The sequence below is a fragment of the Arthrobacter sp. zg-Y1171 genome (genome assembly GCF_025244845.1).
Taxonomy (GTDB): domain Bacteria; phylum Actinomycetota; class Actinomycetes; order Actinomycetales; family Micrococcaceae; genus Arthrobacter_B.
Genome location: NZ_CP104264.1, coordinates 2218153 through 2332563, shown reverse-complemented (window position 1 = coordinate 2332563; position 114411 = coordinate 2218153). Strand labels below are relative to the sequence as shown.

Annotated in this window: 103 protein-coding genes and 4 tRNA genes (2 of these 107 cut by a window edge); 65 read left to right on the top strand and 42 right to left on the bottom strand. The window is 66.5% G+C overall.

Going from position 1 to position 114411, the window contains the following annotated elements:
* Positions 1-777 carry the 5' portion of a YafY family protein gene (locus tag N2L00_RS10985; RefSeq protein WP_255862728.1) on the bottom strand. 222 nt of this gene lie to the left of the window's left edge, so only the first 777 of its 999 coding nucleotides appear in the window; the start codon lies at positions 775-777; its stop codon lies beyond the left edge, outside the window.
* Positions 778-1067: 290 nt separating this feature from the next.
* Here N2L00_RS10985 and fabG point away from each other — a divergent pair, with 290 nt between their 5' ends.
* Together fabG and N2L00_RS10970 are read left to right on the top strand one after the other, a co-directional pair.
* Entirely contained in the window at positions 1068-1841 is a 774-nt protein-coding gene (fabG, locus tag N2L00_RS10975) for a 3-oxoacyl-ACP reductase FabG (protein WP_227918296.1), read from the top strand.
* A gap of 2 nt (positions 1842-1843) precedes the next feature.
* On the top strand, positions 1844-2296 hold the full coding sequence (locus tag N2L00_RS10970; RefSeq protein ID WP_255862729.1) for a MaoC family dehydratase: 453 nt from the start codon (positions 1844-1846) through the stop codon (positions 2294-2296).
* A gap of 117 nt (positions 2297-2413) precedes the next feature.
* Here the strand turns inward: N2L00_RS10970 and N2L00_RS10965 are convergent, their stop codons facing one another.
* From N2L00_RS10965 to N2L00_RS10940, 6 genes are all read right to left on the bottom strand, one after another.
* Positions 2414-3691 (bottom strand): ABC transporter substrate-binding protein, encoded by a 1278-nt coding sequence (locus tag N2L00_RS10965; protein ID WP_255764657.1) that lies wholly within the window; start codon positions 3689-3691, stop codon positions 2414-2416.
* Complete coding sequence (locus N2L00_RS10960; RefSeq protein WP_255862730.1) at positions 3691-4824, bottom strand: branched-chain amino acid ABC transporter permease; 1134 nt, start codon at positions 4822-4824, stop codon at positions 3691-3693. Before N2L00_RS10960 ends, N2L00_RS10965 begins: the two co-directional genes overlap by 1 nt.
* A complete protein-coding gene (locus N2L00_RS10955) occupies positions 4821-5699 on the bottom strand; it encodes a branched-chain amino acid ABC transporter permease (protein WP_227918292.1) in 879 nt (292 codons plus the stop codon). The genes N2L00_RS10960 and N2L00_RS10955 overlap by 4 nt, the downstream gene beginning before the upstream one ends.
* Positions 5699-6418, bottom strand: a complete 720-nt coding sequence (locus N2L00_RS10950; RefSeq protein ID WP_255764655.1) for an ABC transporter ATP-binding protein — start codon at positions 6416-6418, stop codon at positions 5699-5701. The genes N2L00_RS10955 and N2L00_RS10950 overlap by 1 nt, the downstream gene beginning before the upstream one ends.
* On the bottom strand, positions 6415-7200 hold the full coding sequence (locus N2L00_RS10945; RefSeq protein WP_255862731.1) for an ABC transporter ATP-binding protein: 786 nt from the start codon (positions 7198-7200) through the stop codon (positions 6415-6417). The genes N2L00_RS10950 and N2L00_RS10945 overlap by 4 nt, the downstream gene beginning before the upstream one ends.
* Before the next feature lie 106 nt (positions 7201-7306).
* Positions 7307-7885 carry a TetR/AcrR family transcriptional regulator gene (locus N2L00_RS10940; RefSeq protein WP_255764653.1) on the bottom strand — a complete coding sequence of 193 codons (579 nt, stop codon included), beginning with the start codon at positions 7883-7885 and terminating at the stop codon, positions 7307-7309.
* A 167-nt stretch (positions 7886-8052) separates the two neighbouring features.
* On the opposite strand from N2L00_RS10940, the gene N2L00_RS10935 reads away from it, so the two are divergent.
* Positions 8053-8502, top strand: a complete 450-nt coding sequence (locus N2L00_RS10935) for a DUF6176 family protein (RefSeq protein ID WP_255764652.1) — start codon at positions 8053-8055, stop codon at positions 8500-8502.
* Positions 8503-8567: 65 nt separating this feature from the next.
* Here the strand turns inward: N2L00_RS10935 and N2L00_RS10930 are convergent.
* A tRNA-Arg gene (locus N2L00_RS10930) sits at positions 8568-8640 on the bottom strand.
* A 282-nt stretch (positions 8641-8922) separates the two neighbouring features.
* Between N2L00_RS10930 and N2L00_RS10925 the strand changes: the two genes are divergently transcribed.
* Positions 8923-10845, top strand: a complete 1923-nt coding sequence (locus tag N2L00_RS10925) for an HNH endonuclease signature motif containing protein (RefSeq protein WP_255862732.1) — start codon at positions 8923-8925, stop codon at positions 10843-10845.
* A gap of 341 nt (positions 10846-11186) precedes the next feature.
* Here N2L00_RS10925 and N2L00_RS10920 read toward each other — a convergent pair whose 3' ends face one another.
* From N2L00_RS10920 to N2L00_RS10910, 3 genes are read right to left on the bottom strand one after another with little or no spacing between them, the layout of a single operon-like run.
* Positions 11187-12704, bottom strand: coding sequence for an FAD-dependent oxidoreductase (locus N2L00_RS10920; RefSeq protein ID WP_255764650.1), 1518 nt, complete (start codon positions 12702-12704; stop codon positions 11187-11189).
* Complete coding sequence (locus N2L00_RS10915; RefSeq protein ID WP_255862733.1) at positions 12701-13570, bottom strand: FAD:protein FMN transferase; 870 nt, start codon at positions 13568-13570, stop codon at positions 12701-12703. Before N2L00_RS10915 ends, N2L00_RS10920 begins: the two co-directional genes overlap by 4 nt.
* 10 nt (positions 13571-13580) lie before the next feature.
* A complete protein-coding gene (locus N2L00_RS10910) occupies positions 13581-14069 on the bottom strand; it encodes a hypothetical protein (RefSeq protein WP_255862734.1) in 489 nt (162 codons plus the stop codon).
* 185 nt (positions 14070-14254) lie between these two features.
* Here N2L00_RS10910 and argS point away from each other — a divergent pair, with 185 nt between their 5' ends.
* The 9 genes from argS to N2L00_RS10865 all read left to right on the top strand — a co-directional run bounded on the left by argS (position 14255) and on the right by N2L00_RS10865 (position 26276).
* Complete coding sequence (argS, locus tag N2L00_RS10905) at positions 14255-15904, top strand: arginine--tRNA ligase (RefSeq protein ID WP_255764647.1); 1650 nt, start codon at positions 14255-14257, stop codon at positions 15902-15904.
* A gap of 3 nt (positions 15905-15907) precedes the next feature.
* A complete protein-coding gene (gene lysA, locus N2L00_RS10900; RefSeq protein ID WP_255862735.1) occupies positions 15908-17332 on the top strand; it encodes a diaminopimelate decarboxylase in 1425 nt (474 codons plus the stop codon).
* Between the two features lie 24 nt (positions 17333-17356).
* Complete coding sequence (locus N2L00_RS10895; protein WP_255862736.1) at positions 17357-18652, top strand: homoserine dehydrogenase; 1296 nt, start codon at positions 17357-17359, stop codon at positions 18650-18652.
* Between the two features lie 3 nt (positions 18653-18655).
* Entirely contained in the window at positions 18656-19783 is a 1128-nt protein-coding gene (thrC, locus tag N2L00_RS10890) for a threonine synthase (protein ID WP_255862737.1), read from the top strand.
* 9 nt (positions 19784-19792) lie between these two features.
* Positions 19793-20797, top strand: a complete 1005-nt coding sequence (gene thrB, locus N2L00_RS10885) for a homoserine kinase (RefSeq protein WP_255862738.1) — start codon at positions 19793-19795, stop codon at positions 20795-20797.
* 394 nt (positions 20798-21191) lie between these two features.
* On the top strand, positions 21192-23432 hold the full coding sequence (rho, locus tag N2L00_RS10880; protein ID WP_255862739.1) for a transcription termination factor Rho: 2241 nt from the start codon (positions 21192-21194) through the stop codon (positions 23430-23432).
* Between the two features lie 144 nt (positions 23433-23576).
* Positions 23577-24656: a peptide chain release factor 1 gene (prfA, locus tag N2L00_RS10875; RefSeq protein WP_229949524.1), complete on the top strand. Its 1080-nt coding sequence runs from the start codon at positions 23577-23579 to the stop codon at positions 24654-24656.
* Complete coding sequence (prmC, locus tag N2L00_RS10870) at positions 24643-25563, top strand: peptide chain release factor N(5)-glutamine methyltransferase (RefSeq protein WP_255862740.1); 921 nt, start codon at positions 24643-24645, stop codon at positions 25561-25563. Before prfA ends, prmC begins: the two co-directional genes overlap by 14 nt.
* Positions 25560-26276 (top strand): L-threonylcarbamoyladenylate synthase, encoded by a 717-nt coding sequence (locus N2L00_RS10865; RefSeq protein ID WP_255862741.1) that lies wholly within the window; start codon positions 25560-25562, stop codon positions 26274-26276. Before prmC ends, N2L00_RS10865 begins: the two co-directional genes overlap by 4 nt.
* On the opposite strand, the gene N2L00_RS10860 is transcribed toward N2L00_RS10865, so the two are convergent.
* From N2L00_RS10860 to N2L00_RS10850, 3 genes are read right to left on the bottom strand one after another with little or no spacing between them, the layout of a single operon-like run.
* Complete coding sequence (locus tag N2L00_RS10860; protein WP_255862742.1) at positions 26273-27247, bottom strand: NAD(P)-dependent oxidoreductase; 975 nt, start codon at positions 27245-27247, stop codon at positions 26273-26275. The genes N2L00_RS10865 and N2L00_RS10860 overlap by 4 nt on opposite strands.
* Positions 27244-28236, bottom strand: coding sequence for a glycosyltransferase (locus N2L00_RS10855; protein ID WP_255862743.1), 993 nt, complete (start codon positions 28234-28236; stop codon positions 27244-27246). Before N2L00_RS10855 ends, N2L00_RS10860 begins: the two co-directional genes overlap by 4 nt.
* 1 nt (position 28237) lies before the next feature.
* On the bottom strand, positions 28238-29137 hold the full coding sequence (locus tag N2L00_RS10850; RefSeq protein ID WP_255862744.1) for a glycosyltransferase: 900 nt from the start codon (positions 29135-29137) through the stop codon (positions 28238-28240).
* Between the two features lie 157 nt (positions 29138-29294).
* Between N2L00_RS10850 and N2L00_RS10845 the strand changes: the two genes are divergently transcribed.
* The 14 genes from N2L00_RS10845 (at position 29295) to murA (ending at position 42066) form a co-directional block, all read left to right on the top strand.
* Positions 29295-31226: a nucleoside-diphosphate sugar epimerase/dehydratase gene (locus tag N2L00_RS10845; protein WP_255764636.1), complete on the top strand. Its 1932-nt coding sequence runs from the start codon at positions 29295-29297 to the stop codon at positions 31224-31226.
* The gene (locus tag N2L00_RS10840; RefSeq protein WP_255862745.1) at positions 31226-32221 is read left to right on the top strand and encodes a glycosyltransferase family 4 protein; all 996 of its coding nucleotides are present in this window, start codon (positions 31226-31228) and stop codon (positions 32219-32221) included. Before N2L00_RS10845 ends, N2L00_RS10840 begins: the two co-directional genes overlap by 1 nt.
* Positions 32222-32344: 123 nt before the next feature.
* Positions 32345-32827, top strand: a complete 483-nt coding sequence (locus tag N2L00_RS10835) for a hypothetical protein (RefSeq protein WP_255862747.1) — start codon at positions 32345-32347, stop codon at positions 32825-32827.
* A complete protein-coding gene (locus N2L00_RS10830; RefSeq protein ID WP_255764633.1) occupies positions 32820-33095 on the top strand; it encodes an AtpZ/AtpI family protein in 276 nt (91 codons plus the stop codon). Before N2L00_RS10835 ends, N2L00_RS10830 begins: the two co-directional genes overlap by 8 nt.
* Before the next feature lie 85 nt (positions 33096-33180).
* The gene (gene atpB / locus N2L00_RS10825) at positions 33181-33984 is read left to right on the top strand and encodes a F0F1 ATP synthase subunit A (RefSeq protein ID WP_229949509.1); all 804 of its coding nucleotides are present in this window, start codon (positions 33181-33183) and stop codon (positions 33982-33984) included.
* Positions 33985-34057: 73 nt separating this feature from the next.
* Positions 34058-34279, top strand: a complete 222-nt coding sequence (atpE, locus tag N2L00_RS10820; protein ID WP_227918267.1) for an ATP synthase F0 subunit C — start codon at positions 34058-34060, stop codon at positions 34277-34279.
* A gap of 42 nt (positions 34280-34321) precedes the next feature.
* On the top strand, positions 34322-34870 hold the full coding sequence (locus tag N2L00_RS10815) for a F0F1 ATP synthase subunit B (protein ID WP_229949507.1): 549 nt from the start codon (positions 34322-34324) through the stop codon (positions 34868-34870).
* Complete coding sequence (locus N2L00_RS10810; RefSeq protein WP_255764631.1) at positions 34870-35685, top strand: F0F1 ATP synthase subunit delta; 816 nt, start codon at positions 34870-34872, stop codon at positions 35683-35685. Before N2L00_RS10815 ends, N2L00_RS10810 begins: the two co-directional genes overlap by 1 nt.
* A 100-nt stretch (positions 35686-35785) precedes the next feature.
* Positions 35786-37423 carry a F0F1 ATP synthase subunit alpha gene (gene atpA, locus N2L00_RS10805; protein WP_255764630.1) on the top strand — a complete coding sequence of 546 codons (1638 nt, stop codon included), beginning with the start codon at positions 35786-35788 and terminating at the stop codon, positions 37421-37423.
* A gap of 99 nt (positions 37424-37522) precedes the next feature.
* Positions 37523-38416: a F0F1 ATP synthase subunit gamma gene (locus N2L00_RS10800; RefSeq protein ID WP_255764629.1), complete on the top strand. Its 894-nt coding sequence runs from the start codon at positions 37523-37525 to the stop codon at positions 38414-38416.
* A gap of 77 nt (positions 38417-38493) precedes the next feature.
* Positions 38494-39957, top strand: coding sequence for a F0F1 ATP synthase subunit beta (gene atpD, locus N2L00_RS10795; protein ID WP_255764627.1), 1464 nt, complete (start codon positions 38494-38496; stop codon positions 39955-39957).
* A 5-nt stretch (positions 39958-39962) separates the two neighbouring features.
* Complete coding sequence (locus N2L00_RS10790) at positions 39963-40256, top strand: F0F1 ATP synthase subunit epsilon (protein ID WP_227918261.1); 294 nt, start codon at positions 39963-39965, stop codon at positions 40254-40256.
* A gap of 9 nt (positions 40257-40265) precedes the next feature.
* Positions 40266-40694, top strand: coding sequence for a DUF2550 domain-containing protein (locus N2L00_RS10785; protein ID WP_255764626.1), 429 nt, complete (start codon positions 40266-40268; stop codon positions 40692-40694).
* A 106-nt stretch (positions 40695-40800) separates the two neighbouring features.
* Positions 40801-42066 carry a UDP-N-acetylglucosamine 1-carboxyvinyltransferase gene (gene murA / locus N2L00_RS10780; protein WP_255862748.1) on the top strand — a complete coding sequence of 422 codons (1266 nt, stop codon included), beginning with the start codon at positions 40801-40803 and terminating at the stop codon, positions 42064-42066.
* A 94-nt stretch (positions 42067-42160) separates the two neighbouring features.
* Here the strand turns inward: murA and N2L00_RS10775 are convergent, their stop codons facing one another.
* From N2L00_RS10775 to nucS, 3 genes are all read right to left on the bottom strand, one after another.
* Complete coding sequence (locus N2L00_RS10775; protein ID WP_146361532.1) at positions 42161-42364, bottom strand: cold-shock protein; 204 nt, start codon at positions 42362-42364, stop codon at positions 42161-42163.
* 232 nt (positions 42365-42596) lie between these two features.
* Entirely contained in the window at positions 42597-43814 is a 1218-nt protein-coding gene (locus N2L00_RS10770; protein ID WP_255862749.1) for an N-acetylglucosamine-6-phosphate deacetylase, read from the bottom strand.
* A gap of 49 nt (positions 43815-43863) precedes the next feature.
* A complete protein-coding gene (gene nucS / locus N2L00_RS10765) occupies positions 43864-44559 on the bottom strand; it encodes an endonuclease NucS (RefSeq protein ID WP_227918257.1) in 696 nt (231 codons plus the stop codon).
* A 40-nt stretch (positions 44560-44599) separates the two neighbouring features.
* On the opposite strand from nucS, the gene N2L00_RS10760 reads away from it, so the two are divergent.
* Positions 44600-44944: a hypothetical protein gene (locus N2L00_RS10760; protein WP_255764623.1), complete on the top strand. Its 345-nt coding sequence runs from the start codon at positions 44600-44602 to the stop codon at positions 44942-44944.
* A gap of 4 nt (positions 44945-44948) precedes the next feature.
* Here the strand turns inward: N2L00_RS10760 and N2L00_RS10755 are convergent, their stop codons facing one another.
* Positions 44949-46295, bottom strand: coding sequence for an AI-2E family transporter (locus N2L00_RS10755; protein ID WP_255764622.1), 1347 nt, complete (start codon positions 46293-46295; stop codon positions 44949-44951).
* Positions 46296-46588: 293 nt separating this feature from the next.
* Here N2L00_RS10755 and N2L00_RS10750 point away from each other — a divergent pair, with 293 nt between their 5' ends.
* The 7 genes from N2L00_RS10750 (at position 46589) to N2L00_RS10720 (ending at position 55226) form a co-directional block, all read left to right on the top strand.
* Positions 46589-48301: a hypothetical protein gene (locus N2L00_RS10750; RefSeq protein ID WP_255862750.1), complete on the top strand. Its 1713-nt coding sequence runs from the start codon at positions 46589-46591 to the stop codon at positions 48299-48301.
* A gap of 52 nt (positions 48302-48353) precedes the next feature.
* Positions 48354-49340, top strand: a complete 987-nt coding sequence (locus tag N2L00_RS10745) for a co-chaperone YbbN (RefSeq protein ID WP_255862751.1) — start codon at positions 48354-48356, stop codon at positions 49338-49340.
* A 16-nt stretch (positions 49341-49356) separates the two neighbouring features.
* On the top strand, positions 49357-50478 hold the full coding sequence (locus N2L00_RS10740) for an NADH:flavin oxidoreductase/NADH oxidase (RefSeq protein WP_255764619.1): 1122 nt from the start codon (positions 49357-49359) through the stop codon (positions 50476-50478).
* Positions 50479-50578: 100 nt separating this feature from the next.
* On the top strand, positions 50579-51352 hold the full coding sequence (locus N2L00_RS10735; protein WP_255764618.1) for an ABC transporter ATP-binding protein: 774 nt from the start codon (positions 50579-50581) through the stop codon (positions 51350-51352).
* Positions 51334-52908, top strand: coding sequence for a transporter (locus N2L00_RS10730; protein ID WP_255862752.1), 1575 nt, complete (start codon positions 51334-51336; stop codon positions 52906-52908). The genes N2L00_RS10735 and N2L00_RS10730 overlap by 19 nt, the downstream gene beginning before the upstream one ends.
* Before the next feature lie 24 nt (positions 52909-52932).
* Positions 52933-53241, top strand: coding sequence for a DUF3039 domain-containing protein (locus N2L00_RS10725; RefSeq protein WP_227918249.1), 309 nt, complete (start codon positions 52933-52935; stop codon positions 53239-53241).
* 188 nt (positions 53242-53429) lie between these two features.
* On the top strand, positions 53430-55226 hold the full coding sequence (locus tag N2L00_RS10720) for a DEAD/DEAH box helicase (protein ID WP_255764616.1): 1797 nt from the start codon (positions 53430-53432) through the stop codon (positions 55224-55226).
* A gap of 77 nt (positions 55227-55303) precedes the next feature.
* Here the strand turns inward: N2L00_RS10720 and N2L00_RS10715 are convergent, their stop codons facing one another.
* Together N2L00_RS10715 and N2L00_RS10710 are read right to left on the bottom strand one after the other, a co-directional pair.
* Positions 55304-55921 (bottom strand): isochorismatase family protein, encoded by a 618-nt coding sequence (locus tag N2L00_RS10715; RefSeq protein WP_255862754.1) that lies wholly within the window; start codon positions 55919-55921, stop codon positions 55304-55306.
* A 4-nt stretch (positions 55922-55925) separates the two neighbouring features.
* Positions 55926-57251 carry a nicotinate phosphoribosyltransferase gene (locus N2L00_RS10710; protein WP_255862755.1) on the bottom strand — a complete coding sequence of 442 codons (1326 nt, stop codon included), beginning with the start codon at positions 57249-57251 and terminating at the stop codon, positions 55926-55928.
* Between the two features lie 86 nt (positions 57252-57337).
* Between N2L00_RS10710 and clpS the strand changes: the two genes are divergently transcribed.
* The 4 genes from clpS to N2L00_RS10690 all read left to right on the top strand — a co-directional run bounded on the left by clpS (position 57338) and on the right by N2L00_RS10690 (position 60206).
* A complete protein-coding gene (gene clpS, locus N2L00_RS10705) occupies positions 57338-57646 on the top strand; it encodes an ATP-dependent Clp protease adapter ClpS (RefSeq protein WP_227918245.1) in 309 nt (102 codons plus the stop codon).
* Between the two features lie 58 nt (positions 57647-57704).
* The gene (locus N2L00_RS10700; protein ID WP_255862756.1) at positions 57705-58262 is read left to right on the top strand and encodes a DUF2017 domain-containing protein; all 558 of its coding nucleotides are present in this window, start codon (positions 57705-57707) and stop codon (positions 58260-58262) included.
* Positions 58263-58356: 94 nt separating this feature from the next.
* Positions 58357-59358 (top strand): glutamate racemase, encoded by a 1002-nt coding sequence (murI, locus tag N2L00_RS10695; protein WP_255764612.1) that lies wholly within the window; start codon positions 58357-58359, stop codon positions 59356-59358.
* On the top strand, positions 59355-60206 hold the full coding sequence (locus N2L00_RS10690; RefSeq protein WP_255862757.1) for an MBL fold metallo-hydrolase: 852 nt from the start codon (positions 59355-59357) through the stop codon (positions 60204-60206). Before murI ends, N2L00_RS10690 begins: the two co-directional genes overlap by 4 nt.
* An 8-nt stretch (positions 60207-60214) precedes the next feature.
* Here N2L00_RS10690 and N2L00_RS10685 read toward each other — a convergent pair whose 3' ends face one another.
* Entirely contained in the window at positions 60215-61633 is a 1419-nt protein-coding gene (locus N2L00_RS10685) for a S9 family peptidase (RefSeq protein ID WP_255862758.1), read from the bottom strand.
* Between the two features lie 206 nt (positions 61634-61839).
* Here N2L00_RS10685 and rph point away from each other — a divergent pair, with 206 nt between their 5' ends.
* The 4 genes from rph (at position 61840) to N2L00_RS10665 (ending at position 65061) form a co-directional block, all read left to right on the top strand.
* Positions 61840-62613, top strand: coding sequence for a ribonuclease PH (rph, locus tag N2L00_RS10680; protein ID WP_227933194.1), 774 nt, complete (start codon positions 61840-61842; stop codon positions 62611-62613).
* The gene (gene rdgB, locus N2L00_RS10675; RefSeq protein ID WP_255862759.1) at positions 62614-63258 is read left to right on the top strand and encodes an RdgB/HAM1 family non-canonical purine NTP pyrophosphatase; all 645 of its coding nucleotides are present in this window, start codon (positions 62614-62616) and stop codon (positions 63256-63258) included.
* A 95-nt stretch (positions 63259-63353) separates the two neighbouring features.
* Positions 63354-64052: a DedA family protein gene (locus tag N2L00_RS10670; protein WP_255764608.1), complete on the top strand. Its 699-nt coding sequence runs from the start codon at positions 63354-63356 to the stop codon at positions 64050-64052.
* Positions 64045-65061 (top strand): exonuclease domain-containing protein, encoded by a 1017-nt coding sequence (locus N2L00_RS10665; protein ID WP_255862760.1) that lies wholly within the window; start codon positions 64045-64047, stop codon positions 65059-65061. The genes N2L00_RS10670 and N2L00_RS10665 overlap by 8 nt, the downstream gene beginning before the upstream one ends.
* 25 nt (positions 65062-65086) lie before the next feature.
* Here the strand turns inward: N2L00_RS10665 and N2L00_RS10660 are convergent, their stop codons facing one another.
* The gene (locus N2L00_RS10660; protein ID WP_255862761.1) at positions 65087-66121 is read right to left on the bottom strand and encodes an ADP-ribosylglycohydrolase family protein; all 1035 of its coding nucleotides are present in this window, start codon (positions 66119-66121) and stop codon (positions 65087-65089) included.
* Between the two features lie 365 nt (positions 66122-66486).
* On the opposite strand from N2L00_RS10660, the gene N2L00_RS10655 reads away from it, so the two are divergent.
* From N2L00_RS10655 to N2L00_RS10635, 5 genes are all read left to right on the top strand, one after another.
* Positions 66487-67506, top strand: coding sequence for an MIP/aquaporin family protein (locus N2L00_RS10655; RefSeq protein WP_255862762.1), 1020 nt, complete (start codon positions 66487-66489; stop codon positions 67504-67506).
* Positions 67507-67604: 98 nt separating this feature from the next.
* Positions 67605-68768, top strand: a complete 1164-nt coding sequence (locus N2L00_RS10650) for an exonuclease SbcCD subunit D (protein ID WP_255862763.1) — start codon at positions 67605-67607, stop codon at positions 68766-68768.
* A 17-nt stretch (positions 68769-68785) separates the two neighbouring features.
* Positions 68786-71824, top strand: coding sequence for an AAA family ATPase (locus tag N2L00_RS10645; protein ID WP_374676606.1), 3039 nt, complete (start codon positions 68786-68788; stop codon positions 71822-71824).
* Positions 71825-71954: 130 nt separating this feature from the next.
* A complete protein-coding gene (locus N2L00_RS10640; protein ID WP_255862765.1) occupies positions 71955-73295 on the top strand; it encodes an MFS transporter in 1341 nt (446 codons plus the stop codon).
* A 98-nt stretch (positions 73296-73393) separates the two neighbouring features.
* A complete protein-coding gene (locus tag N2L00_RS10635; protein WP_227918232.1) occupies positions 73394-73564 on the top strand; it encodes a hypothetical protein in 171 nt (56 codons plus the stop codon).
* 79 nt (positions 73565-73643) lie between these two features.
* Here the strand turns inward: N2L00_RS10635 and N2L00_RS10630 are convergent, their stop codons facing one another.
* From N2L00_RS10630 to N2L00_RS10605, 6 genes are all read right to left on the bottom strand, one after another.
* On the bottom strand, positions 73644-74612 hold the full coding sequence (locus tag N2L00_RS10630; protein WP_255764601.1) for a serine/threonine-protein kinase: 969 nt from the start codon (positions 74610-74612) through the stop codon (positions 73644-73646).
* Between the two features lie 155 nt (positions 74613-74767).
* Positions 74768-75577 carry an alpha/beta fold hydrolase gene (locus N2L00_RS10625; protein WP_255764600.1) on the bottom strand — a complete coding sequence of 270 codons (810 nt, stop codon included), beginning with the start codon at positions 75575-75577 and terminating at the stop codon, positions 74768-74770.
* Positions 75578-75580: 3 nt separating this feature from the next.
* Positions 75581-75910, bottom strand: a complete 330-nt coding sequence (locus N2L00_RS10620) for a biotin/lipoyl-containing protein (protein ID WP_255862766.1) — start codon at positions 75908-75910, stop codon at positions 75581-75583.
* Complete coding sequence (locus tag N2L00_RS10615; protein WP_255765686.1) at positions 75903-76868, bottom strand: alpha-ketoacid dehydrogenase subunit beta; 966 nt, start codon at positions 76866-76868, stop codon at positions 75903-75905. Before N2L00_RS10615 ends, N2L00_RS10620 begins: the two co-directional genes overlap by 8 nt.
* A gap of 133 nt (positions 76869-77001) precedes the next feature.
* Positions 77002-78021, bottom strand: a complete 1020-nt coding sequence (locus N2L00_RS10610; protein WP_255862767.1) for a thiamine pyrophosphate-dependent enzyme — start codon at positions 78019-78021, stop codon at positions 77002-77004.
* 109 nt (positions 78022-78130) lie between these two features.
* Entirely contained in the window at positions 78131-79468 is a 1338-nt protein-coding gene (locus N2L00_RS10605; RefSeq protein ID WP_308219723.1) for an amino acid permease, read from the bottom strand.
* A 282-nt stretch (positions 79469-79750) separates the two neighbouring features.
* On the opposite strand from N2L00_RS10605, the gene N2L00_RS10600 reads away from it, so the two are divergent.
* The 3 genes from N2L00_RS10600 (at position 79751) to N2L00_RS10590 (ending at position 83178) form a co-directional block, all read left to right on the top strand.
* Positions 79751-80227, top strand: a complete 477-nt coding sequence (locus tag N2L00_RS10600) for an Lrp/AsnC family transcriptional regulator (RefSeq protein ID WP_255764598.1) — start codon at positions 79751-79753, stop codon at positions 80225-80227.
* Between the two features lie 84 nt (positions 80228-80311).
* Positions 80312-81715 (top strand): M20/M25/M40 family metallo-hydrolase, encoded by a 1404-nt coding sequence (locus N2L00_RS10595; RefSeq protein WP_255862768.1) that lies wholly within the window; start codon positions 80312-80314, stop codon positions 81713-81715.
* Entirely contained in the window at positions 81715-83178 is a 1464-nt protein-coding gene (locus N2L00_RS10590) for an MFS transporter (protein ID WP_255862769.1), read from the top strand. Before N2L00_RS10595 ends, N2L00_RS10590 begins: the two co-directional genes overlap by 1 nt.
* On the opposite strand, the gene N2L00_RS10585 is transcribed toward N2L00_RS10590, so the two are convergent.
* Together N2L00_RS10585 and N2L00_RS10580 are read right to left on the bottom strand one after the other, a co-directional pair.
* Complete coding sequence (locus tag N2L00_RS10585) at positions 83175-83630, bottom strand: MarR family winged helix-turn-helix transcriptional regulator (RefSeq protein WP_227918224.1); 456 nt, start codon at positions 83628-83630, stop codon at positions 83175-83177. The genes N2L00_RS10590 and N2L00_RS10585 overlap by 4 nt on opposite strands.
* 9 nt (positions 83631-83639) lie before the next feature.
* Complete coding sequence (locus tag N2L00_RS10580) at positions 83640-84764, bottom strand: LLM class flavin-dependent oxidoreductase (protein WP_255862824.1); 1125 nt, start codon at positions 84762-84764, stop codon at positions 83640-83642.
* A gap of 337 nt (positions 84765-85101) precedes the next feature.
* Here N2L00_RS10580 and N2L00_RS10575 point away from each other — a divergent pair, with 337 nt between their 5' ends.
* Entirely contained in the window at positions 85102-86751 is a 1650-nt protein-coding gene (locus N2L00_RS10575; protein WP_255862770.1) for an HNH endonuclease signature motif containing protein, read from the top strand.
* Between the two features lie 194 nt (positions 86752-86945).
* On the opposite strand, the gene N2L00_RS10570 is transcribed toward N2L00_RS10575, so the two are convergent.
* From N2L00_RS10570 to N2L00_RS10560, 3 genes are all read right to left on the bottom strand, one after another.
* A complete protein-coding gene (locus N2L00_RS10570) occupies positions 86946-90074 on the bottom strand; it encodes an efflux RND transporter permease subunit (protein WP_255862771.1) in 3129 nt (1042 codons plus the stop codon).
* Positions 90075-90192: 118 nt separating this feature from the next.
* Positions 90193-91683: a malate:quinone oxidoreductase gene (locus tag N2L00_RS10565; protein WP_227918220.1), complete on the bottom strand. Its 1491-nt coding sequence runs from the start codon at positions 91681-91683 to the stop codon at positions 90193-90195.
* Between the two features lie 104 nt (positions 91684-91787).
* Positions 91788-93512: an ABC transporter substrate-binding protein gene (locus N2L00_RS10560; RefSeq protein WP_255862772.1), complete on the bottom strand. Its 1725-nt coding sequence runs from the start codon at positions 93510-93512 to the stop codon at positions 91788-91790.
* A 125-nt stretch (positions 93513-93637) separates the two neighbouring features.
* Between N2L00_RS10560 and N2L00_RS10555 the strand changes: the two genes are divergently transcribed.
* Together N2L00_RS10555 and N2L00_RS10550 are read left to right on the top strand one after the other, a co-directional pair.
* Entirely contained in the window at positions 93638-95359 is a 1722-nt protein-coding gene (locus tag N2L00_RS10555) for an ABC transporter ATP-binding protein (protein WP_255764591.1), read from the top strand.
* A 2-nt stretch (positions 95360-95361) separates the two neighbouring features.
* On the top strand, positions 95362-95898 hold the full coding sequence (locus tag N2L00_RS10550) for a tetratricopeptide repeat protein (protein WP_255862773.1): 537 nt from the start codon (positions 95362-95364) through the stop codon (positions 95896-95898).
* 120 nt (positions 95899-96018) lie between these two features.
* Here N2L00_RS10550 and N2L00_RS10545 read toward each other — a convergent pair whose 3' ends face one another.
* The 5 genes from N2L00_RS10545 to bcp form a co-directional block, all read right to left on the bottom strand.
* Positions 96019-96963, bottom strand: a complete 945-nt coding sequence (locus N2L00_RS10545; protein WP_370646904.1) for an ABC transporter permease — start codon at positions 96961-96963, stop codon at positions 96019-96021.
* Positions 96960-97964: an ABC transporter permease gene (locus N2L00_RS10540; RefSeq protein WP_227918216.1), complete on the bottom strand. Its 1005-nt coding sequence runs from the start codon at positions 97962-97964 to the stop codon at positions 96960-96962. Before N2L00_RS10540 ends, N2L00_RS10545 begins: the two co-directional genes overlap by 4 nt.
* A 102-nt stretch (positions 97965-98066) precedes the next feature.
* Positions 98067-99761 carry an ABC transporter substrate-binding protein gene (locus N2L00_RS10535; RefSeq protein WP_255764588.1) on the bottom strand — a complete coding sequence of 565 codons (1695 nt, stop codon included), beginning with the start codon at positions 99759-99761 and terminating at the stop codon, positions 98067-98069.
* Between the two features lie 238 nt (positions 99762-99999).
* Positions 100000-100081: transfer RNA gene (locus N2L00_RS10530), tRNA-Leu, on the bottom strand.
* Positions 100082-100139: 58 nt separating this feature from the next.
* Complete coding sequence (bcp, locus tag N2L00_RS10525; protein WP_227918214.1) at positions 100140-100607, bottom strand: thioredoxin-dependent thiol peroxidase; 468 nt, start codon at positions 100605-100607, stop codon at positions 100140-100142.
* 151 nt (positions 100608-100758) lie between these two features.
* Here bcp and N2L00_RS10520 point away from each other — a divergent pair, with 151 nt between their 5' ends.
* From N2L00_RS10520 to N2L00_RS10510, 3 genes are all read left to right on the top strand, one after another.
* Positions 100759-101292 (top strand): MarR family winged helix-turn-helix transcriptional regulator, encoded by a 534-nt coding sequence (locus N2L00_RS10520; protein ID WP_255764587.1) that lies wholly within the window; start codon positions 100759-100761, stop codon positions 101290-101292.
* Between the two features lie 109 nt (positions 101293-101401).
* On the top strand, positions 101402-102574 hold the full coding sequence (locus N2L00_RS10515) for an RtcB family protein (RefSeq protein WP_255862774.1): 1173 nt from the start codon (positions 101402-101404) through the stop codon (positions 102572-102574).
* 46 nt (positions 102575-102620) lie between these two features.
* Positions 102621-103415 (top strand): GNAT family N-acetyltransferase, encoded by a 795-nt coding sequence (locus tag N2L00_RS10510; RefSeq protein ID WP_255862775.1) that lies wholly within the window; start codon positions 102621-102623, stop codon positions 103413-103415.
* 127 nt (positions 103416-103542) lie between these two features.
* Here the strand turns inward: N2L00_RS10510 and N2L00_RS10505 are convergent.
* The 3 genes from N2L00_RS10505 to N2L00_RS10495 form a co-directional block, all read right to left on the bottom strand.
* Positions 103543-103618 (bottom strand) — tRNA-Lys (locus tag N2L00_RS10505).
* Between the two features lie 180 nt (positions 103619-103798).
* A tRNA-Lys gene (locus N2L00_RS10500) sits at positions 103799-103874 on the bottom strand.
* 116 nt (positions 103875-103990) lie between these two features.
* Positions 103991-104314 carry a hypothetical protein gene (locus N2L00_RS10495; RefSeq protein ID WP_255862776.1) on the bottom strand — a complete coding sequence of 108 codons (324 nt, stop codon included), beginning with the start codon at positions 104312-104314 and terminating at the stop codon, positions 103991-103993.
* A gap of 94 nt (positions 104315-104408) precedes the next feature.
* On the opposite strand from N2L00_RS10495, the gene N2L00_RS10490 reads away from it, so the two are divergent.
* Positions 104409-105374: a 2-hydroxyacid dehydrogenase gene (locus N2L00_RS10490; RefSeq protein WP_255862777.1), complete on the top strand. Its 966-nt coding sequence runs from the start codon at positions 104409-104411 to the stop codon at positions 105372-105374.
* 16 nt (positions 105375-105390) lie between these two features.
* Here the strand turns inward: N2L00_RS10490 and N2L00_RS10485 are convergent, their stop codons facing one another.
* Positions 105391-105876 (bottom strand): hypothetical protein, encoded by a 486-nt coding sequence (locus N2L00_RS10485; protein WP_255764582.1) that lies wholly within the window; start codon positions 105874-105876, stop codon positions 105391-105393.
* Positions 105877-106025: 149 nt separating this feature from the next.
* Here N2L00_RS10485 and ilvD point away from each other — a divergent pair, with 149 nt between their 5' ends.
* The 7 genes from ilvD to metG form a co-directional block, all read left to right on the top strand.
* Positions 106026-107729, top strand: coding sequence for a dihydroxy-acid dehydratase (gene ilvD / locus N2L00_RS10480; protein ID WP_255764581.1), 1704 nt, complete (start codon positions 106026-106028; stop codon positions 107727-107729).
* A gap of 404 nt (positions 107730-108133) precedes the next feature.
* On the top strand, positions 108134-110041 hold the full coding sequence (locus tag N2L00_RS10475; RefSeq protein ID WP_255764580.1) for an acetolactate synthase large subunit: 1908 nt from the start codon (positions 108134-108136) through the stop codon (positions 110039-110041).
* A gap of 3 nt (positions 110042-110044) precedes the next feature.
* Complete coding sequence (ilvN, locus tag N2L00_RS10470; RefSeq protein ID WP_227918205.1) at positions 110045-110557, top strand: acetolactate synthase small subunit; 513 nt, start codon at positions 110045-110047, stop codon at positions 110555-110557.
* 48 nt (positions 110558-110605) lie between these two features.
* Positions 110606-111631, top strand: coding sequence for a ketol-acid reductoisomerase (ilvC, locus tag N2L00_RS10465; RefSeq protein WP_255764579.1), 1026 nt, complete (start codon positions 110606-110608; stop codon positions 111629-111631).
* Between the two features lie 173 nt (positions 111632-111804).
* Positions 111805-113400, top strand: a complete 1596-nt coding sequence (gene serA, locus N2L00_RS10460; protein WP_255862778.1) for a phosphoglycerate dehydrogenase — start codon at positions 111805-111807, stop codon at positions 113398-113400.
* Between the two features lie 86 nt (positions 113401-113486).
* Positions 113487-114221 (top strand): hypothetical protein, encoded by a 735-nt coding sequence (locus N2L00_RS10455; RefSeq protein WP_255862779.1) that lies wholly within the window; start codon positions 113487-113489, stop codon positions 114219-114221.
* A gap of 9 nt (positions 114222-114230) precedes the next feature.
* A protein-coding gene (metG, locus tag N2L00_RS10450; protein ID WP_255862780.1) for a methionine--tRNA ligase crosses the window boundary here: on the top strand, positions 114231-114411 show its 5' end (the start). The gene runs 1385 nt beyond the window's last position; only the first 181 of its 1566 coding nucleotides appear in the window; it begins with the start codon at positions 114231-114233; the stop codon falls past the right edge of the window.

Below are 114411 nucleotides of genomic sequence, written 5' to 3'. Positions count from 1 at the left end.
CACGTCCGGGGGCACCCGCTCGGCAACCGCCGCCAGCGGTGCAGCCAACCGCACCACCACGGAATAGCGGTAGGGGTTGCGGGTAATCGATTCCTGGACATAGGCGGCGAGGTCCCGGGCCGGCAGGGGCCGGGGCGTGAACCGCCCGCGCGGGGCGGGGGTGCTGGTGCAGCGGTCAACCCGGAAGGTCCGCCAGTCGGAGCGGTCCAGGTCCCAGGCGACGGCGTACCAGCGCCTGCCCGTGCCGACCAGCCGATAGGGTTCCACGACCCGGCGTCCGGAGCCGCCGTCGGCCGCGGTGTAACGGAAGCTCAGGACCCGGTGCTCGGTGATGCCGGCGGAAAAGGCGGTGAGGATTCCCGGGTCGACGCCGCCCGGCGGCCCGGCGAGTGTGGAGACGGATTGGCGCAGGGCGGAGAACTTGGGGCGGAGCCGCCCGGGCAGGACTTGTTCGAGCTTCGCCAGTGCCCGGACAGAGGCTTCACCGATTCCGGTCACCGGTCCCGTGGCCACCGCGGCAAGGCCGAGTGCGACGGCGAGGGCTTCGTCGTCGTCGAGCAGCAGCGGCGGCAGCTGCGCGCCGGCGCCTAGCTGGTAACCGCCGGCAATGCCCGGGGACGCTGAGATGGGATACCCGAGGGTGCGCAGCTTGCCGATGTCGCGGCGTACCGTGCGTTCGGTGATGGACAACCGTTCCGCGAGCGCTGCCCCGGTCCACTCGCGCCGCAGCTGCAGCAGCGAAAGCAGCTGCAGGAGCCGGGCGGATGTCTCCAACATGGAATCAAAACTACGCGTCAATGCGGTCGAAAGCTGACCTGTTCCGGAACTAATTCCGGCCGTGACCGTCGCTGGACAACGCAGGAACTGCTGGAAGACACGGACCTCAGCATCGAGGAGGTGGCGCGGGCTGCTGGATTCGGCCAGCCCGAACTGCTGCGCCACCACTTCCACCGGGACGTCGGGGCCGGGCCCGGCGGCCTCCCGTTGCGCCCGTACCGTCCGGTCGGTACCCTCGCAAAAGAGACGCAGCACACACCCGGTGGGCTGCCGCCACCGGCAGGAGAGACATGACTGAGGCACCAGCACAATTGGACCAGCGCACCGCCGTCGTCACCGGAGCAGGACGCGGGATCGGCGCAGCGGTTGCGATGCGGCTCGCAGCGGACGGACACCGCGTCGCCGTCCTTGACCTGCGGGAGGAGGACACGGCCGCCACGGTGGAGGCCATCAACAACTCCGGTGGCAAGGCCGTGGGCGTAGGCGCCGACGTCGCCGATGCCGCCGCCGTCGAGCAGGCAGTGGGCCGCATCGCCGAGGAGCTGGGGGCGCCCACCATCCTGGTCAATAACGCGGGCATCCTGCGGGACAACCTGCTGTTCAAGATGACGGACACGGACTGGGATGCCGTCATGGGCGTTCACCTGCGCGGAGCGTTCCTCATGAGCCGGGCGGTGCAGGCGCACCAGGTGCAGCAGAAATGGGGGCGCATCATCAACCTCTCCAGCACCTCCGCCCTCGGCAACCGCGGCCAGGCGAACTACGCCGCCGCCAAGGCCGGCATCCAGGGCTTCACCAAGACACTGGCCATCGAACTGGGCCGCTACAACGTCACGGTCAACGCGATTGCCCCCGGCTTCATCCAGACGGACATGACACGGGCGACGGCGGAACGCGTGGGAGTGCCGTTCGAAGACTTCGTGGCGCATGCGGCGAAGGAGATTCCCGTGGGACGGGCCGGGAACCCGGCGGACATCGCTGCGGCGGCGTCCTTCTTTGCCCGCGAGGAGGCCTCGTTCGTTTCCGGACAGGTGCTCTACGTCGCCGGCGGACCGAAGGCCTAGCGGTGGCGCATTTCGGTTCCGTGCAGGAACTCCAGGAAGCAGTGGGGAGCCAGGAAACCAGCGAGTGGGTCCTCATTGACCAGGAACGCGTGAACCTGTTCGCCGAGGCCACTGATGACCACCAGTGGATCCATGTGGATCCCGAACGGGCCGCCAAGGGCCCCTTCGGCGGCACCATTGCGCACGGCTATCTGAGCCTGGCCCTGCTGCCGGCGCTCGCCTCCGGCCGGTTCCGGGTGGACGGCATGGTGATGGGGGTGAACTACGGCCTGGACCGGGTGCGTTTCCCGCACCCGGTGCCGGTGGGCAGCCGGGTGCGTGCCCGGTCGGAGATCGCCTCGGTGGAGACCGTGGCGCAGGGGGTGCGGGTCAAACTCCTGGTCACCATCGAGATCGAGGGTGTGGACAAGCCGGCCTGCGTCGCGGAGTCGATTTCGCTGTACGTGCTGGGGTAGCTGGCCCTGCACCGCTGCAACAAACACTGAGGGCCCGTCCAATCGGACGGGCCCTCAGTGTTTGTTGGGCTGCTGGTTTGATGGGCTGCCTTGCGTGCCGGTTGGCCGGCGCTGCCCCTACTCGGGCAGGCCGTCTGCCGGCATGGCAGGCCGTTCTTCGGTGTACTCCTCCACCTCGTCACCTGTTACCACGAACGGGGTGCCGAAGTAGGACTGCACGCCGTTGTCCACCCGGGTCAGCATTGCTCCGGTGTATCCCTGGTGGCTGTCTTCGCCGAAGCCCAGCGGCGCGTGGCCGTTGCCGGTGACGTTGCCGGATTCGAGTGCTTCGAGCAGGGATTCCCGGGTCGGGTTCTCCCCGGCTTCCTTGAGCGCCTCAACGAAGAGGTAGCCGATGGACATTCCGAAAATGGTGTTGCCGTCAAACGGAGCCCCGGCGTTGTATTCCTCGTTGATCTCGGAGAACTTTGCCGTCCATTCGTCCTCGGTGTCCGAGTAGGAAGGAAGGTAGTTGGCACTGACGAAGCCCTGCAGCAGCTTGTTCGTGTTCTCGCCGAGGTATCCGGACAGGGTGTTCAAATCGCCGCCCGCCGAGGACGCCATCCATTGCGGGAAGTAGCCGAGTTTCGCGGCCGTCCCCACGGCCTGGGCGCTGAAGCCGTTGATGGTGGCCAGGAAGTTCACCTCGCAGCCGGCTTCCTTCATCGCACTGATCTGCGCCGCGATATCGGTATTGGCCGTGGAATAGACCTGGGTGTCGGCCAGTCCGTCCTCTCCGAGCACCGCTTCAAGCCCCGCCTGGAATTCCTCGCCGAAGTCATCATCCTGGCCGAAGAAGCAGTAGGTCTTGTCCGGGAACTCCTCCTGCGCGTAAGTGGCCAGGATCCGTGATTCGGTGGGGTAGTCCACCATGAAGCCGTAGGTGTACGGGTAGTCGTCGGGCTGGTTCCAGGTGGGGCTGCCGGAAGCCACGAAGAGATCCGGCACTTCGTTATCGTTCACGAAGTCCAGGACGGCGCTGTGCGGCGGCGTGCCGAGACCGCCCACCAGGGCGAAGACCTCGTCCTGGAGCACCATCTCGCGTACCGCGGTCTGGGTGTTGGCCGGGTTGTAGCCGTCATCCTTCACGATGTACTCAATGGTGCGGCCGTTGACTCCGCCGTTGTCGTTCACGTAATCGAAGTACGCCTTCGTGGCCGGTGAAATCGTGGAGTAGCCGGCCGCTGCCGGTCCGGTGAGCGGCTGGTGCGTACCGACGGTGACGGTGGTGTCGGTGATTCCGGGAACGTCTTCGGCAGCTGGCTCGCCTCCTTCGTCCGGTGAAGCACATGAGGCCAGGCCGAGGGCAGCGGCTGCAAGGACGGCGGTACCCAGTCGGAGCTTGGAACGGATCATCATTGACCTTTCGGGGTTGCCGGTAGCTGCTCGGGCTCGTGCCGGGCGGATAACCGGGTTGGTGTACTGGATGCTGGTGATGGTGCGGTTTTGGGGGACTGCGGCGGAACGGAAGCGGAACGGGCCTGACCCAGCCGGCGGCCGGCCCGGACCAGCAGGCCCTGGATGCCCTGCGGGGCCAGCAGCACCACGAGGACCAGGACCAGTCCGAAGATGGCCACCGCAAGGTTGCCGTCCAGCCGCTGGGCCAGGTCCGTGGACAGTTCGAGCCGGGAAGTGGCCGTACTGATCAGATGCGGCAGGGCAACCAGGAGCACGGCGCCCCAGACTGCTCCGGTCAGGGAACCAATGCCGCCGACCACGGCGGCCATGAGCAGGAAGAGGGAGAACACCAGTGAATAGGCCCCTGGACTGGCACTCTGCGTGGTGTACGCCAGCAGGCCGCCGCCCATGCCGGCCGCGGCCGAGCTGATGACGAAGGCGGTGACTTTGGTGCGGGCGGGGTTGATGCCGGCGAGCGCCGCCGCCACCGGGTTATCCCGCACGGCCCTCAGGTGCCGGCCGAAGCGTCCGTGCAGCAGGTTCGCCAGCAGGGTCAGGACCAGGACGGAACAGACGACGGCGAGCCACGCCTGCCACGCTTCGTTGGACACCAAGCCGCGCAGCGAGGACGGGCGTTTCTCCACAGAGATCCACAACCCCTGGTCGCCGCCGAGCACTGAGGAAAAGGTGCTGGTGACCGCGGGAAGGGCCACCACCAGCGCCATGGTGAAGCCGGCCAGATAGGGGCCGTGAAGCCGCCCGGCAGCGAGTCCGATCACCAGGCCGAGGACGGCTGCACCGAAGACAGCTGCAACCAGCGGCACCAGGAGCAGCAGCGGGCCCTCCGTGCCGGCGTCGGCCATCGTGTTGGCGGTCAACGCGTAGCTGTACGCTCCGGCGGCCATGAGGGCCGCCTGCCCAAGGGACAGCTGGCCGCCGGCGCCCGTCAGCAGGGTGAGCCCGGCGATGCCGCACAGATAGGCGCAGGCAGTGGCGAGCTGATACGAGGAGAACGACGGAATGACGAACGTGAGGCCAATCAGCAGGACCATCGCTGCCCCGGCAAAGCCGTACCGCTTGCTGACGCTCATACCGTGCGCTCCTTGGTCATTGAGAAGATTCCGCCGGGGCGGACCAGCAGCACGGCCAGCAGCAGGACCAGGATGGCGATGGGAGCCAGGGTGGCGCCCCCGTAGCCGCTGACCCAGCTCAGCAGCACGCCCACGGCCAATCCGCCCAGGACGGCACCGGCGGGGGAATCCAGTCCGCCGATGACGGCAACGGTGAACGCATAGACGAAGACCGTGTCCGCGGCATGCGGATTGAGCCCCAGTTCGGTGGGGATGACCAGCAGGGCGGCGAGTGCGCCCAAGGCGGAGGACATGGCCCAGCCAAGGGTGAGCATCCGCGAGGTCCGCACGCCGAGGAGCCGGGCAAGATCGGGGGCGAAGGCGGAGGCCCGCAGCCGCAGTCCCAGGGGCGTCTTCGTGAACAGCAGGACCAGGCCGCCGACCAAAAGGGCTATGCAGGCAAACACGAAGAGGTCATAGGAGGAGAAGACGGTGATGCCGAAGATCTCCACCGGGTTTGAGCTGAACGGCGTCACCATGGTCCGGTAGCTGTTCCCGAACACCATGCCCAGGATGGCCTGGATCAGCATCAGCAGGCCCAGCCCGGCAATGACCGGGTTCAAGGCGGAACCGTTGCCCACGAAGCGCATAACGCCGCGTTCCACCAGGGCTCCGATCAGGAAACCCGCCAGGAGCGCTGCGGCAAGTCCCGCCCAGTAGCTCCCGGTGAGGGCGGTGACCGTGAAGGCGATGTAGGTTGCCGCCACCGCCATGGCGCCCTGCGCAAAGTTCACGATCCGCGCAGCACGCCAGATCAGCACCAGGGAGAGCGCGAAGGCAGCGAGTACTGCGCCGCGGGCGAGGCCGTCAAAGGTGAGGAAGAGAAATCTGTCCATTAGAACCCCAGGTAGGTGTGGCGGAGGTCGGTGTCTTCGGCCAGCTCGGCCGCCGGCCGCGAGGCGACAATCCGGCCCAGGTTGAGTACGACGCCGTGGTCCGCGACCGCGAGCGCGCTCCGGACGTTCTGCTCGATCAGCAGTACGGTCAGGCCGGTGTCGTCGCGGAGGCGGCGCAGCATGCCCAGGATCTGTGCGGTCACCTTGGGGGCCAGCCCCAGGGACGGCTCGTCCAGCAGGAGGAGCGACGGTGCGGCCATCAGGGCCCGCCCCAGCGCAAGCATCTGGCGCTCGCCGCCGGAGAGCTGGTGTCCGGCAGCCTTCCGGCGCCGTGCAAGGGGCTCGAACAGTTCGTACATCGCGGTGAGCACCTCATCCGCTGCCTTACGGTCCTTCCGCCACAGCCCGCCCAGGCGCAGGTTTTCATCCACCGTCAGTTCGGTGATGACGCCGCGGCCTTCGGGAACCAGTGCGACGCCGTGGCGCACCATGTCCTCGACCGGCACCCGGGTCAGGTCCTTGCCGTCCTTGATGCGGATACTGCCGGCCGAGGGCCGCAGCTGGCCGGTGATGGTCCGCAGGAGGGTGGTCTTTCCGGCGCCGTTGGCTCCGACGACGGTGGTGATGGAGCCTTCCGGAACGGAAAGATCGATCCCGTGCAGTACACGGACGGCGCCGTAGCCTGCGCTGACGCCTTCCAATACCAGCGCGCCGGTCATGCCACCTCAACTCCCAGGTAGGCATCTGCGACGGCGGGATCGGCGCCGATTTCGGCCGGTGTGCCTTCGGCGATCAGACGGCCGAAGTCCAGCACGGCGATGCGGTCGCAGACCTCCATGACCAGGTCCACGTGGTGTTCCACGAGCACCACCGAACACCCGTCGCCGGGCACGGTGCGGATGATGGAAGCCAGTTCCTCAATGTCGTCATGGCTGAGTCCGCCGGCAGGTTCATCCAGCAGCAGCAACCTCGGTTCGCTGACCAGTGCCCGGGCCAGGGCCACCTTCTTGCGGATTCCGTAGGGGAGGGTGTCGGGCAGGGAAGCCGCGCACCCGGCGATGCCGAGGGCTTCCAGTGCTTGCATCGACCGCTCTGCGAGCCGGGCTTCGCGCCGGACGGAGCCTGGCAGGGCCAGGAGGTCGAGTCCTCCGCGTGAGCCGGCTGCCAAGCCCGTCGTGACGTTCTGCAGCACGGTCAGCCCGGGGAACAGGCCGAGCCCCTGCAGGGTGCGTGCTACTCCGGAGCGGGTCAGGCGGTGCGGACGAGGGACAAACCCCTGTCCATCCAGCTCCAGGCTGCCTGCCGTGGGTGGGAACACCCCGCAGATCACGTTGAACAGGGTGGTCTTTCCGGCTCCGTTGGGGCCCATAACCCCCACGATCCTGCCGGCGGGGATGTCCAGGGACACCGAATCCAGCGCGGTGAGTCCGCCGAACCGGACGGTGATCCCGTCCAAGCGGAGACGCGGCGGTTCCGACCGGTCGGTATGTTGCTCCTGCATGAGTACTCCATCGTCTCTGCTCTTACCTTGCATGGTGCTGTCTTGAAGGTGGTGCGGGAGGTGCGGTGGCGCGGTATTGATGCGGTGCGGTGGTGCGGTAAATCGGTTACTTTGCCTGCAGTCCGGCCAGGTAAAGATCGGTCAGTTGCGCGGCTGCCTGCTCGCGGCTGATGGACCCGCCGGGGGAGTACCAGTACGAGAGGTAGTGCGGGTCGGAGAAGAAGTTGGCAGCCAGCACAGGTATCGGAATATCGGTGCGGAAGACGCCGTCGGACTGGCCGCGGACCAGGATGGCGGTGAACGCCTCGTTGTATTCGCGTCGCCTCCGCTTCACTTCCTCCTGGCGGTCCTCGCTGAGCATGTGCTGGGAGCGGAAGAACACGGATCCTTCACGGATCCAGTCGATGGACGTCATGATCACGTCCTCGCAGACCAGTCTCATGGTTTCAGCCGCCGGCAGGCCCCGCCCGATGATCTCGGTCAGGTGCTCGCGCTGGAGCGTCAGGATGCGGTCGTAGATGTCAAAGAGCAGGTCGTCCTTGGAATTGAAGTAGTGATAGAGAGCGCCTTTCGTCACCCCGGCCGCGTCAACGATCTGCTGCACGCTCGTCTTTGCGTAGCCGTGCCGCGCGAAAAGCTCCACGGAGGTCCGTGCGAGCTCTTCCTTGATGTTCAGGGTTTTCATGCGGGGTGGTGTCCGGGTTTCTCGTGAAGCGGACCGGCGGTAGGAACCGACCGGTTGGTATGTGCGAACACCATAACCCCGAAGGGGGCGGGCTGCGCAAGGGTTTGGCCGAAAGAATTCCGGCGGGCGGTCCATGCCGCGTTGGCGATTCCCCTAAAGTCATGCGCATGACTCCTTCCACGCACCCGCCTATTCCGTTCGAGCCTGCCGCCCGGGACTTCCCCGGCTGGACCATGCCCCCGTCCGTGCCGGAGGGCATGCGGATGGAGTTGAGCCGGGCACGGCTGCTGGATTCCCGCGAGTCTTCATTCGATGACTGGATGACAATGCTCCACGAGCGCTACGACGAATGCCTGGCCACGCTGGGCCGGGAACTCATGGCACTGGAAGCCACGTTCCTGAACCAGGAAGCGGACGGGTCCTGGTGGATGTACCACTTCCAGCTGATGGGAAATGCCAGCCCCGGGTTAGTACCCGACAATCCCTTGGACCAGGCACACCTGGAGTACGGGAAAAAGACCAAGCATCCGGGGTGGGAGGAGCTCCAGCCGCGGTTCTTCCTGTGCCCGCCGGCGGTGCGTGCCGCCGTCGAGGGTGCCGGGGGTGCCGGGGGCTAGACGCAGCGTAAAACAAGAAGAACCCCGCAGCCGGGGCTGCGGGGTTCTTCTCTTATGTCTCAATGTGCCCTCGATAGGATTCGAACCTACGGCCTGTTGCTCCGGAGGCAACCGCTCTATCCCCTGAGCTACGAGGGCAAGGACTGCAGGTAAACCGGCAGGTCCTGTGGGACTCAAGAAGCTTAGCAGGTTTCAGGCGGGCGGGGAAAACCTGCCGCTACCGCGGATGGGCTGGGTGCCGGACTCGTTTCCTGTGCCGTTTCCGAGCGCTTTAACCTGCGTCGCCTGAAACCGGTGGTTCAGGTTCGTTTGTGCGGGTAGGTAGTGGTTTCAAAAAGACGCGTATTTTCGGTTTCCGGGAGCCCCCTTTTGGGCCTGTTTTCGGCCTGAAAATGTCAGTGCCGGATGAAATCCTGAGGTATGGATCAGCCCGGGAATACGAAACCGACAACTGAAGAGCAGAGCGGTGAGAACCAGCAGGCGGAAGAGCAGGCCGGCGACACAGAGCCGCCTTGTCCTTCCGTCACCCTGTCGGTCTATCGGGCTGAACTGGCTGTCGAGCCTGTCGAGCCTGTCGAGCCTGTCGAGCCTGTCGGGCCTGAGGGGACGGTTGGCGCGAGTGCAGACACTTCCAGTGCCACTCCGGAGAACGACGCCGAGCATGGCACCCGGTCAGCTGACAATCTCGTTCCTGATGCCGGCCCTCTTCATGCCGGCCACTCCTCTGCCGAGCCGGCCGATTCCGGAGCTTCCGCCACCAGCCTCAATCCTGACGGCGAGACCACTGATGCCGGCGCCTCCGGAGCCGATAGTTTTGCCGACGCTTACCCGGATGGTTTCACCGGCACACTGGCCCTGCAGAACCTCGAAGCCTTTGACGAACAGACGGTCGGTGAAGCCCTGTCCCGGATGGAGCATTTGATGTCCTGGGTGCAGGCGCTGCAGGCCCGCCTGTTGAACCGCATGGAGGAACTGTTCCGGGAAGACCTTCATGCCGCTTCGGGGCGGCTCGAGCCCGGGCTGGCGTTCAGCCTCGCGGCTGCCGAATGCGCCTCCATCCTGAATGTTCCGCAGGTCACCGCCCAGCAGATGATGTTCGAAGCGGGCAAGCTGTGCAGCACGCATACCGCCACTCTGTCCGGTCTGGAAGAGGGGCGGCTCTCGTACCAGCATGCCCAGGTGGTCCTGGACCAGTGCCGGAACGTTCCCGCCGCGGCCCTTCCGGAATTTGAAGCTGACCTACTGGCAGCAGCTCCGGGTCAGACGCGGGCGCAGTTTTCGGCCAAGGCCCGGCGGCTGCGCGAAAAGTCGTTCCCGGAGACGGTCAGCAAAAGGCACCTGACCGCTTTCGAACAGCGCAAGGTCACCCTGGACCGCGAAGAAGACGGCATGTCCTGCCTGTCGGCCTATCTGCGTGCGGCGGAAGCGCAGCAGATCTATACCGCTCTCAGTACCGCGGCGCGGGGTGAGCAGGCGGGAGGAGATTCCCGGACCACCGACCAGCTGCGTGCCGATATCCTGGCGCAGCTGTTGATGGGCGGCAGCCGGAGACATTTGCCCGGCACCCCGGACGAGGCCGCAACCCGACACGCGTCCGGAACCCGACCCGGCACCGGCCACACCAGCAATGACACTGGCGCAGCCACCCGGGACGAGGACGGAACCGGCTTTGGCAACGGCCCGGAGGGCGCACCCGATCGCCCAACAGGACCGGACGATGGAATCGTCCCTCGGGCGGAAATCATGGTCCTGATCAACGCAGAGACCCTCTTCGGAGCCGACGACCAGCCGGCAGAGCTGCATGGCTACGGGCCCATCAGCGCTGAAGAAGCCCGCCGACTGGCCCGCAACGCCGTCGGATGGACCGGGCTGGCCCAAAACCCGCACACCGGAGAGATCCTGGGGGTGGGCCGGCGCAGGAAAGTCCCGGCCGGGCTTCGCCGCTGGCTCCGGGCACGGGACGGAACCTGCCGGTTTCCCGGCTGCCGGGTCAGCACCGCAAATGCGGACATCGACCACACCATCGATTGGGCTCGGGGCGGACCCACAGACCACGGGAACCTTGAACACCTCTGCCGCCGGCACCACCGATTCAAGACCTTGGGTTTCTGGAAGGCCTGCCAGCCAACACCCGGGGTGATCGAGTGGACCTCGCCGACCGGCCGGGTTTATCGGACCGAGCCGTTTCTGGAACTCGGACCCCCGGACACGGCATCTGATCCGCGGAAAGACCCGCGACAGGAACATGGACAGGCCGATCACAGGCAGACGGAGCATATGCAGAAGGATCACGCGCGAACGAACCCCGAGCAGAAGGAACCGGAACAGGTGCCTCCGTTCTGAGCGGCCCGCTCAGGAGAATCGCGGAACCCCGGGCAGCAGGGGTGCAAGCCCGGACTCGCGTCTGGAGGAGGCTGCTTCCAGCGGGCCTGCCGTCTTCCCGGATCCGCTTTAGGGAGTCTCAGAGCTTTAGGGAGTCCCAGAACTGGAACGACTTATTGCTCTGCGGGCTCTGCGGCCGGGTAACGCTTGGAGATCGTCAGACGTACAGGCTGTGTGGGCGGGCAACATTTCCAGCCGCCGAGCGAAGCACCCGGAATCTAGGTGGATGGGCGCGGCCGAAGCCGGAACGGTGTGCGCTGAGCAGCCCGGGAACGGGTCCTGAGCAGCCCAGGAACGGATCCTTAGTAGCCGAGGAACGGGTCGGTATGGATCCGCCTGCCGCCGGCACCGCGGACGGCCTTGCGGGCAGCAGCCACCGCCTGCGGCGAACCCGAAACATAGATCATCCGAGCAGCCAGGTCGGGAACCTCCCCACGCAGGACCGCAGCATCGGGAAGCCTCGGACCCAACCAGGTCCAGCCCGGGATCGCCGGATCAGACGGCGTGCAGACCAGCACCCGAACCCCCAGTTCCTGCAGCTCCCCGGCATAGGCAAGCTCGTCAACAGAGGATGCCGCGTAGACCAGCACAATGTCCCGGTCCTCGCCGCGGACCTGCCGCAGCTGGCTGATGAAAGGAGTGATGCCGATACCCGAAGCGATCATCAGCACCGGTGTCCGTGCGTCCCGCGGCAAGAGGAAGTCACCGGCAACGGTTGTGGCGGTCAGCTCCGCTCCGGGGCGCATCTTCAACAGAGCGGTCTTAAAAGTGCTGCCCGGTTCGGCCACGCGCAGCCCCACCGCCACCGTGCCGGGTTCCGACGGGGCAGTAGTGATGCTGAAAATACGCCGTGACCCTCGCGAGTCCGGCTCAAAATGCGGCACGGCAAGCTCCACGTACTGGCCGGCACGGAAGCGGACAGGACGTGCCGGCTCGAACACCAGCTCACGGGACGTAGGGGTCAGCTCCCGGGTTTCACGCAGCCGCAGCCGGACAGCTCCGCGCTGGCCCATCACGAACGCAAGGACGTTCCCGACCAGGAGCGCCAGCTCCGGGGACATCATCACCGGACCAAAGGACAGCGGCACGGCGAAGAGAACCCCAACGACGACGGCCTCCGCCAGGCGCTGGGCGCGCAGCGGCGGCAGGGTCAGCGGTTCGGTGAGCATAAAGCCGGCCAGGAACACCAGCGGATAGCTTCCGACGATGGTGGCCAGGGCGTAGGGGACGGACTCACCGCCGGCGAGGAAGCGGGCCAGGACAACAACCCCGGCAGTAAGGGCGAAAACCCCGGCCATTGGCAGCAGACGGTTCCGGTACAGGACCAGGACGGCGGCCGGAAGGACAGCGATCAGCATGCCCGGAGTCGCCACCCACCAGACAGCACCGCCCAGCCCGGTCACCGCCACCGCAAACGCCCCCGCCGCAGCCGGGTTGAAGATGTGCCGCCGCCGGAACACCAGGAGATATTTGGAAGCCGTCGCCACTGCTCCGGCAAGGGCCACGCAACCCAGCTGCGCGCCGTCGGTGCTGGGCCAGAAGAGGAAAAACAGGAGCAGGCCGGTGATCAGCGAGGAGTCGGTCTGCGGACGGGTGCGAAGCAGCAGCCCGGCCACACGGCTGGTGACCAGGGTGGAGGCCACCGCCGTCACCGCCGTCGCCCCCAGTTCTGCCGGCGTGTAGAACAGCACCCCGGCGAAGGAAAGGACAAAGGACCAGGCAGCAATTGCCAGCAGCACCCAGACGGTGAACCGGTACATGGTCCAGCGCCCGAGGAAGGTGTTCAGGGTGCGGGGAGCGGCGGGGGCGGAAACGCTCATGGGAATAGGACTCCAGCCATTGCAGGGGAATAGTCGGCCCGGCCGTCGGTGAACATCCGGACATAGTCAAAGGTGAACGCACCGGCCAGCTCCTGCGGCTCGGCGAAGAACAGGGCGGTGGCCAGGCCGTCCGCCGTCATGGCATCCGCGGCCAGCACCCAGGTGGCCGCCACGGTATCCACCGGGAAACCGGTACGGGCGTCGAGCACGTGGTGCAGACCGTCTCCCCACTGCCGGCGGTTGACGGCCGAGGCGCACAATGCACGGTCCGAGAGGGTCAGCACCCCGATGGCCCGCTTCGCGTCATACGGATGCTCCAACGCAATCCGCAGGGGAGCGGCGCCGGCATGGCGAAGGTCCGAACCGGCGTCCACCACGTATTCCCGGTGACCTGCGGTTTCCAGGACCCCGCTGACCAGGTCCACCAGCTGGCCCTTTCCGGCGGCACCGATATCGAAGGTCACCGGCACGGCAGTGGTCATCAGGGTTCCCCGGCCGTCGGTGGTCCAGGACACGGTCTCCGTCCAAGCCGCTGCGGGAGCGGGTGGGCCGGAAGGCAGGAAGCTGTATCCGGCGTCGTACCCCAACACCTCCAGCGAGCGCCCCACCAGCGGGTTAACCGCGCCACGGGTGATCTGCTGCAGCGAATCGAAGAGCCGCAGCAGCGGCGCAGCCGAAGCGGGCAGGGCAAAGCTGCCCGCAGCCTCGGCCATCCGCGCAACCGTGGAATCGGAGCGGAAGCGCGAATAGGTGCGGTCATAACTGTCGACCACGTCCGCGACAGCAGCCCGGGTGGCGGAATCCAAAGGCGCGGCAGTGGAGAGGGACCACTGCGTGCCGATCGCCTCGAACCCCAGGGTATGCACGGGTGCTGTCCTAGGAGGCAGCTTCGGACCGGATGGCGTCCAGGGCGCGGTTGAAGCCCTCGCTGGTCAGCGAGGATCCGGCCACCTTGTCCACGTCCAGCTCGTCGAGGTTCCTGCCGACTACCTGCTCCTTCACATTGGACGTGAATTCACGCTGGTACTGCTTGGACGTCGGGTTCTTCTGCGAGGTCTCCACCTCCAGCTCCGTCACCACGCTGCCCTCGAGCCGCAGCGTCACGTCCACGTCCTCGGAAGTGCCCGACGGCGGGATGTAGCTTCCGGTGCCGGAGTACTCGCCGTCGGCGTAGCTGCCCGAACCGGCTGCAGCGTCGGGGGAGGCTGCTGCGGAAGACTCGGGGGACGAAGCAGGGGAAGATGCGGGGGACTTCGCCGGGGCCTCGCCGGCGTCGACGGTTTCCTCGCCCGCGGCACAGCCGGCGGCAGACAGCAGGGACAGGCCGGCGGCGGCACACAGCAGGGACTTGCTCGCTCGGTTCACGGTTCTCCTTGGAGTGGGGCGCTTTGATCCCGGACGGCACACACGACAGGCACGCGTGGAAACCGGCCCGGGGCTCAACGGTTCCCTTTCATTACATCGCATCATTGGTGCCGGTGCCGGATCCGCACAGCGTAAGGCCTGTCATACAAAACGGGACCCGTGCTGCACCCGGCTATGCTTAACCGGTGACTCCTGAAGAACTTTCCTCCGCCGTAACTGCCTGCCTCCAAGACGCCATCGATGCCGGTGACTTCAGCGTCGAGCTGCCGGGGGAGGTGCGCGTGGAGCGTCCGAAGAACCGGGACCACGGTGACTGGGCCACCAACATCGCCCTGCAGCTCTCCAAGCAGGCCGGTATGAACCCCCGCCAGTTCGCCGAGATCCTCAAGGGCCGGCTGGAAAAGATTGCCGGTGTTGCGAAGGTCGACATTGCCGGTCCAGGCTTCCTGAATATCACCCTCGACGCCGGTGCCGCCGGAGAACTCGTCAAGACAATCGTTGACGCCGGACCCGCCTACGGCACCTCGGAAATCCTCAAGGGCACCCGGATCAACCTGGAGTTCGTCTCCGCCAACCCCACCGGCCCCATCCACCTGGGCGGCACCCGCTGGGCCGCCGTCGGCGATGCACTGGCCCGGGTCTTCCAGTCCCAGGGCGCGGAGGTCACCCGCGAGTACTACTTCAATGACCACGGCGCGCAGATTGACCGCTTCGCCCGCTCCCTGCTCGCCTCCGCCAAGGGCGAACCCGCGCCGGAGGACGGTTACGCCGGCGAATACATCGTGGACATTGCCAACCGCGTGCTGGCCGCAGAGCCGAACATCACCGAGCTGCCCGACGCCGAGGCGCAGGAACGTTTCCGTGCCGTGGGCGTGGACTTCATGTTCGGCGACATCAAGGAATCCCTGCACAACTTCGGCGTGGACTTCGATGTGTTCTTCCACGAGGATTCGCTGCACGAAAACGGCCAGGTTGCCAAGCTGCTGGAGCAGCTCAAGGGCTCCGAGAACCTGTACGAGAAGGACGGCGCCTGGTGGCTGAACTCCACCGCGTTCGGCGACGACAAGGACCGCGTGGTCATCAAGTCGGACGGCAACGCCGCCTACATTGCCGGTGACATTGCCTACATCCACAACAAGCGCGAGCGCGGCTTCGACCTGAACGTCTACATGCTGGGTGCGGACCACCACGGCTACGTAGCGCGCCTGAAGGCTGCCGCAGCCGCCCTGGGCCACGACCCGGAGTGCGTCGAGGTACTCATCGGCCAGATGGTGAACCTGGTCAAGGACGGCAAGCCCGTGCGCATGTCCAAGCGCGCCGGCACCGTGGTCACCCTTGAGGACCTGGTCGACGCCGTAGGCGTGGACGCCGCCCGCTACACGCTGGCCCGCTTCTCCGCCGATTCCAACATCGACGTTGACCTGGACCTGCTGACCAAGCGCAGCAACGAGAACCCCGTGTTCTACGTCCAGTACGCCCACGCCCGCACCCATGCCCTGGCACGCAACGCCGAGGCTGCCGGCGTCGACGATTCCGCATTTGACGCGTCGCTGCTGACCCACCCCACCGAGAGCGCACTGCTGGCCGCGCTGGGGCAGTACCCCGGCGTCGTCGCGCAGGCCAGTGCCTTCCGCGAACCGCACCGCGTGGCCCGCCACCTCGAGGTCATCGCCGGCACCTACCACCGCTGGTATGACGCCTGCCGCATCGCACCGCAGGGCGACGAGGAAATCACCGACACCAACCGCACCCGCCTGTGGCTGAACCTTGCCGCACGCCAGGTCCTGGCCAACGGCCTGGGCCTGTTGGGAGTCTCCGCACCCGAACGGATGTAATTCATGACTGCTTCACCCCTGGCTCCCGCATGGCTGAGCCACCCGGAAGACAACAACGCCCTCCGCCCGCAGATGTGGGCGCAGGACGTGGTGCGCGGCGACAGCGGTGAGCTGGAGATCTCCGGCATCCCCGTCTCCCGGATCGCCGAGGAATTCGGCACCCCCGTGTTCGTGATGTCGGAAGCGGATTTCCGTGCCCGTGCCCGGGACTTCAAGGACTCCTTCGACGCTGCGTTCGCGGCGCTCTGCGGGGGAGTGGATGTCTACTACGCCGGCAAATCCTTCCTCTGCACCGAGGTGGCCCGCTGGGTCTCCTCCGAGGGGCTGCGCCTGGACACCTGCTCCGGCGGTGAGCTGGCCGTGGCCCGGTGTGCGGGGCTCCACGGCAGCCAGCTCGGACTGCACGGCAACAACAAGTCCGGAGCCGAGCTGACCCGTGCCCTGGACATGGAGCTGGGCCGGATTGTGGTGGACAGCCTGGGCGAGCTGGAAATGCTCGGGAACCTGGCCGCCTCCCGCGGTGAACGCGCCAACGTCATGCTGCGCCTGACCCCCGGCGTGCATGCCTCCACGCACGAGTTCATTGCCACCGCCCACGAGGACCAGAAGTTCGGCCTGTCCATGGTGGCGGACCCGGAGCTGGACGGGATGTCCCCGGCCATGGCCGGCGTGGAAACCGCGCTCAAGCACGACGGCGTGAACCTGGTGGGCGTGCACTGCCACATTGGTTCGCAGATCTTTGAATCCGCCGGGTTTGAACTCGCCGCCCGCCGGCTGCTCGGTTTCCTCGCCGAGGTGAAGCAGGGCTACGGCGTCGAACTGGCCGAACTGGATCTGGGCGGCGGCTACGGCATCGCCTACACGGAGGCAGACGCCCCGCGTCCGCCGGCCGAGATCGCCAACGCGATGGCCGCCGTCGTCGGCAGCACCTGCACCGAGCTGGGACTGGCGGTTCCCCGGATCTCCATCGAGCCCGGACGCGCCATCGTGGGCCCGACCACCTTCACGCTCTACCGGGCCGGCACCACCAAGACGGTCCGGGTGGACACGCCCGACGGCGGCACCTCGCCGCGGCGGTACGTTTCCGTGGACGGCGGGATGAGCGACAACGCCCGGCCCGTGCTCTACGGGGCGGACTACTCCGCCGTGCTGGCTTCGCGGACCTCCGAAGATGACGCGGTTATTTCGCGCGTGGTTGGCAAACACTGCGAAAGCGGCGACATAGTGGTCAGGGACGCCTACCTGCCCGGCGACGTTACTGCGTCGGACCTGCTTGCCGTTCCGGGCACCGGCGCCTACTGCTGGGTCCTGTCCAGCAACTACAACTACCTGACCCGGCCGCCCGTGGTGGCCGTGCGGGACGGCGCCGCGCGGCTGATAGTCCGCGGCGAAACCGAAGACGACCTGCTGGCCCGGGACGTTTCCTAATTCTTAGAGGAGTTGGCACAACATATGAAGACCCTGAAAGTAGCCCTGCTGGGGTGCGGAAACGTGGGTTCGCAGGTTGCCCGGATCCTCATTGACGACGCCGCGGACCTCACCTCACGCCTCGGCGCGCGGCTGGAGCTCTCCGGCATTGCAGTGCGCAACGTCGATGCTCCCCGCGACGTGGACCTGCCCGCGGAACTGTTCACCACTGATGCCGGGACCCTGGTCCGCGGCGCGGACATTGTCATTGAGCTGATGGGCGGCATCGAGCCGGCCCGCACCCTGATCCTGCAGGCGCTGGAGTCCGGCGCCGCCGTCGTGACCGGCAACAAGGCCCTGCTCGCCGCAGACGGCGCCGCCCTCTACGAGAAGGCCGACGCCGCCGGTGTCCAGCTCTCCTATGAGGCCGCCGTAGCCGGGGCCATCCCGATCCTCCGCCCCATCCGGGACAGCCTCTCCGGGGACCGGATCACCAAGGTCATGGGCATCGTCAACGGCACCACCAACTACATCCTCGATGCCATGGATTCCACCGGAGCCCAGTTCGCAGATGCCTTGGGCGAGGCCCAGCGGCTTGGCTACGCCGAGGCGGATCCCACCGCAGATGTGGAGGGGCACGACGCCGCCGCGAAGGGCGCCATCCTCGCCTCGCTGGCCTTCCACACCGGTTTCGACCTCTCCGCCGTTTCCTGCGAAGGCATCAGCTCGGTGACGGCTGAGGACATCAGCGCCGCCAAGGAAGCCGGGTTTGTCATCAAGCTGCTCGCCATCGCCGAGAAGTTTACGGACACGGACGGCACCGAAGGCGTCAGCGTACGCGTGCACCCCACTCTGCTGCCCCGCCTGCATCCGCTGGCCGCCGTGCACGGCGCGTTCAACGCCGTGTTCGTCGAAGCGGAAAACGCCGGTGAACTGATGTTCTACGGCCAGGGCGCCGGCGGCGCGCCCACCGCGTCCGCCGTGATGGGCGACGTCGTCACTGCCGCCCGCAGGCTCGTCCTGGGCGGTCCCGTTCCCGCCGGCCGTCCGAGCGGCTCGCTGCCGGCGCTGCCGCTGGAAAAGGTCACCACCAGCTACTCGATCGGCTTGGAAGTGGCCGATCAGCCCGGTGTCCTGGCCGCCGTCGCCCGGGTGTTCTCCGAGCACGGTGTCTCCATCGAAACCATGCGCCAGACCATCCACGGTGAAGGGGCCAGCGCCGAGCTGCGCTTCGTCACGCACCGTGCTTCCGAGGCCGCCCTCGCGGCCACCGTCGAGGCCATCAAGGGCCTGGACGTCATCAAGAACGTCAAATCCGTCCTGCGGGTAGAAGGAGTCTGAGCCGTGGCTCACCAATGGCGCGGCGTTATCCGCGAATACGCCGACCGTCTTCCGGTCACCGAGAGCACCGAGGTCATTACCCTCGGTGAGGGCGGTACGCCGCTGGTCCGCGCGAAGGCGCTGTCCGAACTGACCGGCTCGGAGGTGTACCTCAAGGTCGAAGGCATGAACCCCACCGGGTCCTTCAAGGACCGCGGAATGACCATGGCCATGACCGCAGCCGTGGAATCCGGCGCCAAGGCAGTGGTGTGCGCGTCCACCGGCAACACCAGCGCCTCGGCCGCCGCCTATGCGACGCAGGCAGGCATCACCTGCGCCGTACTGGTACCGGACGGCAAGATCTCCATGGGCAAGCTCAGCCAGGCCATTGCGCACGGCGCCCAGCTGCTCCAGGTCCGCGGCAATTTCGACAACTGCCTGGAGGTGGCCCGCAAGCTTGCCGAGGCCTACCCGGTGTTCCTGGTGAACTCCGTGAATCCGGCGCGCATCGAGGGCCAGAAGACGGCGTCCTTCGAAGTGGTGGACTACCTCGGCGATGCCCCCGACTACCACCTGCTGCCCGTCGGCAATGCCGGAAACATCACCGCCTACTGGAAGGGCTACTCCGAATACGCGAAGCCCTGGACCAACGTGGCCGGCGAGGAGCTGGCGCCGGTGGCCACCAAGACGCCGCACATGTGGGGCTTCCAGGCCGAAGGCGCCTCGCCGCTGGTGAAGGGACATCCGGTGACCGATCCGGACACCATTGCCACCGCCATCCGGATCGGCAACCCGGCCTCCTGGGACCAGGCGATTGCCGCCCGCGACGAATCCGGCGGCCTGATCGAAGCCGTCACGGACACCGAAATCCTCGATGCGCACCGCTGGCTGTCCTCCCGCGAAGGCGTGTTCGTGGAACCGGCCTCCGCCGCCGGTGTGGCCGGGCTGCTCAAGAAGCATGCCGCCGGGGAAGTCCCCGCCGGCAAGACCATCGTCATTACGGTCACCGGACACGGCTTGAAGGACCCGCAGTGGGCACTGCGCACCGCCGACGGATCCGACGTCGAACCCACCAAGGTGGACTTCGACGTTGTGAGCGTGGCGGCAGCGCTGGGCCTGGAAGCGGCGAAGCCCGCCGGATCCGGCAAGTAGGGCTGAACCATGCAGGTGGATCTGCCCGGCGGGCCGCGCTCCGGTTCCCGCTCCGTTTCCCGCACCGGTTCCCGAACCCTGGCGCCGGGGCAGGACGTGACCGTGACCGTGCCCGCAACGAGCGCCAACCTGGGCCCGGGGTTCGACTCCCTGGGGCTGGCGCTCACGCTGTATGACACGGTGCGGGTGCGCACCTCCGCGGAGGAAGGCGTTTTCGTCGAGGTTGCGGGGGAGGGTGCCGGAAACGTTCCCCTGGACTCCTCCCACCTGGTGGTCCGCGCCCTGCTGTCCACCCTGGCTGCCGCCGGATACAGCGCCCGGGGGCTTCACCTGAGCGCAGAGAACGCTATTCCGCACGGCCGCGGACTGGGCTCTTCGGCGTCGGCTATTGTGTCCGGCGTCCTGGCCGCGAATTCCCTGCTGCCGGCCGAATCGCGGCTCGATGCCGCAGGCCTGCTGCACAGTTGCTCGGCACTGGAGGGCCACCCGGACAATGTTGCTCCCGCACTCGTCGGCGACCTCGCGATTTCCTGGGAGGACGACGGCGTTTTCCGCTCCGTTCGGGCCTCGGTCCATCCCGATGTGGTTCCCGTAGTCGCCGTACCGGCCGTGGAACTCTCCACCGAGAGTGCCCGCGGCCTGCTGCCGGCGACCGTGGCCCACCGGACCGCAGCGGCCAACGCGGGCCGTGCCGCGCTGTTGATCCACGCCCTGACCGTGGATCCGTCGCTGCTGCTCGAGGGAACGCAGGACGCGCTGCACCAGGAGTTCCGGGCACCCGCGATGCTGCCCAGTGCCCGGCTGCTGCAGTCACTGCGCTCAGCGGGATTCGCCGCCGTGATTTCCGGTGCCGGTCCCACGGTGATGTGCCTTGCCGACGGCGAGGAGGCCGCCTTGGAAGCGGAGCAGGCAATGACCAAACATTTGCAGGCAGCGGAATACGGCGAAAATTGGCGTGTTCTGCGGCTTGGTGTCGAGCGAGATGGTGCTAGAGTGGAAGGGCACCAGCGGTAATTTTTCCGTCCTGTGCTCCCGCAGGTAGCCGTCCATTTCGGGCCGCCCCGGGCTTTAGTTGAAAACACTTTGCCGCCGTCAGGTGTGATTGCACCCGTCCTGCGGTGATTTCCGTTGATTCAAATGCCCACCCGCGGAGGCACAGTCTCCGGTGCAGCCTTCAAAGGAACCGCCAAGAAGCGGCGTGTCCCGCTTGAATGCCGCGTGTTCGGCAGCGAAGCTGACCAGACTCTGCGTGGATTCTTCTTTACATAAGGCACCCAGCAGATTCGCCTTTCTCCGGCCATCGGGCCGGTAGTAGGCGAACCCTGACCCAATGTCTGATTTTGGGACCAGGGCCAATCACCGCGGCCGGCATTGCGCCGGACCGCCCGACGAGGGGGAAGGATCCTTCGTGACAGATACCACTAGCCTGACTGCAGGCGTGGATTCAGCATCCGCCGGTTCAACCGGCGAGAACGCATCAAAGAGCGCCGGCCTTGCAGGCCTTAAGCTCGCGCAGCTCCAGGCGCTTGCCGGCCAGCTCGGCATCACCGGGGGTTCCCGCATGCGTAAGGGAGATCTGGTTACGGCCATCTCCAACCACCAGCGCGGCGGCGCAGTAGCCGACCGGCCGGTCCGCGGTTCCCGCGGCGAGGCCGGCGACGACGCAGCCAAGGGTGCTTCGGCGCCCGAGAAGGCGGCAGCAGCACCCGCGGAGCAGTCCGCAGAGGCCGAGACGACCCGCCCGACGCGTACCCGCAACCGCAACCGGCGTGCAGCCAGTGACGGCGTCGTCACTTCCGCCCCCGCGGAAACTGCAGCGGCCGAGGCACCGGCACCAGCCGCCTCGCCGGAAGCAGAAGCGGCTCCGGCCCGGAACCGCGAGGCACGCGAAGACAACGGACGCGAAGAGGGCCAGCGCGAGCGCGGCAACCGCCGCAGCCGCAACCGCCGCAGCGATTCCAACGAGTCCAACGGAACGGTCAGCAACGCTTCCGCCGAGGCACCTGCAGAGGACGCTTCCAGCAACGGCGCTGCCAACAAGGACGCTGCCAACAGCAACGGCGCTGCCAACAACGGCGCTGAGGCCCGGACCCAGGGCGACGACGAGCGCGGCGAACGCCGTGAGCGCCGTGACCGCAACCGTTCGGACCGCGACAACAACCGTGACAACGGTGGCAACCGCGAGGGCAACCGCGACCGCGAGAACAACCGTGACCGCGACAACAACCGTGACAACGGTGGCAACCGCGAGAACAACCGCGACCGCGACAACAACCGCGACAACGGTGGCAACCGCGAGAACAACCGCGACCGCGACAACAACCGCGACGACAGTGACGAGAACGGGCGCGGGCGTAACCGCCGCAACCGGAACCGCAACGAGCGCAATGACCGCAATGACCGCGGCGACCGGAACGATCGTTTCCGCGACCGCAACGAGCGCCGCCGCAACCGCAACCAGAACCCCGAGGTCGACGACGTCGAGGTCACTGAAGACGACGTCCTGCTGCCCGTGGCCGGCATCCTCGACGTCCTGGAGAACTACGCCTTCGTACGGACCTCCGGTTACCTGCCGGGCCCGAACGATGTCTACGTTTCCCTCGCCCAGGTGAAGAAGTACAACCTGCGCAAGGGCGACGCCGTCGTCGGCGCCATCCGCGCCCCGCGTGAAGGCGAAAACCAGGGCGGAAACCAGCGCCAGAAGTTCAACGCACTGGTCCGCCTCACGTCCGTCAACGGCAAGCAGGCCGAGGACAACAAGGACCGCGTGGAGTTCTCCAAGCTGGTCCCGCTGTACCCCTCCGAGCGTCTGCGCCTGGAAACCAATGCCAAGGTGATCGGCCCGCGTGTCATCGACCTCGTGGCTCCGATCGGCAAGGGCCAGCGCGGCCTCATCGTTTCCCCGCCGAAGGCCGGAAAGACGCTGATCCTGCAGGCAATTGCCAACGCAATCACGATCAACAATCCTGAGGTCCACCTCATGATGGTCCTCGTGGACGAGCGTCCCGAAGAAGTCACGGACATGCAGCGCACGGTCAAGGGCGAGGTCATTGCCTCCACCTTCGACCGCCCCGCCGATGACCACACCACAGTTGCCGAACTCGCCATCGAGCGCGCCAAGCGCCTGGTGGAAATGGGCAACGACGTCGTGGTGCTGCTTGACTCCATGACCCGACTGGGACGTGCCTACAACCTGGCCGCTCCGGCGTCGGGCCGTATCCTCTCCGGCGGTGTGGATTCGTCCGCACTGTACCCGCCCAAGCGTTTCTTCGGTGCTGCCCGCAACATCGAAAACGGCGGCTCGCTGACCATCCTGGCCACGGCCCTGGTGGAGACCGGGTCCAAGATGGACGAGGTCATCTTCGAGGAATTCAAGGGCACCGGCAACATGGAGCTGCGCCTGTCCCGCAACCTTGCGGACAAGCGCATCTTCCCGGCCGTGGATGTCAACGCGTCGGGTACCCGCCGCGAAGAGAACCTGCTCTCCCCGGATGAAGTCAAGATCATGTGGAAGCTGCGCCGGGTCCTGTCCGGACTGGACACCCAGCAGGCGCTGGAACTGCTCACCGGCAAGATCCGGGAGACGCAGTCCAACGTCGAGTTCCTGATGCAGGTCCAGCAGACCACCCTGGGCACCAAGGACAACTAGCTGCCTTACGAGCCGCTCATGCCCCCTCCCGCTGCACGCGGGCAGGGGGCCTGGGCGGCTCGTTCGTTAACGCCCGGGGACCGACGGGCGCACGAACCGATAAACTTCCATGTGGGAAACCCAGCTGAAAGAGGAATCTAGAACATGTTTGAGTCCATACAGGGCCTGTTGGATGAGCACGCTGAACTCCAGCTGCGCCTGTCCGACCCGGCAGTGCACGCGGACCAGGGCCTGGCCCGCCGGCTGGGACGGCGCTACGCCGAACTCAGCCGGATTGTGGATGCCTACAACCGTTGGCACGGACTTGAGGATGACCTGGCCGCCGCCGCCGAAATGGCGGATGAGGACCCGGAATTCGCCGCCGAGGTACCCGTGCTTAAGGAGCAGCTGGAGGACGCGCAGGAGAAGCTGCGCCGCCTGCTGATTCCGAGGGACCCCAATGACGGTCGCGACGTCATCATCGAGGTCAAGGGCGGCGAAGGCGGCGACGAAGCGGCCCTGTTCGCCGGCGACCTGCTGCGCATGTACACCCGCTACGCCGAGCACCGCGGCTGGCGTACGGAAATCATCTCGGCCACCGAGTCGGACCTGGGCGGCTACAAGGACGTTGCCATGGCCATCAAGGGCAACTCCAACGATCCGGCAGAAGGCGTTTACGCACGCCTGAAGTATGAAGGCGGTGTGCACCGCGTGCAGCGCGTTCCCGTCACGGAGTCCCAGGGCCGGATCCACACTTCGGCTGCCGGCGTCCTGGTGCTGCCCGAAGTGGACGAGCCGGAAGAAGTCGCGATCAGCCAGAACGACCTGAAGATCGACGTCTACCGCTCCTCCGGTCCCGGCGGACAGTCGGTGAACACCACCGACTCGGCCGTGCGCATCACCCACCTGCCCACCGGCATTGTGGTGGCCATGCAGAACGAAAAGTCGCAGCTGCAGAACCGCGAAGCAGCCATGCGCGTGCTGCGCTCACGTATCCTCGCGCACGAGCAGGAAAAGATCGACGCCGCGAACTCGGACATCCGGAAGTCGCAGATCCGGACCATGGACCGTTCGGAGCGGATCCGGACGTACAACTACCCGGAAAACCGGATCGTGGACCACCGCACCGGCTACAAGGCCTACAACCTGGACACCGTGCTGAACGGCGAGCTTGAGGCAGTGGTGCAGGCAGCCATTGAAATGGACGAGCAGGCACGGCTGGACGCCATCGGTGACGAAAGCTAATAGCCTCACCGGTTCCGCGACCGGTGCCGGCGGCACCCTGGCCGACGCGCTGCGCCGTGCGACGGCGGAACTCGCCGCCGCCGGGGTACCGTCACCGCGGGTGGACGCCGAGCTGCTCGCCGCGCACCTGCTGGGCGAAAGCCCCGGCCGGATCCGGGCGCTGGCCTTCACCGACGTGCCGGCACCCCAGGGATACGCTGCACTGGTACACGAACGCGCCGCGCGGGTGCCGTTGCAGCACCTGACGGGAAAGGCCCATTTCCGGTACCTGGAACTGGCCGTCGGGCCCGGAGTCTTTGTGCCGCGGCCGGAAACCGAAACGGTGGCGCAGCTGGCGATCGATGCTGCGCGCCGGGCCGGCTCGGCCAAGGTCGTGGACCTCGGCACCGGCTCCGGCGCCATCGCGGCTGCGGTGGCCTCGGAAGTTCCCGCAGCTGAAGTGCATGCCGTGGAGCTGAGCCCCCTCGCCTTCGCCTGGGCGGAACGGAACCTGGCTCCGCTGGGCGTCCACTTGGTCCTGGAAGACCTGCGGACCGCCCTGGCCGGCCACGAAGCCAGCTTCGACGTGGTGGTGTCCAACCCTCCGTACATCCCTGCCGAAGCCGTCCCGAACGAGCCGGAAGCCGCCGAGCATGATCCGGCCATGGCGCTGTACGGCGGGGGAGCGGACGGTCTGGAACTGCCGATGGCCGCAGCACGGACCGCGGCGCGGTTGCTTGCCGGAGGCGGCTACTTCGTGATGGAACATGCCGAAGTGCAGGCGCCGGCCATCGCGCGGCTGCTGGCCGGCGATCCGGCCTGGACCGATGTCCAATCCCACCGGGACCTCAATGACCGCCCGCGGGCGACGTCGGCTGTCCGACGCTCCGCATCGGCGGCATCCACTAGTGAAAGAATATTGCCGTGAGCACCAGTTATGACTGCAGTAACCCCGAAGAACTCAGTGAGGGCCTGGCGGCAGCCCAGCGCGCCATAGCCGCCAAATCCTGCGTGGTGCTTCCCACCGACACCGTGTACGGAATCGGTGCCGACGCTTTCTCCCCGCAGGGAGTGGCTACGCTGCTCGCGGCCAAGGGACGCGGCCGGAGCATGCCCCCGCCCGTGCTGATCCCGCGCCTGGAGACCATGGACGGCCTGGCCACGGACATTTCCGAAGACGCCCGCAGCCTGGCACGTACGTTCTGGCCGGGCGGGTTGACACTGATCTTCCACGCCCAGCCGTCCCTGAGCTGGGACCTGGGCGACACCATGGGAACCGTGGCACTGCGGATGCCCGACGACAGCGTGGCCTTGGACCTGCTGGCCGCCACCGGGCCGCTGGCTGTGTCCTCGGCCAACCGCACGGGATCCCCGGCCGGACAGACCGCGGCGCAGGCACGCGAACAACTGGGCGAATCCGTGGAGGTCTATCTGGAAGCCGGACACCGTCCGGTGGCCGGCAGCGACGGAGTGCCGTCCACCATTGTGGACGCCACCAGCGAGCCGATGCGGGTGGTGCGCAGCGGTGCGATCAGCACCGCCGCCCTGCGCGAAGTGGTTCCGGGAATCCTGGATCCGGGTGAAGAACCCGCAGCGGGCGGCACTGCGCCCTCCCTGGCCAAAGACCAGAAACGGGTTTAGTTCCGGGAGGCTGCCAGGACCTCGCGGACGCGGGGTTCCGGGACGTTGCCCGTGGCCTCGGCCCAGCCGGGCTCCTGGCGCTGCCCGAACCACATCATCTCCACGCGGCGCAGTGCTCCGTGCAGCCGCTCCCCGGCCAGCGAGGAGACCGCATAGCCGGACCGCAGCGCGAGACGGCAGGCCCAGACCGGCAGATGCGCCGGCCGCCGGCCGCCTGCTGCTTCAAGCACGGAGGACACCGATGCCTGTTCCCAGGGCTGCAGCACCACTGCAGGAACCGGGCCCGTGTGGGAGCCTACCCGCAGGACGAAGTCGACCAGGGAATCTACTGAACTTACCGGGCTGGGTGCGGTTCCGGGCCCGGCAACGGATGCCAGCGGCGAGGCCGCGAGCCGGCTTAGCTTAGCTGTGGTCGCCCGGCCCGGTCCCTGGACCGAGGTGGCGCGGACCGTGGCAACGCTGCAGGACCCGCCGTGCCGGGCGGAAAGGACCTGTTCGCCGAGTGCCTTGGAACGGGAGTATGCCGAAAACGGTTCCACATGCGGGCTTTCGTCCAGGAACGGACGGTGCCCCTGCACCGCGGCGCTGCTCAGGTGTACGAACCGGCGGACACCGGCGGCGTCAGCGGCATCGGCGACCAACGCAGGCAGCAGCGAGTTCGCACCCCGGAGCTCGGGGGAGTCCGCGGCTCCCGGCGTCGCCAGTCCGGCAGCATTCACCACGACGTCGGCGCCCGCGAAGGCGTCGGCCAGCCGGCGGCGTTCCGTGTCCAGCGCTGCGGCCGCCGCAAGCAAACCGGCTACGTCCGAGGCATCGGTACGCAGCCGGGGAGCGGAAACAGCCCGGACCTCGACCCCGCGTGCAGCCAGTGCGGAGCGGACGGCCGAACCGATGAAGCCGGTGCCGCCGAGGACCGCCCACACCGAGGGTGTGCCGGAGGAAGGGACGGGTTCGGGAGAAGGAGTGCTCAAACCTGCTGCTTTCGTGTTTCCGGTGATGGCTGCCCAGGCGCGGACAGCGGGGCCATCGGGGACCAGGACCGGTCCCGGAGGATGCGTCGGGCACCGCGCCAGCCGGCCCAGAGGCGCCCGGCGCCCCGCAGCGAATGCTCCACGGCAACCAGCCTGAGCAGTTCCTTCCCTGCGGTCAGGAAGGTCCCCAGGGCGAATCCGAACCGGTGATACCGGCCGTGGACCTGCAGGTACCGGGCGGTATGGCCGCGGTTGCGCATGGCAGTGAAGCGGCCAAGGTCGCTGGAATCGTTGAGGTGGCGGATGCCGAGGTCGATCTGTCTCTGCACCCGGACCTTGCGGAGCACGAAATCGTTGACGTAGGCCACCGGCCGGTCCAGGGAGGCGAGCCAGCCGTAAACCACATCGTCGCCGTTGATGAAGTAGCGGGCATCCGGCAGGCCTATCCGGCGCACCTGGCCGGCACTGATCAGCATTCCCTCGAAGCAGCCCACATTGGTGTCGAAGACGGGGGAGTCGCGGAAAACGTTGCCCGGCACCGGCAGGTGCACGCCCAGGAACGGGACGAAGCGGTGCTGCCAGAAGAACGGTTCCCCGCCGGCGTCGAACCGCCGGCCGTGGATGCAGTCGTAGGTCCCGGTCCACTTGCTCAGCGCAGCCACGGCACCCGGGAGGACCTCGACGTCGTCGTCCATCAGCCACAGCCACTGCGCGCCGGAGTCCAGGGCGGCCTCGACACCGGCTGCGAACCCGCCGGCCCCGCCGGTGTTGGCCTCCAGCCGCAGGACGGACAGCGGGACGGGGAAGCCGGCACGGGCTGCTTCCAGGACCCGGGGCGTCTCATCGGTGCTGGCATTGTCCACCACGACAACCGCCGCAGGTGCGGGGTCGAGCCTTTTGATGCTCTCCAGCAGGCCGGTGAGGTAGCCGGAGCGGTTGAACGTCGTGATGACGATCGTCAGCGGGGCCGGTTCCTGGACGACGTCCACGTTAGAACCCGAAGTCCGACGGCGGCCCGAAGCGGCGCCCGGCCATGCCGGCCGCGTAGGCGCGCAGCCAGTTGGCGAAACCGCGGGGATCCCGGGTCCTGGCGAAGTGGATGGGGTAGCCCACGGCATCGGCCACGAAGGACTTCACCCTTGTGTAGCGGCGGGTGAGGTAGCCCCGGTTGCGGTAGAAGTAGAACTGCTTGAACGGCGTCTCGGGGACCAGGACGTGCATCCGGTCGCCCAGGACGGGCTGCACTTCGGCCCAGGCCGCCGGGTGCGTCAGGGCCACCGTGGTGACCGTGCCGAAGTCGATGCCCGCCCGGCGCAGCCGGATCATGAAGTCCGTCTCGTCGCCGCGGATAAACAGGCGAAGGTCCGGCAGTCCCACCCGGTAGAAGACGTCGGCGCGGATCAGGGCGCCGTTGAAGAAGTGCCCCACATTGGGCAGGAACCCGCGGGCGGCAACTTCGGCCCGGTCATGGGTCAGTTTCCCGTCGAGGCGGAAATGGAAGGACAGCGTGTCCGGCGCCCCCGGGGCAACCACTAGCGGCAGGACGACGTCGAGGCCGCGTTCCTTCGCTGCAGCCAACAGGGTGGCGACGCATTCGGGATCTTCGGGATGGGCGTCGTCGTCCATGATCCAGATCCATTCGGCGCCGGAGGCCATGGCTGAAAGGATGGCGAGCGAAAAACCGCCGGCTCCGCCCAGATTGGTGTTTGACCGGATGTAGTTAACCGGCGCCGCTGAAGCTTCGGCGATCTCCGAAACCGGGGTCTTGCCGGAGTCCACGAGTGCCACGGACGTGATGTTGCCGCTCTGCGCGGCCAGTGCCTCCAGGAGGATCTTCACATCGTCCGGACGGTCGAAGGTCACTGCTGCTACGGCCACGGAGTCCGGCAAGATGGTCCTTTCAGGCAACCCGGGGGATCGGCCAAGACCGAAACCGGAGAGGGTGTGCAGTTAGTATGCTGAATAGATTCCAGTCTATTACACCGGATTCTTCCGCCAGCTCTTCGCATCACCGAGAAGAAAGCCGGGTACCTACCCGTTGAGGACCATGAGGCAAAAACCTACGGACAACAGTCACCTTCCCAGGGAGGAAAAGCCCGTCCTGTGGCTCTGGTCGCAGTATGTGCTCGACTCCCTGGCCTGGATCGTGTCCATCGGCCTCGCGCTGGTGCTCCGCTACGAACTCACTGTCGAGCAGATCAACCCGGGCGGCCTGGCCGTCTTCTGCGGCGTCGCCGTCCTGACCCAGCTGATAGTCGGCTATTCGTTTGCCCTCTACCGCGGCCGCTACAGCTTCGGCAGTTTCCACGAGATGCGGCTGCTGGCGGTGGTGACGCTTATTGTCTCCGCCATCCTGGTCCTCGCAAGCGCCTTGTTCGGCCTAGTGATCGATATCCCGCGCAGCACCGGAATGATCGCCTTCCCCTTCGCCTGCCTGTTCATGGCGGCAATCAGGTACGTCAAGCGGATGTACGTGGAGAGCAAGGCCCGGCCGGGGGAAGAAGCCCAGCGTGCCCTTGTGTACGGCGCGGGATTCCTGGGCGGTTCCCTGGTCTCACGGATGATGAAGGACCCGGAGTCGCCGTACTACCCGGTTGGCCTGGTCGACGACGACCCGTCCAAGAAGCACCTGAGGCTGGCCACTGTTCCGGTGCTCGGCAAACTCGTAGACCTTCCCGAACTGGTGCAGCGGACCCGCGCCACGGTGCTGGTGGTGGCCATCGCCGATGTGGAAGCCAAGCAGGTCCGTGAGATTTCCGATCTCGCCGAAGGCCTGGACCTGCGCGTCCTGGTGCTTCCGCCGCTCAAGGACATGCTCTCGAAGGGCGACGGCGCCGGCCTGGGCGACTTCCGCGACGTGGCGGTCGAAGACCTCATCGGGCGCCGGCCGGTCGACATCCATGTGGACGAAGTTGCCGGCTACCTGTCCGGGAAGAAGGTCCTCGTCACGGGAGCCGGCGGTTCCATCGGCTCCGAACTCTGCCGCCAGATCACCGCCTTCAATCCCGGCGAACTGATCATGGTGGACCGGGACGAGACCGGCCTGCAGCTGACCCAGCTCTCCATCACCGGCCGCGGCCTGCTGGACGGCCCGGATACGGTCCTGGCGGACATCCGCGACCCCGAAGCGCTGGAGCGCATCTTCCGCGAACGCCGCCCCGACGTCGTTTTCCACGCCGCCGCCCTGAAGCACGTCTCCCTCCTGGAGCAGTACCCGCAGGAAGCCTGGAAGACCAATATCATCGGCACTGCCAACGTGCTGGCTGCGGCCCGCAAAGCGAACGTGCGCCATTTCGTGAACATCTCCACCGACAAGGCGGCGAACCCCACCACGGTCCTCGGCCATTCCAAGCGCGTAGCCGAAAAGCTGACGGCCTGGATGGCTCGCGCCACCGGGGAGCGGTACGTCTCCGTGCGGTTCGGCAACGTGATCGGCAGCCGGGGCTCCATGTTGCCGCTGTTCAGCGAACAGATCCGGCAGGGCGGACCGGTCACCGTGACCGACCCGGAGGTGACCCGCTTCTTCATGACGATCCCCGAGGCCTGCCAGCTGGTGATCCAGGCCGGCGCGATCGGCCGCGGGGGAGAGGTGATGATCCTGGACATGGGCGAGCCCGTGAAGATCCTCGACGTCGCCCGCCGCATGATCGCGATGTCCGGCAAGGACATCGAAATTGTCTTCACCGGACTGCGCCAGGGCGAAAAGCTGCACGAGATCCTCGTCGGCACCGGGGAAGAGGACTCCCGTCCCCTGCATCCGAAGATCTCCCACGCTGCGGTTGCCGTGCTGGATCCCGATGAGCTGGACCTGGCTGACTGGCTGCGGCGCTGCGGGATCGAACCCGGGAGCGTGCCGACGGACGGGGCAGCAACCGATGCCGGCGAGATAGTGCGCATTCCGGGTGCCCGCCATCCCGGTGCCCCGGGTGACGCCGCAAATGAGCCCGGAGAACCCTACAGCGAACGGCGGACCGGCTGATGCTGCTGGTGCTGTGCGCCGCTGCGGCTTTCCTGGCGAGCCTGCTGCTGCCCTTCCTTTTTATCCCCCTGCTGCGCCGGCTGGGTGTCCTCGACGTCCCCAATGAGCGGTCCTCGCACACCAAGGCAGTCATCCGCGGGGTGGGTGCAACCACTGCCGCCGGCGTCCTGGCCGGCCTCCTGCTGGCGCTGCTGACAGGGCTGGTGGCCGTTGACCGTTCGGTGCTTGCCATTCTGATCGCCGTGATCGGCGCGGCATCGCTGCTGGGCTGGATCGAGGACTGGCGCGGCGTCTCCGTCCGGACCCGGGCAGCCACCCAGCTCGCCATCGGCCTGCTTGGAACGGCCGGACTGGCATGGACCATGGAGCAAAGCTGGTGGTGGGTTCCCGTGGGCGGCCTCGCAATAGCGGCCTACATCAACGTCGCCAACTTCATGGACGGCATCAACGGAATCTCCGGGCTGCATGGACTGGTGGTGGGTACCCTGTACTCCATCAGCGGCGTGCTGTCCGACCACGTCTGGCTGACTGTTACGGGAGCAGTGGTGGCCGCGGCTTTTGCCGCCTTCCTGCCCTGGAACCTCGGCAGGGGGCAGGTTTTCCTGGGCGACGTCGGCAGTTACCTGCTCGGGTCATCCATCGCCGGTGTTGCAGTAGCTGCCTTCCTCGCAGGCGTGTATGTGGAATACCTGCTGTTTCCGATCCTCGTCTATTTGGCCGACACCTTCTCCACGCTGCTGCGCCGCATGGGCCGGGGGGAGCGGTGGTACACGGCCCACCGCCAGCACGCCTACCAGCGGCTGACCGATGCAGGTCTGAGCCACGTACAGGTGTCGCTGATCGTCACCGGCTGTACCGTAGCCGTCGGCGTCACCGGGCTGCTCACTGCGGGTGCGGGTGCCGGCGCGACGGCCGCCGGGGTCCTCTTCGCCGTCGCAGTGCTGGCTTTCTACCTGGCCTCGCCGCGCCTGTTCGCCCGGCGCACGGTGGCCTGATCCGCGGCTGTGCGGGCCCTGCCAGAGGCGTCTTCTATGTACTGTAGAATTCAAGGGTCGCGGTAGCCCGGCACCCACGAAGCGTCCGGCTCCAAAAAACCAGCAAGGAAGACTGCCTCCACCATGAGATCCGCAGATGGTTCCCGCCCCGGCGGGTTCCTGACCCCCTCGGGGCCAACGAAGGCCCCCTGGTTGGCGATTCTCGGGAAGGCCCTTGCCGTGACCGGCGCCGCCGCCCTCCTGGCCGCAGTCGTGGCTGCTCTCACGGCGGATCTGTCTGCAGCGGCGAGCTCCCTTCTGGGGTGGTTCGTTATTGCCGCATTCTTCGGAATCAGCCTCCTGGTCGGCCACGTCGTCGGACGCAGCAATCCCTCCGGAGCCATCGGAATGTTTGTCGTTACCTATGCCATAAAGGTTGTCGGTTTCGCCGTCATTCTTTTCGGACTGGGAACTCCTGATTGGCTGCACCGTGAATGGTTTGCCCTGACCGCAGTCGGCGCAGTGGTCCTCTGGCAGGCGGCGGAAATCCGCGCCTTTTCGACGACCCGTCACCTGATTTACAACGATGCTGACGATTCCAGTCCCCAAGGAGGCGCAAATGCCTAAAAAACAGCCCTCCACCGGCCCGGGTGCTTTCGAGCCGCCTGCCGCCGGCCGCCGCGCAACCGTGCAGTATCTGCTTGCGGGAATCATCGCCCTGGGTTTGATAGGGTGGAGCCTGGATAGTCTCCTGGGAACTCGCTGGATTTTACCGGCCGGTATCGTCCTGGGTGCGGTCTGCGGCTACTATGTCGCCTTCGCACACAGGCGCACCTTGGGTGCGGACCGACCCGTCACGGGCGGAAAACAGCCGGATACGGATAAATCGAATTGATTTCACAAAACCGAACTAATGGGCGCACATCATGCGTGCCCACCAATGATATGCCCAACGATGGACACAGCAGAGAGGAAACGCGTTGATCGCGCTTGCGCTTCCCGCCTCCAATGACGAGGGATTCGTCGCACCTACCCTCGAAGACATGCACCTCCCTGAGATCCTTCCCTGGGGCGCCGAAAGCGGTGAAGGATTCGGAAAGCAGATGCTGCTTATCCTCCTTTCCGTCATCCTTATCGGGTGGTTCTTCGTAGCCGCAGCCCGCAAGGGCCAGATGGTCCCGGGCCGGCTGCAGTTCCTGGGCGAATGGAGCTACAACTTCGTCCGCAACTCGATCGGCCGGGACATCATCGGTGAAAAGGACTTCCGGTCCTTCACTCCGCTGCTGTTCGCGCTGTTCTTCTTCATCCTGATCAACAACCTGTGGGGCACCATCCCGCTGGCCCAGCTGCCGACCACGTCCCACGTGGGCACGGCCTATGCACTGGCCGCGATTGTCTACTTCACGTGGATCATTGTCGGCATCCGGAAGCACGGCCTGGGTTACTTCAAGTTCGCCACCGTCCCGTCCGGCGTGCCGATGGCCATCCTGCCCCTCGTGGTGCTGATCGAAATCATCTCCACCTTCCTGGTCCGTCCGATCACGCACAGCCTGCGACTCTTCGCAACCATGCTGTCGGGCCACCTCATCATCATGCTTGCCGGCAGTGGAACCGCGTTCCTGCTGCTCGAGGCTGAAGGACTGTTGAAGCCGCTGGGTGCGCTCACCCTGGTAGGCGGCGTCGCCATGTTCCTGTTCGAAGTTTTGATCCAGGTCCTGCAGGCCTACGTCTTTACCCTGCTGACCGCGATCTACATCCAAGGCTCCCTGGCCGAGGAACACTAAACCTCCCCTCACCGGGGAACCCCCCTGAACCATGCAACCTGCCCAACGGGCATCTTGAAAGGAACAAAACCAAATGACTGGTGTTTTGGATATCGAAGGCAACATCAACCTCGTCGGCTACGGCCTGTCCGCTATCGGCGGCGCCATCGGCGTGGGCCTGGTCTTCGCGGCCTACATCAACGGCGTTGCCCGCCAGCCGGAAGCCCAGCGCGTCCTGCAGCCCATCGCCTTCCTGGGCCTGGCTCTGACCGAAGCACTGGCTATCCTTGGTCTGGTTTTCGCGTTCGTTCTCTAACGTCAGCGCGTATTTCCAACCAAGTAGATAGGACGGATTGAAATGAACGAGGCACTAATCCTCGCCGCCGAAGAAGGCGCGAATCCTCTGATCCCAAACATCTGGGAGATCCTCGTAACACTGCTTGGCTTCGCCGTGCTGATGTACATCGTCGTCAAGTTCGTCGTCCCGATGTTCGAGAAGACGTATGCAGAGCGTACCGAGGCCATCGAAGGCGGACTCAAGAAGGCCGAAGCCGCACAGGCTGAAGCCAGCGCGGCCCTGGATGAATACAAGCAGCAGCTCATCGACGCCCGTACCGAGGCCAACCGGATCCGCGAAGAAGCACGCGCCGAAGGCGCCCAGATCCTCGCTGACCTGAAGGCCAAGGCAGGCGCCGAATCCGCCCGCATCATGGAACAGTCCCACGTCGCCATCGAAGCGGAACGCCAGGCAGCTGTCGTTTCCCTCCGCAGCGAAGTGGGCACGCTCGCCACCGAGCTGGCCGGCAAGATTGTCGGCGAGTCCCTCGCAGACGATGCGCGTGCCGCCCGTGTGGTTGACCGCTTCCTTGACGACCTGGAAACCCAGAACGCAGGTGCGGTTAAGTAATGGCAGGTATATCGAGCGAGTCACTGGCCGCGGCGCAGGAGAAGCTGGAAGCCAAGCTTCCCGGCGCAACCCTGTCCCTGGCCGAGGAACTCTTTGGAATTCTGGGCCTGCTGGACAGCGATGCTGGCCTGCTGCGTGCCCTGACGGATCCGGCTCGTGAAGCCTCGGCCAAGGCAGCCCTGGTCTCCAAGCTGGTCGGCGGCAAGGTTTCGGCCGACGCCGAGCAGCTGGCTGCTTCTCTGGTGGAGTCCCGGTGGCGCACAGCGCGTGACCTGGGCGATGCCCTGGAAACCCTGGGTGCAACCGTTGTTTCAGCTGTAGCGGAAAACAAGGGTCCCGGCCTGGCCGGCCTTGAAGCCCTGGAAAACGATTTGTTCCGCTTCAACCAGGCCGTTGCAGCCAACCACGAGGTGCAGCGTGCGCTGCAGGAACCGCAGGCATCAGCCTCGGCCAAGGCCACGCTGGCACAGAAGCTCGTGCCGGGCATGGGAGCCGAAGCCAAGGTGCTGGTCACGCAGGCAGTAACCGCCCCGCGCGGACTGCGTCCGGCAGCACTGGTAGCGCGCTTCGCGGAACTGGTAGCCGGCCGCCAGCAGCGGTGGATTGCAGAAGTGCAGTCCAGCCGTCCGCTGACGCAGGAACAGCAAAAGCGTCTGCAGTCCTCTCTCAACGGACTGTATGGCCGCGAGCTGAAGATCAACGTCAATGTGGACCCGGCGATTCTCGGCGGCATTCGTGTCACAGTGGGGGATGAAGTAGTTGATTCCACCGTTACGACGCGCCTGACTGAACTTCGCCGAAAGCTCGCTGTCTAGTCACCTTGACGGCCCTAAACGGCCTTCAGAACATTTGAGAACCAATCACGGTCATCGGCTGTTAAGCGATGATCACAACATAGGAGAGCAGGGACTGCAGATGGCCGAATTGACCATCAACGCCGACGACGTCCGTAATGCGTTGAATGAATTCGCGGCGTCCTACGAACCCGGAAACGCAGAGCGCGTTGAAGTTGGCCGCGTAACAACCGCCAGCGACGGCATTGCCCGTGTGGAGGGCCTGCCCTCCGTTATGGCGAATGAGCTGCTTCGGTTTGAGGACGGCACGCTGGGCCTCGCCCAGAACCTTGACACCCGTGAAATCGGTGTCGTTGTACTTGGCGATTTCGCCGGTATCGAAGAAGGCCAGGAAGTCCACCGCACCGGTGAAGTCCTGTCCGTACCCGTAGGCGACGCCTTCCTGGGCCGCGTTGTCGACCCGCTGGGCGAGCCGATGGATGACATGGGCCCGATCGCCGCTGAGGCACGCCGTGCACTGGAACTCCAGGCGCCGGGCGTTACCCAGCGCAAGTCGGTCCACGAGCCGCTTCAGACCGGCCTCAAGGCAATCGACGCCATGATCCCGATCGGCCGCGGCCAGCGCCAGCTGATCATCGGTGACCGCAAGACGGGTAAGACCGCCATTGCCGTTGACACCATCCTGAACCAGAAGGCCAACTGGGATTCCGGTGACGTCCAGAAGCAGGTTCGCTGCATCTACGTAGCCATCGGCCAGAAGGCTTCCACGATCGCTGAAATCAAGCGGACGCTGGAAGACAAGGGCGCCATGGAGTACACCACGATCGTGGCCTCCCCGGCATCCGACCCCGCCGGCTTCAAGTACCTGGCACCGTACGCCGGCTCGGCCATCGGCCAGCACTGGATGTACGGCGGCAAGCACGTCCTGATCATCTTTGATGATCTGTCGAAGCAGGCTGAAGCCTACCGCGCCGTGTCGCTGCTGCTGCGCCGCCCGCCGGGACGCGAAGCCTACCCCGGCGACGTCTTCTACTTGCACTCCCGCCTGCTGGAGCGTTGCGCCAAGCTCTCCGACGAGCTCGGTGCCGGCTCGATGACCGGCCTGCCGATCATCGAAACCAAGGCAAATGACGTCTCGGCCTACATCCCGACCAACGTTATTTCCATCACCGACGGACAGATCTTCCTCCAGTCGGACCTCTTCAACGCCAACCAGCGCCCCGCCGTCGACGTCGGTATCTCCGTCTCGCGCGTCGGTGGTGCTGCACAGCAGAAGGCCATGAAGAAGGTCTCCGGTACGTTGAAGCTGGAACTGGCCCAGTACCGCGACATGCAGGCATTCGCCATGTTTGCCTCGGACCTGGATGCGGCTTCCCGCCAGCAGCTGACCCGCGGTGCACGCCTGATGGAACTGCTCAAGCAGGGCCAGTACGCCCCGTACCCGGTGGAAGACCAGGTTGTCTCCATCTGGATGGGCACCAACGGCTACCTGGATGACGTCCCCGTTGAGGACGTCCGCCGCTTCGAGTCCGAGTTCCTGGAACACGTACGCCACTCCTCGTCCGTCATGACCGTCCTGGCCGAGACGAACAAGCTCGAGGATTCCACGGTTGATGAGATGAAGAGCCTCATCACCAAGTTCAAGCAGGGTTTCTTCGGCGAAGGTGACGACCGCATGGTCGCCGCCGGCAACGAAGCTACCTCGGCCTTGGACGAGGATGCCGTAGACCAGGAAAAGATCGTCAAGCAGAAGCGCTAGCGGTTTTGGAGTTCCGCTGCCGGGCCGTGTGCCCGGCAGCGGAACCCATGGCCATTGCCTTAGCCCCTGGCTTCAACGCCAGGAACTGAAAGGAAGAGTATGGGAGCCCAAATTCGGGTCTACCGCCAGAAGATCGCGTCGACAACGTCGATGCAGAAGATCTTCAAGGCGATGGAGCTGATTGCTGCCTCTCGCATTGGAAAGGCGCGCACCCGTGTGGCTGCGTCACTGCCTTACTCCAATGCGATCACCCGTGCCGTTTCTGCTGTGGCATCCCAGTCGGAGATCGATCATCCGCTGACCACCGAACCGGAGCAGATCCGGCGCGCAGCCGTGGTCATCATGACCTCCGACCGCGGTCTTGCCGGATCGTACTCCGCCGGTGTCCTCAAGCAGGGCGAAGCACTCAATGAATTGCTCCGTGACGAGGGCAAGGAAGTTAAGACCTACCTTGTTGGACGCAAGGCGCAGGCGTACTACGAATTCCGGAACCGTTCAGTGGAACGTGTCTGGACCGGCGGTACCGACGCACCCGAGTTCGAAACAGCCCGAGAAATCGGCAAGGCACTCCTCGATGACTTCAACACGGCCTACGAAGACGGCGGCGTGGACGAAATCCACATCGTCTACACGCGCTTCAAGTCCATGGTTATTCAGGAACCTGCGGTCATCCGACTGCTGCCGCTGGAGGTAGTGGAGGAAGAAGCCCAGTCTGACGCTGAGTTCCTGCCTCTCTACGAATACGAGCCCGAGCCGGAAAAGGTCCTGGACGCACTGCTGCCGCGCTACATCGAGTCGCGCATCTTCGCAGCCATGCTCCAGGCCGCCGCTTCCGAGCTTGCTGCCCGCCAGCGCGCCATGAAGGCCGCAGGGGACAACGCCACGGACCTGATCAAGAAGTACACGCGACTTCGCAACAACGCCCGTCAGGCCGAAATCACCCAGGAACTTTCCGAGATCGTAGCCGGTGCGGACGCGCTCAGCGCCTCTTAGCCTGCCCCGCTCGAAGATAAGTTCCAACGCATAAAAAACTTAGTCCACACGCCATCTAACTGAGTGAAGTGAGAGAGATGACTGCCCAAACTGTCGAGCACGGATCTGATTCCGTAGCCTCGGGTGCCACCGGCCGTATCGCCCGTGTCATCGGCCCGGTTGTCGACGTCGAATTCCCGGCTGACGCAATCCCCACCATCTACAACGCACTGACCACCGAGCTGACGCTCGACGGCCAGACCCGCACCATCACGTTCGAGACCTCCCAGCACCTGGGTGACAACCTCGTCCGTGCCATCTCCCTGCAGGCCACCGACGGCCTGGTCCGCGGCGCTGCCGTTTACGACACGGGTGCTCCCATCTCCGTGCCGGTAGGCGACGGCGTCAAGGGCCACATCTTCAACGTCCTGGGCGAGCCCCTCGACGTCACCGAAGACCAGCTGGAGATCACCGAGCGCTGGCCGATCCACCGTTCGGCTCCGAACTTCGCTGACCTTGAGGGCTCCACCGAGATGCTGGAAACCGGCATCAAGGTGATCGACCTTCTCACCCCGTACATCAAGGGCGGCAAGATCGGCCTGTTCGGCGGTGCCGGTGTCGGCAAGACCGTGCTGATCCAGGAAATGATCACCCGTGTTGCCCGCAACTTCGGCGGTACCTCGGTATTCGCCGGCGTCGGCGAGCGTACCCGTGAAGGCAACGACCTCTGGGTTGAAATGGAAGAGGCGAACGTCCTGAAGGACACCGCCCTTGTATTCGGCCAGATGGATGAGCCGCCGGGAACGCGCCTCCGCGTGGCACTGTCGGCTCTGACCATGGCGGAATACTTCCGCGATGTGCAGAACCAGGACGTGCTGCTCTTCATCGACAACATCTTCCGCTTCACGCAGGCAGGCTCCGAGGTTTCCACCCTTCTCGGCCGCATGCCTTCCGCTGTGGGCTACCAGCCGAACCTGGCTGACGAGATGGGTCTGCTGCAGGAGCGCATCACGTCCACCAAGGGCCACTCGATCACGTCCATGCAGGCCATTTACGTGCCTGCAGATGACTACACCGACCCGGCCCCGGCAACCACGTTCGCCCACCTGGACGCGACCACGGAACTTTCCCGTGAAATCGCTTCCCGTGGCCTGTACCCGGCCGTGGATCCGCTGACCTCGACGTCGCGTATCCTCGACCCGCAGTACGTGGGACAGGAGCACTACGACACGGCCATCCGCGTCAAGCAGATCCTCCAGAAGAACAAGGAACTGCAGGACATCATCGCCATCCTCGGCATCGACGAGCTCGGCGAAGAGGACAAGATTGTCGTGTCGCGTGCACGCCGCATCCAGCAGTTCCTCTCCCAGAACACCTACACCGCCAAGCAGTTCACCGGCGTTGAGGGTTCGACGGTTTCCATCAAGGACACCATCGAAGGCTTCCGGGCCATCTGCGACGGCGACGTTGACCACATTGCCGAGCAGGCGTTCTTCAACGTCGGCGGCATGGATGACGTTGAGCGTCAGTGGGCGAAGATCCAAGAGCAGACCGGGAAGTGAGCCCCATGGCGGACGCTGCTGAACTCGAAGTTGAGATTGTTGCTGCCGACCACTTCGTGTGGTCGGGAGCGGCAAAGATGGTCAAGGCCCGCACCAGCGACGGCGAGATCGGGATCCTTCCCGGGCACTCACCGGTGCTGGCCATCCTGGCAGAGGGCGGACTGGCCATCGAACCGGTGTCCGGTTCCCGCATTGAGGTAAGCGTTGACGGAGGATTCTTCTCCGTGGACAACAACCGGGTGGTCATCGTGGCCGACAATGCCAAGGTGACCAACGAAGCAACCGCCGGGACCCGCTGACTCCTTCCGATGGACAGCTCCTATGTGTTCATTGCGTTGGCCGCCCTTTTTGGGCTGCTTGTCCTTGCAGTAGTGCTCTTCGGGGTGCGCCGCAGCCAGCTGCGGCGCGCCCTGGGGACCTTCGATGCCTCCATCTGCCTCCCCCCTGCGGGGTGGCGGATGGGGGTTTGCCGTTATACGGACACCCATCTGGAATGGCTGCGCCTGGTCTCGCTGAGTCCGCGTCCGCCGTACCGTTTCCTGCGCAGTTCACTGGAAATGGCCGGCTGGCGGGAGCCCACTGAAGCCGAGCGTGCCCGTATCCAGCCCGGCGCCGTCGTCGTCAGCTTGAACTACCAGGGCAGTACCATCCTGGTGGCCATGAAGTACGAGGCCTATACGGGCCTGTCTTCATGGGTGGAAGCCGGCCCCGTGGTCGGCATCGGTACCTGGCGCTAGGCGCCGGGCCGGACAGTAAACAAGCTCTGCTTAGAAGGCACAGGGAATTCCCCCTGTGCCTTTTTTGCTGCCCTTTGGAGCCTGCCCCGGCCCCTACTATGGAGTAATGGAAGACGTCATTGTTGTTACCGGCCCGTCCACCCTTCGCGGAGCCGTTACTGTCCCGGGTGCCAAGAACAGCGTCCTGAAGCTGATGGCGGCAACGCTGCTTGCGCAGGGCCGGTCCGTCATCGCGAATGTCCCCAACATCCAGGATGTCTGGATCATGGCGGAGCTGCTGCGCCGGCTGGGATGTTCGGTGGATTACGACGTCGACGCCGCCTCCGTGGCCGTGGACGTCCCGCAGGAGCTGGGCCACCAGGCGGACTATGACCTCGTCCGCGCCATGCGGGCCTCCATCTCCGTGCTGGGACCGCTGGTGGCCCGTTGCCGGCGGGCAGAGGTGGCGCTGCCGGGCGGAGACGCCATCGGCTCCCGCGGACTGGACATGCACCGCGCCGGACTGGAACTTATGGGCGCCGAGATCGGCATCGATCACGGGTACCTGGTTGCCTCCGTCCCGGAAGGCCTGCACGGAGCGGACCATATCCTGGACTTTCCCTCCGTGGGCGCCACCGAAAACCTCATGATGGCCGCCACCCTGGCCCGCGGACGCACGGTGATCGATAACGCCGCCCGGGAGCCGGAAATCACCGACATTGCCCGCATGCTCAACAGCATGGGGGCCCAGATCAGCGGCGTGGGCACCAACACGCTCATCATCGACGGGGTCCGGGAACTGCACCCGGTGGAACACCGTGTGGTGCCGGACCGGATTGTCGCCGGCACCTGGGCCTTCGCGGCAGCGATCACCGGCGGCGAGATCGAGGTGCGCTCGGCGGATGCATCAGCCCTGGCAGTGGTCCTGGACAAACTCACCCAGGCGGGCTGCGAAGTCAGCACGGGGGAGGACGGCTTCACGGTGAAGGGACCGGCCCGCCCGGAGCCCATCAACGTGTCCACCCTGCCGTATCCCGGATTCCCCACCGATCTGCAGCCCTTCGTGGTGGCCCTCAACGCCGTCGCGAACGGTTCGGGCATGGTCACCGAGAATGTTTTCGAGGCCCGCTGGGGCTTCACGTCCGAACTGGCGCGGCTCGGAGCCGTGGTCCGGCTCGACGGACACCACGCCCTGATCCAGGGTGTCGAGCTGCTGTCCGGCGCACCGGTGGTGGCCAATGACATCCGGGCCGGCGCTGCCCTTGTCATAGCAGGCCTGGCTGCCGACGGAACCACGGAAGTGCGGGGCGTGGACCATATTGACCGCGGGTATGAAAGATTCATGGAGAATCTGCGGAGCCTTGGTGCGAACGTAGTCCGCCGCCGCGGGTAAGTAAGCGGTGGGTAAATAAACCAATGGAAAACAAGGAAAGCCCCCGGCATGTGCCGGGGGCTTTCCTTGTTTCCCTGCGGAAAAGTGTTAAACCCTAGAGGGCGGTAACGCCGGTGGCCTGGGGGCCCTTGGCGCCCTGGCCGATCTCGAAGGAAACACGCTGGTTTTCGTCGAGGGTCTTGAATCCGTTGGTCTGGATTTCGGAGTAGTGGACGAAGACATCGCCGTCTGAGTCGTCCGGAGTGATGAAGCCGAAGCCCTTTTCGGCGTTAAACCATTTGACGGTACCCTGAGCCATTTGTTTCTCCTCATAATGTGGAACTTACCTGCACGGTCCGTGCCGGATATGTTACTGAAGCAAGAAAGCCCAAGTTCTTGCCGTTCAGCAGTTCCTTGAGGAGCTTCTCACTCGCAACGGTCTTGCGAGCATGAAAAAACACCTACACAAAGACTTGGTAACAGCGTGGCATAACCGAAATGCCTGGTCAATGCTCAAAACGAAATATTTAGAACTTTTTTCGGGTGCTTTTTTACCGCGGCAGCCACGTTCCGCAGCGCAGGACCGCGTGCAGCTCCAGGTCCGCTGAAACCACCAGGGCATCGGCCCGCAGGCCGCGGCGCAGGGCACCGACTTCATCGGCGAGCCGAAGCACGTCCGCGGGCACCGCAGTGGCCGCGCCCACCGCGTCCGCGAGCGGCACACCGGCAGCGACAGCCGTGCGTACGCACTGGAGCAGGGTGGCCGTGCCGCCGGCCAGCGTGCCGCCGGGCAGGCGGGCCGTCCCGTTCTCCACCACGACGTCGGCAGGCCCCAACCGGTAGGTACCGTCGCCCAGGCCGGTGGCCGCCATGGAGTCACTGACGAGGGCCACGTTGGCGCCTCCTGCGAGCTCGAAGACGGTGCGTACCAGCGCGGGGTCCAGATGCGCCCCGTCGGCGATCAGCTCCACCACGGCCGCTCCGCTGCGTGCGGCCCGCAGGCTCGCGGCAACGGCGCCGGGGGAGCGGTGGTGCAGCGGGTCCATGCCGTTGAACAGGTGCGTCACTGTGGGCCGGGGAGCATAACCTCCGAAGCCGGCCTCTTCCATTTCGTCCCGGGCGGACTCCAGCGACTCGGCAGCAACTGGGTCCGCAGCGGCGGTATGCCCCAGCGACGGCGTCACGCCGTGCAGGACCAGGCGGTCCACCAGGTCATCCGCTCCGGGCAGTTCAGGCGCATAGGTCATGGTGACCAGTTCGCTGTCCGCGGCTGCAAGCAGCTCATCCACGAAGCCGGGGTCCGGCGGGACCAGGAACTTCGGGTCCTGCGCACCGCAGCGCTCCCCTGCCAGGAACGGCCCTTCGGCATGGATTCCGGCAATGAGCCCTTCCCGCGCGAGGGCGGCTAGGCGGGCGGCGGCAGCGAGCATGTCCTGACGGGACGCGGAAACCGTGCTGGCGAGCAGCGTGGTGGTTCCCGCCGAATGCAGGAAGGCGGCTGCCCGCCGGATTCCCTCGGCGTCGGAGGTGGTGAAATCGCTTCCCGCAGCGCCGTGGCAGTGCAGGTCCACGAGTCCGGGGAGGATGAGCGAACCGGCCGGCAGGTGCGCGGGCTCCGGCCACCCGGCGTCGTCAAAACCGCCGGCCGGGCCGGCGTAGGTGATCCGGTCCCCGACAAACGCGAGTGCGCCGTCGGGAACCAGCTCCTCCGGAGTCAGCAGGCTGCCTCGGAGGTAGCCGCGGTCCCGGCTGCGCGCTGTGGGGTTCATGCACCGATTCTAGGCATGTTGGCCGGCGGCCGGGAGCGGGGCGGGGGACTCAGAAGAGGCGGGAATCCCTGTCATCCACGCCGCGCATCGCGTCGTAGTCGAGCGTCAGGCAGGTGATCCCGCGGTCCTCGGCCAGCACGCGGGCCTGGGGCTTGATCTGCTGCGCGGCGAAAATGCCGCGGACCGGAGCCAGCAGCGGGTCCCGGTTGAGCAGTTCCAGGTAGCGGGTCAGCTGCTCCACGCCGTCGATGTCTCCGCGGCGCTTCAGCTCCACGGCCACGGTGGCGCCCGTGGCGTCGCGCGCCAGGATGTCCACGGGGCCGATGGCCGTCATGTATTCGCGGCGGATCAGCGTGTGGCCTTCGCCCAACCGGTTGATCTGTTCGGCCAGCAGGCGCTGCAGGTCCGCTTCCACGCCGTCCTTGATGAGGCCCGGGTCGGTCCCGAGGTCATGGGAGACATCGGAGAACCGCTCGTGGATGCTGATGATCAGGCGGTCGTCGGTCTTCGCGCTTTGGACGTTCCAGACTTCGGTGACGCCGGCTTCGGCGTCCGTCTCGTCCGGTTCCACGCTGCGCATGGTGGCCGGAGGGCTCATCCAGTTCAGCGGTTTGTAGGATCCGCCGTCGGAATGGATCAGGACGGAACCGTCGGCCTTCACCATGAGCAGCCTTACGGCCAGGGGCAGATGGGCACGGAGGCGGCCGACGTAGTCAACGGAGCAGCGGGCTATTACTAAACGCACAGTTGCACTTTACCGGCTCATCTGCGGCAAAATGACTTCTATGCCCCGTTCGAACCATCCCCGCCGCACGCCTGCCGCCGGCAGCGCAGCCGGCCGGAACGCCCGCCGCAAGTGGGCGTCCACCCCGCCGGAGGGGGATTTGGAACGCACGCGTGCCGGTATTCCACGCCGTGAAAGCGGTCCCGACGGCGAATGGTCGGTGCGGCAGATCACGGCCGGCAACGCCGCAAAGGACTACCGGTGCCCCGGCTGCGGGCAGGTCATTCCGCCCGGAACCGCGCACCTGGTGGTGTGGCAGGAAGACTCGCTGCTGGGCCGCCAGACCGCCGTCGAGGGCCGCCGGCACTGGCACAACCACTGCTGGCGGATCCGCCGCAGGTACTGACGGGCTACTGCCGGTCCTGCCGGGCGATGAAGACTTCCTTGAGCAGCAGCAGGGTGGCGGCCGCCGTCGGGATGGCTATCAGTGCCCCCAGCACGCCGAGCAGGCTGCCGCCGGCAATCACGGCGATGACGGCGACGGCGCCGGGCACTGCCACGGCCCGCTGCATCACGCGCGGGGAGACAAAATACGCCTCGAACTGCAGGTAGGCCATGTAGAGGATGGCGAAGACCACAGCCGTCTGCCAGCCCTCGGTCAGGGCCACCAGCGAGACCAGCACCAGCGCTATGGGCGGGCCCACCAGCGGGATGAAGGCCAGCAGCGCCACCAGGAAGGCCAGCAGCACCGAGAACGGCACGCCGGTGATGGTCATCACGATGAAGGCGTAGGTGGCGTCCAGCAATGCGACCAGGCCCTGGCCGATCACGTAGTTGCCGACGCTGCCGGTGATTTCCTCTGAGAGGGCCTCCACCCGGCGGCGGCGGCTGCGCGGGGCAAGCCGGTAGGCCCACTTCTTCATCGACGGCAGCGAAGCCAGGAAGTAGAGGGTCAGGACCAGGATGATCAGGGCGCCGAACAGGCCGTTGGCAATCACCGTGCCCACGCTGAGGACCCCGCCGAAAATGCCGCCCACGGCGGAGCTGTTGGAGAAGAAGCTGCCGACTTCCTGCTCGATGCGGTCACGGATCTGGAACTGCTTGTCGATGTTGACGAAGAAATCCGAGGCAAGGAAGTTGTTGATGTAGCCCGGAGCCTTGGCGATGATTTCCGTCGACTGGCTGACGATGGTGGGGATCAGCGTCGCAAAGAAGGCCGTGACGACGCCGGCGAGCACCAGCACGGTGAGGGCGATGCCTGCGGGGCGGGGGATACGCCGCGCGGCCAGCCAGCGGACCACCGGATCCAGTCCCAGGGCAATGAACAGGGCAGCGCCGATCCAGACCAGCAGCTCGCCGACATTGGTGATGACGAAGAACAGCAGCAGGGCCAGGCCAACGCCGACCGTGAGCATAAAACCAAAGTAGATGGGGTGGGCGCGCAGGCTCCCGCCCTCCGGGTCATGCCCCTGCCCGCCGCCGCTGACGCTGAGCCGTTCATCGGGAAGCCGCACGTCGTCGTCGACCGTAATCTCCGGACCGGCTGCGTCCTCGGGCGGGAATTCGAAGCGCGGCCGCGGCCGGGCACCGGGAACGCCGTGGCGCAGGCTGTAGCGCACTCGGTCCGCAGCCGTGGAAAGGAATCCGGGCAGAGGGGTGCGGGGCGTATTTCCGCCGGAGGCATTCCCGCCCGCCGGTTTTTTGTCCGCAGGGCCGGGGAGCGGCGCGTGGACGGGCACGTCCTCGTTTTCGCTCATTTCGCGCGTTTCTCCTCTGCCTGGTCGGGCTGCTGATACGAACCGAAACCTTACCAGCCGACGCGCCGCCGAAACCGCTTTTCCCCTTAGGCACATGCGGCGGTTACCGCTCCGGGCCATCGCCCGAATGGGTGCTCTGATGGGATTTCGTTACCATTGGGTTATCAAGTGCCAGGACATCAATGACCAGCTGCGAATTAGCCGCCGCATTCCGGAGCCCGCGTTCGGGCCTGCCGGCCCGGAAAATCCGCCGCCCTGCCATGTCATTTGCCCAGACTGAAGATAGGTAAGTTGTGCGAAACAAATTTGCAGTTCCGCTGATCGTCCTTGGGGTGCTGCTGATGCTGATAGGCATTGGCCAGCGCACGTTCTGGGCGCCCCCCGAGACCCAGTCGGTTTCCATGGACGCCGAGGGCGCCGAGGATGCCGTGGTCACCGTGCTGGAGCCGGAACTGCTGGCCGAATACTCCGACGGCGTGGACATCACCGTCCGTTCGGATGCTCCCTTCACGCTGGCGGTCGGCCGGGCCAACGATGTCCAGGCATGGGTGGCAGACGCCGCCGCCGCCCGGCTCAGCCCGGGAGAGGACAGCTCGTCCCTGGCCGTCGGCACCGACAAGACCGGGAAGACCGCCCCGAATCCTGCCGGTTCCGATCTCTGGGTCATTGAAGAGTCCGGCGAAGGCGAACTGTCCCACGACTGGAAAGCGCCGGGCGAAGGCGACTGGCGGATCCTGATCGCCACGGACGGCACCGCTCCCGCACCCACCGACGTGACCCTGACCTGGGAGAACGACGCCACCCGCCCGTTCGCCGTGCCGTTGATCGTCATCGGTGCCCTGCTGGCCGTCCTGGGCCTGGCCCTTGCCTTCCTGCGCAGCGGCTCCGACGGTCCGCGGCGCAGCGGCCGCCGCAGCGCCGGTCCGGACAGCGCCGGTCGGGACAGCGGGGCAGCTGACAAGCAGCCCAGCGTCTCGGGTACGACGTCGGCCTTCACCGCCGCCGCCCCCCGCCCCCGCCGCCGTCGTCCGGCCTACCTGGCCGCTGCTGCCGCCGCCGTACTGGCAGCGGGCTCTGCCCCCGCAGCGGCACTGGCCGGCGAGTCCGCCGCCGGAAGCCAGCCGGTAATCGTGGACTCCCAGCTGACCCGCATCCTGGATTCCGTGGCCGGCACGGTTGAGGCGGGCGACGCGGCCAAGGATGCATCGATGCTGACGCCGCGCGTCGGCGGGGCTGCCTACGCCATGCGTGCAGCGAACTACGCCGTGGCTGCGAAGTCCGCCGACCATGAAGCCCCGGTGCCGGTGGCCGCCGAAACGCTGCGGACCCAGTCAATCGGCACCGCGGCAGACTGGCCGCGCACCGTCGTCGCCGTGACCCAGGGCGAGGGGAACCCGGTGCCCCAGGCGCTGCTCCTGGTCCAGGACTCGGCCAGGGACAATTACAAGCTGGTTTCCGCTGTCCAGATGCTGCCCGCCAGCACCTTCCCGCAGCCGCCCGCCGCCACCGACGGCTCGGCCCAGATTCCCGCTGACTCGGACAACGGGCTGGCCATGTCGCCGCAGGGCGCCGTCGCTGCGCTGGCCGACTCCCTGACTAATCCGGAGGGCGAGAAGAAGGACACCTTCGGCGCCAACCGCTTCAGCGAGGACGTGGTCAAGTTCCAGCAGCAGGTGCAGAGCGACCCGAAGAATGAGTTCGCCACCAACACGTTCCTGCATGCCGCGGATCCGAAGGAAACCTACGCACTGCGGACCGCCGACGGCGGGGCCATCGTGTTCGGCTACCTGTCCAACACGTTCTCCAGCACGCCCAAGGAAGCCGGCGACTCGGTCAACCTTGAAGGTACCGTCTACCAGGCACTGACCGGCGAGACGAACACCGACAAGGGCATCGACGTCACCCACGGCGAAGCCGTAATGCTCTACGTTCCGGCTTCGGGCGGCACCGGCCAGGCCCTGGTAGTGGGTGCAGCGCAGGAACTGCTGTCCGCCAACCTCAAGTAGGCGGAAGCGCGGGGCTTGCCGGTGGACGGGCACGGCGTAATAAGGTGAAGAAATGAGCACACCGAACCATCGCCCGTCCCCGGCTGCCCCCTCCTCCATGAACCTGCGGGGTGCAGTTGACCTCTCCGCACTCAAGGCACGTTCCACGGCCCCGGCGGCACCCGCGGCCCCGGCAGCCCCGGGTGGAGCCGCTCCGGGTGGCGCCGCCCCCGGAACCGCTCCGGCGCCGTCACCGTTCGTGGTGCAGGTCTCGGAACAGACCTTCCCCCAGATTGTCCAGCTTTCCGCCGAAGTTCCGGTGGTCATTGACCTGTATTCGGATGCGAGCCCCGACTCGCAGCAGGTGTCCGCAATCCTGGCGTCCATCGCCGTGGAACAGAACGGGCGGATGCTGCTGGCCCGGGTGGACGCTGCAGCGTACCCGCAGATTGCGCAGGCCTTCTCCGCCGTCGCCGTTCCCACCGTGGCCGCGGTGATCAAGGGCCAGCCGGTGCCGCTCCTGGACCGGCTGATGCCGGAGGAGCAGATCCGCGCCCTGGTCGGCGAGCTGATGCAGGTGGCCGCCGCCAACGGCGTCAACGGGACCCTCGAAGGCGGTACCCAGGAAGAGGCGCCGGAAGCGCCGCTGTCTCCGCTCCACCAGGAAGCCTTTGACGCCATCAATGCCGAGGACTACGACGCCGCGGCTGCCGCCTACCGCCGTGCCCTTGCCGAGCAGCCGGCCGACGCGGATGCGAAAGCGGGCCTTGCCCAGGTGGAACTCATGGCCCGGCTGCGTGATGCCGATGCGGAGGCCGTCCGCCGGGCAGGCGCCGAAGAGCCCGACAACGTCCAGGCGCAGCTGGCCGTCGCGGACCTGGACATTGCCGGCGGGCACGTCGAGGACGCCTTCCGCCGGATTACCGGCCTGATCGGCAGGGTGCGCGGCGAAGACCGCGAAACCGCCAGGCTGCGGCTGCTGGACCTGTTCGAAGTGGTCGGCATCGCCGATCCCCGGGTCACCAAGGCCCGTTCTGCCCTCGCCCGGGCACTGTTCTAGGCGGCGCGGCTTTTCCATGGAGACGTCATCCCTATTTGACCCCGTCACCCTGCGCGGATTGGAGCTGGCCCACCGCGGTTGGGTAGCAGCAATGTGCCAGTACTCCGCGGACTCCGTAGATCCCGCGGATCCCGCCAACGCGCCCGGCGTACCCAATGACTGGCACCTGATGCATCTGGGGTCCTTCGCCGCCGGCGGCGCGGCCCTGATCATCACCGAGGCCGCGGCAGTCCAGCCGGAAGGACGGATCAGCCCACAGGACGCCGGGATCTGGAACGAGGAGCAGGCCGCCGGCTGGCAGCGCATCACGGATTTTGTCCACCGGCACGGCGCCGTCCAGGCGCGTATCGGCATCCAGCTGGCCCATGCCGGACGCAAGGCCTCCACCTATGCTCCGTTCGCCCCCGGGACCGGCAGTGTGCCGCTGTCCGACGGCGGCTGGCAGACCGTCGGCCCGACGGCGGACCCGTTCGGCAGCTACGCAGCTCCTGCCGCGCTGGATGAAGCGGGTATCCGGCAGGTCATCCGGGACTTCGCCGACGCGGCTGTCCGCTCGGTTGACGCGGGCTTCGACACCATCGAGATCCACGGCGCACACGGCTACCTGCTGCACCAGTTCCTCAGCCCGCTGGTCAATACCCGCACCGATGCGTGGGGCGGGGACGAGGCGGGGCGGAACCGGCTGACCCTTGAGGTCATCGATGCGGTACGCGCTGTCATCCCCGATTCCATGCCGCTCCTGCTGCGGATCTCCGCCACGGACTGGATGCCCGGGGGAGTGGACGCCCGGTCCTCGGTGGTCCTGGCACGAGCTGCGCGGGAACGCGGAGTGGACCTGGTGGACGTTTCCACCGGCGGAGCCGTTCCCGGGGCCGTGATCCCCGTGGCACCGAATTACCAGGTGGAGTACGCCGAAGCGGTCCGGCACGGCGCAGGCGTGCCTACCGCCGCCGTCGGGCTCATCGATTCCGGTGCGCAGGCGGAGGAAATCCTGCAGGCCGGTGCCGCGGACGCGGTCCTCATAGCCCGTGCCGCCCTGCGGGATCCGCACTGGTGGATGCGCGCAGCGGCCGAACTGGACGCCAAGCTGCCCTGGGTGCCGCAGTACGAGCGCGCCGCACGCCGCGGGATGTTTTAGCGAAGGGCTAGTCCCCGCGACGGATGCCCCGGCCCCAAGGGTCGCTGAATTGGTCCTTTGGGCCGAGGACGTCCCGGCGCCGGGTGGATAGGCTGGGCCCATGACATCACTACCGGATTCCGTCCCGGCGCTGTCCATGCGGGGACTCGCCAAGCGCTTCGGTTCCAAGACGGCCGTCAACGGCATCACCTTGGATGTGCCGCAGGGCTCGTTCTACGGGCTGGTGGGGCCCAACGGGGCCGGCAAGACCACCCTGCTGTCCCTGGCTACCGGGCTGCTGCGTCCGGACGCGGGCTCCGCCTGGGTGCACGGCACCGATGTGTGGGCCCGCCCCCTCGAGGCCAAGCGGCTGATGGGGATCCTGCCGGACGGCGTCCGCCTTTTCGACCGGCTGACCGGTGAGCAGCTGGTGACGTACGCGGGACTGCTGCGCGGTATGGACCGGGAGACGGTCCGGGTGCGCACCAAGGACCTCCTGGCCGCCATGGACCTCAGTGCTGACGCAGGCAAGCTCGTGGTGGATTACTCCGCGGGTATGACGAAGAAAGTAGCCCTGGCGTCCGCCTTGATCCATGCCCCGCGCCTGCTGGTCCTGGACGAACCGTTCGAGGCGGTGGACCCGGTCTCTGCGGCCAATATCCGCGACATTCTCGCCGGGTATGTTTCCTCCGGGGGAACCGTGATTGTCTCCAGCCATGTGATGGACCTCGTCCAGCGGATGTGTGACCACGTCGCAGTGGTTGCCGGCGGCAACCTGCTGGCCGCAGGAACGGTGGACGAGGTCCGCGGCGGCGCGACGCTGGAGGACCGCTTTGTGTCGCTGGTCGGCGGCCGGACCCACTCGGAGGGGCTGGAATGGTTGCGCACCTTCTGAGGCTGAAGCTGCTGCTGCTGCGCAACTCTTTGAAGCGCAGTCCCTGGCAGCTGGTCGGGATCATACTCGGTGCGCTCTATGCGCTGGGTTTCCTGGCCGTGCTGATCGCGGCTCTGTTTATCGTGGGGGATGATCCGGCGGCGGCCCGAACAGCGGTCATCCTCGCCGGAGCCGCAGCGGTTGCGGGCTGGGCCCTGATCCCGGTGGTGTTTTCCGGCCTGGACCTGACCCTGGATCCGGCCCGGTTCACCACCTACGCCGTTCCCACCCCGCAGCTGCTGACCGGCCTGGCCGCGGGCGGGCTGATCGGTATTCCCGGGGCCACCATGCTGCTGGCCGTACTCGCGCAGGCGGCGAGCTGGTACCGCTTTCCGGGGGCGTTGGCCGCAGCACTGGTGCTTTCCATGGTGGCGGTCTTCACCTGCCTGATCGCCGCGCGCGTTACCGTGGCCGCAGCAGTCTCCCTGACCGGATCCCGCAGGTTCCGCGACTTTACGGGGCTGCTGCTGGTCATCCCGTTGGTGCTGCTGGGGCCCATCATTGCCGGTGCAGCCGAAGGGATCCGGGCCGGCGCAGAGTTCCTTCCGGGCCTTGCCGACGTGCTCGCGTGGACGCCGTTGGGCGCCGTCTGGGCAGTACCCGGCGACATTGCCCTCGGCCATTACGGTGCGGCGGGTGCCAAGGCCCTTATCGCTGTGGCTTTCCTGGCGGTATTGGTACTGGCCTGGAAAGCCCTGCTGCTGCGGGCGCTGGTCAGCCCGCCGCAGTCTGCAGCCGGCCGGAAGAGCGCCGGGCTCGGGCTCTTCTCGCGTTTCCCGGCCACTCCCACCGGAGCGGTGGCCGCGCGGGCATTGATCTACTGGCTTCGCGACCCCCGCTACAGCGCTTCACTGCTGATTGTCCCGCTGCTCGTTGTGGTCCTGCTGTTCGCGGGAAACAACGCCGGCGCGGAGGCGGGGCTGATGGTGCCGCTGACGCTGGGGCCGCTGGTGGCTTTTATGCTGGGCTTCTCCATCAGCGCGGACGTCTCCTATGACAACACGGCGTTCGCCCTGCATCTGGCCACCGGTGTGTCCGGGCGGGCGGACCGCGCCGGCCGGGCACTGGCCTGCGCAGTGGTAAGCGTGCCGGCCGTGCTCGCCGCAGCCGTCCTGCCGGCGGCCCTGACCGGGCACGCAGACCTCATAGCCCCCGTACTGGGGGTTTCCATGGCGGCGCTGATGATCGGGCTGGGAGTCTCCAGCGCGGTGTCCGCGCGCTACACCTACAACGTACCGCTGCCCGGGGAAAACGCATTCAAGACCCCGCCCGGTTCCACCGGCCGGGCCCTGCTGGTCCAGGGTGCCTTCAGCCTCGTGACCTTCGCGCTGCTGGTGCCCGTGCTCGTCCCGGGAGTGCTCGCCGTCGTGCTCGAAAGCACTCTCTGGGGCGTTGTGACCCTGCTCGCGGGACTGCTGCTGGGTGCGGCGGTCCTGATCCTCGGGATCCGGCTGGGCGGACGGTGGCTGGACGCGCGCGGGCCGGAACTGCTGCAGCAGGTCTCCGTCAACAAATAGTCGGCGGGTACTAAGATGGAACGCATGAGCCTGCCTCCCGATCCTTTCGAAAACGATCCCCGCCGCCTGGATGACAACGGTACGTCCACGGCCACCATCGAGCGCGAAGAACTGCGCGAAGAGCTGGAACCCGGCGACAGTGAGCGCTTTGCCCACTATGTGCGCAAGGAAAAGATCATGGAATCGGCGCTTTCGGGCGAGCCGGTGATTGCTCTCTGCGGCAAGGTGTGGACGCCCGGCCGGGATCCCCAGAAGTTCCCCGTCTGCCCCACCTGCAAGGAAATCTACGAGGGCCTGCGTCCCGAAGGTGACAACCCCAAGGGCAAGAAGTAGTTCGTCCTCTCCGGCCGGTTTTCTGCTCGCTCCGTTTCCCAGCCTTCCTCCGCGAAGGCAGTTAGTCCTGATGTCTGCATGACCTATGTGTTTACGCCTGCGCCCGCGCGCAGTCGCTCAGCGCTGCGCCCGTCCGGTGCCCGCACGGCAACAACCAATCGAGCAATGAGAAAGGTTGCGTTTCCCGCGTGAGTTCCGAAACCCTGTTCGGCGCCGGTGCGTCCCTGCCACCCGCCTACCCCGGGCGCGCCGCCTGGGGCACCGCCCCGAAGCTGCGTCAGTGGCAGGCAGAGGCCCTCGAGAAGTACTTCGCATCCAATGCCAGCGATTTCCTGGCCGTAGCCACCCCGGGCGCCGGTAAAACCACCTTCGCCCTGCGTGTGGCCAACGAACTGGTGGAGCGTGGGATCGTCAACCGCATCACCGTCGTCGCCCCGACAGACCACCTGAAACGGCAGTGGGCCGACGCCGCCGCGAAGGTGGGCCTGGCCATCGACCCGAACTTCAAGAACGCCGACGGGCGGCACGGGCACGGGTTCATCGGCGTGGCCGTCACCTACGCGCAGGTGGCATCCAAGCCGATGCTGCACCGTGCCAAGACCGAGGCCGCCCGCACCCTGGTGATCCTGGACGAGATCCACCACGGCGGTGACGCCCTCTCCTGGGGCGACGGCATCCGCGAAGCGTTTGAGCCGGCAGTTAAGCGGCTTTCCCTGACGGGTACGCCGTTCCGCTCGGATACCGCAGCCATCCCGTTCGTGGAGTACGTCGAAGACCGGGACGGCATCCGCCGGTCCAAGGCCGACTACACCTACGGCTACGGACAGGCGCTGAAGGACCATGTGGTCCGCCCGGTGATGTTCATGGCCTATTCGGGGCAGATGCGCTGGCGGACCAGTGCCGGCGACGAGATGGCGGCGTCGCTTGGCGAAGCCGCGGTGACCAAGGACATCACGGCGCAGGCCTGGCGCACCGCCCTGAATCCCACCGGCGAGTGGATTCCCGCGGTGCTGGCGGCAGCGGACCGCCGCCTCACGGAGGTCCGAAGGTCAGTGCCCGACGCCGGCGGGCTGGTGATCGCCACGGACCACGACGACGCCCGTGCGTACGCCGGCTGGCTGAAGAAGATCATGGGCGAATCACCTACGGTCATCCTGTCCGACGATGCCAAGGCATCGGAGAAGATCGAGGAATTCTCCGCCGGCACCCAGCGCTGGATGGTAGCCGTGCGGATGGTGTCTGAAGGCGTGGACGTGCCGCGCCTCGCCGTCGGCGTCTACGCTACCTCCACCGCAACCCCGCTGTTCTTCGCGCAGGCCGTGGGACGTTTCGTGCGTGCCCGCAAGCGCGGCGAGACGGCGTCGGTGTTCCTGCCCTCCGTGCCGAACCTGATGGCACTGGCCAACCAGATGGAAGTCGAACGCGACCACGCGCTGGACCGTCCGGACAACCATCTGGAGGAGGAGGGCTTCGGCCTCGAGGACAGCCTGATGGAGGCGGCAAACCGCGAGGAAAAGGCCTCCGGCGAGCTGACCAAGCAGAAGTTCGAGGCCCTCGAATCGCAGGCGTCCTTTGACCGGGTCCTGTTCGACGGCGGCGAGTTCGGAACCGGCGGTGCGCTGGGCAGCGAGGAGGAACAGGATTTCCTCGGCATTCCCGGCCTCCTGGACGCGGACCAGATGAGCACGTTGCTGCGCCAGCGCCAGCACGAGCAGCTTTCCCGCAGGGGCCGCCGTTCCGGTGCCGCAGCAGAGGAAGTGCCGGCGGAAGCCCCCGAAGTGGTGGATCACCGCCGGCTGACCGAACTGCGGGGCGAGCTGGCGAAGAACGTTTCTGCCTGGTCCGCCCGCTCCGGCATGCCCCACGGCGTGGTGCACAGCGAGCTGCGCCGGATCTGCGGCGGACCGCCCGTGGCCCAGGCCAACGAGGAACAGCTCAACAAGCGGCTGAAGAAGCTGCAGGACTGGTTCATCGGCCGCAAGTAGCGGCCCCAGGGAAATGACCCCGGGGAACGGCAGAGGGCCGGTCGCAGCAGCGGCCGGCCCTCTGTCCTGCGCCCTTGCTAGAGGTCGATGATCTCCACGCCGGCGTCTTCGAGTTCGGCCCAGGCCGCGAGGGTGGTCTCGCGCTTGATGCCGCGGCACAGTTCCGGGATCACCGCGGTGGTGTAGCCGGCAGCGATGGCGTCCAGGGCAGTGGCGCGTACGCAGTAGTCAGCGGCAAGGCCCAGCACCACCACCTCGTCCACGTCGTTGTCCCGCAGCCAGTCGTCGAGGCTCAGCGTCTCGGCGGCTGTCTCCGGCTCGGCTTCCGGCTCCCCGAGGGGAACCTCGACGTCCGGCGCCAGGACGCCCTCAAAACCGGAATACGCCGCTTCGTACTGGCCCTTGCGGAAGAAGGCATCCACCAGTTCGGTGTCCAGGTCCGGGTGCGGCTGGGCGCCGGGGGTGCCGGCGACGCAGTGCGGAGGCCAGGAGTCCACGAAGTCCGGGGTATCCGAGAAATGCGCACCGGGATCGATGTGCCAGTCCTGGGTGGCGGCGACCAGATCGTACCGGCCGGCGGAGGTTTCCACGTAGTCGGTGATTTCCCCCGCGAGGTCGGCCCCGCCGGCCACAGCCAGCGAGCCGCCTTCACAGAAGTCGTTCTGCACGTCGACGATTATCAGGGCGCGGGCCATTTGCTTACTCCTCGTATTCGGTGGGGATAACCGGCTCGCCGCGCTGCAGGCGGTTCACCGAGGTTGGCAGTTCGGCAAGGGACGCAGCGTGCTGCTTGGCAGCACGCGTCACCGCCTCCGGTCCGGTCCAGCCGGGCTGGACAACGCCGTCGGCCACGAACTGGTGCAGCAGCGTACGGTCGTTGCCGTCGTCCGCCGGTGCATGGCCGATGCCGATCACCTCGGCGGTTGCCGTGCCGTGTTCGTCCAGCCGGCGCAGTGCGTACTTGCGCCCGCCGAGCGAGACCTTGTTTTTCGCGGCCTTGGCAACGGAGACGAACTCGTGGTCGTCTCCCTCGCGGCTGACCAGTTTGTAGACCATGCCGGCGGTGGGAGCCCCGGAGCCGGTGACCAGGGAGGTACCGACGCCGTAGGCGTCCACGGGAGCCGAGGCCAGGGCTGCAATCGCAAACTCGTCCAGGTCGGATGTGACCATGATGCGCGTCTTCGCGTTGCCCAGCTCGTTGAGCAGGTCCCGGACCCAGCGCGCCTGCGCCACGAGGTCGCCTGAATCCAGCCGCACGCCGCCCAGCGACGGTCCGGCGACTTCCACCGCGGTGCGGACTCCCCGCTCGACGTCGTACGTGTCCACCAGGAGGGAGGTGCCCATACCCAGCGATGCTGTCTGCGCGGTGAAGGCTTCCTTTTCGGAATCGTGCAGCAGGGTGAAGGAATGCGCGGCGGTGCCCACGGTTTTCAGGCCGTAGCGCAGGCCGGCCTCGAGGTTGGAAGTGCTGTCGAAGCCGGCGATCACTGCCGCGCGGGCCGCGGCAACGGCCGCTTCCTCATGGGTGCGGCGCGAACCCATTTCGATGCACGGGCGTCCGTCGGCAGCGGAGGTCATGCGGGAAGCCGCGGAGGCAATGGCACTGTCGTGGTTGAGCATGGACAGGATCATCGTTTCGAGGATGCAGGCTTCGCCGAAGGTGGATTCAACGATCAGCAGGGGGGACTGCGGGAAGTACGCCTCGCCCTCGGCGTAGCCGTAGATGTTGCCGGAGAACCGGAAGTCCGCGAGCCACGCCAGCGTGCGTTCGTCCACCACGTTGGTCCTGGCCAGGAAGTCCAGCTGCGGTTGGTCGAAGCGGAAGTTTTCCAGGGCTTCGAGAATGCGGCCCGTTCCCGCCGCGATGCCGTAGCGGCGGCCTTCCGGCAGCCGCCGGGCAAAGACTTCGAACACGGACCGGCGGGAAGCCGTACCCGAGTGGAGGGCGGCCTGGAGCATGGTGAGCTCGTAGTGGTCCGTATAGAGGGCTGAATTCGGGGTGTGCCGGACGGCGGGACTGTTCACAGGCAAAACTCTAACCCGCGGATCCCCATTGAGCAGAAGGCTGCACTGCGGAGGTTCGCAGCCGATTCCTCACTACAATTGGACCTATGGCTACCAGCACCGCGACCGGAACGGACACCCTGACACGTGAAGAGACGGATACCCTCACGTCTTCGGATGTTCCCTGGGTCGTGATTGTCTGGAACGACCCGGTTAACCTGATGAGTTATGTCAGTTACGTCTTCCAGAGCTATTTCGGCTATTCGGAGGCCAAGTCCCACCGCCTCATGCTGGAGGTCCACCAGGCCGGGAAGTCCGTAGTGGCCACCGGATCCCGGGAATCCGCAGAACGCGATACCCTCGCCATGCATTCCTACGGGCTGTGGGCCACCTTCCAGAAGGCGGACGCGGCTTAGCACCGCCTGGCACCGCCTACACCGCAGAACCCAGTACGCAGAACAGAAACGGATATTCGTGGCCACCGGCTTCAAGCTCACCCGCAAGGGCATTACCGCAAACCTGGAACCGGGGGAGCGGGACCTGCTGCGCAAGCTCTTCTCCGATGTGCAGGCCTTGCTGGAACCTGACACTGCCGCGGACGCCGATCCGCTCGCGGCCATGGTCGGCATCGACCCATCGGCGGCCGTTCCGGATGACTCGGCCCTGCTGCGGCTCCTCCCCGCCGGCACCACGGGGAACGACGACGACGCCCTCGAGTTCCGGCGGTTTACGGAACGGTCGCTGCGCGAATCAAAACAAAGCGCCCTGCGCGCCGCCGCGCTGCAGCTGGAGGCGGCTCCGCTGCGCCTGGACACCGAGCAGGCGCAGCTCTTTGCGCGCGCCTTGAACGATGTCCGGCTGGTGCTTGCCGACCGCCTGGGCCTGGAAGATGGCGAAGATGCCGAGCGGCTGCATGACATCACCGATCCGTCCAAGGCCGAGGATCTGGACGGCTACCTTGCGCTGGTGTACAACTTCGTCACATGGCTGCAGGAGACACTCATGCAGGCGCTGCTCGACTCCCTGCGCTGACACGGAATCGGCTGTGTCCGCAGCCGGTTTTGTGAGCAACGGCACGGTCCGGTGAATGTGCCCGTGCGCGGGGGAGGACTATGGTCGTTACATTATGAGTTCGAACCCGGCCAGCTCCTCCACCCATCCACTGGGCACGTCCGTGCACGAAGCAATCCGGGTCAAGGACCCGGACGCCCCGATCGGCATCTTTGACTCCGGTGTCGGCGGCCTGACAGTGGCGCGCGCCGTCCTGGACCAGCTGCCCAACGAAGCCGTTATGTACGTGGGGGATACCGCCAACGGACCCTACGGACCCCTGCCGATCGCCGAAGTCCGGGCCAAAGCGCTGGGCGTAATGGACGAACTGGTGGATTCCGGCGTCAAGCTCCTGGTGATTGCCTGCAACTCCGCCTCCGCCGCCGTCCTGCGTGACGCCCGCGAGCGTTACACGCACCGGTACGGCATCCCCGTCATCGAGGTCATCCAGCCGGCGGTCCGCCGCGCAGTGGCTGCTACCCGGACCGGACGGATCGGCGTCATCGGCACGGCTGCCACTGTTGGTTCGCGGGCCTACGACGACACCTTTGCCGCGGCCCCGCACCTGCAGGTGTCTTCGGTGGCCTGCCCGGCGTTCGTGGAGTTCGTCGAAGCCGGCATCACGTCCGGCCCCGATGTGCTGGCCACGGCGGAGGAATACCTGGCTCCGCTGAAGGCCCGGGACGTGGACACCCTGGTCCTTGGCTGTACCCACTACCCACTGCTCACCGGCGTGATTTCCTATGTGATGGGCGACGGCGTCACGCTCGTTTCCAGTGCCGAGGAGACCGCGAAGGATGTCTACCGCGCCCTGATCTCGCACGGGATCGAACGGCGCTCGCAGACCCCGCCGCAGCACACCTTCGTTGCCACCGGAGACTCTGCCTCCTTCGAGCTGCTTGCCCGGCGTTTCCTCGGCCCCGAGGTGCTCAGCGTGCAGCAGGTGGAACATGTGGCCGCGCATTACCCAACCGGCAGCATGGCGCGGGTCACCCCGCAGATGATTGCCGCAGCCCGGGCTGACGCCCCTGAACGCACGGAGGCGCACAGCGGCGGCTCCAGGAACGGCACGGTATGAAACTGACCATTGTGGGCTGCAGCGGATCCTTCCCCGGCCCGGCCTCGCCGGCGTCGTGCTACCTCGTGACCGCCAACGACGGCGTCCGCGACTGGCGGATCCTGCTGGACCTCGGCAACGGATCGCTGGGTGCGCTGCAGCGCTACATGGACCTGCGGGACATTGACGCCGTCCTGTTGACCCACCTGCATCCGGACCACTGCATGGATCTGTGCGGCCTCCACGTCGCCGTGCACTGGGACCCCTCCGGCTGGAACCGGGACCGGATCAAGGTCTGGGGGCCGGCGGCAACGGCGGACCGGATGGCCACGGCCTACGGGCTGGAGCTGGACCCGGGCATGCACGAGGATTTCGAGTTCTCCAACTGGACCGCCGGCAGCGCAGTGCAGATCGGGCCGTTCACCGTGACCCCGTACCCGGTGCGGCACCCGGCCGAAGAGGCCTACGCCCTGCGCGTGGAAGCCCGCACCCTGGACGCCGACGGCGAGCCCGCGCTCCGGACCCTGGCGTATTCCGGGGATACCGATTCCTGCCCCGGGCTGGAAGATGCCGCCCGGGACACCGATGTCTTCCTCTGTGAAGCTGCGTTCCACGAGGGCCGGGATGACGCCATCGAAGGGGTGCACCTGACCGGGCGCCGCGCCGGAGCAGCGGCCACCGCAGCGCAGGCCCGGCGCCTGCTCCTCACGCACCTGCCGGTCTGGAACGACGCCAGCGTCAGCGTCTCGGAAGCACGCGAAACCTACAGCGGGGACCTCGCCGTCGCCGTGGCCGGTGTCTCCTACGTCGTCGGCAGCCCGTTCAGTGCACCCCTCGCTGTGCAGGGCGGGGTCCATCCGGCGGGGTAGGCCCGCCGTCAGCGGCCCCTTCCGTGCCCGTGCCCGTGTCCATGCCCGTGCCCGTGTCCGTGACCGGAGCCCGGGTCCTGCGGGTAGTCCCGGTCGTTGACGAATTCTTCGGGACGGTACCTGATGAAGTCCGCTTCCCCCAGTCCCAGTGATTCGGCTGCCCGGTCAAGCTGCCGGGGCTCGGCCAGGTTCCCCCAGCGGCCGGTGTCAAGGCGCTCGTCCATCGCCAGCACCGCGCCGACCCGCTCCGCGTCGGTGAAGGTGCAGTGCCCGGTCCGTTCGACGTAGGACTGGCGCAGCAGCGCACCGGTGCCGGCTTCCCGAACCGTCTGGGCGTACTCCTCCATGTACTCCACCGGCGCCAGGATGTCGGCCAGGGTATGCATGGTCAGCACCGGCATGAGGAGGTCCCCGTGCGGGGTCGAGGTGCGGTCCATCCACTCCAGGGCTTCCGGATCCGGTGCGGTGTCCGCGGTGGAGGTGAGGGTATGCAGGTCCCGGCGCAGATCCAGGCCGGCACTGCGGTACAGCGCCTTGACCTGCTGCCGCTGCGCCGAGTCACGCAGCAGGGAGCCGTAATCCACTCCTTGGTTCCAGCCGCTGTCACCGTCCGCGGCGTTGACTATCGAGGCACGCGAGCCGACCACAAACGGGATTGTCTGCAGCAGCCAGTTGTACTGCGCTTCCTGCTGTGCGGCGTAATCCTTCCGGTCCGGTTCCGTGTCCCCGCTGAACCAGGTTGGTGTGTTCATCAGGGCCGCCGCCAATGCCAGCCGGGCCCGGCCCTCCGGCGTCGCCTGTGCCTGCTGCAGCGCGCCCATCAGGGCATTGATGGTGACATCGGCTTCCTGTGCGGTGCGGAATCCGGTCAACTGCAGGTCTGCTCCGGGCAGGAGCAGCTCGGCGAGTGCGTGGAGGCCGTCCAACTGGTAATTGTTCAGGTTGATTCCGCCGCCGAGCAGTCCGCAGGTGCTCACCGCTCCGTCCACGCCGCTGTCCGGGGTTTCGGCGATGAGGCTGCTGACCAGGCCGCCCATCGAGGTGCCGAAGGCGATGGTCCGGACAGGTTCGCCAGCCGCAGCGGAGAAGGCGGCCAGGGTGCCCAGCTGGTCCTCGACCGCTGTTCCAAGGGCCCAGCCGGTGGCTGCATAGGACGAGGAAGCGACCGCGAATCCCCGGGCGGTCAGTGCCTGGGCGGTGGATTCGAAACCCGGGTCCCGGGCCGGGTTGTCGGGTCCGGGGCGGAAGCCGTGACTGTAGAGCACCAGCTTGCCGTTCCAGTCCTGCGGCAGCTGTGCCGCCCACGTTGCTCCGCCGGGAAGCGTCCCCCCGAGCTCCGTGACGGCGGGTTCTGCCGCGGTTGCCGTTGCCGGGGCGGTTGCCAGGGCCAGCGAAACGGCAACCCCCAAAGATGAAAGTCTGCGCATGTGCGTGCCGATCCTTTCTGCGTCATTGCAGGGGGTCGTTCCCCCAGACCCTCCCGGTGTGCGGGACGGGCGGGAAGGGGTCCGACGGTACGGCGCCACCCTAGGAGCGGGGCAGCGGGAGAGAAAGGGTAGGGACGCATACTGCCCGGCCCGTCCGCCCGGCCCGTCCGCCCGGCACGCGACGGCCCGGCCGATAGACTGGGCCTATGACAACCGCCGCAAACAGCCCTGTTTCCACCTCTTCCTCCACCGTCGTCCGCTCCGATGGCCGCACTCCCGACCAGCTGCGGAGCATCACCATTACGCGCGGCTGGTCGAAGCAGGCCGAAGGTTCGGCGCTGATCGAGTTCGGCAATACCCGGGTGCTGTGCACGGCGTCGCTGACCCCCGGCGTTCCGCGCTGGCTCAAGGGCGAGGGTAAGGGCTGGGTCACCGCCGAATACGCGATGCTCCCGCGGGCCACCAACACCCGCAACGACCGCGAATCGGTCAAGGGGAAGCTGGGCGGGCGCACGCACGAGATCTCCCGGCTGATCGGCCGCTCGCTGCGGTCCATCATCGACACCAAGGCCCTGGGCGAGAACACGATTGTCCTGGACTGCGACGTCCTGCAGGCCGACGGCGGCACCCGCACCGCCGCCATCACGGGCGCCTATGTGGCCCTAGCCGACGCCGTGGCCTGGGCCAAGGAAAACAAGCTCATTGCCCGCAACGCTTCACCGCTGCTGGACACCGTGGCGGCCATCAGCGTGGGCATCATCGACGGGGTCCCGATGCTGGACCTGCCGTACGTCGAAGATGTCCGGGCCGAAACCGACATGAACGTGGTGGTCACCGGCTCGGGCAAGTTCGTCGAGGTGCAGGGCACCGCTGAAGGTGCTCCGTTCGACCGCGCCGAGCTTGACGCCCTCCTCGACCTGGCCCTGGCAGGTACCGCAGAACTGGCCGTCATCCAGCGGCAGACCCTGGGCCTGGCCTAAATGCCGCAGCCAACAGCGCGCCTGGTCCTGGCCACCCGAAACCCGGGCAAGCTGCGCGAGCTGCGGGAACTGCTCCGCGGGCAGGTGCCCGGCCTCGACGTCGACACTCAGGTGATCGATGCCGCCGCGGCCGGAGTGCCCGATGTCGCCGAAACCGGTGTGACCTTTGAACAGAACGCGCTGCTCAAGGCCCATGCGGTAGCGGCAGCCACCGGCCTGCCGGCCGTCGCGGACGATTCCGGGCTGGCCGTAGACGTCCTGGGCGGGGCGCCCGGGATTTTTTCGGCGCGCTGGTCCGGCCGGCACGGCGACGACGCGGCGAACCTCGAACTGCTCCTGGCCCAGCTGGGTGATATTTCCGCCGAGCACCGCGGGGCGGCGTTCGTCTGCGCTGCTGCCCTGGCACTGCCCGACGGCGGCGGGACCGTGGAACGCGGCGAACTGCGCGGAACACTGCAGGACTCGCCGCGGGGAGCGGGCGGGTTCGGCTACGACCCGATCCTGCAGCCGGCCGGACTGGACCGCACCTGCGCCGAACTGAGCAGTGCGGAAAAGAACGCCATCAGCCACCGCGGCCAGGCCTTCCGCGCCCTGCTGCCGGCCCTGGTAGCCGCCTTGGACGACGGGTCCCCGGGGATTTCCTGATCTGCTTCCCGGGTGTGCGATGTGTCCCAAACACGCCCGGGAATGCGACCCGGATTCTTCCCTGTCAGGGAGCCTAGGGCAGAATTGAGCCCGAGATGACTATTACACAAGCCGTTACCCCAGCCACCTCCGTCCCCGCCGAAGCCTCCGGCGACCCCTCCGCCCTCGGGGGTGTGGCGGACTGGGCGGTCGGCATGATGGAAACCATCGGCGCTCCCGGCGCCGGGCTGGCCATCGCCCTGGAAAACCTCTTCCCCCCGCTGCCGAGCGAAATCATCCTGCCGCTGGCCGGCTTCACCGCCAGCCAGGGCAACTTCTCCATCGCCGCCGCACTGTTCTGGACCACGCTGGGGTCCGTCGTCGGCGCCCTGGCACTCTACGGCCTCGGCGCGTGGCTGGGCCGGAACCGGATGCGCAGGCTGGTCGCGAAGGTGCCGCTGGTGGACCTGGAGGACGTGGACAAAGTCGAGGCCTGGTTCGGGCGGCACGGGAACAAGGCCGTGTTCTTCGGCCGGATGATCCCGCTGTTCCGCAGCCTCATCTCGATCCCTGCCGGCATCGAACGGATGCACCTGCTGACCTTCACGGCCCTGACCACTGCAGGCAGCCTGATCTGGAACGCAATCTTCATCGCGGCCGGTTACTACTTGGGTGAAAGCTGGCACATCGTCGAAGAGTACGCCGGCGTTTTCCAGAAGATCGTCATCGTGGCGGTAATTGCCGCGGCGGTTTGGTTCGTGGTTTCCAAGGTGCGTAGCTCCCGGCGGAAGCAGGCGGCCCGCGGCAATGCCTGAGGCAGGGCTCAGTTTTACCGCAATAGATTTTGAAACAGCCAACGGCTTCCGCGGCTCGCCATGTTCCGTGGGCCTGGTCCGGGTCCGCGGGGGACAGGTTGTCGAGGAAGCGTCCTGGCTGATGCGGCCTCCGGAGGGGCACGACTACTTTGATCCGCGCAACGTGCGGATCCACGGCATTGAACCCGGGATGGTGGCAGGAGCTCCCCGGTTCGGTGAACTCTTTCCGGAGATCGGCGCCTTCATCGGCGATGACCTGCTGGTGGCGCACAATGCCGCCTTTGACCTGGGCGTGATCCGTTCCGCACTGGAGGTCTCCGAGCTGGCGGGGCCGGCGTATGACTACACCTGCACAGTGGTCCATTCGCGGCGCACCTACCAGCTGCCGTCGCATTCGCTGCCCTTTGCCGCGGAAGCTGCCGGAGTGCCCCTGCTGAACCACCACGACGCCACCGAGGACGCACGCGCCTGCGCCGGGATCATGGTGGATATTGCCCGCCGCAGCGGCGCCCGGTCGATGCCGGAGTTTTTCCTGCGCGACGGCCGGCCTGCGTCCCATCTGCCGGCCTACGTGCCGGGGCAGCACCCGCTCTCCAAGGCCACGAGGGATGCCCTGGCCCGGGGCACCGGCACTCCGGCTGCGGCAGCCGGCGGGTGGCAGGGCTGGCCGTCGGAGGGTGACAATCCGCCGCCTAATCCGCTGGCGGACCCGGCGCATCCCCTGTTCGGCCAGACTGTTGTGTTCACCGGCAACCTGGGCATGGCCCGGCAGACCGCGAAGGACCGGGCCGCAGAGGTCGGCGCCCGTACGGCCAGCAACGTCACCCGCGCCACCAGTGTGCTGGTGGTCGGGGACGGTTTTGAGCCCGGGGACCTGCGCAGCGGGCGCCTGACCGGCAAGGCACGGCGGGTGCTGGACCTGCACGAGCGGGGCCAGCGCATCGAAGTCCTGTCGGAAGCCGAATTCCTGCAGACCCTCGGCGGCATTTGGCCGCGGGCATCGCAGTAGCGGGACCAGCGGCCGGCAGATTCTCCTAGGGTGCGACCGTGGCCGCGATGAACCCCGAGGCCAGTTTCTCAATAACCCCGCGTTCCTTCAGCGCCTCCAAGCCGGTTTCCGGAAGGGTGCCGTACCGGGTCCCCAGCAGGCTTCCCGTCACGACGGCGGCCGGCGCGCCGCCTGCTGTTGCCGCGTCCCGGATGGCAGCTGCTGTTGCCGCACTGAGGTCCCCGTCTTCCACGGCAGCGTCCGCTGCGTCTTCCACGGCCTGCGCGGCGTGCAGGCCGATCGCCAGGGCTTCTTCCGCCGTGGGCGTCCCGCCCGGGGCGCCGGTGCCTGCTGCACCCGCACCGCCGTCGTCGGCCGGTACCGCCTGCAGCCGGTCCGCGAGCTCCGGAACTCCGTTGGCCCGGGCTTGGGCCAGCGACTCCGTTGCCGCGCTGCGGAGCGTTGCCCCCGGCGCCAGCAGACCGTGCACCATCGACGCGAAGACTGCTGCGCTGTGCCGGGCCGAAGGATGTCCGTGCGTCAGCGAGGCAGCGTCAAGGGCCAGCTTGTAGACCGTTTCGGTCCCGACGTAGGGGAGCAGCCCGAACGGGGCAGAGCGCACCAGCGCGGCAGGAGTGTCGACGCCGGTGTTGAGCGGGCGCTGCCGGGTACCCATTTCCCCGGTGGAGAGCGCCTGCAGGACGTCGGGGTCCAGGTCTGCGGCCTGCTCGGTTCCGGCCGGCTGCAGCAGCGGCTCCGCGTCGATGGGGCGGGGCAGCGGCGACGGACCGTTCTCGGGAAGCGGGAGCCCCCGGCCGCGCATCCAGCGGAGATAGGCCAGCCAGATGCACGCCGTCTCGTCCGCTCCCACTCCCTGATTTGCCCATTCAATGGCCTCCAGCAGCCCATCGAGGGAATACAGGGCCAGCTGTGTGTCCGCCGTGATCGAGGTGCCGGAGGAATCCCCGGCGGCATGGCCGGCGGCATCGCCCAGTGCGCCGCCGAGCAGGCAGCCCCGGATCTTCGGCGACAGGGCAGCGGAGGAAAGGAAGGCAGGAGCGGAAGCGGGTTCGGGGATCACTCCTCCAGCATAATGCCGGGTTCGGCGGGGATCCGGGCCCGGGCCGGGCCGCACAGCATCCCACCTGTGGGGCGGGAGCGCCCTGGTGTGACCTCACCGGCAACACCGGCAACACCGGCACCATCGGGTGGGACCCTGTGGCGCCGGGAGTGCAGGGCCCGGTGCCGCCGGAACCACGCCCGGTTGGCGTACAGGGCAAATTCAGGAAGTTAACAGGCTGCGCTGACACGGTGGGGTAGTTTGTAGTGAGTCCGCGCATGTCCCCGCCGTACCGTTCGGTGCAGGCCATGCCGAGTACCGCTTCTGTTTTGTACCGGCAGCCGTGAATCCGGTGCCGCCACCCACACGTTAGGAATCCTTCTTCCATGTCATCTGAGTCCTTACCACTCAGCGGAGCCCGGGCCGCAGCGCCCGCCCGCACTGCGGCGCCTGCAAACGGTGGCTACAACTACGGGTTTGTCGGACGGACGGTAGCCGAGGCCATCGGTTCGTTCCTGCTTCTCTTCGTCGGCATCGGGATTGCCATCTTCGGCAACACCGCCGGCGGCGGCATTGGCTCGCCGCTGGCCTTCGGCCTGGCCCTTGCCGGTGCAATGGTGGCTTTCGGCTACATTTCCGGCGGCCACTTCAACCCCGCAATCACGCTCGGCAGCGCAGTGGCCGGCCGCACGGCCTGGAAGTTCGTCCTGCCGTACATCGTGGCCCAGCTGGTCGGCGCCATACTCGGTGTTGCGATCCTGTGGGTGGTCATCACCGGCCACGACCAGATCGGTGAGCAGGCCCGTCAGTTCCTGACCGGCACGGCCAACGGTTACGACGGGCACTCTACGAACCTCTTCCCGCTTCCCAGCGCGCTGCTGATGGAGGTTGTTGCCGGCGCCCTGCTGACCGCCGTCTTCCTCGGCGCAGCGTCCCGCAAGGCAGGCACGGGCTCCCGCAAGTCCCTCGCCGTGTCAGGCGCCTTCGCCGTCGGCGTGACCTATGCCGTCCTGCTGACCGTCCTTGTTCCCGTCACCAACGGCGGCATCAACCCGGCCCGTTCCACCGCCGTCGCAATCTTCTCCGAAGGCTGGGCACTGGAGCAGGTGTGGCTCTTCTGGGCTGCACCCTTGCTCGGCGCAGTGATTGCCGGCCTGATTTTCCGCAGCGTGGACATGACCATCGACGCCCACCGCAGCCCGGCGGACTCCTTCCTGGAGGAGGACACGCTTGCTGGGGATGACACCGAAACCGTCAAGCCGGCCACGCTGGCCAAGCCGGCAGCAGCCAAGCCGGCAGCCGGCAGCACGAAGCCGGTTGTTGACGAGGAAGCCCGCGGCTTCTTCGACAAGCCGGCCGACGGCACCTCCCGTCCGGAGGACGGCACGCCGGGCAACCGCGCCTAGGACCTAAGGCACTAAAAAGCAGGACCCCCCGGGGGCAGCGGCACACGCCGCTGCCCCCGATCCGTTAACTGTCGGAGCCGGGCTGTAGTTTTTAAGACATGCGTTTACTGCACACTTCAGACTGGCACCTGGGCCGATCCTTCCACGGCGTGGGAATGCTCGATGCCCAGGCGGACTTCATCGACCGCCTCGTGGACACTGTCCGGGAACAGCGGGTGGATGCCGTGCTGATCGCGGGAGACGTATATGACCGCGCGCTTCCGGCGGTGGACACCGTGCGCCTGCTGGATTCGGCGCTGGAGCGCATCACGGGTGCCGGCGCGGTGGTGGTGCTGTCCAGCGGCAACCATGATTCCGCCGCCCGGCTGGGTTTTGGCAGCGCACTCTTCGAGCGGGCCGGCGTGCACCTGCGCACGCGGTATGAAGACATTGCCCGCCCCGTGCTGCTGCCCGCCGAGGGCAGGCCGGTGGCCGTCTACGGCATCCCGTACCTGGAGCCCCGCCTCGCCGCCGGGGAGCTGGGCGTTGAGGTCCCGAACCACTTCTCCGTCACCGAGGCGGCCGTACGGCGCATCCGCGCGGACATCCTTGCCCGCGAACAGGCCGGGGCGCCCGTCGCATCCGTGGTGATGGCCCATACGTTCGCCAGCGGCGGCATCAGCAGCGACAGCGAACGCGACCTGGCGGTGGGCGGGCTTGGTGCCGTCCCACTGGACCTGTTCGACGAGTTCTCCTACACAGCCCTGGGACACCTGCACGGCCGGCAGCAGCTGCGCCCCGCGGTCCGTTACAGCGGCTCCCCGCTCCCGTATTCCTTCTCCGAGGCACGGCAGGCCAAGGGTGGATGGCTGCTGGAGTTCGACGGCGGCGGCCTCGCTTCCGTAGAGGCCGTCACCTGGCCGGCCCGGCGCCGGCTGGCGGTGCTGCGCGGCAAGCTCGACGATCTCCTGGCGGATCCGGATCTTGCCGAGGCCCAGGATGCCTACTGCCAGGTCACCCTGACAGACAGCCAGCGGCCCGCCAGGGCCATGGAACTGCTCCGCACCCGCTTCCCGGACACCCTCGTCCTGGCTTTCGATCCGGAGGGCGGCGCCCGGGGACCGGACCAGACGTACAGCCAGCGGCTGGCGAAGGCGACTGACGATCTCGACATCTGCTGCGGCTTCCTTGAGCACGTCCGCTCGCGCAGCGCAGCCGATGAGGAAAAGGACCTCTTCATCGAAATCCTGGGCAAGGTCCGCGAAGCAGAGGCAGCACAGTGAGAATCCACCGCTTGGAAATGCAGGCCTTCGGCCCGTTCGCAGACCGGCAGGTTATCGACTTCGACGAGCTGGGCGCCCACGGGCTCTTCCTGTTGAACGGACCTACGGGTGCGGGGAAAACCAGCGTGCTCGACGCCATCTGCTTCGCCCTCTACGGCACCGTCCCCGGTGCCCGCCAGCAGGGACGCCGGCTGCGCAGCGACCACGCTGCCCAGGACACGGCCCCCGAAGTGGTCTGCGAGTTCAGTGCCGGTGTCCGCCGCTTCGAAGTTGTCCGGAGCCCGCAGTGGGAGCGTCCCGCCAAGCGGGCGGGCGGGAAAAGCACCGTCACCGAGCAGGCCAAGACACTGCTGAGCGAATTCGTTGACGGTGCGTGGGTCCAGAAGTCGTCCCGCAACGACGAAGCTTCAGCGGAAATCACCGAGCTGCTCGGGATGAACCGGGAGCAGTTCACCCGCGTGGTAATGCTGCCCCAGGGGGATTTTGCGGCCTTCCTGCGCGCCGATGCAGCCTCGCGCGAGCAGCTGCTGCAGCAGCTCTTCGGCACCTCCCGGTTTGAAGACATAGAACGCAGGCTCAAGGCCGAGCTTGTCGAAGCCACCGACCGCTTTGACAAGGCGCAGGAGCAGTCCGAACACGTGCTGCGTCGTGCACGTGACGAAATCCGGCGCTACCGCGGCGAACTCGCAGAAGGCAGCGGAGCGGATGACGACGGTGTCGAGGCCGAGGGCGGGGAAACGGAGCTCGAACAGTTCCAGGCGGAGCTCGACTCCCGAAGCGCCGCGGCCCGCAAGGAACTCGCGGAGCTGATGACGGCACGGGAAAGCGCCGAGAAGCACCTGCAGGAATTCGAGCACCGCCGTGCCCGCGGCATTGCCCTGCAGCAGCTGATCCGGGACGAAGCGGAACATGCCCGGTCCGAAGCGGAGATTGAGCCGCAGCGGGCCGCGCTTGCGACCCACGCGGCCGCCTCCCTGCTGGCAGGCAGCGTACGGGCCGCGGAAGCCGCTACCCGGCGTGCAGAAAACCGCCGCACCGAAGCGGCCGGCGCCCTGCAGGCGCTGGCCGAGCATGTGCTGGCCCCTGTCTACGGTGTGTCGGCGGCCGCCGGGACCACGCTGCCGGACGGTGTGGAGGCACGCGTCGGTGCGGACCTCGCAGCCGTACGCGCGGCGTTGGAAGACGAAGAACGCAACGTGGCCCTGCTCGCCCGTGCCGGAGCGGAGCAGGACGCTGCAGAAGCCCACCGGGCGCAGGCCGTCGATGCCGACGCCTCGCTGGACTCCCTGCGGGCGGAAGAGACGGAACTGGCCGCTGAAGCCGCGGCGCTGGGACGGCTGGCGGAAGGGGAACCGCGGGCAGAAACCGCCCTGGCCGCCGCCGAAGAACTGGTCGCGACCATCAGCGGCTATGCCGCCGCCAACGAGCGCGCAGCAGCGACCGCGACGGCGGCTGCCGACGCCCGGCAGGAGTATCAGGATCTGCGGCAGCAGTGGCAGGATCTGCTGCAGGCACGCCTGGACCAGGCAGCGGCGGAGCTGGCACAGGAACTCACAGACGGCGCGCCGTGCCCGGTATGCGGGGGACTCGAGCACCCGCGCCCGGCGGCGCTGCCCGACGGCGAGGCTCCGGTCACCCGCGAAGCCGAGCAGGCAGCCAAGGCACGCGCGGGCAAGGCCGAAGCGGCCTACGAAGAAGCCCGGCGCTTGGCCGGTACAGCTGCCGAGGAAACCGCAGCCCTTCGCGCCCGCGGCGGTGCGGGGGATGCCGCCGCCGCACAGGAACAGCTCGATGCGGCCCGCGCAGAGTTGGAGAAAGCCCGCGGCGCCGTCCGGTTGCTGGCCGAAGCAGACCGGCGCCTGACGGCAATCGCTGCGGAACTGGCGACCGCCGAGGCTGCCCGTTCCGAGGCCCTTATTGCTGCTGCACAGGCGGATTCGCGTGCCGCCGCAGCCCGTGAACAGGCAGCGGAACTGTCCGCGCGCATCCGCGAGGCCCGCCAGGGCTTCCCGAGCATCAGCGAACGCGTCCAGTCCCTGACGCTGTTCGCGGAGCTTGCCGCCGCCGCCCGCGAGGCGGCAGGCGCGGCGGCCGCGGCCGAAGACGAGTCGGGCCGGGTCAGCGCTGAACTGGATGCAGCCCTGGCCGGAACAGCCTTTGCCTCGGCGGCCGAGGTTGAGGCTGCCTTGCTCGATGCCGCCACCGCAGACGCCTATGCCTTGGCAGTTTCGAACTGGGAAGAGCAGGGCCGCAGGCTGCTGCTGCGGCGGGAATCCCAGGCAGCGGCCGGACCGGACGATGCCGCGGGGGAGCCGCTGGCCGTACCGGACGAGGAAGACGTGGCAGAGGCGGCAGAGGCGGCCGCGGCTGCACGGAAGGAACAGGAAGAGGCCGCCCTGCTGGTCCGCCTGCTGGAAGGCTCCGCCGGGCGGCTCGCTGAATACTCCAGCGAGCTGGAGGCGTCGCTTAAACGCAGCGCGCCCCTTCGCGCCCGGCGGGACCTGCTGCAGTCGGTGGCGGATACTGCCCGGGGCGGCGGCGAAAACCAGTACAAGATGACCCTGAGTACCTACGTCCTGGCCGCCCGGCTGGAGCAGGTGGCAGCGGCCGCCACGGAACGGCTGGCTGCCATGACCGGAGGTCGGTACGCGCTGGTACACAGCGATTCCAAGTCCGGCAACCGCAAGGCCGGCCTCGGCCTGCACGTCACCGACGAGTGGACCGGCCAGCACCGGGATACTTCCACCCTTTCCGGTGGCGAAAGCTTCATGGCCTCCCTGGCCCTTGCCCTGGGGCTGGCCGACGTGGTCCAGCAGGAAGCAGGGGGCGTGAACATTGAAACCCTGTTCGTGGATGAAGGGTTCGGCAGCCTCGACGAGCAGTCCCTGGAGCAGGTCATGGACGCGCTGGAAGGGCTGCGCGACGGCGGCCGGGTGGTCGGGCTTGTCAGCCACGTGGCGGAAATGAAACAACGGATCCCGGCGCAGCTCCAGATCCTCAAGGGTCGCAACGGATCCTCGGTCCGTTACAGCGCCGGCGAGGCCCTGATCCACTGACGTTCCCGTCGATTTGGGGGTCTTTGGTTAGGTCCACCGGCTCGGCATGGGTAAAATTGGACCCGTTACACGGGTTGTGCGCACCGGGAGGGGGGACGGGGCGCGGTTCGACGTATCTGGATACCGCACCATGACCCAAGACACCTCCACCCCCACTCAGGCACCAAGCCCTGACTCCAACCCTGCCGACCCGGTGAAAACCCCGTCCGCAGGCGGCCGCTACCAAGTCATCTTCGCCCTGGCGGGCAAGTCGTTCTTCCCCATCGCCTTCCTCGCACGGCTTCCCCTGGCCATGCTCACCGTCGGCGCACTCACCCTGATCACAGAGGTTTCCGGCTCCTACGCACTCGGCGGCCTCGCCGCTGGCGGCGTCGGCGTCGGGTCCGCAGTGGGTGCTCCGCTGCTGGGGTATCTGGCGGACCGGATCGGACAGCGGCCGGTCCTCCTCGGCACAGCCGTCCTGAACCCCGTGGCCATCGGCTTGTTCCTGCTGTCCGCTGCGCTCCTGGATCCGGCCGACGCGCCGTTCTGGATGCTTGCGGCCGCATTGTTCATGGGTGCTTCCTGCCCGCAGGTCGGGCCCATGGCACGCGTCCGCTGGATGGCCATGACCGCCCGCCGTCCGCAGGGCCGCGAGATGGACACCGCCCTTGCCTACGAAGGAACCGCGGATGAACTGACATTCGTGCTCGGCCCGGCCCTCGTCGGCCTGCTCGCCGCCGCCGTCGCCCCTTGGCTGCCGCTTGTGCTGGCAGCAGTGCTGACGGCCACGATGGTGACCGCCTTTGCCGTGCACCACACGGTGGAGCACGTTGTCCCCACCTCGCGCCGCCCGAAGATTTCCCGCAAGGGAGCGACGCCGGCAGGAAGCGGCCCGGATCCGGAAACACCGGCCCCGCGGGAACGTCCGCAGTGGCTGCTCATCATGGTTCCGGTGCTCGGCATGGTCGCCATGGGCTCGTTCTTCGGTTCCACCCAGACCAGCCTCACGGCGTTTGCCGGCAGCTTCGACATGGCCACTTCCGCCGGCCTCATCTACGCGGCCATGGCTTTGAGTTCCGCCGTTGCCGCCCTGTCCGTGGCCTTCTGGCCCGAGCGCTTCGGCACCGCGGGGCGCTGGGTCCTGTGCGCCGCGGCGATGCTGGCTTTTACCCTGCTGCTGTTCCTGCCCTCGAGCATAGGCATGATGCTGGTTGTGCTGCTGATTCTGGGTCTTCCCGTGGGACCGACCATGGTCAGCATTTTCGGCATCGGCGCCATCGTGGCCCCGCGCGAACTGATGGGTACCGTAATGACCCTGCTGGCCAGCGGCGTCGTCACCGGCCAGGCGCTGGGTTCATCCGTGGCCGGAGGGCTGGCGGATTCCTTCGGTTACAGCCACGCCTTCATTGTTCCGACCGCTTCGGCCGCAGCGCTCCTGCTGCTGAGCCTGGTCGCTGTCCGCGCAGCCAGCAAACGCTCGGCCGCCTGACCAGGGCAGCCGCCCGATCCGTCCGCAGGTGTTGGCCGGGCCACAGTTGGCCTAGTATCGAATAAGTAGGCCAGCGAGCACCACAAAGGAGAAACACCATGGGAAATACCGAAAAGGAAGCCGGCCAGGGGGATCAGTCGAAGACGGGTTCGCAGGGCGGACCCGAAGGCACCATCCCCCAGAGCGAGGACGGTATTTCGGCTGCGAGCACCGAGGAAGCCTCGAACTTCGAGCCCGAAGAGGATGAAGCGGCCGGCGACGGCAAGTAGCCTCTTCCGCCCCTCGACGAAAAACGGATCGGTCCAGCAGGACCGATCCGTTTTTTATGTCTTCTCCGGCCCGTCCGGCCTAGCCCAGACTGGGGGCGTGCTGCGGCGGCGCCGGAATATAGATGTTGCCCGTGGTGACGCCGCCCGTTGCGGATTCACCGGTGTCCGGATCGCTGAGCGCGGAGTCCGGCGAAGGAACGGTCGACGGTCCATCCAGCACCATGGCTTCAGAGGCCAGGGAACGAAGCGCCACTGCCACTTCGTGGGCCTCGGGGCGTGCGTCCACCAGGCGGGACGTCATGGCCCGCAGGATGCCCGTCCAATCCGGCCCCACCCACTCGGGGATCTCGGGGTCACGGAGCAGGCGTGCCACGGCTGCTTCCACAATCGGTCCGGGGAAGGCCTTTTCCCCGGTCAGGCACTCCAGGAGCACCAGGCCCAGCGAGTAGACATCTGTCCGCGGGTCCACGGCAGCCCCCTGCGCCTGTTCCGGGCTCAGGTAGTTCGCAGTTCCGATGGTTGCGCCGTTGGCGGTGGCAACGGTGGCTTCGACCATCCGGGCAATGCCGAAGTCAGTGAGCCTCGGGTAGAGGCGGGTGTCCATGTCTTCCTGGGGGAAAAGCAGGATGTTCGCAGGCTTTACGTCGCGGTGGATCACTCCGTTGCTGTGCACGTAGTTCAGCGCATCGGCCAGATCGGCACCCAGCGCCGCCGTTGCGGAGGAGGAGAGGGGACCTTCCTTGAGCAGGCCCCGCAGGTCCGGTCCGTCCACCAGCTCCATCACGAGGAAGCTGGAGCTGCGGCCCTCGTCGTCAACGTTGACGCCGGCGTCCAGCAGGGTGACCAAGCCGGGGTGGTTCAGGGTTGCCAGCAGCTGCATTTCGATCTGCTGGCGGCGGGTTTCGTCATCCTCGCGGAACCCGGCGTTGAAAAGCTTGACGGCCACTTCCCGGCCAAGGTTTTCGTCGACCCCGCGGTAGACAGCGGCAGCGCCGCCGGACCCGATGAGTTCGGTGGTGCGGTAACGGTGCCCCAGGAGTACATCCACGGGTGTCCTCCCTTGAGGGTCAAAGATGAAAGCAGGGAATCTCGCCTGGCATTAATCAGTAGGCTGATCAATGTCAGGCGAGTCCACTAGCCTTTTCATCTTAGCGTGCACCCGGAAATGTTGGCGGATAACGAGCCGTCGTGACCAAGCTGTTATTAGCCCGCCAGGAATTCCACCGCAGCATTCTTGAATGCCCGCGAAGTCACGGCGTTGGTGTGGGTGCGGGCGGGAAGCGAGAGCATCCCGGCCTGCCCGCTCAGGGCGGCCAGTTCGGGCGCCGTCGCCGCGAGGTCATCGCGTTCCCCGGCGACAAGGAGCAGCGGCATGGACGGAACCGCCGCTGCGGGGGAGAAGGGTTCCTCCTTGATGGCCTCGATCATCCGGAACAGCGCGGCCAGGCGGTTCTGCGGAACCAGCTGGGCCATGCGCAGCAGTTCGGCGGTGCGGGGATCCGCCACGGGCGCCCCGCCCGCCGCTGCTTCGCGGGCGGCATCGAGGTCGAAGTCCGCCAGCGGGTCACCGCTTCCCGGCCCTCCGAGCACCATGCGGTGCACGAGTTCGGGCTGGGTGGCTCCGAATTCCCAGGCGAGGCGGGAACCGAGGGAGTACCCCACCACGTCCAGGCCGCTGGCCGGGTCGCCGTCGGCCAGCGGGGAAACGCCTGCGTCCTGGAGTACCTGCAGCAGGTCCGCGCGGATGCGGCTGGGGCGGTAGGAATCCAGGTCCTCCGGTGCGGCGCTGCCGCCGTGGCCGGGCAGGTCCACGGTAATGATCCGGCGTCCCGCGGCGGTCAGCGCGGTGATCCATCCGGAGTCATGCCAGTTCAGCTGCGCGCTGGAGGCAAAGCCGTGCAGCAGGAGTACGGGACGCAGCGCCGTCGTGCCCCCGGCATCTTCGGCAGGGTCGATACTCTCCACCGAAAGGCGGGGGTCGGTGCCTTCCACCAGGGAGCCGTAATCCGCCACTGCCTAGTCCTCGTCCAGCGCGGCGGTCAGTCGGACCCGGCGGCGCGCCGGAGCTTCCTGCGGCACCGTACCCACAATGCCGGCGGCGTTGTCCGGAACCTCGAAGACAATAAGCGGTTCGCCGACGTTGATCGTTTCACCCGGCTCGCCGTAGGTGCGCGCAACGCGTCCGGCCTGCGGGGAGGGCAGCTCCACCGCCGATTTGGTGGTTTCCACCTCGACCAGCGGCTGGTTGCGTTCCACCTGGTCGCCCACGGACACCAGCCACTCCAGCACGGTGGCCTCGATCAGGCCTTCGCCGAGGTCGGGAAGAGGGAAGGGGATTTCAGCCACGCCGGTACTCCAATACTCGCTGGATCCCGAACAGGATGCGGTCGATGTTCGGGATGTATTCGTCTTCAAGGTCGCCTGAGGGATACGGTACGTCGAATCCCGTGACCCGCCCAACCGGAGCGCGCAGGGTATCGAAGCAGCGCTCGGTGATCAGGGCGGCCACTTCGGCGCCGAGGCCCGAGGTCAGCGGCGCTTCATGGACGACGACGGCGCGCCGGGTCCGGGCGACGGAGGCGGCCAGCCCCTCGGCGTCGATCGGCTTCAGCCACCGCAGGTCCAGGACCTCCACCTCGATGCCGTCCTCGGCTGCCAGCTCGGCCACGGAGAGGCAGCGGGCCACCATGGCGCCCCACGCCACCAGCGTGACGTGCTTGCCCGGACGGACCACCTTGGCGCCCTCCAGGGGGCCGGCGTCGTCCAGGAATACGTCGCCCTTCTGCCAGTAGCGGGACTTCGGTTCCATGAAGATCACCGGGTCCGGTACGGCTACGGCGTGCTTCAGCAGGTGGTAGGCCTCGTGCGGGCTGGAAGGGGAAACCACCTTCAATCCCGGAACGTGGGCGAAGAGCGCCTCCAGCGACTCGCCGTGGTGTTCGGGGGCGCGGATGCCGCCGAAACTGGGGACCCGCAGGGTCACCGGCATGGGCATCGTGCCCCGGCTGCGGTAGTTCATCCGGGCCAGCTGGGTGACGATCTGGTTTACCGCCGGATACGCGAAGCCGTCGAACTGCACCTCGGGGATCGGGTGGAACCCGGCCATGGCCAGCCCCACGGACATGCCCAGGATGCCCGATTCCGCCAGCGGAGTATCGAAAACGCGGTCCTGACCGAAGCGCTTCTGCAGGCCGTCGGTGATGCGGAAGACTCCGCCGAGCCGTCCCACGTCCTCGCCCAGGACCACGGCTTTGGGATCCTCGGCCAGGGTTTCGGCCAGGGCCCGGTTCAGGGCCGCCTGCATCGAGAGGTTTTCCACCCGGCCGTCGCCGTCCTCCGGGGACGGGGCCAGGGGAGACTGCTCCTGCGCGGCGGTCTGCTCCGTGTTCCGGGCAGCGGCTTCCAGGTCGGAGGACGCCACGGCGTCGCTGAGCTGCTCAGACATGTTCGGATTCCTCCCGCCAGGCGCGGGCCTGGGCTTTGAGTGCTTCGGTGGGCTCGGCAAAAACGAAGTCGAACATTTCCCGTCCGGGACGGGGGCCGAGCGCCATGACTCCCTCGCGGACGGTGTCCGCATGGGTCTTGGCGTCCTGCAGCGCGGCGTCCAGGAAGTCGGCGTCCGCCAGGCCTTCCGCCAGGAGCCGGTCCGCCAGCAGCTGGACCGGATCCACGCCTTCGTCGCGCCGTTCCTCGGCCAGGCTCCGGTACCTGCCGGGATCGTCGCTGGTGGAGTGCGGGCCGCGGCGGTAGGTCATGGCCTCGATCAGTACCGGACCGTGCCCGGCCCTGGCGTGAGCGGCGGCCTCCCGCGTGGCGAGGACGACGGCGGCGGCGTCGTTGCCGTCCACGGTGATGGCCTTCATTCCGTATCCGGCGGCACGGGCGGCGACGGTTCCGCCGGCCACCTGGGCCTCGGTGGGCAGCGAAATGGCCCAGCCGTTGTTCTGGACGAAGAAAATGACCGGAGCCTTCAGGACGCCGGCGAAGTTCATTGCTTCATGGACGTCGCCCTGGGAGCTGGCGCCGTCGCCGAAGTAGGTCAGGGCCACGCCGGGGTCGCCGGCGAGGGTCTGGCCGTGCGCCCAGCCCACGGCGTGCAGCACGGATCCGCCGACCACTGCCTGGATCGGCGCAAGCCGGGTCTGCACCGGGTTGTAGAGGCCGCCGTGCCAGCTGGCCTTGTGGGTGGACATATAGGCGGTCATATCCACGCCCATGGTGAGCGCCACGCCCATTTCCCGGTACGTGGGGAAAACGAAGTCATGCTTGGGATCCATGGCGAAGGCGCTGCCCACCTGGGCGGCTTCCTGGCCCAGTTCCGGGGCGTATCCGGGGATGATGCCCTGGCGCTGCCAGGCGATCGCGGCGAGGTCCAGCTGCCGGACGGCGGTGACCAGGCGGTACAGCTCCCGGAGTTCCTCCGCCGGCAGGGCCGCAGGTTGCAGATTATTGTCCATGGTCCGCAATTTAGTGCTTCACGCCACAGTGAGCAAACAGCGCCCCGAACATGACGCAGTCTGTACAAATGTAGCGTTCAGCCGCCGGATGTGCTTGGCAGTTTGCCTATCAGGCCTGGTCGGCTCGGTCCCCGGGTGCGGTGCGGGCCTTGGCAGCGCTGCGCCGTTCGAAGGACCAGGCCAGCAGGACCAGCACGGTGCTGAGGGCCGCCGTCGCCAGCAGCTGGATCCGCACATCGGGGTCGAAGAAGCCAAGGACCACGATTCCCGCGAGCAGTGCCAGCGCAAAGTAGGAGAGCCAGGGGAAGGCCCACATCTTGAACGTGAGTTCGACGCCGGCCGCTTCCGCCCGACGCCGCAGGATGATCTGGGAAACGATGGAGATGCCCCAGACCACCAGGCAGGTGGAACCGACGGTGTTGAGCAGGATCATCAGCACGGTGTCGGGGTAGAGGTAGTTCAGCACCACGGCAACGAAGCCGAAGACCACGGACGCCAGCACCGCCCGGCGGGGCACTCCGCCGGAGCCGAGGCGGCCCAGGGCGGCCGGAGCCCGGCCGCGCTCGCCCAGGGAGTAGATCATCCGGGACGCGCCGTACAGGTTCGCATTCATGGCGGACAGCAGCGCGATGACGATGACGACCGCCATGACCGTGTCCGCACCGGGGACCTTCGCTGCATGCAGGACGGCCACGAACGGGCCGGTGCTCAGCGCTTCACTGTCCCAGGGCAGTACGGTGACCATCACCAGCACCGAACCGATGTAGAAGACCAGGATCCGCCAGATCACCGAGTTGATCGCTCCGGCAATATTCTTGGACGGTTCCTCTGTGTCCGCTGCGGCGATGGTGATGATCTCGGTGCCGCCGAAAGCGAAGACCACCAGCAGCAGTCCCGAGGCCACCCCGGTCAGGCCGTTGGGCATGAAGCCGCCGTTGTCGAAGAGGTTGGAGGTGCCCGGCGACGGGACGCCGGGAAGCAGTCCGGCCACGAAGGCGACGCCGACCGCCAGGAAGATGATGATTGCGGCAACCTTCAGGATGGCAAACCAGTACTCGAATTCGCCCAGGCTGGCAGCCCCGGCCAGGTTGACGGCGGTAAACACGATGATGAAGGCCAGGGCCAGCATCCACTGCTCGACGCCGGGGACCAGGGAGGCGACGATGGCCGCAGCGGCCGTAGCCTCCGCGGCTATGACGATCACGATCTGGAACCACCACATCCACCCGACCGTGGTGCCCGCCGTGCGCCCCAGGGCTTTCTCGGCATATACGGAAAACGCACCGCTGCTGGGGTCGGCCGCCGCCATCTCGCCCATCATGCGCATGATCAGAATCACCATGGTTCCGGCGATTAGGAAGGAGATCAGCACTGCCGGACCGGCCGCTGCGATGCCTTCGCCGGACCCTACGAAAAGGCCGGTGCCGATGGCACTGCCGAGGCTCATCAGGACAAGGTGCCTCGGCTGCATCTTCCGCGCGGAGGACGGTTCCCCGGCCGGAAGCGCAGTGTCAGTGCTGGACGGGCGGGCGGAACTGGGCATAACGGGAGAGGCCTTAGAACGAACGGATTGGCTGCCGGTGCGTGCCGTCCGCGGGCAGGGATGCCGCTGCAGGACTGTACACCGGATTCCATCTTAAGGCCGGTTTGTGTGCCGTCGGTTCCGGCAGTCGGCCGTGCTGCCTTTACAATTTGTACACTGCCTGTGCTAAGTCCCGGAAAGGACCCCATGCCCACCGACGCGCTGGATGCCCGTATCGTCACCCTGTTTACCGACAACCCGCGGATGTCGGTGCTGGAGGCCTCGCGCCGGCTCGCCGTTGCCCGGGCCACGGTCCAGGCCCGCCTGGACCGGATGCAGGAGACCGGTGTGATCGCCGGCTGGGGTCCGCGGATCGACGCCGAGGCCCTGGGGTACGACGTCGTCGCCTACTGCTCGCTCACCATCCGCCAGGACACCGGCCATGACGCAGTGGTTGCGGCACTGTCCCGGATTCCGGAAATCCAGGAGGTGCATACCGTCTCGGGGGAGAGCGACCTGCTGGCCCGGGTGGCGGCGCGGTCCAATTCTGATCTGCAGCGGGTGATCGACGCGATCGTCGCCACCAACACGGTCCTGCGGACTTCCTCGGTGATTGTGCTGAACACGCATTTCGAAGGGCGGATGCTGCCCCTGCTGCATGCCGCAGCAACCCCGGAGGCCTGAGCCTCACCGCCTGGTTACCGCTTGGTAACTTAATCTTCCGTGCAGTGGACTGTGATGCATGCCACAGCCGCTACACTCGCTCCCATGCCCAGCTCTCCCACGGCGCTATCCGCCGCTGCACTAGGCCGCGCGGCCGCTCCGAAGCTCGCCCGGCTCCTCACCTACCGCACCGTTTCCTCCCGGGTGCCCGAGGAAATGGAGCCGGACCAGTTCGAGGCCTTTATCGCAGCACTGCCGGAACTCTTTCCCCTTGTTTCCGCCGGCCTGCAGCTGGAACGGGTCAACGGGTTCGGGCTCCTGTACCGCTGGCCCGGGACGGCCTCGCCCGACGCCGCGGCCGGAGACGGCGCGGCGGTCGATGGCGCGGACGGCAGGGGTCCCGCGGTGCTGATGGCCCACTATGACGTGGTCCCGGTGGAGGACCCGTCGCGGTGGGACTACCCGCCGTTTGCCGGCACGGTCACGGAAACCTCCATCGAAGGCCGCGGGGCCCTCGATGACAAGGGGGCGCTGGCAGCCGTGCTGGAAGCGGCTGAACAGCTGCTCGCCGAGGGGTTCGCGCCCGCAGGGGACATCTACTTCTCCTTCGGCAACAACGAGGAAACCGCCGGCGATACGGCTGCTGCTGCCGCTGCCCTGCTCGCGGAACGCGGCATCCGTCCCTGGCTGGTGCTGGATGAAGGGGGAGCGGTGGCCTCGGGTGCGTTCCCGTTCGTGTCTGCGCCGCTCGCCGTCGTCGGCGTCTCCGAAAAGGGCATCCTCGACGTCGAACTGGCGGTGGAGGACGCCGGCGGGCATGCGTCCACGCCGAACCGGAGGGGTGCAACGGCGCGCCTGGCCCGCGCCGTCGTCCGCCTGGACCGCCGTCCTTTCCCGGCCTCCCTTCCGGATGTCAGCGTGGAAATGGTCCAGCGGCTCTCCGGCTCGGCGCCGCTGCCGCTCCGTCCGGTGCTGGGCAATGCCAGGCACCTGCGCGGTGCGCTGACCCGGGTGTTCGGGCTGCTCGGCGGGGAGCCCAACGCCATGACCCGCACCACCGTGGCCGTGACCCAGCTGCGGGGAAGCAAGGGATCCAATGTCCTGGCCACGCGCGCCACGGCCAATGCCAATGTCCGGGTGGCCGTGGGCGAGACGGTGGCGTCCACTGTGTCGCGGCTGCGGTCGATCATCCGGGACCCCAAGGTGAGCCTGCGCGTGGTGGAGGGCAATGAGCCCTCGCCGGTCTCCGCGACGGACAACGCCCAGTTCGCCCTGCTGGAGGAAACCATCCGGACCTGCTTCCCGGACGCCGTTCCGGTGCCGTACATCATGCTTGGCGGGACCGATTCGCGGCGTTTCACCTCCATCTGCGATGCGGTGTACCGCTTTGCCCCGTTCCGGATGAGCGCCGCGGACCGGGCCAGCATCCACGCCGACAACGAACGGCTGGGCATCGAGACGTTCGGCGAGGGCATCACGTTCTACAAGGCCCTGATGGGTGCGCTCTGATGTCCGCGCCGTCCCTGCCCGGGCTGCGCATGATCGGCCCCCTCGTCGGGTTCCTGGTGCTGGTGGAAATCACCAGCGGCATCCTGCAGGGCTACTACACGCCGCTGCTCACCGACATTGCCCGCCACCTGGGGATCGACGACGGCGACGTCAACTGGTTTGAATCCGCCCAGCTGATGCTTAGTGCCCTGGCCGTGCCGATCCTGGCCAAACTGGGGGACATCTACGGGCACAAACGCATCCTGCTGGTCTCCACGGTCCTGACGGCGGCGGCCTCCTGGGGAGTCGCCGTGGCCCCGGATTTCTGGACGTTCCTGGCCGCGTGGTCGCTCCAGGGCTTCTACGTGGTCTGGCTGCCGATGGAGATCGCCCTGATTTTCAGCCGGGTGCGCCACACTCCCAACCGGGCCGTGCTTACCCGCAAGGCGGCAGGCCTGCTGGTCGGCGCACTGGAGCTGGGGGTGATCGGCGGAGCCCTGCTGGGCGGGGTGCTGGTGGAGCACCTCCCGCTCTGGCTCACGCTGTGCGCGCCCGCCGCCGCGGTGACGCTGTGTATCTTTGCCGTGCATTTCGGGGTGCCGGAATCCAGCTCCCTGGACGGCGGCACGGTGGACCGCACGGGCTTCGTACTGCTGGCGGTCGGGCTGCTCCTGCTTACCTCCGGGCTGACCTTCCTGCGGATCAACGGTCCGGAGACCTGGTGGGTGTGGGCCGTCCTGGCTGCCGGTGTCGCCGCGTTCATTCCTTTTGTCCGGTACGAGCTCGGGCAGAAGGATCCGCTGGTGGATTTCCGGATGCTGCGCAGCCCGTCCATGTGGCCGGTCCAGCTGACCGCGGGGTTGTTCGGCATTTCGGTGCTCGGCGCCCAGGCGCCCATGTCCACGTTCGCCCGCACCGATCCCGCGCTGTACGGCTACGGCCTGGGGCTGGCGGCCTCGCAGGTGTCCATCATCATCGGGACCTACGTCTTCGCCCTGCTCGCCGGCGCGCTGCTCTTCCCCTTGGCCGCCCGGCGGACCACGCCGAGGAACACCTTGGTGGGTGCCTCGCTCCTGGTCGGTGTCGGGTACGGGCTCTTCCTGCCTTTCCATGACACCCTGCCGCAGGCCCTGATGAACATGGTGGTCGCCGGGCTGGGCTCCGGGGCGTTGGTGGCCGCGCTTCCCTCGGCTGCTGCCGCGGCGGCACCGCTGAACCGAACCGGCATGGCAACCGGGCTGACCAACACCACCAAGACCATCGGCGGGTCCTTCGCCTCGGCGGTCTTCGGAATTGCACTGGCCGGCGCAGCCGCGGACGCCCTTTCGAGCGGAGCGGCCGACGCCGGGACGGTGGCACCGCTGCAGGGCTACCTGACGGTCTGGGCGGTGTGTTCGGTGACTGCGTTTATCGCGGCAGCACTCCTGCTGCTGGTGCCCCGGCTGGCGTTCGCCGATCCGCCGCTGACTGAGGCGGCCGCCTAGTCCTCCAGGCTCGCCAGGACCTTGTCCGTCAGTTCCTTCAGGCGTGCCAATTCAGTGTTGTCCAGGGCCGGCGTCAGGAGTTCATGGATTCCACGTACATGGATGCGGCCCAGGCGCCGTTGGACTGCCCGCCCCTCCTCGGTCAGCGAGAGCTCGACGCCGCGCTGGTCCTGTTCTGCCGGCCGGCGCTGCACCAGGCCCCTGGCTTCAAGCCGGTCCACCATCCGGCTCAGGCTGGGCTGGCTGATGAGCAGGTGCTCGTTGAGCTCGTTGAGCCGTATCCAGCCGCCGGGGCAACGCGTCAGGTTGAACAGGACGTCATACTCCCGCATGGTGAGCTCCCGGAATTCCGGATCCCGCTGCAGGCGCCGCATAACGCCGACCTGGACACGGAACAATGATTCCCACGCTTCGGCTGCCTGTTTCGCCGTGACGTCGTTTGTTGAATGCATTGTCCCAGCCTACTGAACCGCAGGGGACGTCGATGCAGATGACGGGGCGGGCTCCGCGTCCGCCTTCCGGGCGGCAACCCGTGCGGCGTGGGTGGGTCCTTCGGGGACGTCGTCCGGGCGGCGGGAATCGAACTCCCTTCGCAGTTCCGGCAGCACGTATTCGCCGAAGAGGTCCAGCTGCTCCAGCACCGTCTTAAGCGGCAGTCCTGCATGGTCGATCAGGAACAGCTGGCGCTGGTAATCGCCGAAGTACTCCTGGAAGCTCAACGTCTTCTCCAGCACCTCCTGCGGGCTGCCCACCGTCAGCGGGGTCTGGGCGGTGAAGTCCTCCATGGACGGCCCGTGGCCGTAGACCGGGGCATTGTCAAAGTACGGGCGGAACTCGTTGACGGCGTCCTGGGAGTTCTTCCGCATGAAGAACTGTCCGCCCAGTCCCACAATGGCCTGGTCGGCGCGGCCGTGGCCGTAGTGTTCGTAGCGCTCGCGGTACAGGCCGATCAGCTGCATGTAGTGCTCCTTCGGCCAGAAGATGTTGTTGGCGAAGAAACCGTCTCCGAAGTACGCGGCAATTTCGGCGACCTGCGGCGTGCGGATGGAGCCGTGCCAGACGAAGGGGGCGGCGCCGTCGAGCGGGCGGGGCGTGGCTGTGAAGTTGTGCAGCGGAGTACGGAACTTGCCCTGCCAGTTCACGGTGTCGTTATCCCACAGCTGGCGCAGCAGGTTGTAGTTCTCCACGGTCAGTTCCACCGAGTCCTGGGGATCCTTGCCGAACCACGGATAGACAGGCGCGGTGTTGCCGCGGCCAAGGACCAGGTCCACCCGGCCGTCGGCGAGGTGCTGGAGCATGGAGAAGTCTTCCGCGATCTTCACCGGGTCATTGGTGGTGATCAGCGTGGTGGTGGTGGAGAGGATGATCCGCTCGGTCTGTGCGGCAATGTAGCCCAGCAGAGTGGTGGGGGAGCTGGCATAGAACGGCGGATTGTGGTGCTCGCCGGTGGCGTAGACATCCATGCCGATCTCTTCGACCTTGCGGGCAATGGCCACGGCGGCCTTGATCCGCTCCGCTTCGGTCGGGATGCGCCCGGTGACGGGGTCCCGGGTGATGTCGCTGACGCTGAAGACGCCGATCTGCATGGTTGCCTCCGGAAGTTCGAGTGTTCCTAAAAGTATATGCATATGCATACATCTCCCCTAACCGTTACCTGCTCCGGTTCATTCCCGGGTTCGGTTTCGGTGGGTGCTGAGGTGGGGTGGGGTGCCGCGGGGACGTTACGGGCGAACGATGCCGGCGTCGTGTGGAGGTTCGATTGGTGCCGTGGGGACTCGACAATCGTGCTTGGCCACCTCCTCGGCGGACCCGGATTTCGGGTAGGTAGTCGAGGCGAAAAGACGGGTAATCCAGTTTCCTGAAGGGGCTGTTTCAGGCCTGTTTTCGACCCTGGAATGTCAGTGCCGGATGAAATCCTGAGGTATGGATCAGCTCGGAAACACCGAACCGACAACTGAAGAACCAGGCATGGACCAGCCGCCGACAAGGCCGGCTGGTGACGCGGAGGCGTCCTGCTCTCCCGTCACCCTGGCTGTGTTTCGCGCGGCGCTGGCAGTAACTGTCGGCGACGGCGGAGGTGGTGCCACTCCTGTCGAAAGTCCTGCTGATGCTTACCCGGACGGTTTCACCGGGACGCTGGCGCTGCAGAATCTTGAAGCCTTTGACGAACCCATGGTTGGTGAGGCTTTGGTCCGGGTGGAGCATCTGGTTTCCTGGGGGCTGGCGCAGCGGTCCCGCCTGTTGAACCGGATGGAGCAGGTCTTTCGGCACAAGTTCTTCGATCCGTCGGAGCGGGATAAACCCGGGATCGCTTTCAGCCTCGCGGCTGCCGAATGTGCCGCCATCCTGAATGTTCCGCAGGTGACGGGTCAGCGGCTGTTGAGTGAGGCCGGGCAGCTGTGCGGCACCCATACGGCGACCCTGACCGGGCTGGAAGAGGGGCGGTTCTCGTACCAGCATGCGCAGGTGGTCCTGGAGCAGTGCCGGAACGTTCCTGCGGAGAAACTCCCAGGGTTCGAGGCCGACCTGCTGAAGGCTGCGGAGGGTCAGACGCGGGCGCAGTTCTCGGCCAAGGCCCGGCGGCTGCGCGAAAAGACGTTCCCGGAGACCATAAGCAAAAGGCACCTAACTGCTTTCGAGCAGCGCATGGTCACCCTGGACCGCGAAGAGGACGGCATGTCCTGCCTCTCGGCTCATCTGCGTGCTGCGGAAGCGCAGCAGATCTATACCGCTCTCAGTACCGCGGCGCGGGGTGAGCAGGCGGGAGGAGATTCCCGGACCACGGACCAGCTGCGTGCCGACATCCTGGCGCAGCTGCTGATGGGCGGCAGCCGGAGACATTTGCCCGGCACCCCGGAAGAGGCCGCAACCCGAGACGCGTCCGGAACCCGACCCGGCACCGGCCACACCAGCAATGACACTGGCACAGCCACCCGGGACGAGGACGGAACCGGCTTTGGCAACGGCCCGGAGGGCGCACCCGATCGCACAACAGGACCGGACGATGGAATCGTACCTCGGGCGGAAATCATGGTCCTGATCAGCGCAGAGACCCTCTTCGGAGCCGACGACCAGCCGGCAGAACTGCACGGCTACGGCCCCATCAGCGCCGAAGAAGCCCGCCGACTGGCCCGCAACGCCGTCGGATGGACCGGACTGGCCCAAAATCCGCACACCGGAGAGATCCTGGGCGTAGGACAACGCAGAAAGGTCCCTGCCGGGCTTCGCCGCTGGCTCCGCGCAAGGGACGGAACCTGCAGGTTCCCCGGCTGTCGGGTCAGTACTTCGAACTCGGACATCGACCACACCATCGACTGGGCGCGCGGCGGACCCACCGACCACGGAAACCTTGAACACCTCTGCCGACGCCACCACCGGTTCAAGACCCTCGGTTACTGGAAAGCCTGTCAGCCCTCGCACGGGGTGATCGAGTGGACCTCGCCGACCGGACGCGTCTACCGAACCGAGCCCTTCCTGGAACTCGGATCCCCGCATCCGGCCACAAATCGGGCTGCGGGTCCAGTGCTGGAATCGGATCCTGTGCAGGAATCGGGTACAGCGCCGCCGTTCTGAACCTGCCGCCGTTCTGAACCTGCGCCCGTTCTGGCCTTGCCACGCACTGAACCGGCCGGCCCGCTGCTGCTCTGAACTTGCCGCGCGCCCGAGCCCGCCCCGCGCGGCTGCGCATGCATCGGATGGGGGGCCAAACCAGACCCACAACACAGACCCCCGACCAGTACCACCGGACAGCCGACGCGCCTGCTCGCCTAGGCGCGAGCCCCGGCCTCGCTCACCGGCTTCTGTTCCTTCCGCTCCTGCCGCTTCTCCCGGGATCCTTCCACCAGACGGTAGAGCACAGGCACCAGGATCAGGGTCAGTGCAGTTGAGGAAATCAGTCCGCCGATCACCACAATGGCCAGCGGGCGGGAGATGAAGCCGCCCTCACCCGTAACACCCAGGGCCATCGGCGTCAGCGCAAAGACGGTGGCCAGAGCGGTCATGAGGATCGGGCGCAGGCGCTGGCGGGCGCCGCGGAAGATGGCATCCTCCACGTTCATGCCCGGTTCATTGCCCCGAGGCTGCCGGTACTGGTTAATCAGGTCCATCAGCACAATCGCGTTGGTAACCACAATGCCCACCAGCATCAACATGCCCACCAAAGACGGAAGTCCCAGCGGAACCCCGGTCAGGAGCAGCAGCAGAACGGCACCGGTGGCCGCGAACGGAATGGAGACCAGCAGGATCAGCGGCTGCAGCAGGGATTTGAAGGTCGCCACCATGATCACGTAGACGATGGCAATGGCTGCAAGCAGGGCAAGGCCCAGCTGCGTAAAGGATTCGTTCTGCTGGGTGGCAGCACCGCTGAGCTCGGCCGTGACGCTGGTCGGAAGGTCGACTTCCGCCAGCCGTGACTGGACTTCGGTGATGGTGGCACCAAGGTTGTCGCCGTCGGGAGAGACGGAGACGACGGCGGTGCGTTCGCCGCCGGAGGAGGAGACCGACGTCGGCACCTCCACCTCTTCGACCGTGGCCAGCGCGCTCAACGGCACGGAGCCGGAACCGGCCGGCACGGAAATGCCGTTCAACTGCTCCAAGGACGTGATGGGGGTGCCTTCACCGATGAGCACCGGCAGGTCATCGGTGCCCAGACGGACCGTCCCGGCCGGCAGCGGGCTGATCGTGGAGGCGACCAGCCCGGCGATCTGCTGCTCGTTCAGGCCGGCAGCAACAGCCTTGCCCCGGTCGATGCTGACCTGCACCACCGGCTGGGACGATGAGAGGTTGCTGCTCGCCTCGGCGACGCCGGGCAGGTCGGACATCGCCTCAACGATGGCGTCGCTGGCCGGCTGCAGCTCCGACGGGTCACCGGCGGACAGGGAAATATCCACTGTGTTGGACGTGCCGAAACCGCCGCCGGTACTGCCCAGGGTGACCTCTCCGGCGTCGTCGGCGTCCTCAAGGGCGGACCGCACGGTATCCCGCAGGGCCACCTGGTCCACCCCTTCCTCGGTGATGACGGTGAAGTTCGCAACCGAGGAGCCCCCGCCGGTAAACGCCGCCAGCCCGGAGGTGGAAGTGCCCATGGTGACCTGGACGTCCTTGACGCCCTCGATGTCACCCAGGATCTGTTCTACCTCCCCGGCAGCCTCGGAAGTGCGTTCCAAGGAGGTGCCCGCTGGCAGCTCCTGCCGCACGCTGAAGGTGTTCTGCCCCGTATCGCCCAGGAGGTTGGTGGGCAGCAGCGGGGTCAAAGCCGCCGTCGCCACCAGGATGATCAGCCCGGCGGTAACCGTGTAGACCGGATGACGCTGGGTGGTGCGCAGGATCGGCAGATAACCGCGCTGCAGGAAGGTCCGGGACTCCCGTTCTTCCGCTTCGGCACGGTACGCGGCCGGATCGGCCACCGGAGGGGTGGACTTGAGGAACCAGTACGCGAGCACCGGCACAATCGTCAGGGAGACCAGCAGTGAAGCCAGCAGCGCCAGGGACGTCGTGACAGCGAAGGGGCGGAACAGTTCGCCGGCGAGCCCGCCGACAAAGGCGATGGGCGCAAATACCGCCACGGTGGTGAGGGTCGACGCCGTGACGGCACCGGCAACCTCGCGGACGGCAGTGAGGATGGCAGAACGTTTATCCTCGCCGTAGCCCAGATGGCGCTTGATGTTTTCGATCACCACGATGGAGTCATCCACCACCCGGCCGATCGCGATGGTCAGCGCACCGAGGGTGAGGATGTTCAGGGAGTAGCCGAAGGCCAGCAGCCCGATGAAGGTCACCAGCAGGGAGAGCGGAATGGAAACCGCGGTGACCAGCGTGGAGCGGATGGAAAGCAGGAAGACCAGGATCACCAGCACGGCAAAGCCAAGGCCGAGCAGGCCCTCGGTGGTGAGATCGGAGATGGATGTTTCGATGAACGGTGCCTGGTCGAAGATCACCGTAAAGACGGCGCCGTTGCCCAGTTCATCCTGAAGGGAAGGCAGCAGGTCCATGACCTCGTGGGAGATGCCCACGGTGTCACCGGCCGGCGTCTTGGTGATGGATACGGCCAGCGTGGCCTCGCCGTTGGTGCGCGTGATCGAGCTGGCCTCGTCCTCGGTGACGTCCACCGAGGCCACGGCGCCGATGGTGACCGGAGTGCTGCCGGGCGACGATTCCGTGGACTCGACCGGCAATGCGGAAATCTTCTCGAGGCTGTCCAGCGGGGCGCCGACCTGGATGGACAGGGTCCGGCCGTCTTCCTGGACCGTTCCGGCCGGCAGGAGGGCACCGCTGTTTTCCAGTGCCTCCACGATGGCTGCCGGGGTGACCCCGGAGGCGGCAAGCGCGGCGTTGTCAGGCAGGATGGCTACGTGGCGGGTGGCACCGCCGGTGACCTCCGCGGTACGCACGCCCTCGATCTTCTGCAGGCGGGGAACGGTCAGGCGCTGCAGGTCGGCGTTGAGCTCCGCGAGCGGCTCGTCGGAGGACACAGCAAGGTAGACAATCGGGAAGTCGCTGATGCTTCCGGCCAGCGACTGCGGATTCACGTCTTCGGGAAGCAGCTGCCGGGAGTTCGAAATGGCCCGGTCCACCTGGCCGCGTGCGCGGTCCAGATCGGTGCCGTAGGCAAAGGTAAGGCTGATGGTGGAGATGCCGGAGCGGGAAGTGGCCGTGGACGACTCGAGCCCTTCCACTGCAGTGAGCGCACCTTCCAGCGGCTCGCTGACCTGGGCATCAACCACATCGGGGGAGGCCCCCGGCAAAGCGGTGATCACGCTGATCTGCGGGAACTCCAGTGACGGGATCAGTTCCTGTTTCAGGGAGGTCATGGAAATGACTCCGAAAACAGCCACGAAAACCGTTATCAGGGCAATAAGCGCCCGGTTGGAGAGGGACAGCTTGGCCAAACGGTCCATGATCCTGCCTTAGGAAGGGCGAACTGGAGTTGGGCGACGCGGCTGTGCCGGCGTCGTAAATCGCTGTGCGGCGCAGGTCCTCCCGGAAGGGGAACCTGCGCCGCGGATAAAACTGGTGCTAGGAAAGTCCCAGGACCTTGTTGGTGTCGGCTTCAATCTCTGCCGCCAACTGCTCGTTCTCATTGAGCTTTACGCCGTAGCCCGGGATCATTTCCTTGATCTTCGGCTCCCAGCCGTCGAACTGGCGGGGGAAGGCGCGCTTGAGCAGGTTGATCATGATGGGCGGTGCCGTGGAAGCGCCGGGTGAAGCACCCAGCAGGGCTCCGATGGAGCCGTCGGCAGCAGTGATGAGTTCGGTGCCGAACTGCAGCACACCGCCCTTCTTCGGATCCTTCTTGATCACCTGCACGCGCTGGCCTGCCGTGATGAGGTCCCAGCCCTCGGTCTTCGCCGAAGGCATGAATTCCTGGAGTGCCTGCGTCTTGCCTTCGCGGGTCTTCATCACCTCGGTGACGAGGTACTTGACCAGGCTCATGTTGTCCTTGGCTACACCCAGCATGGGCACCAGGTTGGACGGCCGGACCGAAAGGGGCAGGTCCAGGTAGGAACCGGTCTTCAGGAACTTGGGGGAGAAGCCGCCGTACGGGCCGAACAGCAGCGAACGCTTCCCGTTCACGAAGCGGGTGTCCAGGTGGGGCACGGACATGGGCGGGGCGCCGACCGAGGCCTGGCCGTACACCTTGGCGTTGTGCCGGGAAATGATCGAATCGTCCGTGGAGCGCAGGAACTGGCCGGAGACCGGGAAGCCGCCGAAGCCCTTGCCCTCGGGGATGCCGGATGCCTGGAGCAGGTGCAGGGCTCCGCCGCCGCCGCCGATGAAGACGAAGCGGGCGGAGACGGTGCGGGTGGTGCCGCTGGCACGGTCCTTGACCTTCACATCCCAGCCGCCGGTGGAAGAGCGGGACACGTTGCCGACCTCGTGGCCGAAGTGCAGGTTCACGCCGTTGGCGCCGAGGTAGTTGGTCAGTTCGCGGGTCAGCGCACCGAAGTCGACGTCGGTGCCTCCGGCGACGCGCGAGGCAGCGACGCGCTGTGACGGGTCGCGGCCTTCCATGATCAGGGGTGCCCATTCAGCCAGTTTGGCCGGGTCCTCGGAGAACTCCATGGTCTTGAACAGGGGCTGTGCGCTCAGCGACTCGTAGCGGCGGCGCAGGTACTCGGAATGCGCGTCACCCCAGACGAAGCTCATGTGCGGCAGCGGGTTGATGAAGTTGTTGGAGATGTGGCCTGCAGACACCAGATGCGACCAGAACTGCCGGGAAACCTGGAACTGCTCGTTGATGCCCACCGCCTTCGCCGGGTCAACGGAGCCGTCGGCCGCGGCCGGGCTGTAGTTCAGTTCGCAGAGCGCGGCGTGGCCGGTTCCCGCGTTGTTCCAGGGATCGGAGCTTTCCAGCCCCGCCCGGTCAAGGCGCTCGTAGAGGGAAATGTCCCAATCGGGCTGGAGTTGCTTCAGGAACGCACCAAGGGTGGCGCTCATGATGCCGCCGCCGATCAGCAGTACATCAGTTTTCGTTGCGGAATTATCCGCCGGGCTATTAGCAGTCAACTTGTTCTCCAGTCGCGTGGGCGCTAGCCCTAGAAGCGTATCCCCGACCACATGTCTTCCTAAAATTATCGCTGCACGTAGCCCTTCCGCGGGAGGGGCCGGACTCAGCGATCGGCCAGCGTTATCCGGTTGAACACTTCGTGGAGGACGGGGCTGGTGGGATAGCCGGCCACGCGGGGAGACAGCGCGAGGGCGGAAATCGGGAAGGCGAGGGGAACCGCCGGCACGCGTTCGGCAATCCGGTCGGTAATGGCCCGGTAGGCGTCGGTCTGTTCCTGGCCTTCCACGAGGCTCCGCGCTTTTGCGATGCCGCTGAAAACCTCGGGATCGTTATAGGAAAATTCGTCGGTATACCGGCCAAACAGGGTTCCGACAAAGTTGTCCCCGGCCTCGTAGGTCCCGGCAAGCCCCAGCAGGTGGAAGGCCCGGTCCTCCTTGCCCTGGACCTTCTCGAGGTAGCCCTCGGACCAGTCCACGGGGACCGGACGGATATTGAAGCCGGCTGCGGTGAGCTGGCTGCTGAGCCTGGCATAGACGCGTTCCGGGGCGGGCAGGTAGCTGCGGGTGACGCGGCGGGGGTAGTAGAAGGGCAGCTCGCGCCCGTCGTAGCCGGCTTCCGTGAGCAGCTCACGGGCCTTGTCGACGTCGTACCCATAGCCGGCAACGGTGTCGGAGGTCAGGCCCAGCTTCTGCGGAAGGAACTGGTTGGCGGTCTTGGTGCCGTTGAGGAACAGGCCGTCCAACACTGCGGGCTTGTCGATGGCATGGGCGACCGCCCGGCGGATCAGTACGTTGTCCATCCCGGGGAAATTGGAGTTGATACCCAGATAGAGGATGGAATACGGATCCCGCTGCTGGATCTGCAGGCCGTTGCGGGCCAGGTCGCCGACGTCGTTGACGGTTACCAGGTCATAGCCGTCCACCTCGCCCTTTTTCAGCGCCCGCAGCCGGCCCTCGGGGCTGGAAAGAGTCTTGAAGACAACCGTGCCGATCTGTCCGGCTTCGCCCCAGTAATCCGGGTACGCTGCCAGCTCCACGGTGTCCTCGTTCCAGCTGACGAACTGGAACGGCCCGGTGCCCACCGGATGTGCGCCGTAGGCCGAGATGTTCCGGCCATTGCGTTCCTGGGTGAGGGCATCGGCCGTGGCGTCAGCTAGGGCCTTCGGGGAAGACATGGCGAACGCCGGAGCGGCCAGGGCGGGAATGAAGCTGTCGAGCGGCTCGGTAAGCTCCACCCGCACCGTGAACTCGTCCTCCACTACGCATTCGCGGTAGACCGCGGTCTTCGGGGAGTCCGAGAACCCCCGGAAGACGGATCTGTACATGAGGGAGTCGTTGCGCACGGATTCCGGCAGCGTGTACCAGCGTTCGAAGTTCCTGCGCACGGCTTCTGCGTTGAAGGGCTCGCCGTCGTGGAACGTGACGTCGCGCCGCAGGTCAAACGTGTACGTCCTGCGGTCCTCGGACTTGGTCCAGCTCTTTGCCAGCAGGGGAATCGGTGCCGAGGTCAGGGCGTCAACTCCTACCAGGCCTTCCAAGACCTGCCGGGTCACCCGGTAGGACTCGGTATCCGCAGCAAGCGCGGGATCCAACGTGACCGGGCGGGCCGCCGTCGCAAAGGTGAACCGCTCATTGGGGCCCGCCGGACCGGTTGCCGTGGGTGTGGGAGTGGGGGAGGGAGAATCAGCTTCGGCAGTGCAGCCGGCGAGCATAAACGCCGCAGCCACCGCGCCGGCACGGATGACGGAGCGTCGGGAAAGGGCGGGAGCGCCGGATCCGGTGCCTGGATCTTTGGCAGGGCCGGATTTAGCGGTGCCGGATTTGGTCACGGTAATACTCCTCCGGGACGCTCCATCCCTCATTTTTCAGTGATTCTTCATTCTAAATGATTAAAAACCGGTAAACCGCTGTGAGACACGCGTCACAAGGGGCGCGAGTGGGGCAGGATGGGGAAATGACTGATTTGAGCACTGATTCGCCCCTGCTCGAGGTGAGCAACCTCGCGGTTAATTTCCGGACCATGGACGGAGAAGTTCCCGCTGTGCGCAACGCCGGTTTCTCCCTCCCGGCAGGCAAGACGCTGGCCATCGTGGGGGAGTCCGGGTCCGGGAAATCCACTACCGCAATGGCCGTCATCGGGCTGCTGCCCGGTAACGGCACCGTGGCTTCGGGCAGCATCCGCTTCGACGGCCAGGAACTGGTGGGCCTCCCGGAATCCAAGATGCGGGCAATCCGCGGGCGTTCCATCGGCCTGGTGCCGCAGGACCCGATGTCCAACCTCAATCCGGTCACCAAGATCGGCACCCAGGTTGCCGAAACCCTGCTGGTGCACGGGATGGCCACGTCCAAGGACGTGGACCGGAAGGTAGTGGAGGTCCTGACCGCGGCCGGGCTGCCCAACGCCGCGGAGCGCGCTAAGCAGTACCCCCATGAATTCTCGGGAGGCATGCGCCAGCGTGCCCTGATTGCCATTGGCCTGGCCTGCCGTCCCCGGCTGCTGATTGCCGACGAACCCACCAGCGCCCTGGACGTCACCGTCCAGCGGACCATCCTGGACCAGATCGATCGGATGACGGAGGAACTGGGTTCGTCCGTCCTGCTGATTACCCATGACCTGGGACTGGCAGCCGAGCGTGCCTCCGAACTGGTGGTTATGCACCGCGGCGAGGTCGTGGAAACGGGTCCCGCCCGCCAGCTCCTGGAGGACCCGCAGCACCCGTACACCCAGGCCCTGGTCCGTGCAGCTCCCAGTGTGGCAGCCGTGCGGCTGAGCCCGGGTGCCTTTGCCGGACATATCGGTTCCAAGAGCGGGGCCGCTGCCGCGACGTCGGCGGCCGGTGAACTGGCTGCGGAACCCGCGGGCGCCGGCACCGCACCGGACAACATTGTGGAATTCCGTGACCTGACCAAGGTGTTCAAGATCCGCGGCCGCTCCGATGATTTCTATGCCGCCAAGAACGTCACCCTGGACATTCCCCGCGGCCGCACCGTAGCCATTGTGGGGGAGTCCGGTTCGGGCAAAACCACCACGGCGCGGATGCTCTTGAAACTGATTGAACCCACCAGCGGAACCATGACCTTCGACGGCATGGACGTTGCCACCCTGGACAAGGTCCAGCTGCGTGAATTCCGGCAGCGCGTGCAGCCGATCTTCCAGGACCCGTACTCCTCCCTGGACCCGATGTACACCATTGAGCGGATCCTGGAAGAGCCGCTGAAAACCTACCGGCGCGGCGACAAGGCAGAGCGTCAGCGCCGCGTGCGGGAACTGATGGAGCAGGTGGCGCTGCCTCTTGAGATGCTGCACCGCTACCCTGCCGAGCTCTCGGGCGGGCAGCGGCAGCGCGTGGCCATTGCGCGTGCGCTGGCACTCAAGCCCGAACTGATTGTCTGCGACGAGCCGGTCTCGGCACTGGACGTCCTGGTACAGGCGCAGATCCTCCAGCTGCTGGGGGACCTGCAGCGCGAGTTCGGCCTCAGCTACCTCTTCATTTCCCACGACCTGGCGGTTGTCCGGTTGATCTCCGACTATGTGTGCGTGATGAAGGACGGGGAGCTGGTGGAGGCCGCCACCTCCGAGGAGGTCTTCTCCAATCCCCGCCACCCCTACACGCGAAAACTCCTGGCCTCGATTCCCGGCAATGAGCTCAACATCGACGGCGAGCTGGCTTCCTGACCATGGCTGAAACGCCGGCGGGTTCCGCAGCGGACCTGGAAGCAGAGCTGCGGCAGCTGTTCGCAGCCCGGAACCGGGAGGACATGGCCCCCACCATCGCGGCGCTGCTGGATGTCCGGGACCGCTATCCGGACAATGCCCGCGTCCGCTATGAAGTGGGCGGCGCCTATGACACGGCAGGGGAAGAGGCAACGGCTGCCGGATACTACGAACAGGCGCTGGCACTGGGCCTGGAAGGCGACGTGCTGCGGCGCTGCTATCTGCAGTACGGCAGCACCCTGCGGCTGCTCGGGCGCTCGGAGGAATCGCTGGCGGTCTTCGCCCGCGCCCGGCAGAGCTTTCCCGGATCAGTGTCGCTGGGGGTCTTCGAGGCCCTGACCCTGCATGCCGCGGGCAAGGCGAACGCGGCGCTCGCCGGTCTCCTGGTCCTGCTCGCGGAGAATGTTTCCTCGGAAGACCTGGAACGGTATCTCCCGGCGCTGCACGGCAACGCGGCTTACCTCGCTTCGCTCGACGGCGGGGCCGGCCACCCCGCCTAAACCCGTACCCGGCTAACCAAGCCGGCCTACGACGCCGGGCCAACGAAGCCGGTCAACGAAGAAGGGCCCTCCAAACGGAGGGCCCTTCTTCGTTGACGGAGGCATTGCCGTCCGCGCTGGTTACTTTCGCCGTGTCTTGGGGTCCAAGGCCTCACGGAGGGACTCGCCCAGCAGGGTGAAGCCAAGCGCGGTGATGGCAATGCAGATGCCGGGGAGGAAGGCCAGCTGCGGTGCCACGGCCAGTTCGGCCTGTGCGTAGGTAAGCATCCGGCCCCACTCGGCGGTCTGCGGCAGGCCGCCGCCGAGGCCCAGGAAGGCCAGCGCGGCGGCGTCGATGACCGCTGTCGCCAGGGTGAGGGTGGCCTGCACGATCAGCGGACCCATGCTGTTGGGCAGCAGGTGGCTCATGGTGATGGTCCGCCGGCTTAGCCCCAGGGTCTGCGCAGACAGGATGTAGTCGGCGCTGCGCTGGGAGATCATTGACGACCGCAGGAGCCGGGCGAAGATAGGTACCTGTGAGACACCGATGGCAATCATGATTGCCAGGGAACTTTGGCCCAGGAGGGCGGCAATGCTGACGGCGAGCAGCAGGTTCGGTACGGAGAGCAGGATGTCGACGAAGCGCATGATCACGCTGTCCACCCAGCCGCCCAGGCCGCCGGCGATGACCCCGAGCAGCACTCCGCCGGCCAGGCCCAGCGCCGTGGACACTACGCCGATGATCAGCGACGCGCGGGCACCCCAGATCAGCTTGGAGAGGACATCGCCGCCGAAACGGTCCAGGCCCAGGGGATAACCGTCAATGTCTCCCGGTCCGGGGATGTTCGTGGGGGTGATCTCCGTACGGCCGGGGAGGTCGTCGCCGCCAAAGGGGGCAAGCAGCGGGGCGAGGATGGCCACCAATATGAACAGCCCCACGATGACGGCGCCGGCGACGGCGGCAGGGTTGCGGCGCAGGCGGCGGAAAGCGTCTTTCCACATCCCGCTTCCGGTGGCGGGCTTGGCGGTGGGAGCACCGTCGGGAAGGATGGACCCGCCGGCTGCGGGGGGCAGAGTAGTACTCACTGGACACGCACCCTTGGATCGATGAAGCCGTAGGACACGTCAACCAGCAGGTTGATCAGTGAATACGCCACGGCAATGAAGACAATGAATCCCTGCAGGACGGGATAGTCGAGGGCGAAGATCGCGTCCCTCAGGAACCTGCCGATACCGCTGAACGCGAAGACGGTCTCGGTCAGCACTGCGCCGGAGATCAGCAGGCCGGTCTGCAGGCCGATGGTGGTGGTTACCGGCAGCATGGCGTTGCGCAGCACAAAACGGCCGCGGATGGTCTTCTCCATCAATCCTTTGGCGCGGGCCGTGCGGACATAGTCGGCGCCCTGGACCTCCAGGACCGATGCCCTGGTAATGCGCACGATGATCGCCAGCGGAATGGTCCCGAGGGCGATGGCGGGAAGCACCAGATGCATGACGGCGTCCCAGGACGCGTCCCATTCCCGGGTGAGCAGACCGTCCAAAACGTAGAAGTCGGTAACATGCGTGGCATCGATGCGCGGATCCTGGCGCCCGTCGGTGGGGAACCAGCCCAGCTGGATGGCCAGCACCCATTTGAGGATGAAGGCGAGGAAGAACACCGGGACGGTGATGCCGATCAGGGACAGGACCACCGAGGAGTGGTCCCAGAAACGTCCGTAGTGGCGGGCGGCCAGATAACCCAGCGGGATGCCGATGCCGATCGCGAAGATAAGCGCCACGACCGCCAGCTCCACGGTGGCGGGAAAGCGGGTGGCGAATTCCTCCAGCACCGGGCGCCCGGTGACGATTGAGGTACCGAAGTCGCCCTTAAGCAGCTTTCCGACATAGGTGAAGTACTGCTCGATCAGCGGGCGGTCAAAGCCGTAGGCCTTGTTGATGTTGGCGATGGCTTCGGGGGAGGCCTTGTCACCGAGCAGGGCGGTGGCCGGACCGCCGGGCAGGTTGCGGACCCACAGGAACAGCAGGATCGAAAGGCCGATCAGGGTGGGGATCAGCATAAGAAGGCGTTTGCCGATGACTCGTAGCACGAGTGTCCTTTCCCAGCCGTGGGGCTGGAGGATCTGGGGAGGAAAAGTCGAGGCGCGTAGGAGGCCGGGGACCCCGCGGGGTCCCCGGCCTCCGCTTAGGTGTTACTTGGAGAGCTTGATTTCGCTGAAGACTTCGTCGTTCACCGGGCTGGCCGGGTAGGACTCGACCCGCTCGGAGAAGGCGAGCGACGGCGCCGGGTGTGCCAGCGGGATGGCCGGCACGAACTGGGCGATGTCCTCATTGATCTGCTCGTAGAGCGGAGTCTGCTCCTCGAGGGTGGAAACCTGGCGTGCCTCTTCCAGCGCGCTGAAGATCTCCGGGTTGTTGAAGCCGAACTCGGGCTTCTCCTGGCCGAAGAACACGCCTACGAAGTTGTCCGTGTCGTTGTAGTCTCCGGTCCAGCCCAGCAGGTGCAGGCCGTGATCGGAGCCTGCCTGCACGCGGTCGAGGTAGTCCGGGGACCACTTGTCCGACTGGGGGGTGACCGTGATGCCGACTTCGGCCAGCTGCGCGCTCAGGTTGGTGAAGACCTGCTCAGGCGTCGGCATGTACGGCCGGGAGACGCCGGTGGGGTAGTTGAACTGCACGGTGAAACCGTCCGGGTAGCCGGCTTCGGCCAGCAGGGACTTGGCCTTTGCCGGGTCGTATTCGTACGTGGTGACGTCTTCGTTGTAGCCGTTGACGACGTCGGGGATGAACTGGGTGGCCACCTTGGTGCCCTCGGGCAGGGTCTGGCTGACCAGTGCTTCCTTGTCGATGGCGTGCGCAATGGCCTGGCGGACCTTGGGGTCGGCCAGCTCGGGCACCTGCTGGTTGATGCCCAGGTACAGGATGGTGAACGGATCGCGCGGGATCACCTTGAAGCCGGCGTCGGCCAGTGCCTCGGTGTCGGCGGGGGCCACGAGGTCGTAGCCGTCAATGTCGCCGGACTCCAGCGACTGGCGGCGGGCCTGCGGATCGTCGATGACGCGGAAGATGATGTCGGTGACCTGGGCGTCGTCGCCGCCCCAGTAATCCTCGTTCAGGGACAGTGTGAGCTGGTTGCCCACGTCCCAGCCGTCGAACTTGTAGGGACCGGTGCCGGTGGGGTGTTCCTTGGCGTATTCGGTCAGCTCGGGGGCTTCGGCCGTGCCCGAGGAGTTGTTGGCGCCGAATTCCTCCAGGGCGGCCGGGCTCTGCATGCTGAAGGCAGGCAGCGAGAGCGCGGCAACAAAGCCGGCGAAGGGCTTGTTCAGCGTAATCACGGCTTCGGCATCCGAGGTCGCTTCGCAGGACTTGTAGGTTGCCTCTTCGGGTGTGTCCGAGAAGCCCTTGAACAGCATGCCGTAGTAGTAGGCCTGGCTTTCGGCCTGCTGGATGCCGGTGAAGTTGTACCAGCGGTCAAAGTTGGCGCAGACTGCTTCGGCATTGAAATCGGTGCCGTCGTGGAACTTGACGCCCTCTTCGAGGTCGAACGTGTAGGTCATGCCGTCTTCCGAAGCCTCCCACGACTTCGCCAGCAGCGGGGCCGGGTCCGCGGTGCCGGGTTCGACGCCGACAAGGCCTTCGAAGATCTGGCGGCTGACGCGGAAGGACTCGCCGTCGGACGCGAAGGCGGGGTCCAGGGATTTGGGATCGGATGAAGCGGCGAAAACGAAGGTGCCGTCGACGTCACTGGAGCCGCCGTCGGCCCCTTCCTCGCGGTTGCTTTGGGCGCAGCCCGAAAGCACAAGCGCGCTCAGGGCGAGGCCGGCGGTAAGGGCGGACGCGCGCTTCTTCGCGGACCGGCCTTTCCGGACACTGTCTGCTGAAAACATGTTTTGGGTACTCCTCAAGGGCGGATGAACGCTATGCGAGTGCTGCCTGCGGCCGGAAAGCCGGCCCGGATGCGTCTGTTGGACGCACACGTATGGACAGAGCCTAATGCGGAAGTGTTTCTGTTACGTGACATTCGTCACCGTCGGCGTGGTCACGATTCGGCAACGCCGGGGCCGCGGGCGATGAGCCCGGGCATGAAAAAAGCCCCGGTCCGAAGACCGGGGCTTTGATATCCGGTGCGCGAGGAGGGACTTGAACCCACACGTCCGAAGACACTGGAACCTAAATCCAGCGCGTCTACCAATTCCGCCACTCGCGCCGATTTCCCCTGCCTGCTGTATTGCGCAGCCGGGAAACCGGTCTTAGTCTACCCGAGGTTAGTCGAGCCCCAGGTCACGCCGGAGCTTGGCAACATGCCCGGTCGCCTTCACGTTGTACTGGGCGAGGGCAACCTTGCCTTCAGGGTTCACCACCACGGTGGACCTGATCAGCCCTTCGTAGGTGCGGCCGTAGTTCTTCTTCTCGCCCCATGCTCCGTAGGCTTCGGCCACGGCGTGGTCGGCGTCGGAGAGCAGCGGAAAGTTCAGGTTTTCGGATGCCGCGAACTTCTCCAGCTTCTCCACCGGATCGGGGGAGACGCCCAGGACGGTGTAGCCGGCGCCCTTGAGGCTGTTCAGGTTGTCCCGGAAGTCGCAGGCCTCCTTCGTGCAGCCGGGCGTGGCCGCGGCCGGATAGAAGTAGACGATGGTGCTGCTGCCGTGCAGGTCCGCCAATGACACGGTTGTCCCATCGGCGGCGGGAAGCGCGAATTCCGGTGCGGTTTCATCCGGGCTCAGACGGGGCATTAGGTCTCTCCTTGGTGTCGATTTCGCCGTTGGTGCGTCATAACGCGACATTTCCAACGTGCGGTGGCTATCCTAGACTGTGGATCGGGGCGTAATCAGCAAACTGACTGTTTGCGGACGGATCCGTCGCCGAGAGGAAGAGTTTTATTTTATGCCGGATATGGAGCGCTGGCCCACCGGGCGCCTGCTATCTACAGCTGCACGCCTAGTAGAGCATGCCTGGAACGAGCGGTTGGTCAGCATCGGCCTGACCCACGCAGGCGTTATCGCGTTGGGTGTTCTTGACTCCCAGGGGCCAATGACGCAGGCACGCCTGGCACAGCTTGTGCGGGTTCAGGCCCAGACGATGGGCAAGACCCTCGCCCGCCTGGAGACCCACGGACACGTTAGCCGTGTGCGCAATGACCTCGACAAGCGCAGCCACATGGTGACGATCACCGAGCAGGGCAAGGAAGCACTCCACGAAGCGCAGAACATCGAGCGCACGCTCCTCGACGGCGGAGAGCTGCTGTCAGAGGCACTGCGCACCCAGCTGCGGAAGGTCATCAGCGAGTTGGGAAGCCCGCGGTGGCAGGTCGCCGTCGACGTCCCCGGACTTCCGGTCCCGCCCGAAAGCGGTTTGGTGATCCTGCCGGAAAGTGCGGACGCCACGGAGGCTGCGGAAGCCCCGGCGGACCGCCGCTGACCGCCGGAGCGGCACCGAAAACGTACGAAGAGGCACATCCGCTGGATGTGCCTCTTCTTTCGTTTGGCCGTTAGCCTCAGTGGTAAGCACGCTGACGAAAGGGCTGCCCGTGGAGCATAAGGTCAACGCGAAGTACATCAACTTCGCGAGCGTCATTGATGACGTCACCCTGGAGCAAAACACCAGGACGGCCCGGATGCCGTTCATCTATCCGCACCTGGCCTCCATGCCGGACGCGCACCTGGGGAAGGGTGCAGCTGTCGGATCCGTGATCCCCACCCTGGGGGCAATCATCCCTGCGGCGGTGGGCGTCGATATCGGCTGCGGGATGATCGCCGTCCGCACCCGGCTCTTTGCCGCGGACATTGCGGGCCTGAACCGCCGGGTTCTCCGCGAAGCGATAGAACATGCCATTCCGCTCTCAGCCGGCAACAACAACCGCAGCCTCACCGATTCGGCGCGTCTCCGGGTCGAGGAACTTGCCGACGACGCCGCTGCCGCCGGCTTTGACCCCGCGTCCTACCTCAGCGGCTGGCGGCTCCAGCTGGGCACCCTGGGCTCGGGGAACCACTTCATCGAAGTGTCCCTGGATGAAGAGGACGCGGTCTGGCTGTTCCTGCATTCGGGCTCGCGCGGTGTCGGGAACAAGATCGCGCAGCAGCACATCTGGTCGGCACAGAACTACTGCGGCAAGCGCTCCATCGACCTGCCGGACCGGGACCTGGCGTACCTGGAGGAGGGGACCGGGGAGTTCGACCGGTACATTGCGGAACTGATGTGGGCCCAGAAGTTCGCCCTGCTGAACCGTGAGGAAATGATGGACCGGGTCGTGGGATGCTTCAGTGCCTGGACGGGGGAGGCCGTGCAGGAACGGGAGCGGATCAACTGCCACCACAACTACACCGAGGTTGGGCACCACTACGGCAGGGACGTCTGGCTCTCGCGGAAGGGCGCCATCGACGCTTCGCCGGGACGTCCGGGGCTGATCCCGGGATCCATGGGCACGGCGTCGTACGTGGTGGAAGGCAAGGGCTACGCGCCGTCGCTGAACTCCGCACCGCACGGCGCAGGCAGGGAGTATTCCCGGACGAAAGCGCGCAGGACCTTCAGCCAGGAGCAGCTGCGGAAGGCAATGAAGGGGATCGAATTCCGCGATACCCCCGCTTTCATTGACGAGATCCCGGCGGCGTACAAGGACATCGACGCCGTGATGGCGGACGCGAAGGATCTGGTCACGGTGAAGCACGTGCTGCGGCAGATCGTGAACGTCAAGGGAAACTAAGTCCCGAATCCAGTGCAACGGGCCCGCAACGGTAGGGTATGGACCCATGACCAGACCCGCAGAGCTCCTTGCCGCCTATGACCGCCAGTTGCGCACCGATGCGGAAACTCCCGGCGCAGTCGCCGTGGAACGGCTGGGACCCCTGCGCCTGGTGACGTTCGACGGCGGCCGGGGTTTCATCACCTACGCCGACCTGGACGGGGCGGATGCCGAGACCATTTCCGGCTGGGTGGCCGGTGCCCTCGCGTATTACCGGAGCGATCCGCAGATCCGGAAGGTGGAGTGGAAGACCCGGAGCCATGACCGGGCACCCGGACTCCACGAATCACTGCTGCGCAACGGGTTCGAACCGGACGAACCCGAATCCATCATGATCGGGCGCGCGGCGGACCTGGCGGTGGATGTCCCGGTTCCCGATGGGGTTGCCCTCCGCCGCGTCACGGAAGAGCAGGATATCCGCGCCATGAGTGCCATGGCGGACGGTGTATTCGGTGATCCGGTCTCCATTGCAACGGCGGACTCCCTCCTGCGCCGGTTGTCCCGCGGCGACGGGATGGAACTCTGGGTGGCGGAAAGCGGCGGCACGATCGTCAGCGCCGGCCGCCTGGAACCGGTTGCCGGCACGGAGTTCGCAGGCATCTGGGGCGGTGCAACGCTGGCGCCCTGGCGCGGCCGGGGTATCTACCGCGCACTTACCGCAGCCCGTGCACGCTCCGCACTGGCAGCGGGCAAGGCCCTGATCCACAGCGATTCCACGGAGTACTCCCGCCCGATCCTGGAGCGCTCCGGCTTCCTGAAGGTGTCCGCCACAACGCCGTATCTCTGGAGTGCGGAGGCGTAGCTGCAGGAGCCGGAGCGCTGGCCGCCGGTGCCGGCGGCCACGGAGCTGTTCACGGACGAGTTCACCGGCGGCAAAACGAAAAAACCCCGTCCGACAGGCGCAATGCCTGGTCAGACGGGGTTTTCACTGGTGCACCCCCCGGGACTTGAACCCGGAACCCATTGATTAAGAGTCAATTGCTCTGCCAATTGAGCTAGAGGTGCGCACTTTGTTGGAAGGAAGACCTTCGCCGTGAGGCGCGGTTCGTTCTCCGCAACGACATGAAACATTACCACGTGTCGGCAGGGTCCACGAAATCCGGCCTGCATGTCCGGAGCCGCTGCCCGCCCGGGCAACAAAAAACCCCGCCCGGCCAGGCGAAGAGCCTGATCGGACGGGGTAATTGGTGCACCCCCCGGGACTTGAACCCGGAACCCATTGATTAAGAGTCAATTGCTCTGCCAATTGAGCTAGAGGTGCGTATTCGAGGTGATGGAAACCAGCAGATTTTCTCCGTGGTCGGCATCAGCAACGACATGAAACACTACCAGCAGTTCCGCTGGAGAACGAAATTCCGGCAGCTTTTGTGTCCCGTCTCACGTTGCATTCCGTTCCGGTGTACCGCCTGGATGGGGGAGGACCACCAATTCGCCCGGATTACCGTCCCAGTCGCCGCTGCTGTCCACCACCCAGGTCCGTGCGGGGAGGTTCGACGCCGGGTCCCCGGTGGTCACTGTCGTAACGGCGTCGCCGGGGACCGGGGTAACCGGAAGGTCAGGGTCCGGCACACCGGAAGTGTCGATCCCCGCAGCGGTCCGCACGGCACCGTGGGCCAGCATCCGCTCAGCTGTCCGGGCTGCCCAGACAGCCGCAACGGACCCAACCCCCAGGGCTGTGAAGAGAAAGGATTTCCGGGCCACGGCGGCCTCCTTCGATCGGCGGAAGGCACGTTTTTCACGTTACGGCCGGCGCCTGCCGCTGTCCATAGTCGAGGACCCGGTTACGCTGGCTGGCATGGCCGACACTGAATCCCGCAATGTTCCGGTGCGCACCCTGACCGTGCCCACGCCCGAACTTCTGGAAGCCCTGCAGCCCCTGCCCGACGGCATGAAGGCAGCCGTCTGGGACCTGGCCGGTGAGCCCGAGGGGGTGGCGTATCCGGACATCGATGCAGTGGTGCTTCCCTACGCCAACGGATCAGACTACGGAGATGCGCTGGACCGGGTGCCGAACCTGCTGCTCCTGCAGGCGCAGTCGACGGGCTATGACGGGCTGCCCGAGCTGGTCGGTGAGGGGACGGCCATTGCCAGCGCCGCCGGCGTCCATGCCGCCGCGACGGCCGAGATGGCCCTTGCCCTGATCCTGTCTGCGCAGCGGGGAATCGACACTGCGCTGAGCGCCCAGCATGAGGGCCGGTGGGAATCGATCCGGTATCCGGGGCTGGCGGACCGCCGCGTGCTCCTCGTGGGGGTCGGCGGAATCGGCCGGGAGATTGCCGCGCGGCTGCACCCGTTCGACGTCGAGCTGATCCGGGTGGGCAGCACGGCGCGGACGGATGACGACGGCGCGGTGCACGGTACGGACGAACTCACCGATCTGGCGGCCCGGGCCGAGATCCTGGTGGTCATCACACCCTTGAACGCGCAGACCCGCCACCTCATCGACGCCAACGTACTCGCCGCCCTGCCGGACGGGGCGCTGGTGGTCAACGTTGCCCGCGGCGCCGTGGTGGACAGCGAAGCCCTCACCAAGGAAGTGGTGTCCGGACGGCTGCGCGCGGCTCTGGACGTCTTCGATCCGGAGCCCCTGCCGGCAGAGCATCCGCTGCGGCAGGCATCCGGGGCGATTATTACCCCGCACTGGGGCGGAAACACCGCAGCCTTCGAACCCCGGATCAAGGCCCTGCTGCGCGAACAGGTGCAGCGGCTGGCAGCAGGAAAAGAACCGCTGAACCTCGTCCGCCCCGGCCCGTGGGGGTAGGCGAACCGCCTGCGCCCTAGGCCAGTTCCAGGTAGGAGTCCACGAACGAACGGAAATCTTCCCAGTCGGCGGACTGCTCCAGCAGCCGCTCGCCCGCTGAAGCCGTGGCCGGCAGGGTGGCCTGCGCTTCCACGGCAAACTGGAAGACGCGGCCGGTGCTTGTGCCCACCTCGTACGCGTCCGTGTCCAGCTCGTCGGTGTGGCTCAGATTGGTGGTGTTCACCGAAGTGGGTACTTCCAGCCCGGCGAGGGTATCGACGTCGAACGGAGCAAACACAACCTCGGCCGGACGCCACCGGTAGCCCAGCACGTAAAAACCGGTTTCACCGTCGAGGCCCGGCGTGGCCAGCACCAGGTTGTAGTCACCGTAATTGGGAATCTGGGATTCGAAGACGCGGCGCAGCACCCGCTTCAGCTGGTTGCTGGCGGGGTTTCCCAGGTCTGCAGTGTCCGTCTCCGCAGTATGTACGCCCGGATCCGTGGATCCTGTATCCGATGTCATACCCCCAGTCTATGAACACCGTCCCCCTATTCGGGAAGCCCGTGCCGTCCCTGCCTCTGATCTTCATCTGCTGTTCACAGGCCGTAACAACAGACGCGAATGTCCGTCACAGAGACCACCCCGGCAGGCTTAAGTCCTACGATCTACCCATGAGCGTGGACAACACACCGGACATCAAACCCCGCAGCCGAGTCGTTACGGACGGCATACACGCCGCCCCTGCCCGCGGCATGTTCCGTGCCGTGGGCATGGGCGACGACGACTTCGCCAAGCCGCAGATCGGCGTCGCCAGTTCCTGGAACGAGATCACTCCCTGCAACCTATCCCTGAACCGCCTCGCCACCGGTGCCAAAGAAGGCATCCACGCAGGCGGCGGCTTCCCCATGCAGTTCGGCACAATTTCCGTCTCGGACGGCATTTCCATGGGCCACGAGGGCATGCACTTTTCCCTGGTTTCCCGCGAAGTCATAGCGGACTCGGTGGAAACGGTGATGATGGCCGAGCGCCTGGACGGCTCCGTGCTGCTTGCCGGGTGCGACAAGTCCCTGCCCGGCATGCTGATGGCGGCAGCGCGCCTGGACCTCTCCAGCGTCTTCCTCTATGCCGGTTCGATCATGCCCGGCTTCGCCAAGATGGAGGACGGCAGCGAGCGGGAAGTCACCCTGATCGACGCCTTCGAAGCCGTGGGTGCCTGCGCCGCGGGCAAGATGAGCCTGAAGGACCTCGACTCGATTGAACGGGCCATCTGCCCGGGTGAAGGTGCCTGCGGCGGGATGTACACCGCCAACACGATGGCCTGCATCGGCGAGGCCCTGGGCATGTCCCTGCCCGGTTCGGCAGCGCCGCCCTCCGCGGACCGGCGCCGCGACGAGTTTGCCCGCAAATCCGGCGAGGCAGTGGTCAACCTGCTGCGCAAGGGCATCACCGCCCGCGACATCATGACCAAGAAGGCCTTCGAAAACGCCATCGCCGTCACCATGGCCTTCGGCGGCTCCACCAACGCCGTGCTGCACCTGCTGGCCATCGCCCGCGAGGCCGAAGTGGACCTCACCCTCGAGGATTTCAACCGCATCGGCGACACCATCCCGCACCTCGGCGACCTGAAGCCGTTCGGCCGGTACGTGATGTTCGACGTCGACAAGATCGGCGGCGTGCCCGTGATCATGAAGGCACTGCTCGACGCCGGCCTGATCCACGGCGACTGCCTCACGGTCACCGGCAAGACCGTGGCGGAGAACCTCGCGGCCATCAACCCGCCGGATCCGGACGGGAAGGTCCTGCGTGCCATGGACAACCCCATCCACAAGACCGGCGGCATCACCGTCCTGAAGGGGTCCATGGCTCCGGAAGGCGCTGTGGTGAAGAGCGCAGGGTTCGACGCCGACGTATTTGAAGGCACCGCACGGGTCTTCGAGCGTGAACAGGGCGCCCTGGACGCCCTGGACGCCGGCGAGATCTCTGCCGGCGACGTTGTGGTCATCCGCTACGAGGGCCCCAAGGGCGGACCGGGCATGCGCGAAATGCTCGCCATTACCGGCGCCATCAAGGGTGCGGGCCTGGGCAAGGATGTCCTGCTGCTGACCGACGGCCGCTTCTCCGGCGGCACCACGGGCCTGTGTATCGGCCACGTTGCACCTGAAGCGGTCGACGGCGGTCCCATTGCTTTCGTGAAGGACGGCGACCGGATCCGGGTGGACATTGCCGCCCGCAGTTTTGACCTGCTGGTGGACCCGGACGAGCTCGAAGCCCGCAAGGTCGGCTGGCAGCCGCTGCCGCACAAGTTCACCAAGGGTGTGCTGGCCAAGTACGCCAAGATGGTGAACTCTGCGTCCACCGGGGCTTACTGCGGTTGATGCCCCTCCCTGGGGCGCGGGCGCCGGAGCGCCCGCGCCCCAGGGCCCCTACGGGGCATCACCCTTATTAAGCCCCGCAGCCTTCCGTGGGCAGGCCCAAAAGCCGGGACACAAGTCCAGATAGTGAGACGGACGTCTCATAAGATTGACACCCCCGTAGGGGAACGCAAGACTGAACGGTATGCAGATCGTACCCGTCGTCCTTATCAAGCGCGTGGCGTAACAGCCCGACTTGTCTAAGACGTCACGCGCGAACCCCTACGGAGCCAACAGGCACGAGGGGTTTTTTTATTGGCATCGTCAGTTTTGGCTTCGCTGAACACAGAAGCCGTACCGGGCACAACCCGGGCCGGCCGTCGCATGACCGCATTGACCATGGATTAGCATCCGCAAAGGAAGTTCCGATGAGTAAGGGATCGCCAATCAGCCCTTCGCTGATGGCCTCGAAGGCAAATGCCGCTGCACGCGCGGCAGCAGCCAAGACCAAAGACGTAGCCAGTTCCGTGTCTGCGCATCCGGAAGCCGCGGATGAGCGCATCCAGGGGCCCAACAACACCGTTCCGCCCACCGAGATGACCGGCTCGCAGGCCATCGTCCGTTCGCTTGAGGAACTCGGCGTCGACGAAGTCTTCGGACTGCCCGGCGGCGCCATCCTGCCCACTTATGACCCGCTCATGGATTCCACCAAGATCCGGCACATCCTGGTCCGGCACGAGCAGGGCGCAGGCCATGCAGCCGAAGGCTACGCCATGGTGACCGGACGGGCCGGCGTCTGCATTGTGACCTCCGGACCCGGGGCCACCAACCTCGTCACCGCCATTGCCGACGCCCACATGGACTCCGTGCCGATGGTCGCCATCACCGGACAGGTCTCCAGCGCGTTCATCGGCTCCGATGCCTTCCAGGAAGCCGACATCGTGGGCATCACGATGCCCATCACCAAGCACTCCTATCTGGTGACCGATGCCGCCGACATCCCCCGGGTGCTGGCCGAGGCCTTCCATATTGCGACGTCGGGCCGTCCCGGTCCGGTCCTCGTCGACATTGCCAAGGATGCGCAGCAGGCGAAGACCACCTTCTCCTGGCCGCCGAAGATCGATCTGCAGGGCTACCGCACCGTGGTCCGCGGACATTCCAAGCAGGTGCGCGAGGCTGCCCGCCTGATTGCCGCCTCGCAGCGGCCCGTGTTCTACGTGGGCGGCGGCGTGCTCAAGGCCAACGCCTCGGCGGAGCTGCTCGAACTGGCCGAACTGGTGGGCGCCCCGGTGGTCACCACGCTGATGGCCCGCGGCGTTTTCCCCGACTCGCACGAACTGCATGTCGGCATGCCCGGGATGCACGGTGCGGTTTCCGCCGTGACCGCCCTGCAGCAGTCGGACCTGCTGATCACCCTCGGCGCCCGTTTCGATGACCGGGTAACCGGGGTGCTGAGCTCCTTCGCACCCGGCGCCAAAGTCATCCACGCGGACATCGACCCGGCGGAGATCTCCAAGAACCGTCCGGCGGATGTACCGATTGTCGGCTCGGTGAAGGAAATCATCCCCGAACTGGCCGACGCCGTGCGCGGACAATTCGAAACCGCGAAACCCGACATCTCGGCCTGGTGGGCCGTGCTGAACCGGCTGCGCGAAACCTACCCGATCGGTTACGCCACTCCCGAAGACGGACTGATTGCCCCGCAGAAGGTCATCGAACGCATCGGTGCGATGACCGGCCCCGAAGGCGTCTACGTGGCCGGCGTGGGCCAGCACCAGATGTGGTCCGCACAGTTCATCAAGTACGAGCGACCCCGGGCCTGGCTGAACTCCGGCGGCCTGGGCACCATGGGCTATTCGGTGCCCGCGGCCATGGGCGCGAAGGTGGGCGCACCGGACCGGGTGGTCTGGGCCATCGACGGCGACGGCTGCTTCCAGATGACCAACCAGGAACTGGCCACCTGCCTGATCAACAACATTCCGATCAAGGTCGCCATCATCAACAACTCCTCGCTGGGCATGGTCCGGCAGTGGCAGACGCTCTTCTACGAGTCCCGCTACTCCAACACGGACCTCAACACCGGGCATGACACCGTGCGGATCCCGGACTTCGTCAAGCTGGCCGAGGCGTACGGCTGCGTAGGCCTGCGCTGCGAACGCGACGAGGATATCGACGCGACCATCGCGCAGGCGCTGGAGATCAATGACCGCCCCGTAGTGATCGACTTCGTGGTCAGCCGCGACTCCATGGTGTGGCCGATGGTTCCCACCGGTGTCAGCAACGACCTGATCCAGATTGCCCGCAACATGACTCCCACCTGGGAAGAGGAGGACTAGGAAATGGCCCGCCACACCCTTTCCGTGCTGGTAGAAGACGTTCCCGGCGTGCTGACCCGGGTCGCCTCGCTGTTTGCCCGCCGGGCATTCAACATCAATTCCCTGGCTGTGGGCCCCTCGGAGGTGCCGGGCATGTCCCGCATCACCGTAGTGGTCGACGCCGAGGGTGACCTGCTCGAGCAGGTCACTAAACAGCTGAACAAGCTCATCAACGTCATCAAGATTGTCGAGCTGGTTCCGGATTCTTCCGTGCAGCGGGACCACATCCTGGTCAAGGTCCGCGCGGATGCCGCAACCCGGCTGCAGGTAACCCAGGCAGCCGAGCTGTTCCGCGCCTCGATAGTGGATGTCTCCACCGACTCGCTCATCGTCGAGGCAACAGGCACCGCCGACAAGCTCAACGCACTGCTCTCGGTGCTTGAGCCCTTCGGCATCCGCGAAATAGTCCAATCCGGAACCCTGGCCGTTGCCCGCGGCTCAAAATCCATGAGCGACCGCGCGCTGCGCAGCGCCTGAGTTCCCCCACAGACCCTTGTCCTTAGAAACCAGTAGGAGATAACCAAAGTGACTGACATGTATTACGACGACGACGCAGACCTGTCGATCATCCAGGGCCGTACCGTCGCCGTCATCGGCTACGGAAGCCAGGGCCACGCCCATGCCCTCAGCCTGCGCGACTCCGGCGTGGACGTCCGCGTGGGCCTCAAGGAAGGCTCCGCCTCGCGTGCCAAGGCAGAGGCCGAGGGCCTGCGCGTGCTGAACGTGGCGGACGCCGTCGCCGAAGCGGACCTGATCATGGTGCTTACCCCTGACCAGGTGCAGCGTTTCGTCTACGCCGAGGACATCGCCCCGAACCTGCAGGCCGGCGACGCCCTGTTCTTCGGCCACGGCTTCAACATCCGCTACGGTTACATCCAGCCGCCGGCCGACGTCGACGTCGCGCTCGTGGCTCCCAAGGGCCCGGGCCACATTGTGCGGCGCGAATTCGAAGCCGGCCGCGGCGTCCCGGACCTGATCGCCGTCGAGCAGAACCCCTCCGGTACCGCCAAGGAACTGGCCCTGTCCTACGCCAAGGCCATCGGCGGCACCCGCGCCGGCGTCATCGAAACCACCTTCACCGAAGAAACCGAAACCGATCTGTTCGGCGAGCAGGCGGTACTCTGCGGCGGCGCCTCGCAGCTGATCCAGTACGGCTTCGAAACCCTGACGGAGGCCGGCTACCAGCCGGAGGTCGCGTACTTCGAGGTGCTGCACGAGCTGAAGCTGATCGTGGACCTGATGGTCGAAGGCGGCATCGCCAAGCAGCGCTGGAGCGTCTCGGACACCGCCGAATACGGCGACTATGTCTCCGGACCGCGCGTCATTGACGAGAGCGTGAAGGAAAACATGAAGGCCGTCCTCGCGGACATCCAGAACGGTGCCTTCGCCAAGCGCTTCATCGATGACCAGGATGCCGGTGCCCCGGAGTTCAAGGAGCTGCGCAGGAAGGGCGAGGAGCACTCCATCGAAGCCACCGGCCGCGACCTGCGCAAGCTCTTCTCCTGGATCAAGAATGAAGACGATTACACCGAGGGTTCGGTAGCCCGCTAGCCGGACCGTAATCTCCGGCGCCGATTCGCCCTGCGCCCGCACCTGCGCGATAAGCTCGAAAAGCAAGCCGAATCGGCAAGGAGGCCGGACCCCTCGGGTCCGGCCTCCTGCACGAAATGCCCCAACACAATCTTCCAGTGCAAAGAAATCTTCCAAGTGTAAAGAGGTCATCGGTGTCTGCCACCAAACCAGTCGTACTCCTTGCGGAGGAACTCTCGCCCGCCACCGTCGAGGCCCTGGGCCCCGACTTCGACATCCGCACCACCGACGGCGCCGACCGCTCCCAGCTCCTGGCCGCGATTGCCGACGTCGACGCCATCCTCGTGCGGTCCGCCACGCAGGTGGATGCCGAAGCGATCGCCGCCGCCAGGAACCTCAAGGTTATTGCCCGGGCCGGCGTGGGCCTGGACAACGTGGATATCAAGGCCGCCACGCAGGCCGGCGTGATGGTGGTCAACGCGCCGACGTCGAACATCATCTCCGCGGCGGAACTGACGGTGGGGCACATCGTGTCCCTGGCCCGGAACATCCCGCAGGCCAGCGCCGCCCTGAAGAACGGCGAATGGAAGCGCTCCAAGTACAGCGGCACCGAACTGTTCGAAAAGAAGATCGGCATCATCGGCCTGGGCCGCATCGGCGCCCTGGTGGCCGCACGCATGCAGGGCTTCGGCACCGAGATCCTCGCCTATGACCCGTATGTCACCTCCGCCCGCGCCGCCCAGCTGAATGTCCGGCTGGTGTCCCTCGACGAGCTGCTCGCCGAGTCCGACTTCGTCACCATCCACATGCCCAAGACCCCGGAAACGGTGGGCATGCTCGGCACCGAGGCGTTCGAGAAGATGAAGGACACCGCCTACGTAGTGAACGTGGCCCGCGGCGGACTCGTGGACGAAGCAGCCCTGTACGAGGCGCTGCAGGCCGGAAAGATCGCCGGCGCAGGCGTCGACGTGTTCGTCAAGGAACCCAGCACCGACCTGCCCTTCTTCGCCCTGGACAACGTGGTGGTCACCCCGCACCTGGGCGCCTCCACCGCCGAAGCCCAGGAAAAGGCCGGCATCTCGGTGGCGAAGTCCGTCCGCCTGGCGTTGGCCGGGGAACTGGTGCCCGACGCCGTGAACGTGGCCGGCGGCGTTATTGCCGAGGACGTCCGGCCGGGCATCCCGCTGATCGAAAAGCTGGGCCGGATCTTCACCGCCCTGGCCTCGGATTCCGTGACCGCCATCGACATTGAAGTAGCCGGAGAAATTGCCGCCCTCGATGTGAAGGCACTGGAACTGGCGGCGTTGAAGGGGATCTTCACGGACATCGTGTCCGAGCAGGTCTCCTATGTGAATGCTCCGGTCCTCGCCGAGCAGCGCGGCATCGAGGTCCGGCTGCTGACCACCCCGGACGTGGATGACTACCGCAACCTGCTGACCATCCGCGGCGCCCTGTCCGACGGGACGCGGCTTGAGGTCTCCGGCACCCTTACGGGTCCGAAGCAGATCCAGAAGCTCGTGGGCGTGAACGGGTACGACCTGGAAATCCCCATCAGCGAGCACCTCATTGTGCTGATCTACCAGGACCGTCCCGGCGTCATCGGCGCCCTGGGCCGGGTCCTGGGCGAAAAGGAAATCAATATTGCCGGCATGCAGGTGGCCCGCAACTCCGAGGGCGGCCAGGCACTGTCCCTGCTCACCGTGGATTCCTCCGTGCCGCAGGACGTGCTGGAGGCGCTGAAGCTCGAAATCGGTGCCACCGTGGCCCGCGAGGTGGACCTGCAGGACTAGCAGCACGCCCGCTGTCCGGAGGGCAGCGCCAGTATCGCCGGAAGGCCGGTCCCGAACAGGGCCGGCCTTCTCGCTATGCTGGGGCCATGTCACAGCCCCCGGCGGAGCAGGCCATGCCGGCGCACGAACGGCCCTGGACGGCGGGCGCCCTGCTGCTGGTGGGCATCGGCTCCTATGCCGCCGTCTTCCTTAACACGCAGGTCCTTTGGGGCTGGGACGATCAAGGTGCGGTTGTCCTGGTCAACCGGATGGTTTTCGCCCTGGCAGTGGTCCTGACCGGGCTGACGGTTTTTGCGCCGGCCCGGCCGCCCGCCGTCGGAATCCGGCTGGCGGTTTATCTGGCTCCGCTGAGCCTGCTGCTGTGGCTGGTCCCGGCGCAGTCCAGCTCTATGGAATTGCTGGTCGCGCTGCTGCCGCCCTGGGCTTTGTTGACCGCGCTCTACGGGGTCCGGGGTGGACTTCCGACGGGATGGAGATTCGTCCTGGCCTATCTTGGAACAGGTGCGGCCGGCTGTTTGCTGATCGCCACGGTGTGGGTCAACGAATTGGTGTGGATTATGCCCGTACTGCCCCTGATGCTGCTGCTTCGGCCCAGCTACCGGCAACGCAGGCTCAGGGTGGCGGTGGAGATTTTCCTGGCGGTGCTGCTGGCGGCGTGTATCGGGGCCGAGTTCGTCCTCCTGCCGCAGGGGGACTCCTGGTTGCCTTACCGCAGCATCGTGGGAACGGCGTGCACCATCAGCCTTTTTTACACCGTCGTCCTGCTGGGCATCGCCCGCCGTACCGGCACCGAAGCGACAAGTCCCGCTAAAACAGGGTAATTTTCTTATGTGACTTCTTCCGATTCCAAGACCCCGTTCTACATCACCACGGCCATCTCCTACCCGAACGGCGAGCCCCACATCGGGCACGCCTACGAACACATCGCCACGGACGCCATGGCCCGCTTCAAGCGCCTCGACGGCTACGACGTGTTCTTTATGACGGGCACGGACGAGCACGGCCTGAAGA

What these genes read in the sequence shown, in the direction of transcription:
- fabG (WP_227918296.1), top strand. Translation starts at nt 1,068, where the DNA reads ATGACTGAGGCACCAGCACAATTGGACCAGCGCACCGCCGTCGTCACC.
- N2L00_RS10965 (WP_255764657.1), bottom strand. Translation starts at nt 3,691, where the DNA reads ATGATCCGTTCCAAGCTCCGACTGGGTACCGCCGTCCTTGCAGCCGCT.
- N2L00_RS10960 (WP_255862730.1), bottom strand. Translation starts at nt 4,824, where the DNA reads ATGAGCGTCAGCAAGCGGTACGGCTTTGCCGGGGCAGCGATGGTCCTG.
- N2L00_RS10955 (WP_227918292.1), bottom strand. Translation starts at nt 5,699, where the DNA reads ATGGACAGATTTCTCTTCCTCACCTTTGACGGCCTCGCCCGCGGCGCA.
- N2L00_RS10950 (WP_255764655.1), bottom strand. Translation starts at nt 6,418, where the DNA reads ATGACCGGCGCGCTGGTATTGGAAGGCGTCAGCGCAGGCTACGGCGCC.
- N2L00_RS10945 (WP_255862731.1), bottom strand. Translation starts at nt 7,200, where the DNA reads ATGCAGGAGCAACATACCGACCGGTCGGAACCGCCGCGTCTCCGCTTG.
- N2L00_RS10940 (WP_255764653.1), bottom strand. Translation starts at nt 7,885, where the DNA reads ATGAAAACCCTGAACATCAAGGAAGAGCTCGCACGGACCTCCGTGGAG.
- N2L00_RS10935 (WP_255764652.1), top strand. Translation starts at nt 8,053, where the DNA reads ATGACTCCTTCCACGCACCCGCCTATTCCGTTCGAGCCTGCCGCCCGG.
- N2L00_RS10925 (WP_255862732.1), top strand. Translation starts at nt 8,923, where the DNA reads ATGGATCAGCCCGGGAATACGAAACCGACAACTGAAGAGCAGAGCGGT.
- N2L00_RS10920 (WP_255764650.1), bottom strand. Translation starts at nt 12,704, where the DNA reads ATGAGCGTTTCCGCCCCCGCCGCTCCCCGCACCCTGAACACCTTCCTC.
- lysA (WP_255862735.1), top strand. Translation starts at nt 15,908, where the DNA reads ATGACTGCTTCACCCCTGGCTCCCGCATGGCTGAGCCACCCGGAAGAC.
- N2L00_RS10895 (WP_255862736.1), top strand. Translation starts at nt 17,357, where the DNA reads ATGAAGACCCTGAAAGTAGCCCTGCTGGGGTGCGGAAACGTGGGTTCG.
- thrB (WP_255862738.1), top strand. Translation starts at nt 19,793, where the DNA reads ATGCAGGTGGATCTGCCCGGCGGGCCGCGCTCCGGTTCCCGCTCCGTT.
- prfA (WP_229949524.1), top strand. Translation starts at nt 23,577, where the DNA reads ATGTTTGAGTCCATACAGGGCCTGTTGGATGAGCACGCTGAACTCCAG.
- N2L00_RS10845 (WP_255764636.1), top strand. Translation starts at nt 29,295, where the DNA reads ATGAGGCAAAAACCTACGGACAACAGTCACCTTCCCAGGGAGGAAAAG.
- N2L00_RS10840 (WP_255862745.1), top strand. Translation starts at nt 31,226, where the DNA reads ATGCTGCTGGTGCTGTGCGCCGCTGCGGCTTTCCTGGCGAGCCTGCTG.
- N2L00_RS10835 (WP_255862747.1), top strand. Translation starts at nt 32,345, where the DNA reads ATGAGATCCGCAGATGGTTCCCGCCCCGGCGGGTTCCTGACCCCCTCG.
- N2L00_RS10830 (WP_255764633.1), top strand. Translation starts at nt 32,820, where the DNA reads ATGCCTAAAAAACAGCCCTCCACCGGCCCGGGTGCTTTCGAGCCGCCT.
- atpE (WP_227918267.1), top strand. Translation starts at nt 34,058, where the DNA reads ATGACTGGTGTTTTGGATATCGAAGGCAACATCAACCTCGTCGGCTAC.
- N2L00_RS10815 (WP_229949507.1), top strand. Translation starts at nt 34,322, where the DNA reads ATGAACGAGGCACTAATCCTCGCCGCCGAAGAAGGCGCGAATCCTCTG.
- N2L00_RS10810 (WP_255764631.1), top strand. Translation starts at nt 34,870, where the DNA reads ATGGCAGGTATATCGAGCGAGTCACTGGCCGCGGCGCAGGAGAAGCTG.
- atpA (WP_255764630.1), top strand. Translation starts at nt 35,786, where the DNA reads ATGGCCGAATTGACCATCAACGCCGACGACGTCCGTAATGCGTTGAAT.
- N2L00_RS10800 (WP_255764629.1), top strand. Translation starts at nt 37,523, where the DNA reads ATGGGAGCCCAAATTCGGGTCTACCGCCAGAAGATCGCGTCGACAACG.
- atpD (WP_255764627.1), top strand. Translation starts at nt 38,494, where the DNA reads ATGACTGCCCAAACTGTCGAGCACGGATCTGATTCCGTAGCCTCGGGT.
- N2L00_RS10790 (WP_227918261.1), top strand. Translation starts at nt 39,963, where the DNA reads ATGGCGGACGCTGCTGAACTCGAAGTTGAGATTGTTGCTGCCGACCAC.
- N2L00_RS10785 (WP_255764626.1), top strand. Translation starts at nt 40,266, where the DNA reads ATGGACAGCTCCTATGTGTTCATTGCGTTGGCCGCCCTTTTTGGGCTG.
- murA (WP_255862748.1), top strand. Translation starts at nt 40,801, where the DNA reads ATGGAAGACGTCATTGTTGTTACCGGCCCGTCCACCCTTCGCGGAGCC.
- N2L00_RS10775 (WP_146361532.1), bottom strand. Translation starts at nt 42,364, where the DNA reads ATGGCTCAGGGTACCGTCAAATGGTTTAACGCCGAAAAGGGCTTCGGC.
- N2L00_RS10770 (WP_255862749.1), bottom strand. Translation starts at nt 43,814, where the DNA reads ATGAACCCCACAGCGCGCAGCCGGGACCGCGGCTACCTCCGAGGCAGC.
- N2L00_RS10760 (WP_255764623.1), top strand. Translation starts at nt 44,600, where the DNA reads ATGCCCCGTTCGAACCATCCCCGCCGCACGCCTGCCGCCGGCAGCGCA.
- N2L00_RS10755 (WP_255764622.1), bottom strand. Translation starts at nt 46,295, where the DNA reads ATGAGCGAAAACGAGGACGTGCCCGTCCACGCGCCGCTCCCCGGCCCT.
- N2L00_RS10745 (WP_255862751.1), top strand. Translation starts at nt 48,354, where the DNA reads ATGAGCACACCGAACCATCGCCCGTCCCCGGCTGCCCCCTCCTCCATG.
- N2L00_RS10740 (WP_255764619.1), top strand. Translation starts at nt 49,357, where the DNA reads ATGGAGACGTCATCCCTATTTGACCCCGTCACCCTGCGCGGATTGGAG.
- N2L00_RS10735 (WP_255764618.1), top strand. Translation starts at nt 50,579, where the DNA reads ATGACATCACTACCGGATTCCGTCCCGGCGCTGTCCATGCGGGGACTC.
- N2L00_RS10730 (WP_255862752.1), top strand. Translation starts at nt 51,334, where the DNA reads ATGGTTGCGCACCTTCTGAGGCTGAAGCTGCTGCTGCTGCGCAACTCT.
- N2L00_RS10725 (WP_227918249.1), top strand. Translation starts at nt 52,933, where the DNA reads ATGAGCCTGCCTCCCGATCCTTTCGAAAACGATCCCCGCCGCCTGGAT.
- N2L00_RS10715 (WP_255862754.1), bottom strand. Translation starts at nt 55,921, where the DNA reads ATGGCCCGCGCCCTGATAATCGTCGACGTGCAGAACGACTTCTGTGAA.
- clpS (WP_227918245.1), top strand. Translation starts at nt 57,338, where the DNA reads ATGGCTACCAGCACCGCGACCGGAACGGACACCCTGACACGTGAAGAG.
- murI (WP_255764612.1), top strand. Translation starts at nt 58,357, where the DNA reads ATGAGTTCGAACCCGGCCAGCTCCTCCACCCATCCACTGGGCACGTCC.
- N2L00_RS10690 (WP_255862757.1), top strand. Translation starts at nt 59,355, where the DNA reads ATGAAACTGACCATTGTGGGCTGCAGCGGATCCTTCCCCGGCCCGGCC.
- N2L00_RS10685 (WP_255862758.1), bottom strand. Translation starts at nt 61,633, where the DNA reads ATGCGCAGACTTTCATCTTTGGGGGTTGCCGTTTCGCTGGCCCTGGCA.
- rph (WP_227933194.1), top strand. Translation starts at nt 61,840, where the DNA reads ATGACAACCGCCGCAAACAGCCCTGTTTCCACCTCTTCCTCCACCGTC.
- rdgB (WP_255862759.1), top strand. Translation starts at nt 62,614, where the DNA reads ATGCCGCAGCCAACAGCGCGCCTGGTCCTGGCCACCCGAAACCCGGGC.
- N2L00_RS10670 (WP_255764608.1), top strand. Translation starts at nt 63,354, where the DNA reads ATGACTATTACACAAGCCGTTACCCCAGCCACCTCCGTCCCCGCCGAA.
- N2L00_RS10665 (WP_255862760.1), top strand. Translation starts at nt 64,045, where the DNA reads ATGCCTGAGGCAGGGCTCAGTTTTACCGCAATAGATTTTGAAACAGCC.
- N2L00_RS10655 (WP_255862762.1), top strand. Translation starts at nt 66,487, where the DNA reads ATGTCATCTGAGTCCTTACCACTCAGCGGAGCCCGGGCCGCAGCGCCC.
- N2L00_RS10650 (WP_255862763.1), top strand. Translation starts at nt 67,605, where the DNA reads ATGCGTTTACTGCACACTTCAGACTGGCACCTGGGCCGATCCTTCCAC.
- N2L00_RS10645 (WP_374676606.1), top strand. Translation starts at nt 68,786, where the DNA reads ATGCAGGCCTTCGGCCCGTTCGCAGACCGGCAGGTTATCGACTTCGAC.
- N2L00_RS10640 (WP_255862765.1), top strand. Translation starts at nt 71,955, where the DNA reads ATGACCCAAGACACCTCCACCCCCACTCAGGCACCAAGCCCTGACTCC.
- N2L00_RS10635 (WP_227918232.1), top strand. Translation starts at nt 73,394, where the DNA reads ATGGGAAATACCGAAAAGGAAGCCGGCCAGGGGGATCAGTCGAAGACG.
- N2L00_RS10615 (WP_255765686.1), bottom strand. Translation starts at nt 76,868, where the DNA reads ATGCAGGCGGCCCTGAACCGGGCCCTGGCCGAAACCCTGGCCGAGGAT.
- N2L00_RS10610 (WP_255862767.1), bottom strand. Translation starts at nt 78,021, where the DNA reads ATGGACAATAATCTGCAACCTGCGGCCCTGCCGGCGGAGGAACTCCGG.
- N2L00_RS10605 (WP_308219723.1), bottom strand. Translation starts at nt 79,468, where the DNA reads ATGAGCCTCGGCAGTGCCATCGGCACCGGCCTTTTCGTAGGGTCCGGC.
- N2L00_RS10600 (WP_255764598.1), top strand. Translation starts at nt 79,751, where the DNA reads ATGCCCACCGACGCGCTGGATGCCCGTATCGTCACCCTGTTTACCGAC.
- N2L00_RS10595 (WP_255862768.1), top strand. Translation starts at nt 80,312, where the DNA reads ATGCCCAGCTCTCCCACGGCGCTATCCGCCGCTGCACTAGGCCGCGCG.
- N2L00_RS10590 (WP_255862769.1), top strand. Translation starts at nt 81,715, where the DNA reads ATGTCCGCGCCGTCCCTGCCCGGGCTGCGCATGATCGGCCCCCTCGTC.
- N2L00_RS10585 (WP_227918224.1), bottom strand. Translation starts at nt 83,630, where the DNA reads ATGCATTCAACAAACGACGTCACGGCGAAACAGGCAGCCGAAGCGTGG.
- N2L00_RS10580 (WP_255862824.1), bottom strand. Translation starts at nt 84,764, where the DNA reads ATGCAGATCGGCGTCTTCAGCGTCAGCGACATCACCCGGGACCCCGTC.
- N2L00_RS10575 (WP_255862770.1), top strand. Translation starts at nt 85,102, where the DNA reads ATGGATCAGCTCGGAAACACCGAACCGACAACTGAAGAACCAGGCATG.
- N2L00_RS10570 (WP_255862771.1), bottom strand. Translation starts at nt 90,074, where the DNA reads ATGGACCGTTTGGCCAAGCTGTCCCTCTCCAACCGGGCGCTTATTGCC.
- N2L00_RS10555 (WP_255764591.1), top strand. Translation starts at nt 93,638, where the DNA reads ATGACTGATTTGAGCACTGATTCGCCCCTGCTCGAGGTGAGCAACCTC.
- N2L00_RS10550 (WP_255862773.1), top strand. Translation starts at nt 95,362, where the DNA reads ATGGCTGAAACGCCGGCGGGTTCCGCAGCGGACCTGGAAGCAGAGCTG.
- N2L00_RS10535 (WP_255764588.1), bottom strand. Translation starts at nt 99,761, where the DNA reads ATGTTTTCAGCAGACAGTGTCCGGAAAGGCCGGTCCGCGAAGAAGCGC.
- bcp (WP_227918214.1), bottom strand. Translation starts at nt 100,607, where the DNA reads ATGCCCCGTCTGAGCCCGGATGAAACCGCACCGGAATTCGCGCTTCCC.
- N2L00_RS10520 (WP_255764587.1), top strand. Translation starts at nt 100,759, where the DNA reads ATGCCGGATATGGAGCGCTGGCCCACCGGGCGCCTGCTATCTACAGCT.
- N2L00_RS10510 (WP_255862775.1), top strand. Translation starts at nt 102,621, where the DNA reads ATGACCAGACCCGCAGAGCTCCTTGCCGCCTATGACCGCCAGTTGCGC.
- N2L00_RS10490 (WP_255862777.1), top strand. Translation starts at nt 104,409, where the DNA reads ATGGCCGACACTGAATCCCGCAATGTTCCGGTGCGCACCCTGACCGTG.
- N2L00_RS10485 (WP_255764582.1), bottom strand. Translation starts at nt 105,876, where the DNA reads ATGACATCGGATACAGGATCCACGGATCCGGGCGTACATACTGCGGAG.
- ilvD (WP_255764581.1), top strand. Translation starts at nt 106,026, where the DNA reads ATGAGCGTGGACAACACACCGGACATCAAACCCCGCAGCCGAGTCGTT.
- N2L00_RS10475 (WP_255764580.1), top strand. Translation starts at nt 108,134, where the DNA reads ATGAGTAAGGGATCGCCAATCAGCCCTTCGCTGATGGCCTCGAAGGCA.
- ilvN (WP_227918205.1), top strand. Translation starts at nt 110,045, where the DNA reads ATGGCCCGCCACACCCTTTCCGTGCTGGTAGAAGACGTTCCCGGCGTG.
- N2L00_RS10455 (WP_255862779.1), top strand. Translation starts at nt 113,487, where the DNA reads ATGTCACAGCCCCCGGCGGAGCAGGCCATGCCGGCGCACGAACGGCCC.